The 115,343-nt window shown below is 41.3% G+C and carries 110 protein-coding genes, 2 pseudogenes and 1 riboswitch (2 of these 113 only partly in view); of the genes and pseudogenes, 82 read left to right on the top strand and 30 right to left on the bottom strand.

Going from position 1 to position 115,343, the window contains the following annotated elements; all coding sequences use genetic code 11:
* A protein-coding gene (nhaC, locus tag ACH0BF_RS07625) for a Na+/H+ antiporter NhaC (RefSeq protein ID WP_340851542.1) crosses the window boundary here: on the top strand, positions 1–586 show its 3' end. 833 nt of this gene lie to the left of the window's left edge; the window shows 586 of its 1,419 coding nt (coding positions 834–1,419); the start codon falls outside the window, past its left edge; its stop codon occupies positions 584–586.
* 131 nt (positions 587–717) lie between these two features.
* Here nhaC and pdxR read toward each other — a convergent pair whose 3' ends face one another.
* Positions 718–2,169, bottom strand: coding sequence for a MocR-like pyridoxine biosynthesis transcription factor PdxR (gene pdxR / locus ACH0BF_RS07620; protein WP_340851541.1), 1,452 nt, complete (start codon positions 2,167–2,169; stop codon positions 718–720).
* 107 nt (positions 2,170–2,276) lie between these two features.
* Here pdxR and ACH0BF_RS07615 point away from each other — a divergent pair, with 107 nt between their 5' ends.
* Together ACH0BF_RS07615 and ACH0BF_RS07610 are read left to right on the top strand one after the other, a co-directional pair.
* Positions 2,277–3,671, top strand: a complete 1,395-nt coding sequence (locus ACH0BF_RS07615) for a pyridoxal phosphate-dependent decarboxylase family protein (RefSeq protein WP_406909215.1) — start codon at positions 2,277–2,279, stop codon at positions 3,669–3,671.
* A 310-nt stretch (positions 3,672–3,981) separates the two neighbouring features.
* Positions 3,982–4,407 carry a VOC family protein gene (locus tag ACH0BF_RS07610; protein WP_340851539.1) on the top strand — a complete coding sequence of 142 codons (426 nt, stop codon included), beginning with the start codon at positions 3,982–3,984 and terminating at the stop codon, positions 4,405–4,407.
* A gap of 372 nt (positions 4,408–4,779) precedes the next feature.
* On the opposite strand, the gene ACH0BF_RS07605 is transcribed toward ACH0BF_RS07610, so the two are convergent.
* Positions 4,780–5,541 carry an alpha/beta hydrolase gene (locus ACH0BF_RS07605; RefSeq protein WP_340851538.1) on the bottom strand — a complete coding sequence of 254 codons (762 nt, stop codon included), beginning with the start codon at positions 5,539–5,541 and terminating at the stop codon, positions 4,780–4,782.
* A gap of 87 nt (positions 5,542–5,628) precedes the next feature.
* Between ACH0BF_RS07605 and ACH0BF_RS07600 the strand changes: the two genes are divergently transcribed.
* The 6 genes from ACH0BF_RS07600 (at position 5,629) to ACH0BF_RS07575 (ending at position 11,376) form a co-directional block, all read left to right on the top strand.
* The gene (locus tag ACH0BF_RS07600; RefSeq protein WP_120035905.1) at positions 5,629–6,438 is read left to right on the top strand and encodes a helix-turn-helix domain-containing protein; all 810 of its coding nucleotides are present in this window, start codon (positions 5,629–5,631) and stop codon (positions 6,436–6,438) included.
* A 208-nt stretch (positions 6,439–6,646) separates the two neighbouring features.
* The gene (locus ACH0BF_RS07595) at positions 6,647–7,639 is read left to right on the top strand and encodes an ABC transporter substrate-binding protein (protein WP_340851537.1); all 993 of its coding nucleotides are present in this window, start codon (positions 6,647–6,649) and stop codon (positions 7,637–7,639) included.
* A gap of 147 nt (positions 7,640–7,786) precedes the next feature.
* Positions 7,787–8,767 (top strand): FecCD family ABC transporter permease, encoded by a 981-nt coding sequence (locus tag ACH0BF_RS07590; RefSeq protein WP_340856298.1) that lies wholly within the window; start codon positions 7,787–7,789, stop codon positions 8,765–8,767.
* Positions 8,760–9,788, top strand: a complete 1,029-nt coding sequence (locus ACH0BF_RS07585; RefSeq protein ID WP_340851536.1) for a FecCD family ABC transporter permease — start codon at positions 8,760–8,762, stop codon at positions 9,786–9,788. The genes ACH0BF_RS07590 and ACH0BF_RS07585 overlap by 8 nt, the downstream gene beginning before the upstream one ends.
* Positions 9,789–9,798: 10 nt before the next feature.
* Positions 9,799–10,587 carry an ABC transporter ATP-binding protein gene (locus ACH0BF_RS07580; RefSeq protein ID WP_340851535.1) on the top strand — a complete coding sequence of 263 codons (789 nt, stop codon included), beginning with the start codon at positions 9,799–9,801 and terminating at the stop codon, positions 10,585–10,587.
* Positions 10,588–10,641: 54 nt separating this feature from the next.
* Positions 10,642–11,376: an alpha/beta hydrolase gene (locus tag ACH0BF_RS07575; RefSeq protein WP_340851533.1), complete on the top strand. Its 735-nt coding sequence runs from the start codon at positions 10,642–10,644 to the stop codon at positions 11,374–11,376.
* A gap of 118 nt (positions 11,377–11,494) precedes the next feature.
* Here the strand turns inward: ACH0BF_RS07575 and ACH0BF_RS07570 are convergent, their stop codons facing one another.
* Both ACH0BF_RS07570 and ACH0BF_RS07565 read right to left on the bottom strand, forming a co-directional pair.
* Positions 11,495–11,647 carry a hypothetical protein gene (locus ACH0BF_RS07570; protein WP_406909212.1) on the bottom strand — a complete coding sequence of 51 codons (153 nt, stop codon included), beginning with the start codon at positions 11,645–11,647 and terminating at the stop codon, positions 11,495–11,497.
* A 1-nt stretch (position 11,648) separates the two neighbouring features.
* Positions 11,649–13,031 carry an aminotransferase-like domain-containing protein gene (locus ACH0BF_RS07565; protein WP_340851532.1) on the bottom strand — a complete coding sequence of 461 codons (1,383 nt, stop codon included), beginning with the start codon at positions 13,029–13,031 and terminating at the stop codon, positions 11,649–11,651.
* A gap of 492 nt (positions 13,032–13,523) precedes the next feature.
* On the opposite strand from ACH0BF_RS07565, the gene ACH0BF_RS07560 reads away from it, so the two are divergent.
* Positions 13,524–14,210, top strand: a complete 687-nt coding sequence (locus ACH0BF_RS07560; protein WP_340851531.1) for an MBL fold metallo-hydrolase — start codon at positions 13,524–13,526, stop codon at positions 14,208–14,210.
* Positions 14,211–14,541: 331 nt separating this feature from the next.
* The gene (locus ACH0BF_RS07555; protein WP_182917062.1) at positions 14,542–14,706 is read left to right on the top strand and encodes a hypothetical protein; all 165 of its coding nucleotides are present in this window, start codon (positions 14,542–14,544) and stop codon (positions 14,704–14,706) included.
* 16 nt (positions 14,707–14,722) lie between these two features.
* Here ACH0BF_RS07555 and ACH0BF_RS07550 read toward each other — a convergent pair whose 3' ends face one another.
* The gene (locus ACH0BF_RS07550; RefSeq protein WP_340851530.1) at positions 14,723–15,484 is read right to left on the bottom strand and encodes a protein kinase domain-containing protein; all 762 of its coding nucleotides are present in this window, start codon (positions 15,482–15,484) and stop codon (positions 14,723–14,725) included.
* A gap of 319 nt (positions 15,485–15,803) precedes the next feature.
* On the opposite strand from ACH0BF_RS07550, the gene ACH0BF_RS07545 reads away from it, so the two are divergent.
* Positions 15,804–16,217, top strand: a complete 414-nt coding sequence (locus ACH0BF_RS07545; protein WP_340851529.1) for a VOC family protein — start codon at positions 15,804–15,806, stop codon at positions 16,215–16,217.
* Positions 16,218–16,527: 310 nt separating this feature from the next.
* Complete coding sequence (abc-f, locus tag ACH0BF_RS07540) at positions 16,528–18,159, top strand: ribosomal protection-like ABC-F family protein (RefSeq protein ID WP_406909211.1); 1,632 nt, start codon at positions 16,528–16,530, stop codon at positions 18,157–18,159.
* Positions 18,160–18,521: 362 nt separating this feature from the next.
* Here the strand turns inward: abc-f and ACH0BF_RS07535 are convergent, their stop codons facing one another.
* Positions 18,522–19,013: a hypothetical protein gene (locus ACH0BF_RS07535; RefSeq protein WP_120035914.1), complete on the bottom strand. Its 492-nt coding sequence runs from the start codon at positions 19,011–19,013 to the stop codon at positions 18,522–18,524.
* 510 nt (positions 19,014–19,523) lie between these two features.
* On the opposite strand from ACH0BF_RS07535, the gene ACH0BF_RS07530 reads away from it, so the two are divergent.
* Together ACH0BF_RS07530 and splB are read left to right on the top strand one after the other, a co-directional pair.
* The gene (locus tag ACH0BF_RS07530; RefSeq protein WP_120038055.1) at positions 19,524–19,787 is read left to right on the top strand and encodes a transcriptional regulator SplA domain-containing protein; all 264 of its coding nucleotides are present in this window, start codon (positions 19,524–19,526) and stop codon (positions 19,785–19,787) included.
* Positions 19,784–20,812, top strand: a complete 1,029-nt coding sequence (gene splB / locus ACH0BF_RS07525) for a spore photoproduct lyase (protein ID WP_120035915.1) — start codon at positions 19,784–19,786, stop codon at positions 20,810–20,812. Before ACH0BF_RS07530 ends, splB begins: the two co-directional genes overlap by 4 nt.
* 112 nt (positions 20,813–20,924) lie before the next feature.
* On the opposite strand, the gene sstT is transcribed toward splB, so the two are convergent.
* Positions 20,925–22,163: a serine/threonine transporter SstT gene (sstT, locus tag ACH0BF_RS07520; protein WP_120035916.1), complete on the bottom strand. Its 1,239-nt coding sequence runs from the start codon at positions 22,161–22,163 to the stop codon at positions 20,925–20,927.
* A gap of 325 nt (positions 22,164–22,488) precedes the next feature.
* Here sstT and ACH0BF_RS07515 point away from each other — a divergent pair, with 325 nt between their 5' ends.
* The 4 genes from ACH0BF_RS07515 to ACH0BF_RS07500 all read left to right on the top strand — a co-directional run bounded on the left by ACH0BF_RS07515 (position 22,489) and on the right by ACH0BF_RS07500 (position 27,046).
* Positions 22,489–23,013: a DinB family protein gene (locus ACH0BF_RS07515; protein ID WP_120035917.1), complete on the top strand. Its 525-nt coding sequence runs from the start codon at positions 22,489–22,491 to the stop codon at positions 23,011–23,013.
* Positions 23,014–23,268: 255 nt separating this feature from the next.
* Positions 23,269–24,273 carry a hypothetical protein gene (locus ACH0BF_RS07510; protein WP_340851524.1) on the top strand — a complete coding sequence of 335 codons (1,005 nt, stop codon included), beginning with the start codon at positions 23,269–23,271 and terminating at the stop codon, positions 24,271–24,273.
* 532 nt (positions 24,274–24,805) lie between these two features.
* The gene (locus ACH0BF_RS07505; protein ID WP_406909207.1) at positions 24,806–25,381 is read left to right on the top strand and encodes a DNA-3-methyladenine glycosylase I; all 576 of its coding nucleotides are present in this window, start codon (positions 24,806–24,808) and stop codon (positions 25,379–25,381) included.
* 405 nt (positions 25,382–25,786) lie between these two features.
* Positions 25,787–27,046, top strand: a complete 1,260-nt coding sequence (locus ACH0BF_RS07500; RefSeq protein WP_406909205.1) for a cytochrome P450 — start codon at positions 25,787–25,789, stop codon at positions 27,044–27,046.
* 204 nt (positions 27,047–27,250) lie between these two features.
* Here the strand turns inward: ACH0BF_RS07500 and ACH0BF_RS07495 are convergent, their stop codons facing one another.
* Together ACH0BF_RS07495 and ACH0BF_RS07490 are read right to left on the bottom strand one after the other, a co-directional pair.
* Complete coding sequence (locus ACH0BF_RS07495; RefSeq protein WP_406909203.1) at positions 27,251–28,141, bottom strand: TauD/TfdA dioxygenase family protein; 891 nt, start codon at positions 28,139–28,141, stop codon at positions 27,251–27,253.
* 24 nt (positions 28,142–28,165) lie between these two features.
* Complete coding sequence (locus tag ACH0BF_RS07490; RefSeq protein ID WP_340851517.1) at positions 28,166–29,158, bottom strand: ABC transporter substrate-binding protein; 993 nt, start codon at positions 29,156–29,158, stop codon at positions 28,166–28,168.
* 400 nt (positions 29,159–29,558) lie between these two features.
* Here ACH0BF_RS07490 and ACH0BF_RS07485 point away from each other — a divergent pair, with 400 nt between their 5' ends.
* Positions 29,559–30,326, top strand: a complete 768-nt coding sequence (locus ACH0BF_RS07485; RefSeq protein WP_340851516.1) for an ABC transporter ATP-binding protein — start codon at positions 29,559–29,561, stop codon at positions 30,324–30,326.
* A gap of 20 nt (positions 30,327–30,346) precedes the next feature.
* Positions 30,347–31,165, top strand: a complete 819-nt coding sequence (locus ACH0BF_RS07480) for an ABC transporter permease (protein ID WP_340851514.1) — start codon at positions 30,347–30,349, stop codon at positions 31,163–31,165.
* Between the two features lie 329 nt (positions 31,166–31,494).
* On the opposite strand, the gene ACH0BF_RS07475 is transcribed toward ACH0BF_RS07480, so the two are convergent.
* Positions 31,495–31,659: a YezD family protein gene (locus ACH0BF_RS07475; RefSeq protein WP_340851513.1), complete on the bottom strand. Its 165-nt coding sequence runs from the start codon at positions 31,657–31,659 to the stop codon at positions 31,495–31,497.
* A 529-nt stretch (positions 31,660–32,188) separates the two neighbouring features.
* On the opposite strand from ACH0BF_RS07475, the gene ACH0BF_RS07470 reads away from it, so the two are divergent.
* From ACH0BF_RS07470 to ACH0BF_RS07425, 10 genes are all read left to right on the top strand, one after another.
* Entirely contained in the window at positions 32,189–33,202 is a 1,014-nt protein-coding gene (locus tag ACH0BF_RS07470; protein WP_406909200.1) for a S8 family peptidase, read from the top strand.
* 15 nt (positions 33,203–33,217) lie between these two features.
* The gene (locus ACH0BF_RS07465) at positions 33,218–34,033 is read left to right on the top strand and encodes a hypothetical protein (protein ID WP_120035928.1); all 816 of its coding nucleotides are present in this window, start codon (positions 33,218–33,220) and stop codon (positions 34,031–34,033) included.
* Positions 34,034–34,147: 114 nt separating this feature from the next.
* On the top strand, positions 34,148–34,609 hold the full coding sequence (locus ACH0BF_RS07460; protein ID WP_120035929.1) for a hypothetical protein: 462 nt from the start codon (positions 34,148–34,150) through the stop codon (positions 34,607–34,609).
* 60 nt (positions 34,610–34,669) lie between these two features.
* On the top strand, positions 34,670–35,116 hold the full coding sequence (locus tag ACH0BF_RS07455; protein ID WP_340851510.1) for a hypothetical protein: 447 nt from the start codon (positions 34,670–34,672) through the stop codon (positions 35,114–35,116).
* Positions 35,117–35,297: 181 nt separating this feature from the next.
* The gene (locus ACH0BF_RS07450; protein WP_340851508.1) at positions 35,298–35,996 is read left to right on the top strand and encodes an SDR family oxidoreductase; all 699 of its coding nucleotides are present in this window, start codon (positions 35,298–35,300) and stop codon (positions 35,994–35,996) included.
* A gap of 310 nt (positions 35,997–36,306) precedes the next feature.
* Positions 36,307–38,691 carry a M14 family metallopeptidase gene (locus ACH0BF_RS07445; protein WP_406909195.1) on the top strand — a complete coding sequence of 795 codons (2,385 nt, stop codon included), beginning with the start codon at positions 36,307–36,309 and terminating at the stop codon, positions 38,689–38,691.
* A gap of 262 nt (positions 38,692–38,953) precedes the next feature.
* Positions 38,954–40,474, top strand: coding sequence for an MDR family MFS transporter (locus ACH0BF_RS07440; protein ID WP_340851505.1), 1,521 nt, complete (start codon positions 38,954–38,956; stop codon positions 40,472–40,474).
* A 110-nt stretch (positions 40,475–40,584) separates the two neighbouring features.
* The gene (locus ACH0BF_RS07435) at positions 40,585–41,262 is read left to right on the top strand and encodes a response regulator transcription factor (protein ID WP_406909193.1); all 678 of its coding nucleotides are present in this window, start codon (positions 40,585–40,587) and stop codon (positions 41,260–41,262) included.
* Positions 41,263–41,288: 26 nt separating this feature from the next.
* The gene (locus ACH0BF_RS07430) at positions 41,289–42,632 is read left to right on the top strand and encodes a sensor histidine kinase (protein WP_340851501.1); all 1,344 of its coding nucleotides are present in this window, start codon (positions 41,289–41,291) and stop codon (positions 42,630–42,632) included.
* A gap of 77 nt (positions 42,633–42,709) precedes the next feature.
* Complete coding sequence (locus tag ACH0BF_RS07425) at positions 42,710–43,102, top strand: hypothetical protein (protein WP_120035934.1); 393 nt, start codon at positions 42,710–42,712, stop codon at positions 43,100–43,102.
* Positions 43,103–43,153: 51 nt separating this feature from the next.
* On the opposite strand, the gene ACH0BF_RS07420 is transcribed toward ACH0BF_RS07425, so the two are convergent.
* A complete protein-coding gene (locus ACH0BF_RS07420; RefSeq protein WP_340851499.1) occupies positions 43,154–44,074 on the bottom strand; it encodes a DMT family transporter in 921 nt (306 codons plus the stop codon).
* Between ACH0BF_RS07420 and ACH0BF_RS07415 the strand changes: the two genes are divergently transcribed.
* On the top strand, positions 44,049–44,231 hold the full coding sequence (locus ACH0BF_RS07415) for a hypothetical protein (RefSeq protein ID WP_406909191.1): 183 nt from the start codon (positions 44,049–44,051) through the stop codon (positions 44,229–44,231). The genes ACH0BF_RS07420 and ACH0BF_RS07415 overlap by 26 nt on opposite strands.
* 181 nt (positions 44,232–44,412) lie before the next feature.
* On the opposite strand, the gene ACH0BF_RS07410 is transcribed toward ACH0BF_RS07415, so the two are convergent.
* Positions 44,413–45,321 (bottom strand): DMT family transporter, encoded by a 909-nt coding sequence (locus ACH0BF_RS07410; RefSeq protein WP_406909189.1) that lies wholly within the window; start codon positions 45,319–45,321, stop codon positions 44,413–44,415.
* A gap of 145 nt (positions 45,322–45,466) precedes the next feature.
* Here ACH0BF_RS07410 and ACH0BF_RS07405 point away from each other — a divergent pair, with 145 nt between their 5' ends.
* Positions 45,467–46,870 carry an aminotransferase-like domain-containing protein gene (locus ACH0BF_RS07405; RefSeq protein WP_340856294.1) on the top strand — a complete coding sequence of 468 codons (1,404 nt, stop codon included), beginning with the start codon at positions 45,467–45,469 and terminating at the stop codon, positions 46,868–46,870.
* A 350-nt stretch (positions 46,871–47,220) separates the two neighbouring features.
* Positions 47,221–48,540 carry a branched-chain amino acid transport system II carrier protein gene (brnQ, locus tag ACH0BF_RS07400; protein ID WP_340851497.1) on the top strand — a complete coding sequence of 440 codons (1,320 nt, stop codon included), beginning with the start codon at positions 47,221–47,223 and terminating at the stop codon, positions 48,538–48,540.
* Positions 48,541–48,585: 45 nt separating this feature from the next.
* Here the strand turns inward: brnQ and sspK are convergent, their stop codons facing one another.
* The 3 genes from sspK to ACH0BF_RS07385 form a co-directional block, all read right to left on the bottom strand.
* Positions 48,586–48,747 (bottom strand): small, acid-soluble spore protein K, encoded by a 162-nt coding sequence (sspK, locus tag ACH0BF_RS07395; protein ID WP_120035939.1) that lies wholly within the window; start codon positions 48,745–48,747, stop codon positions 48,586–48,588.
* Positions 48,748–48,874: 127 nt separating this feature from the next.
* On the bottom strand, positions 48,875–49,705 hold the full coding sequence (locus ACH0BF_RS07390) for a histidine racemase CntK family protein (RefSeq protein WP_406909187.1): 831 nt from the start codon (positions 49,703–49,705) through the stop codon (positions 48,875–48,877).
* Positions 49,706–49,799: 94 nt separating this feature from the next.
* A complete protein-coding gene (locus ACH0BF_RS07385) occupies positions 49,800–51,026 on the bottom strand; it encodes a MerR family transcriptional regulator (RefSeq protein ID WP_340851493.1) in 1,227 nt (408 codons plus the stop codon).
* 172 nt (positions 51,027–51,198) lie between these two features.
* Here ACH0BF_RS07385 and ACH0BF_RS07380 point away from each other — a divergent pair, with 172 nt between their 5' ends.
* The 9 genes from ACH0BF_RS07380 to ACH0BF_RS07340 all read left to right on the top strand — a co-directional run bounded on the left by ACH0BF_RS07380 (position 51,199) and on the right by ACH0BF_RS07340 (position 64,691).
* Positions 51,199–52,377 (top strand): M20 metallopeptidase family protein, encoded by a 1,179-nt coding sequence (locus tag ACH0BF_RS07380; protein WP_406909185.1) that lies wholly within the window; start codon positions 51,199–51,201, stop codon positions 52,375–52,377.
* 144 nt (positions 52,378–52,521) lie between these two features.
* Complete coding sequence (locus ACH0BF_RS07375; protein WP_406909183.1) at positions 52,522–53,715, top strand: hypothetical protein; 1,194 nt, start codon at positions 52,522–52,524, stop codon at positions 53,713–53,715.
* A 162-nt stretch (positions 53,716–53,877) separates the two neighbouring features.
* A complete protein-coding gene (locus ACH0BF_RS07370; protein ID WP_406909181.1) occupies positions 53,878–54,789 on the top strand; it encodes a DMT family transporter in 912 nt (303 codons plus the stop codon).
* A 54-nt stretch (positions 54,790–54,843) separates the two neighbouring features.
* The gene (locus tag ACH0BF_RS07365; RefSeq protein ID WP_340851489.1) at positions 54,844–56,310 is read left to right on the top strand and encodes a response regulator transcription factor; all 1,467 of its coding nucleotides are present in this window, start codon (positions 54,844–54,846) and stop codon (positions 56,308–56,310) included.
* A gap of 225 nt (positions 56,311–56,535) precedes the next feature.
* The gene (gene hutU, locus ACH0BF_RS07360) at positions 56,536–58,209 is read left to right on the top strand and encodes a urocanate hydratase (RefSeq protein ID WP_120035945.1); all 1,674 of its coding nucleotides are present in this window, start codon (positions 56,536–56,538) and stop codon (positions 58,207–58,209) included.
* Positions 58,209–59,513 carry an imidazolonepropionase gene (gene hutI / locus ACH0BF_RS07355; RefSeq protein ID WP_406909179.1) on the top strand — a complete coding sequence of 435 codons (1,305 nt, stop codon included), beginning with the start codon at positions 58,209–58,211 and terminating at the stop codon, positions 59,511–59,513. Before hutU ends, hutI begins: the two co-directional genes overlap by 1 nt.
* A 450-nt stretch (positions 59,514–59,963) precedes the next feature.
* Positions 59,964–60,449: a DUF2798 domain-containing protein gene (locus tag ACH0BF_RS07350; RefSeq protein ID WP_340851485.1), complete on the top strand. Its 486-nt coding sequence runs from the start codon at positions 59,964–59,966 to the stop codon at positions 60,447–60,449.
* 348 nt (positions 60,450–60,797) lie between these two features.
* Positions 60,798–63,068, top strand: coding sequence for an S-layer homology domain-containing protein (locus ACH0BF_RS07345; RefSeq protein WP_406909177.1), 2,271 nt, complete (start codon positions 60,798–60,800; stop codon positions 63,066–63,068).
* A gap of 390 nt (positions 63,069–63,458) precedes the next feature.
* Positions 63,459–64,691: an MFS transporter gene (locus ACH0BF_RS07340; RefSeq protein ID WP_406909228.1), complete on the top strand. Its 1,233-nt coding sequence runs from the start codon at positions 63,459–63,461 to the stop codon at positions 64,689–64,691.
* 67 nt (positions 64,692–64,758) lie between these two features.
* Here ACH0BF_RS07340 and ACH0BF_RS07335 read toward each other — a convergent pair whose 3' ends face one another.
* Positions 64,759–65,925 (bottom strand): MFS transporter, encoded by a 1,167-nt coding sequence (locus ACH0BF_RS07335; RefSeq protein WP_340851482.1) that lies wholly within the window; start codon positions 65,923–65,925, stop codon positions 64,759–64,761.
* A gap of 246 nt (positions 65,926–66,171) precedes the next feature.
* Here ACH0BF_RS07335 and ACH0BF_RS07330 point away from each other — a divergent pair, with 246 nt between their 5' ends.
* The 4 genes from ACH0BF_RS07330 to ACH0BF_RS07315 all read left to right on the top strand — a co-directional run bounded on the left by ACH0BF_RS07330 (position 66,172) and on the right by ACH0BF_RS07315 (position 68,951).
* Positions 66,172–67,038 (top strand): hypothetical protein, encoded by an 867-nt coding sequence (locus ACH0BF_RS07330; protein ID WP_406909176.1) that lies wholly within the window; start codon positions 66,172–66,174, stop codon positions 67,036–67,038.
* Between the two features lie 53 nt (positions 67,039–67,091).
* Complete coding sequence (locus tag ACH0BF_RS07325; protein WP_340851478.1) at positions 67,092–67,301, top strand: hypothetical protein; 210 nt, start codon at positions 67,092–67,094, stop codon at positions 67,299–67,301.
* A gap of 66 nt (positions 67,302–67,367) precedes the next feature.
* Positions 67,368–67,550 carry a hypothetical protein gene (locus tag ACH0BF_RS07320; RefSeq protein ID WP_406909175.1) on the top strand — a complete coding sequence of 61 codons (183 nt, stop codon included), beginning with the start codon at positions 67,368–67,370 and terminating at the stop codon, positions 67,548–67,550.
* A gap of 210 nt (positions 67,551–67,760) precedes the next feature.
* Positions 67,761–68,951, top strand: coding sequence for a M20 family metallopeptidase (locus tag ACH0BF_RS07315; RefSeq protein ID WP_340851476.1), 1,191 nt, complete (start codon positions 67,761–67,763; stop codon positions 68,949–68,951).
* A 51-nt stretch (positions 68,952–69,002) separates the two neighbouring features.
* Here ACH0BF_RS07315 and ACH0BF_RS07310 read toward each other — a convergent pair whose 3' ends face one another.
* Both ACH0BF_RS07310 and ACH0BF_RS07305 read right to left on the bottom strand, forming a co-directional pair.
* Positions 69,003–69,443 carry a YtoQ family protein gene (locus ACH0BF_RS07310; RefSeq protein WP_120035951.1) on the bottom strand — a complete coding sequence of 147 codons (441 nt, stop codon included), beginning with the start codon at positions 69,441–69,443 and terminating at the stop codon, positions 69,003–69,005.
* 199 nt (positions 69,444–69,642) lie between these two features.
* Complete coding sequence (locus ACH0BF_RS07305; RefSeq protein ID WP_182917064.1) at positions 69,643–69,795, bottom strand: hypothetical protein; 153 nt, start codon at positions 69,793–69,795, stop codon at positions 69,643–69,645.
* A 312-nt stretch (positions 69,796–70,107) separates the two neighbouring features.
* Between ACH0BF_RS07305 and ACH0BF_RS07300 the strand changes: the two genes are divergently transcribed.
* From ACH0BF_RS07300 to ACH0BF_RS07280, 5 genes are all read left to right on the top strand, one after another.
* Positions 70,108–70,458 carry an ASCH domain-containing protein gene (locus ACH0BF_RS07300; RefSeq protein WP_120035952.1) on the top strand — a complete coding sequence of 117 codons (351 nt, stop codon included), beginning with the start codon at positions 70,108–70,110 and terminating at the stop codon, positions 70,456–70,458.
* A gap of 15 nt (positions 70,459–70,473) precedes the next feature.
* Complete coding sequence (locus ACH0BF_RS07295) at positions 70,474–70,908, top strand: hypothetical protein (protein WP_182917165.1); 435 nt, start codon at positions 70,474–70,476, stop codon at positions 70,906–70,908.
* A gap of 215 nt (positions 70,909–71,123) precedes the next feature.
* Positions 71,124–71,561 (top strand): histidine utilization transcription antiterminator HutP, encoded by a 438-nt coding sequence (gene hutP, locus ACH0BF_RS07290; protein WP_120035954.1) that lies wholly within the window; start codon positions 71,124–71,126, stop codon positions 71,559–71,561.
* 321 nt (positions 71,562–71,882) lie between these two features.
* A complete protein-coding gene (gene hutH / locus ACH0BF_RS07285; RefSeq protein ID WP_120035955.1) occupies positions 71,883–73,403 on the top strand; it encodes a histidine ammonia-lyase in 1,521 nt (506 codons plus the stop codon).
* 179 nt (positions 73,404–73,582) lie between these two features.
* Positions 73,583–74,020, top strand: coding sequence for a hypothetical protein (locus ACH0BF_RS07280; RefSeq protein WP_120035956.1), 438 nt, complete (start codon positions 73,583–73,585; stop codon positions 74,018–74,020).
* A 101-nt stretch (positions 74,021–74,121) separates the two neighbouring features.
* Here the strand turns inward: ACH0BF_RS07280 and ACH0BF_RS07275 are convergent, their stop codons facing one another.
* On the bottom strand, positions 74,122–74,532 hold the full coding sequence (locus ACH0BF_RS07275) for a GyrI-like domain-containing protein (protein WP_340851470.1): 411 nt from the start codon (positions 74,530–74,532) through the stop codon (positions 74,122–74,124).
* Between the two features lie 208 nt (positions 74,533–74,740).
* The gene (locus ACH0BF_RS07270) at positions 74,741–75,100 is read right to left on the bottom strand and encodes a DoxX family protein (protein WP_406909173.1); all 360 of its coding nucleotides are present in this window, start codon (positions 75,098–75,100) and stop codon (positions 74,741–74,743) included.
* 236 nt (positions 75,101–75,336) lie between these two features.
* On the opposite strand from ACH0BF_RS07270, the gene ACH0BF_RS07265 reads away from it, so the two are divergent.
* From ACH0BF_RS07265 to ACH0BF_RS07250, 4 genes are all read left to right on the top strand, one after another.
* On the top strand, positions 75,337–75,669 hold the full coding sequence (locus tag ACH0BF_RS07265) for an MGMT family protein (protein ID WP_340851467.1): 333 nt from the start codon (positions 75,337–75,339) through the stop codon (positions 75,667–75,669).
* Between the two features lie 272 nt (positions 75,670–75,941).
* Positions 75,942–76,859: a UDP-N-acetylmuramate dehydrogenase gene (gene murB, locus ACH0BF_RS07260; protein WP_120035959.1), complete on the top strand. Its 918-nt coding sequence runs from the start codon at positions 75,942–75,944 to the stop codon at positions 76,857–76,859.
* Positions 76,860–77,178: 319 nt separating this feature from the next.
* Positions 77,179–77,457 carry a hypothetical protein gene (locus ACH0BF_RS07255; RefSeq protein WP_340851463.1) on the top strand — a complete coding sequence of 93 codons (279 nt, stop codon included), beginning with the start codon at positions 77,179–77,181 and terminating at the stop codon, positions 77,455–77,457.
* Positions 77,454–77,816, top strand: a complete 363-nt coding sequence (locus tag ACH0BF_RS07250; protein ID WP_142927235.1) for a DUF2085 domain-containing protein — start codon at positions 77,454–77,456, stop codon at positions 77,814–77,816. Before ACH0BF_RS07255 ends, ACH0BF_RS07250 begins: the two co-directional genes overlap by 4 nt.
* Here the strand turns inward: ACH0BF_RS07250 and ACH0BF_RS07245 are convergent.
* Complete coding sequence (locus ACH0BF_RS07245; RefSeq protein ID WP_120035961.1) at positions 77,810–78,958, bottom strand: MFS transporter; 1,149 nt, start codon at positions 78,956–78,958, stop codon at positions 77,810–77,812. The genes ACH0BF_RS07250 and ACH0BF_RS07245 overlap by 7 nt on opposite strands.
* 181 nt (positions 78,959–79,139) lie before the next feature.
* Here ACH0BF_RS07245 and ACH0BF_RS07240 point away from each other — a divergent pair, with 181 nt between their 5' ends.
* Together ACH0BF_RS07240 and ACH0BF_RS07235 are read left to right on the top strand one after the other, a co-directional pair.
* The gene (locus tag ACH0BF_RS07240; protein WP_406909171.1) at positions 79,140–79,505 is read left to right on the top strand and encodes a hypothetical protein; all 366 of its coding nucleotides are present in this window, start codon (positions 79,140–79,142) and stop codon (positions 79,503–79,505) included.
* 197 nt (positions 79,506–79,702) lie between these two features.
* Positions 79,703–80,902: a cytochrome P450 family protein gene (locus tag ACH0BF_RS07235; RefSeq protein ID WP_340851460.1), complete on the top strand. Its 1,200-nt coding sequence runs from the start codon at positions 79,703–79,705 to the stop codon at positions 80,900–80,902.
* Positions 80,903–81,129: 227 nt separating this feature from the next.
* Here ACH0BF_RS07235 and trhO read toward each other — a convergent pair whose 3' ends face one another.
* Complete coding sequence (gene trhO, locus ACH0BF_RS07230; RefSeq protein ID WP_340851459.1) at positions 81,130–82,089, bottom strand: oxygen-dependent tRNA uridine(34) hydroxylase TrhO; 960 nt, start codon at positions 82,087–82,089, stop codon at positions 81,130–81,132.
* A 227-nt stretch (positions 82,090–82,316) separates the two neighbouring features.
* On the opposite strand from trhO, the gene ACH0BF_RS07225 reads away from it, so the two are divergent.
* Complete coding sequence (locus tag ACH0BF_RS07225; protein ID WP_340851457.1) at positions 82,317–83,090, top strand: vWA domain-containing protein; 774 nt, start codon at positions 82,317–82,319, stop codon at positions 83,088–83,090.
* A gap of 51 nt (positions 83,091–83,141) precedes the next feature.
* On the opposite strand, the gene ACH0BF_RS07220 is transcribed toward ACH0BF_RS07225, so the two are convergent.
* Positions 83,142–83,888: a MerR family transcriptional regulator gene (locus ACH0BF_RS07220; protein ID WP_340851456.1), complete on the bottom strand. Its 747-nt coding sequence runs from the start codon at positions 83,886–83,888 to the stop codon at positions 83,142–83,144.
* A gap of 126 nt (positions 83,889–84,014) precedes the next feature.
* Between ACH0BF_RS07220 and ACH0BF_RS07215 the strand changes: the two genes are divergently transcribed.
* The 3 genes from ACH0BF_RS07215 to ACH0BF_RS07205 all read left to right on the top strand — a co-directional run bounded on the left by ACH0BF_RS07215 (position 84,015) and on the right by ACH0BF_RS07205 (position 88,041).
* Positions 84,015–84,623: a flavin reductase family protein gene (locus ACH0BF_RS07215; protein WP_120035967.1), complete on the top strand. Its 609-nt coding sequence runs from the start codon at positions 84,015–84,017 to the stop codon at positions 84,621–84,623.
* Between the two features lie 304 nt (positions 84,624–84,927).
* Positions 84,928–85,374, top strand: a complete 447-nt coding sequence (locus ACH0BF_RS07210; protein ID WP_120035969.1) for a MarR family transcriptional regulator — start codon at positions 84,928–84,930, stop codon at positions 85,372–85,374.
* A gap of 3 nt (positions 85,375–85,377) precedes the next feature.
* Positions 85,378–88,041, top strand: coding sequence for an MMPL family transporter (locus tag ACH0BF_RS07205; protein ID WP_340851453.1), 2,664 nt, complete (start codon positions 85,378–85,380; stop codon positions 88,039–88,041).
* Between the two features lie 686 nt (positions 88,042–88,727).
* Here the strand turns inward: ACH0BF_RS07205 and ACH0BF_RS07200 are convergent.
* Complete coding sequence (locus tag ACH0BF_RS07200; protein WP_120035971.1) at positions 88,728–89,720, bottom strand: LacI family DNA-binding transcriptional regulator; 993 nt, start codon at positions 89,718–89,720, stop codon at positions 88,728–88,730.
* A 232-nt stretch (positions 89,721–89,952) separates the two neighbouring features.
* Positions 89,953–90,534 (bottom strand): DJ-1/PfpI family protein, encoded by a 582-nt coding sequence (locus tag ACH0BF_RS07195; protein ID WP_120035972.1) that lies wholly within the window; start codon positions 90,532–90,534, stop codon positions 89,953–89,955.
* A 138-nt stretch (positions 90,535–90,672) separates the two neighbouring features.
* Between ACH0BF_RS07195 and ACH0BF_RS07190 the strand changes: the two genes are divergently transcribed.
* Together ACH0BF_RS07190 and ACH0BF_RS07185 are read left to right on the top strand one after the other, a co-directional pair.
* On the top strand, positions 90,673–91,089 hold the full coding sequence (locus tag ACH0BF_RS07190) for an Lrp/AsnC family transcriptional regulator (protein ID WP_120035973.1): 417 nt from the start codon (positions 90,673–90,675) through the stop codon (positions 91,087–91,089).
* 206 nt (positions 91,090–91,295) lie between these two features.
* Complete coding sequence (locus tag ACH0BF_RS07185; RefSeq protein WP_120038066.1) at positions 91,296–92,447, top strand: multidrug effflux MFS transporter; 1,152 nt, start codon at positions 91,296–91,298, stop codon at positions 92,445–92,447.
* 73 nt (positions 92,448–92,520) lie between these two features.
* On the opposite strand, the gene ACH0BF_RS07180 is transcribed toward ACH0BF_RS07185, so the two are convergent.
* Positions 92,521–94,479: a DUF2207 domain-containing protein gene (locus tag ACH0BF_RS07180; RefSeq protein WP_406909168.1), complete on the bottom strand. Its 1,959-nt coding sequence runs from the start codon at positions 94,477–94,479 to the stop codon at positions 92,521–92,523.
* Between the two features lie 285 nt (positions 94,480–94,764).
* On the opposite strand from ACH0BF_RS07180, the gene wrbA reads away from it, so the two are divergent.
* Positions 94,765–95,373, top strand: coding sequence for an NAD(P)H:quinone oxidoreductase (gene wrbA / locus ACH0BF_RS07175; RefSeq protein ID WP_120035976.1), 609 nt, complete (start codon positions 94,765–94,767; stop codon positions 95,371–95,373).
* 114 nt (positions 95,374–95,487) lie between these two features.
* Here the strand turns inward: wrbA and ACH0BF_RS07170 are convergent, their stop codons facing one another.
* Together ACH0BF_RS07170 and ACH0BF_RS07165 are read right to left on the bottom strand one after the other, a co-directional pair.
* The gene (locus tag ACH0BF_RS07170; protein ID WP_120035977.1) at positions 95,488–96,276 is read right to left on the bottom strand and encodes a TIGR00266 family protein; all 789 of its coding nucleotides are present in this window, start codon (positions 96,274–96,276) and stop codon (positions 95,488–95,490) included.
* Between the two features lie 63 nt (positions 96,277–96,339).
* Positions 96,340–97,011: a hypothetical protein gene (locus tag ACH0BF_RS07165; RefSeq protein WP_406909165.1), complete on the bottom strand. Its 672-nt coding sequence runs from the start codon at positions 97,009–97,011 to the stop codon at positions 96,340–96,342.
* 223 nt (positions 97,012–97,234) lie between these two features.
* Here ACH0BF_RS07165 and ACH0BF_RS07160 point away from each other — a divergent pair, with 223 nt between their 5' ends.
* From ACH0BF_RS07160 to ACH0BF_RS07115, 10 genes and pseudogenes are all read left to right on the top strand, one after another.
* Positions 97,235–99,334 carry a methyl-accepting chemotaxis protein gene (locus ACH0BF_RS07160; RefSeq protein WP_340851447.1) on the top strand — a complete coding sequence of 700 codons (2,100 nt, stop codon included), beginning with the start codon at positions 97,235–97,237 and terminating at the stop codon, positions 99,332–99,334.
* A 205-nt stretch (positions 99,335–99,539) separates the two neighbouring features.
* A complete protein-coding gene (locus tag ACH0BF_RS07155) occupies positions 99,540–100,505 on the top strand; it encodes a cation diffusion facilitator family transporter (RefSeq protein WP_120035980.1) in 966 nt (321 codons plus the stop codon).
* Between the two features lie 68 nt (positions 100,506–100,573).
* A riboswitch (guanidine-I (ykkC/yxkD leader) is annotated at positions 100,574–100,671 on the top strand.
* A 60-nt stretch (positions 100,672–100,731) separates the two neighbouring features.
* On the top strand, positions 100,732–101,070 hold the full coding sequence (locus tag ACH0BF_RS07150; protein ID WP_120035981.1) for a DMT family transporter: 339 nt from the start codon (positions 100,732–100,734) through the stop codon (positions 101,068–101,070).
* Entirely contained in the window at positions 101,067–101,381 is a 315-nt protein-coding gene (locus ACH0BF_RS07145) for a DMT family transporter (protein ID WP_120035982.1), read from the top strand. The genes ACH0BF_RS07150 and ACH0BF_RS07145 overlap by 4 nt, the downstream gene beginning before the upstream one ends.
* A gap of 141 nt (positions 101,382–101,522) precedes the next feature.
* Positions 101,523–102,167, top strand: coding sequence for an SDR family oxidoreductase (locus tag ACH0BF_RS07140; protein ID WP_406909160.1), 645 nt, complete (start codon positions 101,523–101,525; stop codon positions 102,165–102,167).
* Between the two features lie 50 nt (positions 102,168–102,217).
* Positions 102,218–103,111, top strand: a pseudogene (locus ACH0BF_RS07135) (adenine deaminase C-terminal domain-containing protein); the annotation flags it as partial.
* Between the two features lie 34 nt (positions 103,112–103,145).
* Positions 103,146–103,388 carry a ferredoxin gene (locus ACH0BF_RS07130; protein ID WP_406909157.1) on the top strand — a complete coding sequence of 81 codons (243 nt, stop codon included), beginning with the start codon at positions 103,146–103,148 and terminating at the stop codon, positions 103,386–103,388.
* A 219-nt stretch (positions 103,389–103,607) separates the two neighbouring features.
* Positions 103,608–104,618, top strand: coding sequence for an ABC transporter substrate-binding protein (locus tag ACH0BF_RS07125; RefSeq protein WP_406909155.1), 1,011 nt, complete (start codon positions 103,608–103,610; stop codon positions 104,616–104,618).
* 271 nt (positions 104,619–104,889) lie between these two features.
* On the top strand, positions 104,890–105,573 hold the full coding sequence (locus ACH0BF_RS07120; RefSeq protein ID WP_120035987.1) for a serine/threonine-protein kinase: 684 nt from the start codon (positions 104,890–104,892) through the stop codon (positions 105,571–105,573).
* A 110-nt stretch (positions 105,574–105,683) separates the two neighbouring features.
* A pseudogene (locus ACH0BF_RS07115) lies at positions 105,684–106,016 on the top strand (antibiotic biosynthesis monooxygenase family protein).
* A gap of 65 nt (positions 106,017–106,081) precedes the next feature.
* Here ACH0BF_RS07115 and ACH0BF_RS07110 read toward each other — a convergent pair.
* Positions 106,082–106,573 (bottom strand): hypothetical protein, encoded by a 492-nt coding sequence (locus ACH0BF_RS07110; protein WP_120035988.1) that lies wholly within the window; start codon positions 106,571–106,573, stop codon positions 106,082–106,084.
* 70 nt (positions 106,574–106,643) lie between these two features.
* Positions 106,644–108,542 (bottom strand): sigma-54 interaction domain-containing protein, encoded by a 1,899-nt coding sequence (locus ACH0BF_RS07105; RefSeq protein WP_340851439.1) that lies wholly within the window; start codon positions 108,540–108,542, stop codon positions 106,644–106,646.
* A gap of 175 nt (positions 108,543–108,717) precedes the next feature.
* Here ACH0BF_RS07105 and ACH0BF_RS07100 point away from each other — a divergent pair, with 175 nt between their 5' ends.
* The 7 genes from ACH0BF_RS07100 to ACH0BF_RS07070 form a co-directional block, all read left to right on the top strand.
* Entirely contained in the window at positions 108,718–108,918 is a 201-nt protein-coding gene (locus ACH0BF_RS07100) for a hypothetical protein (RefSeq protein WP_340851436.1), read from the top strand.
* 57 nt (positions 108,919–108,975) lie between these two features.
* Positions 108,976–110,415, top strand: coding sequence for a purine-cytosine permease family protein (locus ACH0BF_RS07095; RefSeq protein ID WP_120035993.1), 1,440 nt, complete (start codon positions 108,976–108,978; stop codon positions 110,413–110,415).
* Positions 110,416–110,612: 197 nt separating this feature from the next.
* Entirely contained in the window at positions 110,613–111,962 is a 1,350-nt protein-coding gene (gene hemA / locus ACH0BF_RS07090) for a glutamyl-tRNA reductase (protein ID WP_406909151.1), read from the top strand.
* Between the two features lie 48 nt (positions 111,963–112,010).
* Positions 112,011–112,970, top strand: coding sequence for a heme-dependent oxidative N-demethylase family protein (locus ACH0BF_RS07085; RefSeq protein WP_120035995.1), 960 nt, complete (start codon positions 112,011–112,013; stop codon positions 112,968–112,970).
* A gap of 30 nt (positions 112,971–113,000) precedes the next feature.
* Entirely contained in the window at positions 113,001–113,495 is a 495-nt protein-coding gene (locus tag ACH0BF_RS07080) for a hypothetical protein (protein ID WP_120035996.1), read from the top strand.
* 43 nt (positions 113,496–113,538) lie between these two features.
* Positions 113,539–114,504, top strand: a complete 966-nt coding sequence (locus tag ACH0BF_RS07075; RefSeq protein ID WP_259455673.1) for a PDR/VanB family oxidoreductase — start codon at positions 113,539–113,541, stop codon at positions 114,502–114,504.
* A gap of 42 nt (positions 114,505–114,546) precedes the next feature.
* Positions 114,547–115,343, top strand: partial view of an aldehyde dehydrogenase family protein gene (locus ACH0BF_RS07070; protein WP_406909227.1) — the 5' portion only. The gene runs 676 nt beyond the window's last position; the window shows 797 of its 1,473 coding nt (coding positions 1–797); the start codon lies at positions 114,547–114,549; its stop codon lies beyond the right edge, outside the window.

The raw sequence follows: 115,343 nt of genomic DNA, 5'->3' as shown, positions 1-115,343 counted from the left end.
GGCATCCTGGACAACGGCCTTAAATACGTTATATTACGGAAATGAAGCGGAAACCGGCGTGGAAATCCTCGACAGCCTATTGAATAATGGTGGAATTGAATCGATGTTTTGGACGATTTCTTTGATCATGATTGCCATGGCCTATGGGGGCATCCTTGAAGTGACTAGGACGTTGGAGACGATTGTAGAATCTCTGGTTAAGATGGTCAAATCTACAGGACATCTGATCGCAACCACCGTGGGCACGAGCGTGATAACGAACATACTGGCCTGTGATGCCTATCTCGCCATGATTTTTCCGGCACGGATGTATGCTTCAGAGTATAAAAGAAGAGGGCTGCATATTAAGAACCTGTCACGAACGATTGAAGATGGAGGAGCAGTGACTTCACCGCTGATTCCATGGAATACGTGCGGTGCCTTTATGTTTGCCACATTGGGCGTGCATTCCTTTTCCTATGCACCGTTTGCTTTTTTCTGTTTCCTTAGCCCAATTATAGCGATGATTTACGGCTTTTTTAATCTGAAAATTGAATACCTTCCAAAGGATGAAACAGAGGAAGCGGAAATGCCTTACGCCAAATGATCATGGAAGGGGCTATCGGGGAAGTCAGTTTTGTGGCTTTTCGGATAGCCCTTTCTTGACCAATAGAAAAAGTGGCACAGAGTTCAATCTTAAGTTTTTATTTCACTATAAAAGGGATTAGCCCCTAGTGTTCATATGGTTTCATTAAGATACCATTTCATAACCATACAAAGCTCGATAATCCCTTGTTCCAGCTGTTGATTCTCTAGATAAGAGTAACTAATTCTCAAATGGTTATACTGTGGTTCACTTGGATAACAGGCAGAACTGGGCAAAAATGAAAGATTGGACTGTTGTGCTTTTAGAAGCAGTTCATCTGTATTTCCACTGCCGGGCAAAGATACCCAAATGTTCAGGCCTCCTTTAGGTATAATCCATGTAACCCCTTCAGGTGCATGTTTTTCTAACAAGGCAATCGTTTGGTCTCTTCTTAGTTCAAGCGCAATACGCAGCTTTTCCAAATGTGTATTCATTCTGTTTGAGCTTAAAAATGGAATCAGCGCTTTTTGTGTTAAAAGCGGGCTGCCCAGGTCCGTACAAGATTTCGCTGTTAGCAATCGCTGGTGAACGGTCCCGTTTGAAACCATTACACCAATTCTGCAACTGGGTGCTAAAGCTTTGCTAAACCCTTTTAAATAAATCACATGACCGCTGGTATCCAGAGATTTAATAGTGGGTGGCGGTGGGGTATCATCAAAATAGATTTCATTCCATGAGTCGTCCTCTACAATAAGAAAGCCGTTCCTCTGGGCCAGTTCTAGTAAATCTCTTCTTCTATTTTCACTTAAAACCGTACCTGTTGGGTTGTGAAATGTAGGAATGGTATACACCACTTTTGGTTTTTTAGCTAAACAAAAAGAAGCTAAAATATCTGTCTGCATGCCTTCTTCGTCCACAGGAATAGGAATAATATGCGCTCCTCGATTTCGAAAAACATCCAGTGCTGCCGTATAGGTAGGAGCCTCTGTAATCACCATGTCTCCAGGACCGATAAAAGTTCTTGCCACTAGGTCGATTCCTTGCTGCACACCGCTGGTAATGATGATTTCTGAGCTTGTTGTTTGAAGCTTACAATATAGCTGTAAATATTTTTTTATGACCTCTCGAACTTCGTCATCTCCTTGAATGGGACCGTATCGGGCTACAATTTGTGGATCGTCCTGCAACACTTGGTTTATTTCTTTTATTAAATAAGTGGAGGGCAGTAATCCGGGGTGTATAATGGCACTGGATAGTTTAAGCGCATTTTCCGGTCTCGAGTTTAACATGTACTGTGAACGCTGAATATAATCTGGAATGGCTAGCTGCCAATCATAACTCTCGCTTTTCCTTGTTTTCCTCTTTTCTGTCTTCCGAACAAAAGCCCCCTTGCCATGCATTAAATGAATGTATCCATTTCTCTCTAAGAGGCTATAAGCCTTGCTTACTGTAACGAGGCTAACTTGATTTTCTTTTGAAAATTTCCGAATTGAAGGCAATTGGCTGCCTTCTTCTAAAAAACCTGAACGAATTTTCTCCGCTAGAATGTTCGAGATCTGATGAATTAAAGATTGATCTGATTGGCGGTTAAGCTTGATTTTCATGTTTCCTCCTACTGTTATATTCGTTTGTTGACTGTTATGCATATCACTATATATCGTAAAAATAGTGAAAGGCAAGAAAAAATGGTTAAAAGAGGAGAGAGCAGAGGATGAATGTCATGCATCAAGATCAAAAAGAGTTTGAACAGATAGTAGCAGAAGTCGTACAGCATGTAACCAATTTTTATCAGGGCCTTGAAGATAGATGTGTATCGATTCCATACTATGAAATGCCCAAAAATGAACTATCTGAATTAGGTATGGGTGCAAGTGCAGCCCTTAAATATTTCACTCAACACTACGCTAAAGGCTTAAGCGGAAGTGTTGGTTCAAGGTATTTAGGTTTCGTTACAGGGGGCTCTACACCGGCATCTATTGTAGGAGATTGGTTAGTTAGTGTCTACGATCAAAATGTAGCTGGCTCACAAGATTCAATTGCCGGGTTCATTGAATTGGAAACGATTGATATGCTAAAGGAATTATTTCATTTAAGCCATGAGTACAGTGGCACCTTCCTAAGCGGGGCAACTATGGCAAATTTCGCAGGTCTTGCTCAAGCAAGGCAATGGATTGCTCATCACTATGGAAAAGACACCTCCATGGAAGGCCTGTACGATATTCCTCCGGTTAAAATTCTGAGCGGTGCCCCGCACTCAAGTGTTTTTAAAGCAACTTCCATGCTCGGCATAGGAAGAAAATCGATTCATTTAATACCTTGTCAGGAAAATCGCGAGGCGATCAATATTGAAAAGTTAACTGAATTTCTTGAACAGCATAAAAGTGAACCATGTATTGTTGTGGCCAATGCCGGAACAGTTAACACGGTAGACTATGATGATTTAGATGCTATTGGGAAGCTTAAAAAGCACTACCGCTTTTGGTTGCACATTGATGCAGCCTTTGGTGGTTTTGCCGCTTGTTCTCCTATGTATAGGGAATTAGTAAAAGGAATGAATCATGCGGATTCTATTACCATTGATGCGCATAAATGGCTGAACGTTCCCTATGACTCTGCGACGCAATTTACTCGTCATAAGCCACTTCAAGCAGAAGTGTTTCAAAATAATGCTGCTTATCTTGGCGGTTCGATTGAAAACCCGGAGTTTTTTGATCTTACACCCGAAAACTCCCGAAGATTCCGTGCCTTGCCAGCATGGTTTACGCTAAAGGCATACGGTAAAAGCGGTTACCAAAATCTCGTTGAGCAAAATGTTAAACTGGCTAAACAGCTAGGAGACAAAATAAATAACAGCCAGGAGTTCAAATTATTATCACCCGTAAGATTAAACGTTGTTTGCTTTTCTTTAAACGAAGAATCCATCACTGCTGAAATGAACAATCAATTTCTTGCTGCCTTAAATCAGCAAGGAAAAGTATTTATGACGCCCACTATCTATAGTGGTGTTCCTGCAATCCGCGCTGCTTTCAGCAATTGGCGCACAGAGGAAAAGGATGTAGAGATTATATGGGAAGCATTGCGATCAACCATTCGATCCATCAAATAGCTGGAGGCTTAGTTGAATAGAGAAAGGGTTGAATGTAATTTTTCCAGTCTACTTATGTATTTTCTTTATACGAGAGTCTAAGAAAATGATCAACCTTTCCTTTAAGGCTTGAATCAATACTATTAGGGTTCCTAAAATCATATAATAACCTCTTTAAAATATCTTTAGAGGTTGATGTAGCCTCTTTATTATAAATCATGTAAAAAATACAAAAAATAGTTGCGAACGTTTGTTCTGTATTGTATAATCAAGATAACAACAAGAAGCAGGCCAAATAGAAAAAATATTATGATTGTAGGAGCTGATGATAGTGACAGTGCAGTTAATTCCTTACTTAGTGATGAATGGAAATGCCAAGGAAGCCATCCATTTTTATGAAAAAGCTTTAGGGGCAGAGGTTCTTCATATGCAATCTTTTGGAGAAGGCCCAGAAAATCCGGACTTTCCTTTACCCGAAGAAGCAAAAGGCCGCGTAATGCACGCGACAGCAAAGGTGGGGGAAACATTACTTATGTTTTCTGATACGTTTCCTGGTCAATCTCATCAGACTGGAAATCAGGTAACCATCTGTATTTCGACCGACAATCCAGAAGAAGCAAAACAAATGTATGAGGCATTACAGCAGGACGGTCAAGTGACTATGCCTTTACAAGAAACTTTTTTTAGCCCGGCTTACGGCAGTGTTATAGATAAATTTGGTGTAAACTTTCAAATTTTCACTGAAGGTCAGCAGTAAATTAATTCTAGTCATGCTACTATTTAGTATCTGCCTTGTGTCATTGGCTTTTAATATGTTTATTACCAGTAAAGATAGCATGACGGAACCGGGCATTCCCCTATAAAACTCATCATGTGATCGTACATACAGAATGTAATAATCCGGCTTTGTTTGCAGCACTGTAATCGGCCGTTTTCTTTTTCTTAAAAAGTTAAGCTTACTATAAAGTTGATTAATGAAGTCATAGTATGCAATTAAAGGGTGCTTTAACGGAGCAACGAAAATAGCCTCATGTCTCATTCTAATATTGAGACATGAGGCTGTTTCATATTGAGACACTTTAGCGTGTTACATCTGCTTTCTGCCATCTATTTATGTTAAGGGTCTTTTTTATTTTTCATTTCTCGAGCAAAAGCGAACGGCACGGCTTACTACCGTTGGCACGACAGAAGCATGATTTTCATCAGGAGCTATATAAAGTTCTGTGCTTAAATGATGTTCATTTAGTAAAGCCCTGATTCTGTTTGCATCCTCTACCATAAAACCTTCATGTTCACCGGCTGCGATAAATACATGATGTTTCCCATGGCTTGCTCCGTTTTCAACCAAAAGGTGAGCCATGTTTAGCAGTTCCTCGCTATTCCACCATACAGATGGGCTAATCGCGATATAATTTTTAAATGCCCGCGGGTTTGTGTATAAGCACCATAAAGCAAAGTAACCACCAAGTGAATGACCAAATAGATATTGAGCTTGGCGGTTCACAGAGTAGTGTTGCTCAATATAAGGTTTTAATTCCAATTCAATAAACTTAAAGAATCGTTCAGCTCCACCATAACCACTCGGCAGTTTCCCTTTTGCACGCTCGGGCATAATTACATGTTTAGCTGGTGCCGTAAAGTCGATAAAGCGCTGTTCTCGCATTTCTTCTTTTTGATGGCAAATACCGATAACAATAGCAGGATTGACACCTGTTTTCCCTCGATTTAATTGTTGAATACGTACAACATCGCGGACAAATGAAAAATAATACAGCCCGTCTAATACATAGTAAATAGGCAACCCTTCACTAGGCAGTTCTGTCTCCGGAATGTATATCTCGATGTCATATGTTTTATTGGTGTATTTAGAAGTCAATTGACTATGGCTCATAGATACTACCCTCATTTCCTGTTGATTGTTATAATAAAGAGAATGATAATCATTTTCATTTAAATAGTCAATATGGGAAGTGAAGAGATGGAATTGACAATCAATCAAATCATTGAATACTTTGCCCACTCATCTATACAATTTGTGGATGTCTTTATAAGCAGGCTGGATGCTTCGAGAACGGATACCGGTAGAAAGACTGCCCCGGGGGTTTGTGGGATGATTATTCCAATTAAAGGTTCTTCCTGTTTTTCCCTTAATGGCACGGCATATAGAATGAATCAGCGTACAATAGTTCATGCAGGATCGAGGATGGATATTGAAATTAAAACGTTTGAAAACGAGTGGGAGTATGCAGTGATCCATTATAGGATTATCGAGACAACACCGGCTTATAAAGAAATGCTGAACCACCATTTTTTGATTTCTATTGATGGTTCAGCAAAAATTCAGCAACTTGTACACTATCTTCTGCAACAACAGATAAAACCAGATAATATATCCAAATTTAAAGTGCAAAATGTATTTATGAATTTATTGGAAGTGATATTGCTGTCAGCAAGAAATGAGTGCTATGAAAATAAAATGGATCCTATTTTGGCTGCACTTGAATATATTCAGCTTTATTATGCTAAAGAACTATGTGTCAGTGAACTTGCTCAACAATTTGGCATGGAAAGAAGAAAATTTTCTTATTTGTTTGAACAGCTGACTGGCTTAACACCGATACAATACATTACAGAATACAGAATTAGGCGTGCAAAGGAGCTTTTAAGAACAAGTAATTTGCCAATTGCTGATATTGCAGAAGTGGTCGGCTATCCGGACAGCTTTTACTTTAGCCGGGTATTCAAAAAACTTACTAAAATGCCGCCTTCTATTTACAGAAAGCAATAGAAAAAAGTCCATATTTCACTATAATTTGTTCTTATGTAAGGCCGTTTCTATATAATGACACTATTTTCGTTATCGCTTCTTCATCTTCAACAAACAGGCAAATGTCCATGTTTTCTGGAAATTTGTCCATTCAATTCCCCATAGCTATTTGATAAAATTCATCTATAAATAGTAATGATAATCAATATCAATTAGGGGGGTTAACCATATGAAAAAGCATTGGTTATTAGGAGGTGCGGCACTTTTAGCAATATCTCTTGCAGCATGTGGATCGACAGAAGGAGCAAGTGAATCAGGTGCCAAAACAGAAGCAGTTGAAGCGGATGGCAAGAATACGGCTTCTACATCTGAAGAACAAGCAAAGGAAACAAAAATTAGCTATTTAGGTGATGAATATACATTCCCAAATCCAGCTGAGAATATCGTAGCGGCAAGCCTTGAAGCGATGGAGGATGCGGCAGTCTTGGGGGTTAAGCCAGTAGGTGTACTAGAGATCGCTGGTGAAGTTCCAGGTTACTTAGCAAAAGAATTAAAAGGAGCAGCATTAATTGGTGACAAATTTTCACCAAATGCAGAAGCGATTCTTTCACTTGATCCAGATGCCATCATCGGGACTTCCAAGTGGAATGAAGAGGTCATGGCAAAAATGAATAAGATAGCAACAACTTTACCTTATTCACATATTTCAACCAATTGGAAAGATAATTTATTGGCGTTTGGACAATTAACAGGAAAAACAGCAGAAGCAGAAAAAGTCATTTCAGATTATGATACGAAAGCGGCAAAAGCGAAAGCTGAGTTAGGCAATTCAGCAGCAGATAAAGAAGTATTAATTATTCGTGTTCGTGGGGGATTAATGAATATTTATCCTGCAGGCGTTTATTTGAATCCGGTGTTATATGAAGACTTAGGCTTGAAAGTGCCAGAAACATTAACAGCTGCTAAAGCGCAACAGGAATTAACGCTTGAAACATTATCGAAAATCAATCCGGATATCATCTTCCTTCAATTTGAAAAATCTGAAAACGCGGATGCACCAAGCGCTTTAAAGGATTTGCAAAAAAATCCTATTTTCACCAATTTAAAAGCAGCTAAAAATGGAGATGTTCATGTAAATGTTATTGATCCACTTGCACAAGGCGGTACAGCATGGTCAAAAGTTAAGTTTTTAGATGCAGCAGTGGAGAAACTAGTGAAATAAAGGGTTGTCCTACTCAAACTGTCTCTCAGACCTCCGCTTTAATAGAGCGAGGGCAACGAAAGTGTATAAGTAAGAGGGGAAGAGACAGTAGTTTCACTTTATAGAGAAAAGGTGTCAAAATTGAAGCAATCTGCCAAAAGAACCTTAATGATTTTTATCTTGTCTTCCATCCTCATTGTATTCATCGCTCTAGCCTCTATTATGTTGGGAACAAAGGACATAAGCATGCGGGTGGTTTGGGACTCCATCAGTCAATTTGATGCAAACAATGCAGATCATCAAATTGTTAGAACAGGACGAATGCCCAGGGCGATAGCAGTTTTGCTTGTAGGTGCTTTTTTAGCAGTTGCAGGGGCAGTAATGCAAGGAATCACACGTAATTATTTAGCTTCGCCTACGCTCATGGGCGTAAACGACGGCTCTGCTTTTATGATCACGTTAGCCGTTGTTTTTTTTCCGGGTCTGCCAAGCTATCAAATGATTTTATTGTCCATGTTGGGATCGGCAATAGGCGCTGCATTCGTGTTTGGATTTGGCTCGATTATCAAAGATGGTCTTTCGCCCGTTAGACTGGCCATTATTGGAACTGTTATTGGAACATTTTTAAGCAGTATCGCCTCAGCTATAGCAATGTATTTCCAAGTGTCACAAACAGTGGCAGCTTGGTATAATACCAAACTACAATCTGTCGACCCAGATATGCTGTGGTTATCAATTCCATTCGGAGTGATTGGGATACTGTTGGCTATTGCCAGTGCACGTGCTATCACTATTACATCTCTTGGTGAGGATGTGGCTGCTGGACTCGGACAAAAAACAAAAGCAGTACGGTTGCTTAGTATGTTTTCCGTCGTGTTACTTACTGGAACAGCCGTGGCGCTTGTTGGAAAAATTGCATTTGTTGGGCTAGTGATCCCTCACATTGTTCGGTTTTTAGTAGGGGAGGACTATCGATTTATTATTCCTAGCTCTCTTGTAGTGGGCGCCTGTTTTTTAAGTTTTTGCGATTTAATTAGTCGGTATTTAAACTATCCATTTGAAACACCAATAGGGGTTGTTACATCGATTATTGGTGTACCGTTCTTTTTATATTTGATTCGGACACGTGGAGGTGAAAAGCATGCTTAACTCCACGCCTAAAAGATTTTTTTTGCTGATCTTTATGTTCCTGGTCATTATTTTCGTTGGCTTCTATTTGCATATTACCAACGGGATGTTTGATATGTCTATTTTAGATATCATTCGCACTTTGTTAGGCTATGAAAGCAATGAAAAATTTAAGCTGGTTATCTTCGATTTTCGATTACCTAGAATCATCATCGCGGCTCTTGTTGGCATTGGGCTAGCTGTGGCAGGAGTTGTTTTTCAGGGAATAACGAAAAATGGGCTAGCTGATCCGGGAATATTAGGTATTAATGCAGGTGCAGGCGCTGCTATTGTCATTTTTATGTACTTCTTTCAATTCCAAGCATTACTATCGGATGGAAGCGATTGGGTTACTATTATGGTCATGCCGCTATTCGGTTTTGTTGGCGGTACAGTAGCAGTCACTCTTATTTTTGTATTGGCATTGAAAAATGGACGTCTTGACATGCAACGTCTTATTTTAGCAGGGATTGCCATTAATAGTGGATTCGGCGCCTTATCCATGTATATTTCCTTAAAAATGAATGAAAAGGATTTTGAATCGGCAGCTGTTTGGCAAGCTGGGTCCATTTATAATGCGAACTGGATTTTTATTTTAGCGATGCTGCCCTGGATTGTTGTTCTTGGCTTCTATCTGTATAAAAAAGCTTATTTACTTGATTATTTTCAATTAGAGGAAAACACAGTTGTCAGTCTTGGTATTAAGCTAGAGAAAGAAAAAATAGGTATGCTGCTTGCGAGTGTGGGATTAGTGAGTGCCTGTGTTTCTGTTTCAGGAAGTATCGGTTTCATCGGTCTCATGGCGCCTCATATTGCTAAACAACTGGTAGGAGTCCGACATAAATATGCGCTGCCGATAAGTGCATTAACTGGTGCAGGATTATTAATTTTCTCGGACTTTATTGCGAAAACCGCTTTTGCACCATCTGAACTGGCAGTTGGGATTGTTGTATCGATTATTGGTATCCCATATTTTTTATATTTACTTGCGAGAGTAAAGTAGGAGGAAGAACATGCAAACAGCATTTCGCATTGAAGAACTAACTGCTGGATACGATAAATCCATTATTTTTGATAACTTGAGTGTGAGAATAGCACAAGGCAAAGTGACCACTATCATTGGTCCCAACGGATGCGGAAAATCAACTTTACTGAAGACCATCGGTCGGATCTTAAAGAAAGAAAAAGGAAAGATATATTTGCAGGATCAAGATATGCAGCAGCTTTCAACAAAAGAAATAGCGAAACGCTTGGCTATTCTTTCCCAATCACCTACTGCGCCATTTCAATTAAAAGTAGAGGAGTTAATCTCGTACGGACGTTATCCGCATCGCAAGAATATCAACCGATTGTCTAAAAAGGATACCGAAATGATAGAGTGGGCAATGGAAGTGACACATACGCTTGAATTTCGTAATCGTGAGTTGGCGGATTTATCCGGTGGACAACGGCAGCGAGTTTGGCTAGCGATGGCGCTTGCCCAAGAAACTGACATCCTTTTATTGGATGAGCCGACCACTTACTTAGATATGGCGCATCAGCTGGAAGTGTTAAATATTGTCCAAAAATTAAATAGAGAACATCACTGTACCATCATTATGGTTCTTCATGATATTAATCATGCAACACGTTATTCTGATGAATTAATTGCAATGAAAGACGGAGCCATTATGAAGTGTGGATCACCCTCAACGATTATGACGCGAGAGGTTTTAAAAGAGGTGTTTAATATTGAAGCAAAAATCATATACGACAAAGAACTCGATACACCACTTTGCCTTTCGTATGATGTTTCGAAATAAAAACATGAGAATGCTGGCCGTCAAAAACAGAAGGAACCTGAAAGAGGGAGAAGGATGCTTATCCAATCAATCAATATAGAAGGATATATGGTAAAGGTTGTTTTACCTTACAATTACGGACAGTCGGCCACAGCTTATCCAGTGGTGTATGTACAAGATGGCGGGGATATGGTCATGGATGGCTATAATCAGCTGGATTACTTGGCTCGTACAAAACAAATAGAACCCTGTATATATGTAGGGATAGAGCCGATTGATCGTAACCATGATTATACACCTTGGCCAGCTCCAAGACTCGCTGAGCGCGCATCAGACTTTGATGGAAAAGCTGAAAGTTACTTGCATACTTTAGTAACATGGATTAAGCCATATATCGATAAAAATTACCGCACAAAACCAGGAGCAAGGTATACAGCTATAGCGGGCGGCTCATTTGGGGCGTTAGTTTCTTTATTTGCTTCTTATTGGTGCCCTGATACTTTTGGGAAGTATATTCTATTGTCTGCTTCTGTGTGGTATGAAGGAGTCATGGAGTTTTTAAGAGAAGAAAAATCCGTTATCAATCGAGACAAGCATAAGATGTATATGTATGTCGGGGATTGTGAAGGGATCTACCATTTAACACGCCAACGGCACATGGTACCATGTTCCAAAGAAGCCGCGGAGTTGTTAAAACGAGAGAATTCTCATTGGTTTGAATTTGTGATGAAGGATGAAGGGACACACGATGCTCATTTCTTTGCCTATTATTTTATTGAAGCGATGAAAAAGTTGTTTCCGGCAAGATAAGGAACGATGTTTCATTGAGCTGAGAGAGCTGTTGGCTTGGTTTTTAAGTCAGCCCATCCAACTCAAAGATCGTCAATTGATAGACAACTTGATAAACAGAGAAGCTAAATAAAGTGATTTAAGGCAAGAACAGAGCCCATCCACTGTAAAATGGGACTCCGTACATGGTTTTCACATACATACGCCGGCGAATCAGTAATGACAAAACCGCAGCGGCAACGACTAAACTAATTGTTACTAATGATGTGTAGGCAATGACCTCTATTTCCAAACTATATCAACCGATTTGCCTTTTCTATGAAATGGACTTGCTTTTTACTTATAGCCTCGATGTGGGCAGCAATCTTTTCAATTCCCGGGCGGATTTGCTCTTCATCGACTTGCGAAAGGCACAGCCGAATTAAGTTCCCTTTGCGGTATTCGGGCAAGAACATTCTGTCTGCCTGATCGACAAGTATATTTTCTTGTTGTAAAGACTGGGCGAGACGTTTGGAATGAACTGTTTTTGGAAGGTAAATAGATAAATAGAACCCTGTTGCAGGCTCAGTAAAGGAGGCGGTGGCCGGCAAATAATCTCGGCAGGCTGCGATCGCTAGCTCCATTTTCCGGCGGTACATGTCTCGAATATGGTGAATATGACTGTTGAACATGCCGTTTTTTAGGTAGAGCTCTAACGCGCCTTGGGAAATAGATGGGCTGAATAAGTCCTCCGAAAACTTAAACCGCCGGAAGGAATGGATCATTAATTCTGGAAGAACAGTCAGCCCAATTCTTAACCCAGGGAGCATTACCTTTGAAAAGCTCTTAATATAAATGACTCTTCCTGAAGGATCGAATGCAAACATCGGATCAATTTTATGGTTATAATCCAAATCCCCAAAAATATCATCTTCGACTATATACACATCATATTTATTAGCCAATTCCACAATTTTTTTCTTTTGTTCGTTCGTATAGCTATGTCCGAGGGGATTGTGAAATCTAGGAATCACATAAAAGAACTTAATATCGTTGTTGCGAAACATGTTTTCCAGGCGGTCCAGGTCGATGCTGTCCATGGTTAAATCAATGCCAAAGGTCGTAATATCATGTACTTGAACAGATTCAACTATGCCAAAATAGGACGGCTGTTCTATTAAAATATTTGATTTTCCATTCGGAAAGGGCATTTGGACAAGCAGGTTCAGCGCTTGCTGTGAGCCGGAGGTAATGAACACTCTCTCCGCCGCTGTAAATACCTGGTTGTTCTGCAGGTGATTAACAAGCTCTTGACGCAATGAAAGGAGACCTTGCTCATCTGAATAAGTGAAAAGCTCTTCCTTATATAGATCGATCGCTTGGTTCATACAATGTTGAACATCTTTGTAAGGAAGGGCCCTTTTATCCGGACCAGCTGATAGAAAGTCAATCTTATTTTGGTTACATGTATTTGTTGATAAATGAGAGTCATGAACAACAAAATATCCACTTTTTGGAACGGAATAGATCACATGCAGCTTTTCTAATTCCTCATACGCTTTTAGAACAGTGTTTTTGCTGTAACCATACTTTTCAGATAAATAGCGGATCGATGGAATTTTATCGCCGGCTTTTAACGTCCCTGCTATGATCTGATTTTTGATCTCGCTCATTATATTCATATATTTTATATTCATTTAAATTCCTTTCAACCTGTGCCTGCACAGATTAATAAAAAATGGATTTTTGTAATTGTCTGAATTTCGCATGCTTTGATTATATCAAATAAAGTTGCAAGAAGAGTGATTTCTATGGAGTGATACAGAGAGGATTATATGGTTAGTAACCATCTGAAAAGATAAAATTTTTTCTAATAATAAGACATTAGAAGTCAACTATGAACGATTTGAAATTTTACACTCTCGATGCATTTTCAGAAAGAAAATATGCGGGAACCCAATTAGCCGTTTTTACTGAAGGGGCCGAGCTTGCTAGGGAGGATATGAGACCCGCATGTTTATACAGGAATACAGTTGATTTCTAGAATGCTGGAGTTACAGGATGATCGAAAGGTTTTATGAATAATAAAAGATTCCAAAAAGCAAGGCGGTATGAGTGCACATCGTCCTTTTCCATATCATGTATAATAAATGAAATGTTTCGCAAACAGACAGGATGGAGGGAAAAAAATGAAGATTATCGAACTACCCATTGAGTTTGAATTTAATGGGCAAAAAAGCCGTCTTTACCCTAGCTTAATTGTATTGAATAATGAATTAACACTAGTTGATACAGGGTATGCCAGCTTTTTGCCTCTAATTGAAAATGAAATAATAAAAAACGGATATGAGATGAAGAACTTACAGAATATCATCATTACCCACTATGATGATGACCATATAGGTTCTTTACATGATTTTAAAGAGAAGTACCCGTGGATTAACGTTATAGCCAGCGAGGGGGAAGCAAAATACATTAGTGGAGAAATAAAGTCTGAGAGGTTAGTTCAGGCCGAAGACATGCTGGAAAATTTGCCAAGTGAAGACATCGAATTTGGCAGGTGGTTTATACAGCAATTAAAAAGCTTGAAGCATGTTTCAATCGATGAAAAGGTACAGGACGGTGATTTGATTTTAGATAATCAGTGTAGAATAATAGCCACACCAGGGCATACTTCAGGTCATATTTCATTATATTTCCCAAGCTTAGGGAGTGTCATTACAGGTGATGCGGCTGTTAATGAGAACGATGAATTGGTTATTGCTAACCCACATTTTTGTTTAGATATGGAGAATGCCAAGCAGTCTTTGAAAAAGATTAAGGATCTTCAAGCGGAAACTTACTATTGTTATCATGGCGGAAAATGCATTTTATAATTAGGATATAAATGTAAACATACAATTCTATGCATGGGAGTAGCAGCAGGAATATAGAATCGACATTGAATCATTGAATCGAGCATATGATGTATCGTTCTTATGACAGGCGCGATTCATGCACATACTTTAGGATTCATCAACATATAACAGTGAAGATCCCTGCTTCAAGTTGTTTAATTATTTCAAACATTGTCTGTGGAATAAAGGAGCAGTAGAAAAATCGGCTGTTAGGCATTCAGCCTTGTGCTAATGATTAAGTTTTCTGGGTAAACTGTGTTAGACTGGAAAATAAATAGCAAGCTTAAACTAAAATGGAAAGAGGTAAACAATGTTTAAAAAAATATTGAAGCAAATTAAGCATCTTTCCCAAGGAAGCAGCGAGCGAAGAAGTGGCTACTATCGCCGGGGCAGCAGTAGCAGCAGCCGACGGCATAAACGGTCACCGATGAGTGGAAGCAAATATTACAAGCGAAAGGGCCGGAGCAGCAGCTAACTTTCTCCCCCGGCCGTTAAGTGGCTTTTCCTTCCGCTTTAAGTGCCGCGCAAAGATCGGTTGAAATTTCACTAGTATTAGAGTAAGGCTCTTCAATACGTAATAGTTTCTTTAGCAGATAAACGGTTTCTGGTTCTAAAGAAAGTTCTTCTGTCCAAGGAAGAGCTTTTTTGTTTTTGGCAGAGTATGTTGTATAAAGCAAATATAACAATATTTCTCCTAAGTCATAGTAGTCCTGCTGTTGCAGTTCTTGCTTATTGAATGAAGAATTAAATGAGGTCTGAAGTGAGTCAGCTGCAGCTCCATGCTTTGATAAACCAAAATCGATCAAAAAAAGCTCCTGTTTGTTTAGCAAAATGTTTGGAATACGTAAATCTTGATGGTAAATGTTGTTCTGATGGAGGTAATCTATTAATTCAAGCAGTCGTGAGAGAAGGAGTAAAGACTCTTTCTCATTAAATGTTTTTTTGTTTAAAAAAATTTGGTCTTCCAGGTTATCCCCGTCAATAAGATTCATGGCATAAAACAAATAGTTATCATGTGTAAAAGCTTCAAATAGTGTTGGGATACTTCTATGGTTCAGCAAACGTAACACGGAAACTTCATTTTCAAACAATTCAATGTCTTTTTTGCTATGACGCTTGCTCGGACGAAGCTGTTTGATTACTTTATTGTCGTGTGTTTTTAGATCATGACAAAGATAAACGATTCCATAGCTTCCAGTCCCTATAACGCGGAAAATCTTATAGCGATCATGTAAGACTGTTCCTCTTTTCATCGGTTTGTCTGCAAAAAACTGATAAAGCTTCCGAATGGCACGCAAATCGAAACTCTCCTCCCTTCTATGGATTTTCATTCATGATTATTAATCGAAAAAGCCTCATGAAGATGTTTTTTTGTTGGAAACGGATCAAACTTTTATGATGCCGTTATCACAAGATATCATAATAAACCTAAAGGATGATAACAAATAATTTACATTATGAGGGACGGTATTTAGCGTTATATTTTTCCAGGTGATTTATACTATTCAATAGAGCATTCAAAATAAGGACAGCATTGGCAGGCTAACATCTAAAACAATAGGGGGAGTGGCAATGAGTGAGCAATGGACAGAAGATTTACAAGTCGCCCAAGTACGTATGGCGAGACCGACGGATCAGTTATCGGAAATAGAGCGGTTTTATTGTGAAGGAGTCGGATTACACAAAATCGGTTCGTTTACAGGACATCGGGGATATTCGGGTCTTATGCTAGGTTTGCCAAATGCCAGCTACCATTTGGAATTTACAGAGCATGTTAATGGCAGCCCATGTCCCGCTCCGACAAAAGATAATCTTCTTGTATTGTATATTCCGGATATAGAAAAGATCGAACGCATCAAAACAAGATTAGAACAAATGGGGTATCCAGAAGTTGAACCAGAGAATCCCTATTGGGCAGAAAAAGGGACGACTATTGAAGATCCGGATGGATGGCGTGTTGTGCTCATGAATACAGAGGGGATATAACCTTTCTATAGCCTTGCTACGCTAACATGATCGTACTCCATTTTCCTTTTTTAGACACTTATGCTACAATATCTTTACTAAAACATAGAAGGGATGATGGGTGGACGATGGACAAATAATCTTATTTTCAACATTTGAAATCGCATATTTCAAATCATACGAAATAGGATTAGTCTGCCCATTTTCTATATACTGTACAGCTATTTGAATCAAATAGCTTATTTGAGCAACGTAAAAATGCGACTAATCCTTCCAGATCAATTGGGAGGATTTTTTTGTCCTCCCTTTAAAAGAGAGAGGGATCAATTATATGAAAGAGCTATGTAAACTGCAGAATATTAACTTTGAACTAACGGATTTTATGGTTTTTGAAGGCGTAACTGCCAGCATCCAGCAAGGAGAGATCATCGGAGTTATTGGCAAAAATGGGGCTGGGAAATCTACTTTGCTGAGGATAATTAATAATAACTTGGTTCCGACGGCAGGACAGATCCGATGGCTGCAGCCGAACGTGAAAGTCGCTTTCGTTGAACAAGAACAAGAATCGTATTCCTTTGGAGAAGTGACCTCTTTAGAAGAGACCTTGCTAAAAAAATGGCAAGTACCAGCCCGCCATTTTTCGCAATTAAGCGGCGGAGAAAAGTTGAAAGCGCGATTGGCGAAGGGGCTTTCTGAAGATGCTCATCTTTTATTATTAGATGAACCAACTAATCATCTCGATGAACAAAGCACTGAGTTATTGATTGAGCAAGTGAAGAACTATAAAGGCACGATCATTTTCGTTTCCCATGATCGTTATTTTTTAGATGCGGTTGCCACAAAAATATGGTCGATTGAGGGGAAACAGCTAATTGAGCATAGAGGAAATTACACCAGCTATATGGACGCTCGCCAACAAAAAAGACTGACTCAGCAACGCGAATATGAAAAGCAGCAAAAAATGGTTGAACGCATTGAATCACAAATGAAAGAACTCACTTCCTGGTCGAAAAAAGCCCATGCTCAATCGACGAAACAGGAAGGTTTCAAAGAGCACTATCGAGTAAAGGCAAAGCGGATGGATGCGCAAGTAAAATCAAAACAAAAGCGTCTTGAGAAAGAATTGGAAAAGGCCAAGGCAGAGCGGGTTGAACCAGAATATGAAGTGCACTTTTCAATGAAAGCGAGCAACAGGACAGGAAAGCGGTTTTTGGAAGTTAAAAACTTAACCAAGGCGTTTAGCGGACGTCCATTATTTGAAAATGCCAACTTTACCATTCAGCACGGGGAGAAGGTGGCAATTACAGGTCCAAATGGCAGCGGCAAAACGACTTTATTAAAAGTGATCGTTGGCGAGGAAACGGCAGAAGGAAAGGTGTGGGTTTCTCCTTCTGCCACCATTGGTTATTTAACACAGGAGGTCTTTGATTTACCACTTGAACAAACACCGGAACAGCTATTTTACCAGGAAACTTACGAAGCAAGAGGCCGGGTTCAAAATGTCATGAAGCATTTGGGATTCACAGCCTCTCAGTGGAAAGAACCCATTGAAAACATGAGCATGGGTGAGCGTGTAAAGTGCAAGCTGATGGCGTATATACTAGAAGAAAGAGACGTCTTAATTTTAGATGAGCCAACGAATCATCTTGACTTGCCTTCACGTGAACAGCTGGAAAGCACTTTAGCTCAATATGACGGCACCCTGCTTGTTGTTTCCCATGATCGCTACTTTCTTGAGAAAACGACAAGTAGTAAATTAGTCATAACAAATAACAGCATCCAAAAGCAATCGAAAGAAAATCCTAGAGAAAGAGATAATCGGGAAGAGTTGCGCCTAAAGATGGAAACAGAAAGACAAGAAGTTTTAGGAAAGCTTAGCTTTATGACTCCAAACGATGAAGCATACAAGGAGCTTGATTTGAGATTTAAAGAGCTGACGAGGCAAATAAAGGAGCTTTCGTAAGGAGTAGAGTTCGCCTGCATAGATGTGTGAGAATTGTAAAGAGCTAATAAAGTTATGTAATTTTGGTATGAAGATATAAGAGCCTTGCTACATTTTATTGTGTAGTAAGGCTCTTTAAAGTTATTTACTTTTTATCCATCTAAGTATATTTGCGCTCAAAATCAATAATAAAGCCGTTTAATTCTTCTTCAACTAAAGCCCCCGATCGTATGATTAGATTAGCCAATATTATATTGGTTGTCCTTTTTGTTTAGGTCCTAGAATACTAATGGTAGCTGAGGTAGAACGCAAGCACCTGTAGGATTTAGACCTGACAGCTAAAGGATGCCAAAAAAGTCAGCTCGGCGCATTACCCATTAGTACTATTGTTCACCACGCCGGAAATCTTCCATCTGTTTCCGTACTATTGCTGGGGATTTTAGCAGGATATGTTCACCTTTATCATTGCAGGTGAAGATTCCTTTGAAAACTTCGGGCATGGCATCGTACTGTTTCTCTAACTGTTCATTAAATTTTTTGAAACAGTCATAAGGGTATTTTTCCAGCAGGTAGGGTATCAAAAAAGCTGATCGCAAGATTTCATATTCCTCATAATTATATGGTGTACTTTCAGGACGCTTTTTTAAGATTTCCAACATCTTGTTCATTAAAACGGCAACTTCTTCTTCGCTTGCAAAGGCAGCATATCCTCTAATGGCAGTAAGCCGCATATCCAAATATCGTTCTTTTTTATATGCTTTTAGAAAAAAGTCCTTTCCGTCCTCTGGCAAGTCAAATATCAATTGCTTTAATAAGGCATTACGTTTGGCAATATCCTTTGTATTAAAATATGTTTCCGTTTTTCCTTCGTCCATATATCTCATCTCCATTTACGGTTGGTGAGGTTACAACTTATTTTTTCGGAGCGGTTTAGTTCAGATACGGTAAGGGAGGTTAATCGTTGCTGTGTTTCTGTTGCTTCGAGAACGTACCATTTCCCCTTTTTATACTTACTAGAACCTTTTGAAAACGATTATTTATTCTTTAAATATCAAATTATACCTCCCATGACTTTTATGTTTTATATATTCTTTTCGATAATAAGGTTATTAAGGCCTCTATTCTAGTTGTACTAAACTGCCCTGTTCGTCCAATACAAATTAAACAACCTTATTGTCACTTAATAAGAATGGGTACTAAAACGATTCCTTCGCTATTTTGTTGAAATTTCTCTTTTTGGGAATGTAGATTAACAACGGATAGGCTGATTTCGTTATGATGTTGTTTTCCGTAATTAGGTAAACATAATTTACAGGAACTAAAGGCAAAATGATAATAACAAATTACTTAACTTATGGATGTTCATGGAAAGAAAAGGTGATGAAATGGAACTGTCCAACGAAAATCAGACATATCATGCTGGGGATATTGTCTATGTTTTCTATCGTAATCCACATACTCAGGATGTAGCCAATATACAGGCGGCAGCGGTCGTAAATGACCCTGACAATTCCAATGAATTAGCTCTGTTTTTATATGAAAATTATTATCCGCTGTCAAGTGAGATGGCTATTTATCCGACAGAAGAAGAGGCAAAGCAAGCTTACCATTACTATTATGGAATGGAGTCAGAGGGGAGATTGGAATGAATAAACCATTTAACCCTAAGCTTGTATATTTTGAACCTGATGCATTGGAATATCCATTAGGCAAACAGCTGAAAGAAAAATTCGAAAAGATGGATGTCGAAATTCGATATACGACCTCTCACAATCAAGTAAGAAATCTTCCAGGTGAAAATGACTTTCAAAGATACCGAGTGGCCAAGTCTACACTAGTCGTTGGGATTAGAAAAACCCTAAAATTTGATACATCCAAACCTTCTGCAGAGTATGCCATTCCTTTTGCGACAGGATGCATGGGGCATTGTCATTATTGTTATTTACAAACGACGATGGGAAGCAAGCCGTACATCCGCACATATGTAAATGTGGACGAAATATTGGAAGCTGCTGATACGTACATGGCAGAACGCGCTCCTGAAATCACAAGGTTTGAGGCATCTTGTACATCTGACATCGTGGGGATTGATTATTTGACCCATACATTAAAGCGGGCGATCGAGCATTTTGGAGAGTCGGAGTATGGGAAGTTAAGGTTTGTAACAAAATTTCACCATGTAGATCACTTGCTCGATGCGAAGCACAACGGAAAGACAAGGTTTCGCTTTAGTGTGAACGCCGATTACGTAGTCAAGAACTTTGAGCCGGGCACTTCTCCTCTAGAAAAGAGAATTGAAGCGGCAGGAAAAGTCGCAAGAGCTGGGTATCCACTTGGGTTTATCGTCGCTCCCATTTATCTTCACGAAGGATGGGAGGAAGGATACCTTCATATGTTTGAGCGCTTGGATGCCGAATTGCCGCCGGAAGCAAGGAAGGATTTGACGTTTGAGTTTATTCAGCATCGTTTTACAAAGCCAGCTAAAAGAGTCATTGAAAAAAACTATCCCATGACAAAATTAGAGTTAGATGAAGAGAAAAGAAGGTATAAATGGGGAAAGTACGGAATTGGAAAATACATTTATCAAAAAGAAGAAGAAGAGGATATAAAAAATCATCTTTATTCCTATATGGAAAAGTTCTTCCCAGATGCAAAATTAGAATATTTTACGTAAAAGATGAATGGATTTTTTTGCAGGCAGGAAAGAACGACAAAAGGCAAGCGACTGTAGAAGTCTATATGAAAAGCAAAGGCCCCGGCTTCCTTGAAGCCAGGGCCTTGTTTTCTTAAGCTAGTTTTTTAATATTGATCTTTTGTCCTTGTTTGCGTCGCTCCCTGAATTCAGCTGTTGCTGTAAAGAGAACGTCTGTAGATGAGTTAAGGGCCGTTTCGAAAGAGTCCTGCAGAACCCCTACAATAAAGCCTACACCTACTACGGTCATTGCTACATCATTTGAAATGCCAAACAGGCTACATGCCAGTGGAATAAGCAGCAAGGAACCGCCGGCTACTCCTGAAGCACCACAAGCACATACAGCGGACAGTACGCTTAGAATAATAGCTGTAGGAATGTCCACTTGAATGCCCAGTGTGTGAACTGCGGCAAGCGTCAAAACAGAAATAGTAACAGCAGCACCAGCCATATTGATCGTTGCACCCAGAGGGATGGATACAGAATAAGTATCCTTGTCTAAATTTAATTTTTCACACAGTCTCATATTGACTGGAATGTTTGCTGCTGAGCTGCGCGTGAAGAAGGCGGTAATACCGCTTTCTCTTATACATTTAAATACGAGTGGATAGGGGTTTTGGCGTACAGCTAAAAATACAATGACGGGATTGATGACGAGAGCCACAAAAAGCATACAGCCAATTAAAACGGCAAGTAATCTTCCATAGCTGAGTAAAGCATCTACTCCGTTCGTCGTAATGGATTCAAAGACTAACCCCATAATTCCTAATGGGGCAAACTTAATAATCCATGTCACAATTTTAGATACGGCATCTGAAAAATTAGAAATCACTGTTTTGGTAGTGTCAGAGGCATGTTTTAACGCCACGCCTAGAAGAACAGCCCAGGATAATATGCCAATATAGTTAGCATTAGTAAGGGCATTTACTGGGTTATCCACCACATTCAACAGCAGCGTTTTTAGTACTTCAGAAACACCGCCGGGAGCTGCCAAGTCTTCTGTAGTCTTGGCTAGCGTTAAATTGACCGGGAATATAAAACTTACGATAACAGCGATAAGACCAGCTAAAAAAGTTCCCAAAAGATAAAGCACGATGATAGATTTCATATTTGTCTTTTGCCCGCTCTTATGCTGAGCGATCGCTGACATAACTAGAAATAACACTAATACAGGTGCAACGGCTTTCAAAGCACCTACAAATAATGAGCCTAAAATCACAACAGGTTTTGCTGCTTCTGGAATTGTTAGAGCTAGAACGATACCAACAATCAGCCCAATAATGATTTGTTTTACTAGACTCAATTGGTTCCACTTCTTAAATTGATTTTTCATAGACATCTCCTCTAATGGTTTAAGAAAAACTGCTACATTCAGTAAAATGCATGGCTATCCATTGGAAAGAATGAATAATTGCGGTACCTAAATGAAATAAAGATCTGTCATTTTACATTTTTAGCAGAGTTCTGATCAGTAAAATTATAGTGAATATTTAGATTTATTACAATAGTATTTTAAGGAAATATTACTCATCTGAACATTTGTGTAAGATAGAGAAATAAATGAATACTAGATTAAGAGGAGAAGGGGAATAGGTAATGAGCAACGAGGAAGAGGAATAGGATTTGAAAAGGCGTAAGATTCATTGTAGGAGGCAAACATGAATTTTCAAATGGAAGAAGCGATTGAGATACTGGCGCGTACACCACATACGTTGGAGTGTTTTTTATCTGGTTTATCTAAAGACTGGTTACAGTGTAACGAAGGAGATGGAACGTGGAATGCTGGTGAAGTGGTGAAGCATCTCATTGAGGGAGAAAAAGAAAACTGGCTGCCAAGGCTGGAAATGATCCTTCAGGAAGGGGAAGCTGCCCCCTTTCCATCATTTGATCGTTTTTCACATTTAAATGAAGGTACTGAGAAGCCGATAGAACAAAGTTTGCTTGAATTTAAAAAGGTTAGAGCACAAAACCTGACCAAACTGAAGGCACTTATTGAGCCGGAATTGCACCTTGAATTAACGGGCATACATCCCGAATTCGGCAGAGTAAAGCTGAGGGAGTTACTCTCTGCCTGGGTGGTTCATGACTTGACGCATATTTCTCAAATTGTACGGGTCATGGCCGATAGATACAGAGGTGATGTCGGACCCTGGCAAGAATACTTGGGTATACTAAAAAAGTAATCTTAACAGGGGAAAAGTTATCTATAGAAAATAAAAAAGAGCCTACTTTTGACTGCTCTCTTGTCAAAGCAGGTTCGTTTAGTTGAAAAGCAAGAGTTTACATGCGGGAAGTTTGATGATTTGTATATGTATTCGTTATTGAAAGATGATAAAAAACAGTACTAATAAAAGAGCAATCGGGTTATCAATTACTATCTTTATCTGTTCACGTGAACATAAAGACAGTAAATAAGCTTACAAAAGTGGAGGTAGAGCGTGTACGTTTTAAATATTGAAAATATGTTTTCTTTGTCAACAGAAGAAGTGGAGTATGAAGCGCGTGATAAAGAAATTGAACAGCAAAAACAGCAGCTATTTTATTATTTTTTGCGGCGGGCTGCCACATTGCGTGTACAAATGGACATTCATCACCGTGAACTTAAACGGTTGCTGCAAGCTCTTGATGTAAAAGGCGAAACGGCTAGGAAGAAAAAGATGGCCTATGGAAAATACGAACTAACAATTCAGTTATCACCGGTAGTCGTTGACGGTATTTTAAGATATGAAGAAGCTTTTACGCCTGCGTGTTCGCTTTGTTTTTTAGACCATCAAGGCAAAATCATGGCGCTGCTTGATCATGGTGTCATTTTCTATGAAGTGTCAGCTGATTTGCCGGACGTGAACTATATAGAAGTAGATAATGAACCTATTTATTTAGACATTTATCGTGATAATGATGCGGCTCTTATCGAAGTAAGGAATGCTGCACATCCATTAGGCATTTGGAATTGGGCAGATGACTATACGAAGGCGACGGAAGAGACAGCAAAGGCATTAGCAAAAAAGCTATTTGATTATCCGTTTTATCTCCACTTTGAGGCATATGATGACATGAAGGAACAGTTGTTAAAGGAGTGGCAGCCGTATCAGATTCGGTATCAGGATTCCAAACGAACGGTTTTAACGATGACAGCTTTGAAAGTATACCGTGCGGAAGTACCGGCATTTTCATTGGCGATCTGTGATGAGGCAGCGCTTGAAAAAGTATTTAAGGAATTGTTTTATTTGCCAATCCAAAATGAAGCTTTTACCCTTTCACAATGCGAGCAGATGCATTATCAAAGAGGCTATCAATTTGTTGATTTAAAAGAAGATGAAGCCATCATTGCTTTTGCACATGACGCTCAAGGCTGTGTGGTGTTTAGTAATAAGGCAAGTGTCAGTGAGCCTGCACACATTAAGCAATTCATACCGAATAGCTTGATTGTACAGGTGACTTAAATATATGCTTTCTAGATAAAGGCCGATGCTCAAAAAAGCAGTATCGGCTCTTTCTTTGCCCGTAAGTAGAGACTAATACTTGATTTTCGCGGCTAAGAGATCGGAATTTAAAACGTCTTCCATATAATGTATAATTGAAATAGGCAGGAGGGATATTCTGGTTAAATCTATAAAGGGACAATTGATTCTATCAATATTAGTATCAATTGGATTTATGTACACAGTATTTTCATATATCGAATTCACGAAAGAGGGGCGGTTTTCCCAAATACTCTTTTACTTTGTGTTGATTTCATCCGTGTACAATACCGGTATGCTAACTGAAAAGTATCTTCAGCAAAGGAAAAAGAAATCTGTTTAATGAGCGGGGTTTCCGATAACACCCTGTTGTTTACACAGGATGTTATCTTTCAGTCAAGAATATGAAAGCTTAGTTGTCCGAGGGAATATAAAGAAATGAACGATTAAGTTAGAAAAGCTTTACTATCTTTCTAATAGTGATTCAGTTCGAATATATAAGGATGGGGTACGAATGAGTAAACGATGTGCATGGGTAACAAAAGAACCGTTATACATTGAATATCATGATAAGGAATGGGGCGTACCAGTTTACGACGATAGATTACTGTTTGAAATGCTATGCCTGGAAGGGGCACAGGCGGGACTTAGCTGGTGGACCATTTTACAAAAAAGAGAAAATTACCGAAAAGCTTTTGATGATTTTGAAGCGGAAAAAATAGTCGATTATACAGACGAAAAATTGCAATCATTACTAGAAGACAAAGGAATTGTCCGAAACAAATTAAAAATCAAAAGCGTGGTAACGAATGCCAAGGCATTTTTGAGAATGAAAGAAGAGTACGGTTCATTTTCTAATTACATATGGGGATTCGTGGACCACCAGCCAGTCATTAATCGGTGGAAAACAGCAAAAGAAGTCCCTGTTTTAAATGCCGTCAGCGACAAAATGAGCAAACAGTTAAAGAAGGATGGATTTAAATTTGTGGGCAGCACCATTTGCTATTCGTATATGCAAGCGGTAGGAATGGTTAATGATCATACATTGGAGTGCTTTTGTCATCCATCTTATATGAGAACACTGTCTTAGGGGCTGGGTTTTATCTAGGAGCCGTATAGGTAGCGACGGTAGATAAAATGTAAATATTATTTTTAGAAGTTAGTTCATAAGAAATAACAAGTTGAAAGTCCCGGTTATTTTATAAAAAATCAACCATCTATGAAAAGAACATTTACCGATAGCCGTTGGCTATCGGTTTTATTTTACAATCTGTTTCTATCTGAATTAGAGCGAGACATAAAAATAATGAAATTTCATGAGCCTAATTTTATGTTTTCAGGATGGTAAGGATGAAGCATGGTTTCCAATAATTTATTATCCTATAATTTAATTGTAATGAATTTAAAGGAAATATAGTTAATTTATGTAACGGGAGGCTTAAGGCGCTTGTAAGCCTTTTGTTATTATCTTTGCAAAGAAGGAGGATCTAGTTCGATGAAAGAAATTATTGCAGTAAAGGAAATCCCCTCGTTTAAGACGCGTTCGGAAGAATTTAATCCATATGCCTGGTGCAAACAGATGCTGGAGAAAAATCCGGTAATGTACCATGAAGAAACCCATACGTGGAATGTCTTTAAATACGAGGATGTAAAGCGTGTGATTAGCGATTATGAGCATTTTTCCAGTGCTCGCACTCGTACGACAATTGCTGTTGGCGTGGACAGCAAAGATGGATTTGCGCCTGACAAGACGAATCTCATTGATGCTGATCCACCGGAGCATAGAAAGCGTCGTTCGTTACTATCGGCAGCTTTTACACCTAGAAGTCTTAAAAACTGGGAACCTCGTATTCAAGAAATTGTAGATGAGCTCATTGCACAGTTGGGAACAGACACTGAAATTGAAATTGTCCAATCACTAACGAGCCAGCTTCCCATCATTATCATGTCTGACTTGATGGGCGTTCCCTCGAAAGACCGATTACTGTTTAAGAAATGGGTAGATACTTTGTTTCTGCCTTTTAAAAAAGAAGAGCAAGAAGACATTAATAAAAAGAAACAGGTGGCCGCGAGGGAATATTATGAATATCTGTACCCTATTGTCGTGCAGAAAAGGCAACAGCCGGCAGATGATATTATATCTGATTTGCTAAAAGCAGAAGTGGATGGAGAGACCTTTACGGATGATGAAGTGATAAGGACGACGATGCTCATTTTGGGAGCGGGGATTGAAACAACAAGCCACCTGCTGGCTAATACGTTTTATTCTTTATTATATGACAACAATAAGGTCTACGAAGAACTGCATCATCATCCTGAACTGGTGCCGCAAGCAATAGAGGAGATGCTCAGATATCGTTTTCAATTATCTAAAATAGATCGCACGGTAAAGAAAGATAATAATCTGTTGGGAGTGAATCTGAAAAAAGGAGATGTGGTGGTTGCCTGGCTGAGCGCGGCGAATTTAGATGAAGAGATGTTTGAACATCCGTTTACAGTGGACATTCACCGGCCAAACAACAAGAAACATGTCACATTTGGAAACGGCCCGCATTTTTGTTTAGGAGCACCGCTTGCACGTCTGGAAGCAAAGGTTGCTCTCACCTCTTTTGTGAAGAAATATTCACGCATTGAGCCGATAACTGATTTTCATTTAGAAGAACATTTAACCGATTCAGCTACTGGTCAAACGCTGACCACTCTTCCATTTAAGGCATTTGTTCATAAGGATATGGCTGACCCTGTACAAAAATAGTAACGGGTTTACTTGTGGGGTGGAAAACAGCAAACCGCATGTAATATCTAACGATTAATCGTAGTTGTTTCATCTATACATTTACAGTATATTTCATAGAAAAAGCTTAGAGAAAAATCTAAGCCTTTTTCTATATTTATGTTTACTTCTTACTTTTTTGCATTTCCTCGCTGGTTCCTGCGGCAGTTTTTGATGATTTCCTCGTTACTTTTTAGCAAGCAGCGTACTTGCTTTGTTCTCAAGGCTGACGGGAATGCTCTTTCCGACTGTTACGCGGCGGACTACCCGGTGATGGTCTTCGTAATCGGCAACGGCGTAATGCTGGGTCGCTAAGTTATCCCAAATCACCACATCGCCTTCTTGCCATTGCCAACGCACGGTGTTTTCCAATCTTGTTACGTAAGATTGAAAGAGGCTGATCAACTTCTCGGATTCGCTCGTTGAGTAGCCGTCTATCTTTCCGGCAAAGCCCCCGAGCAGCAAATGTTTTTTGCCTGTTTCTTTGTGAACGTGAACGACAGGGTGCTGTGTCTGATAAATAGTCGATTCAAAGACAGCACGGTATTTCTTGGCTTCATCATTTAATGAATGAGACCTGTTGAAATTGGCATAATCGAATTCATTCGTGTGAATCGCCCATAGCTGCTCTGCTAATGTTTTCAGCCCCTCGGGCAGGTCCTCATACGCTGAATTTGTATTTGCCCAGACAGTGTCTCCGCCCACTTGCGGGATCGTCACCCCTCTTAAAATAGAATAAGCTGGTACTTCCGGAACGAAAGTGACATCTGTATGCCAATGGTTCGCTTTGGCTCCTAAGCGGGAGTCTAACTCAAAGATATAATTTGTCTCGTCTTTCACTGGGACAGTCGGATGGGCATAAGGTTCGCCTAGCAGTCTGGCAAATGCCTCCTGGCTTTTATCATCCACATGATGCTGCCCTCTAAAAAAGATCACTTTGTATTCATCTAACGCTTTTTTGATTTCATTGAAAACAGCAGTATCCACATTTGCGCTTAATTGAACTCCTTGAATTTCTGCTCCAATTCTTCCTGCCGCCGGGACCACCTGAATTTGTTTTGTTGGAATAGTTGTCATGATAAACATCCTCCTAAAAATTTTTTATTTTTTGAATGCCGCATTGATATATTTATTGTTTATATGATCTTTAAATTGAAATTCTCGTTTAATGTAGCCTACCTTTGCTAACGTTTTAATTGAATCTTGCTGGGCTTTAATTCCTTGTTCTGTATAGAACATATTTGGAGGTTCAGCGGTAATGATTTTCTTTACCGTCTCAACCGGCAATTTTGTTTCTGCTGAATAGATTTCTGCTGCTTTATCGGGGTTTTCAATTTGCCAATCCGCCGCTTTTTTATAGATTCTTAAATAAGCTTCGACTATATCGGGGTGTTTTTTGCCAAAGTCTGTGCGGGCGATGATGCCGCCCGGGGCCAATATTTTCCCGTTTACTTTCAGTTCGATAGCTGTTCCTTTGTCGACGTTATTAGTGATATAGGGGTTCCATGTAGCCCATGCGTCTAATTGCTTTGTTTCAAAGGCCGCCTGGGCATCGTCCGGCTGCAGATTGATAATCTTCACATCATTTATGGATAAGCCGTGATTCTTCAAAGCCTTAATTAAATACACATGGCCCGTTGTTCCAGCAGCTACTCCGATTCTCTTTCCTTTTAAGTCCTCAATTTTCTCTACTTTTCCATTAGTCGGCACGATGATTCGTACGGCGGATTCTCCAGTTCCGGTTTGCCCAATTACTTCAAATGGAAGTTTTTTTTCAAGGCCAGCTATGAGCGCTCCGTCGCCAAGAAAAGATAAGTCAACTCGATTGGAAGCAAGTGATTCTAATAAAGGCGGTCCGCTCGGAAACTCACTCCATTTCACTTTGACATTATATTTGGCGAACTCTTCCTCGAACCAGCCTTTTTCTCTCCCGATAATGAGAGGGTTCAGACCGCCGTTAATGGCGACATTTACTTCGGTTGGTTCGTTTTTTTTCGTTAAGTTTGATCCTGAAGCTAAGCTGCATCCTAATAAGCTGGCGGCACTTACGATAAAAAACAGGACCGCTAACCAATAATTGCTATACTTCTTCATATACTCCCTCCTTTAATTTTTATTTAGCACATAGACTTACTTGGTTTACCGACAAAAAAAGAGACCCAATAAAGAACATAAAAGGTTGTTCTTTATCGAATCTCTGGTCGTCCAGTCGGTTCACTTTTCATTTATTCAAATAGTCTCATGTGCTTGAATGCATAGTAACACCAGACAAATTAAACTGTCAATACTATATTTAATAATTCTTATAAGTTTAGTGAGATTTAATAGTTGATAATGTTTAAAATAAGTGATAAGTTAATAATCAAATATTCAAACAGCTGTTGTTTATACAGTATCCAACTGAATCCACTAGACAACTGGAGATTCAGCGAAAGGGCTTAATTGCCCCTTCGTTGAGTCTCCTATTTTATTTTAGAAAGGATGATGACTCATTATGGTGACTACGCTGGAAATTCATCGTGTCAGCAAAACGTTTAAAAATGAAAAGGAAAATGTCCGCGTTCTGGAGCATTTGACCCTTCCTGTTAAAAAAGGGGAGTTTGTAGCCGTTATTGGGCCGAGCGGATGTGGAAAGAGCACATTATTAAAGCTGATTGCCGGACTGGATTCCGACTTTGAAGGCGACATCCTCGTAGAAGGAGAGAAAGTGAAAGGGCCTTCTAAAGACCGCGGGTTTATTTTTCAAGAGCACCGCTTGTTTCCCTGGTTGACTGCGGAGAAAAACATTGCAGGCAATCTGTCTCTTAAAGATCCGGATGTTCGCAACAGAGTAGGTGAGTTAGTTGAGCTCGTGAAACTCACTGGATTCCAAAAGGCGTATCCCCGGCAATTGTCCGGAGGCATGTCCCAGCGCGTAGCCATCGCTCGCGCTTTGCTGCGCAATCCGAAAGTGCTTTTGCTGGATGAACCATTTGGTGCGCTAGACGCTTTCACCCGCACGCACCTGCAAGAAGCGCTGCTGGAAATATGGAAAGCCAATCAGGCGACAATGGTCCTCGTAACGCATGATATTGATGAAGCGATCTTTCTGTCAACGAAGGTGGTAGTAATGGGAGCAAAGCCAGGACGGATTAAAGCTGTCGTCCCTATTGATTTGCCTTATCCGCGAGGAAGGGCTTCGAAGTCATTTCAAGAATACAGAACTGTTATTTTAAAGCATTTGGATCATCAGGCTTCCGATACAGAAGACTGGAGTATTTAATAAGAGAGGAGATGGGTGACATGTCTACACATACAGTTGTGCAAAATGAAAGCATTGTTATTAAAAAAGTGAAAGTAAAGAAAGGAGGGGTGATTTTCAGGGGAATGGCTCTTCCTGCTCTGGTCATAGTTTTATGGCAGCTGCTCAGTTCGATGGGCCTTTTGCCGGCTCAGCTATTTTCCTCGCCCTTCTTGATTATCAGCCGTTTTATTGAATTGATTCGGTCGGGAGAAATAGCTGTTCATTTACAAATTAGTTTAACCCGCGCTTTTCTTGGCTTCGCTTTAGGCAGCTTTTTGGGCTTGTTCATAGGCATCATTGTCGGGATGAACAAAAAATCAGAACAATATTTGAACCCAAGTATCCAAATGTTACGAACCATTCCTTTGCTCGTTATCACGCCTCTGTTCATTATGTGGTTTGGTTTCGGCGAGTTATCGAAAGTGTTGCTTATTGCATTAGGGGCCTTTTTCCCTTTGTATTTACAAACCTTTTTAGGTATCCGTAATGTGGATAAAAAGTTATACGACGTGGCCCAAATCCTGGAGTACAGCCGTTTGGAGAAAGTAACGAAGCTGATGATTCCTGCTTCGTTGCCTAACATTTTGCTCGGCATCCGTTTGGCTTTGAGCACTGCATGGATGTGCTTAGTTGTTGCTGAGTTGTTAGGGGCGGATAAAGGAGTTGGCTTTATGATTCAGGATGCCCGTTCCTTTATGCAGACAGATACTGTGTTTGTAGGGATCATCATCTTTGCTTTAGCCGGCAAACTATCCGATTCACTTGTCAGGCTGCTGGAGAATCGTTTGCTGAAATGGCAGGATAGCTTTAAAGCTTAATGAAACAGTGAGAAGGAACACTAAACAAGCTGCGCGAATCATTGCGCAGCTCAGGCTGTAGATAAACTCAATGACATTCGAATTGAACGGGGACTGTTGCTTTCTATTCCAGACGCTTCGCTTTCCGCGGGGCGGGCGGTGAGCCCGCAGGAGTCTTCGCGTTCTCTATTCCAATCAACAGGGTTTGCAAAGTGAGGGTAGGTGTACGACTATATGAACTTGGAGAGGCTATCTTTCTCTCGAATGGCTTTAAAGCTAACGAAAAACCAAGAGGGGTTCGGAATGAGACGATTCCGAACCCCTTTTAGTTTTCATGTATTTACGAAAAATTATTTTTTACTGGTTAATTTCTTGTTAGTGGTGAAGCGATTTTTCTCTATGCTATCAATTTGAGTAATCTGACCATCATGTATAGTAATAACTAAAGAGCCATATTTAATATTTGTTAACATTTTTAAGATATAATTGATTTTTTCCTCTTCAATGTTTTCCATACACTTATCCCCCTTGCACTTTTAATCCACTAGGAGTGCTTGTTTCCCAATAAGAAGATTTCTTTTACTACTGTATGTAGGCGTTCGCATGGCTACAACAACATAAAGAGTATATGTCAAAAAAAGCTAACATAACAGAAAAACTCCTTTCTTTTTATAAAAAGATAGTTTTTTCTTAATTATTTAATAATAATTTCATTATTCCGATAAGTCAAGTTGGTTTTAGGGGTTGAGAATCATTTTTTCTTCAATAACGAAAAATCATTCTTGCTAAAAATCAATAAAAGAATTATAAAGATCGATCATGATTTTCTAATTATCAACGCTAGAAAGCAATTGATTTTCTAGGAAAGAAGTAGCTTTTGCAAGGTAGGTGAAACGTCTAGCAAATCAATAAAGTTAAGAATGATCTGTGAGAAGATCGTATGATTTATCATTATTTTCCTTATTTTATCTTGAAAGTAAATAAATGTATATGCTATCTTTGTGTGGATTTTAAGAGGTTGATATTTATTGTGCATAGACCTATTTGAGGATAACTAAATTCAGAGTACTGAATGGAGAGATTGATATAAAGAGGTTATTCATTTTAACAGCGTTAATCCTTACTGTAGTAGCAGCCTATTATTTCATCTCAAAATATAGTATGAAAAGTACCGGCTCAGAGGAATTAGTTGCGATTTCTAAGGCAGACAGGGAGGATCTTGATGTATCCAAACGAGAGTACTCAAGCTGGGCTTATAGGGCATTACTGGACGATTTTACGTTTAGGAAAGACATAAATTACCAATTGAAAATCGCAATTTTAGATAGCGGTATCGATAGCAACCATCCGGATTTAGCTGGCCGGATCAAGAAGGAATATAACGCCATTGACAATAATAACAGCGTAAAAGACGAGTTTGGTCATGGAACAGCTGTCGCTGGAATTATAGCAGCTAACCACAATGATAAAGGGATTAAAGGAATCAATCCGTTAGCGGCTATTTATTCAGTAAAAGTATCAAATGGTAAGGGGGTGAGTGAGGTTGCTTCACTAGTAAGAGGGATTGAATGGTGCATTAAAGAAAAGGTTCACATCATGAATATTAGCCTGGGCCTGTCCCGTAATAGTGAAGAGTTAAAGAGAGCTATAAATAAAGCGATCAAAGCAGGCATAGTAGTAGTGGCGGCCGCGGGGAACAATTATATGACTTGGACGGACTATCCCGCCCAGTATCCTAAAGTGATCTCTGTAAATGCAGTAAAACATGATTATGCTGTGGATGAAACTTACGCCGGGTACGGGAAAATAGATGTCGCGGCTCCAGGGGAAGCTATTTTAACAACCGTTCCTGGAGGCGGCTATAAAGTTTTCTCAGGCACCTCTATTGCTACAGCATACATAACAGGGATGGTATCTTTAATCATGTCGGAGAATGAAGCTAAATTAAGGTCAATGGAAGGCGAGTCAAGGGTGGATGAAACCTTGTCTTTGTTAAAACGCAAAGCGATCCCGCTCGGAGAGGAGAAATCTTACGGAATGGGCTTCGTAAAATACTGATTGGAGGAATAAACAGTGAAAAAAGCCGGCAGTTTATTATTGATTATTGTATTCACGTTCTTCAGTGTATTCTGCTCTTCGGTAAATGCCCCTCATGCAGCAACAAATGATGAATTACAAGTTCAAAAATTAAAGAAGAAAGGCTTTAAAAACCCTAAGTTTTATAAAGATGCTAAGAAAACTCAATTTAAAGCACAAAAGAAACACAATAATAAAGAGTACGACATCATTGCCACTATGGAAGATAGCACGAAAAATGTGGTCCTTGAAGTGGAAAATGAGGGAAAGAGCAAGCCGGAAGTGTACCAGGTAGATATTCATGAAGCAGATGGTGACTTATTAGTAGCTACCTTTACAGACAAAGCTACCGGAAAGAAATATGAAGTAGATAATACAAAAGCGAAATCGAATTTTGCTTTTGTCATTCCTATAGGTATTGTGATAGGAGAAGCCCTTGTTGCCCATCTCTTAGCAGCGTCACTAGCCATTGTTGTAGCAGGGGTAACGTATGTAGCTGCTACTGAAGTTGCTTCTAAATTAAGAAAAAATAAGCGCTATGATCATTATGCTGCCAGTCTGAACAAAGCAAAGACAGCAATGTATATCGGACCTTCTTTAACTTACAATCAGGCAAAGTCCAAATTAAAAAAGGGAGATGTGTGGTCCATCTCTAAAAGTTTAGCAAGAAAGGTAGCCCAAGGTGCGGGAGGAAACCGAGTTCCTATTGGCCCGGAAATCCATAATAAAGATAAAAATGGAAAGGTGAAAAGCGGGAAATATTATTATCACTACCACACCTACAATAGAGCTGGCGGACACTCCTTTTATTAAAATATTATTGTATGAACGTTAAAATGCCGTCATCACATTGTATGATAAATATGATGTGATGACTTTTTCTTATTAATCGAAAACTTTCAATTTTATGGGAAAGGGGCTTTTTTTATGAGGGATGATTATGGTGTTTACCAGGATGTATTGAACAAGTACAAAAAATCAGGAACCGTTAAAAATTATACCTTGTCGGAGATCGTCCACATTTTAAAAAATGAATTTGGCATGATGGAATTTGATAAGAAAGAAGTGTCAGATTTGAAAAAGGATGAATTCGTCAACTTCAAGCAAATTCAATGCTGTTTGTACACAGAAGATAAAGAGATGTTAAAAAGGCTTCGCATTGAGCAAGATGATGATCTAGAAGAACCAGAAAGAGATTTATATAGAAACGAAAAGGAATTTGCACGGGCAGTCATGTATTATAAAATACAGAAAGGTGAACGAATGAACATTATTCTGGAAGGAAAAAAAGATTGCCTGACAAATTATACAGTACAGGGAGAGTCAGAATATATTTATAGACTTTTATATATACTTAGAGGGGCAGAGGAAGAAGAGCTTCAACTCTAATGGATAGATGATCATGCCGTCGTACTTTTTGGAATAATAGCTAGGAGCCAGGTGAATGAAATGACACAATTCTACTATCTTTCTGCTAAGCGGCCTTTAGATACAGGGACATTTGGCGAAGTGAAGAAGCTTTCTAAAAAAGGAAACTATGTATTCGAAACTACGGTGGATGAAGCATCCATCACAATTAAAAAGCTGGAAGACGGTGCTGTTTCGAATTTATCTTATCCTTATCAATATGAGGTGCTGACACACTTAGGCGACTTTGGCGTGAATAAGGATCATATAAATGAATGGGACAGAAAATGTCTACAAACTTTATTAAATTACTTGAAAACCGCCATTAATCAAAGTTTTGTGCTGGAATTTTATACGGCATGGGCGGGAGAAGAAGAAAAAAGCTTAGAAAAAGAACGGGAAATAACGATCGATGAGTTGACTGGTCCCGATCAATTAAAGCTGAGAAATAGAGAAAAGCTAATCGTATATCGTCAAAAATATTATTAATTGAGCAAAAGAAACGGTGCAGTTCGAAAATAGTTTTTACTAACTATTGAGCTGCCGTTTATTTTTGTCTTTGCCATGACGGGTTTCACTTTTTCTGCTCTCCCTGCGGATGTCTATTCATTTCTTCTTCTATTATGACGTGATACACTTTTTATAAAGGGAAACAAAGGAGGAATGACAAATGGGTCAATTACAAGGAAAAACAGCTATTGTAACAGGGGCAAGCAGTGGAATTGGTTTGGCGATTGCGAAAGAACTAGCGGGTGAAGGGGCCAATGTCGTCTTGGCCGCTCGCCGGATAGAAAAGTTGCAAGATCTGGAAAACGAAATTAATCAAAGCGAGAGTGCAAAAGCCCTAGCTATTCAAACAGATGTAACGAATACAGAGGATGTCCGGCAGCTAATTCAGAAAGCTCAAGAAACATTTGGACAGGTAGATATTTTGGTGAACAATGCCGGCCAAATGCTTGCGTCAACTATACGGTCAGGGGAAGTAGAAGAATGGGACCGAATGATTGATGTCAACATTAAAGGCGTACTTTATGGAATCAATGCGGCATTGCCGTCCATGCTTGAACAGATGAGCGGTCATATTATAAATATTGCCTCAGTTTCTGGTCTGGAAGTAACTAAAATGAGCACCGTTTACAGTGCAACAAAATTTGCTGTCCGTGCCATTTCTGCGGGGCTGGAAAAAGAACTTGCCAGGACGGGCGTGCGTGTGACTAACATTTCCCCTGGTATGGTAGATACACCTCTAAGCCGCAGTGGAAATGACCGAAAAAAATTAGAGGCGACTGATATCGCACGAGCCGTCGTATATGCAGTCACTCAACCTGATTATGTGAATGTCAATGAAATCACAGTTCGACCTGTCTAGAAACACTTGCTGAAAAGGCGCCTCCCGCTCGTCCAGCTTTTATTTTTTAGCACTGACATACCTTTTCTTTTATGTGAAACCGCCCTTGCTATAAGGGCGGTTTTTATTGTGAAAATAACTGAAAAAACAGCCAGGCTCTTGTTGGATAAAGAAGTATTTCTCTGTCGGAAGGGAAGGGATTACAAAGGGTTTTGTCTATAACTTTTCTGATAGCACTGACAAGAACTGCCAAACTATCTGTTTTTCCCTTCCTATACTAAAAAAAGAGGAATCTGTTACCGGGTTCTATTTTATTTGGGGAGGTTTTTGTATGAGAAAGCTGAGAGTATTTTCGAAAATCTTTGCGCCGATCTGTGTCAGTGCATTGCTTCTCACCGGCTTTAACGGCAGTCTGGCAGCAGCGTCGACTGTAGTCAATCCACCAATCGCAGAAGAGAAGGCTACATTGGTCACTATTTATTTGAAGGACAAAAAGTCGCTAGACAAGCTTGTTAATGAAGGGTTTGATCTGGTCGAGCATGTACATGAACAGAACGGAAAGCTCGAAATAGATGCTGTTGTGACTGACAGAGAACTGCAACAGTTAAAGGAGAAAGGCTATCAGGTTGAAACAGTAACGACTCAGGAACAAGTACAGAATATTTTAATCCAGCGCCAGCAAAAGGTGGAAGAGGAAGCAAAACTAACTGCAGCGGCAGATGAGATTAAGATTTTGAGAGCCAACTATTTTGAAAGTCAAAAAGAAACGTTTCTGTACATAGAAGCCAAATCTAACGCAGGAACAGTAGCAAGTGTCATATTGAACGCTTCCTGGAAAGAGAAAGGAACGAGCCAAACGGCTACTTTGCAGAAAGTTGAGGATGCAGGAGCTTACCTGTACCATTCTTTGCTTATTCCTGTTGAGAAAGTCCCGAATGAAGTAACGGTAACAAGCAATCAGGGCGGAAAAACAGCTAAAAAAGTGACAGAATGGGTCGGCGGCGGTAAGCCAGATAAGCGGAACAAGCATTATGTTTCGGACTTTGTAGACCATTATATGAATCCGACGGAAGTGACCGATAGAATTGAAGCGCTAGCGAAAGAATTTCCGAAACTTGCAGAAGTTGTAGAAATGCCGAATAAGACGAACGGGTATCGCAGAAAAGCGCAAAATATTGCCGGCAAAAAAGAAAATCATTCGTCTATCGTCATTTCTTCAAAGGCATGGGGCCATGAGGGTGGAAATGATGTAATGATAGAACTGGCTAAGCCGAGTGAGAAAGGGGCTCCTTTAAAAGTAACGGTCGATGGCTCGAAAGTAAATGTTTCGTTGGCGACCGACGAGAGTGGACAAGCAATCAGCACGGGCAATCAAGTAAAAGAAGCGATTAATCAAACTGCTGGGTCCCTTGTGACAGCAAGCAAAGCCTATCAATCTACTGGAAATGGTGTGATTGCTCCACAGACTGTAAAATTAACAGACAGTTTAAATGCGCCAGCTACCGTTTCAAGAGATCCATTCGCAATGAAGGCCCTCCGTATCGGAAAACAGCGTGATGGTTCGAAACTGGGAGTTCTAGCCTACTCACAGGAGCATGCCCGTGAATGGGTGACACCGCTTGTCTCAGTGGAAACGGCTGAGCGTTTGCTTCGCAACTATGCCACAGACAAAGGAACGCGAAACCTGGTAGACAACCTCGACATTTTTATTGTTCCAACCGTAAATCCGGATGGCGGCCACTATTCATTTTATGATTACAACATGCAACGCAAAAATATGACTAATTATTGTGAAGGCACGGAATATGGTGATCCGTCGATCAGAAATTCATGGGGCGTGGATCTGAACCGCAACCATGAAATAGGGTCCGTCTACGATGGATATAGTGGAGCCTCGACTTCATGTACCAGTGGATCATTTGCTGGACCGGAGGAAGTATCTGAGCCGGAAGCTAAAAACTTAATATGGTTAGCCGATCAAAATGCCAACATTAAATTTGCGATGAATATTCATAGTTACGGCGGCTATTTCATGTGGCCTCCAGGTGCCTATAAGGCGGAAGGGCGTGAAACACTTCCAAGACCAACAGCCGGCCAGGAAGCTTATTTCTGGGCTGCCTCCAATACCATCCTTGATGAAATCAAAAATCACCGCGGAACAGTCATTCTTCCGAGCAGAACGGGCCCGGTGCCAGATGTGCTCTATTCTGCAGCTGGAAACTCTGCCGACGCTTTATGGTATAAAAAAGGGATCTATGCATGGGATTTTGAAGTGGGAGCTGATTTGTATGATGCAGCGACAGGAAAATGGCAGCCAGTCGGGTTCCAACCGGAGTTTAAGGAAGGGCATGAAGAAGCAATGGAATTTTCTAACGGATTAATTGGCATGCTGAAAGTAGCCAATGACTATCAAAAAGACAAGAAAGCCCCTGCTTCTAAGCTGGTAAAGAAAAAAGCAACTAACGGATTTGAAGTGGAGTTTACAACGAGCGAACCAGCGACTGTGTACTATACGTTAGACGGCAGCAGGCCAACCTTCCAGTCCCCGACGATCAATTTAAGAGGGATTCGTGAAACAGATGGGGAAAAGCTCTCTATCACAAGGTCGACCGTTATCAACTGGTTCTCTATGGATGCTTCCGGAAACATAGAAAAAAACTATCATCCGGACACAAATCCTAAAAAGTATAATTCTGAAGTGATTAAAATTAAATGATCTAAATGAGCGATTGGGAAGTCCTGCTTCGGGAAGCAGGACTTTTTCTTTCTGCACAATAATATAATGAGTTGTTCAATCATTAGAAGAGAAGAATTCATTATGTAAATGGCTGGATGATTCAAGAGCAAGCTAAAAGGCATAGGGGCAGCGGGGAAGGGTCATGGCGCCCTGTTATAAAGGAAAAATAGATGAGGATTTCTCTTTCTATATGTCATTTTAATGGTACAATATCATTCAAAACAATGGTTGGGGGAGTAGTATGGTTAATGAAAAGAGCAATTTGAAGTTTGTTGTGACGGGACTTCTTCTTGGTATTTTGATGGCTGCCATGGATAATACGATTGTGGCGACCGCCATGGGAACGATCGTGGCTGATCTAGGCGGCTTTGAGAAGTTTGTCTGGGTCACTTCCGCCTATATGGTGACCGTTATGGCGGGGATGCCTATTTTCGGAAAGCTGTCTGATATGTATGGCCGCAAACGCTTTTTTATTTTTGGCCTGGCCATATTTTTGATTGGTTCAGCGTTGTGCGGAATTGCGCAGACTATGAATCAACTAATTATTTACCGAGCAATTCAAGGGGTTGGCGGCGGCGCTTTAATGCCGATTGCTTTTACGATTGTATTTGATATTTTTCCGCCAGAGAAGCGCGGAAAGATGACGGGGCTGCTTGGTGCTGTATTTGGTACATCCAGTGTGTTAGGGCCGCTTTTAGGTGCCTACATTACAGACTGGTTTAGCTGGCATTGGGTATTTTATATTAATGTTCCTATCGGTATGGTTTCTGTATTTTTAATTATTAAGTATTATCACGAATCGACACAGCATCAGAAGCAGCGCATTGACTGGGCAGGTGCCATTACACTTGTGGCTGCTGTTGTCTGTCTGATGTTCGCTTTGGAGCTTGGTGGCAAAGAATATCCATGGGACTCAGCGCAAATTCTTAGTTTGTTTGCCGGCTTTGTTATCTTTTTTGGCGCTTTTTTGTGGGCGGAAACAAAGGCAGAAGAGCCGATTATTTCTTTCTGGATGTTCAAGCGGCGCCTGTTTGCCACTTCGCAAATTCTCGCTTTCTTGTACGGTTCGACCTTTATTATATTAGCTGTCTTTATCCCTATCTTCGTGCAAGCAGTGTATGGCGGTTCAGCTAAAAATGCGGGCTTAATTTTAACGCCGATGATGCTCGGATCTGTCGCTGGCAGTGCTATGGGTGGGATTTTTCAAACAAAAACCAGCTATAGAAATTTAATGGTTATTTCAGTGATTTCTTATTTTATCGGCATGTTCTTACTTGGGAATATGACGCCTGAAACAGCGCGCTGGATGTTGACGATTTATATGATTATTGCCGGCTTTGGAATGGGCTTTTCTTTTTCTTTGCTTCCATCCGCCTCTATTCACAATCTCGACGCGCGTTACCGGGGTTCAGCCAATTCAACGAATTCTTTCTTGCGCTCGCTCGGCATGACACTCGGAGTGACAATCTTTGGGATTATGCAGCAAAACATCTTTACAGACAAATTGCAGTCCGCTTTTAAGGGAATGAGTGGAAATGGCCCAGGCATGGAGATGAATGATCCTCAGCAGTTGTTTGAGGCCGGACAGCGTGCCAAAATTCCGGACTTTATTCTAGATAAAGTGGTTCTTGCCATGTCCGATTCAATTACGGCTATCTTTTTGTTTGCCCTTATCCCGATTGTTCTGTCTGCACTAGCCATCCTATTTATGGGAAATGAGCGGGTGCGAATCAATCAGAAAGTTGAAAAAGCGGAGAATTAATGATCAATCCCGGACAGCTGTCCGGGGTTTTTTATTATTTTAAGATTTTGTGTATTCGGTTGTTTTTTCGCTACAATAAAAGAAATATGAACGAAATGGGGCCGCTGCAGGTGAGGAAAATTTTAGTCGTTGATGATGATAAAAACATACTTGAACTAGTAAGCATTCATTTAACATACGCGGGATACCAGGTGATGAAGGCGGAAAATGGAGTGCAGGCGCTCGGCATTTTGAAAAATGAATTCCCTGATTTAGTTGTTGCAGATGTGATGATGCCTGGGATGGACGGTTTTGAGTTAACAAGAAAATTAAGAGAAGACCAGGACGTCCCGGTATTGCTGCTCACTGCAAAGGGGGAGTTGGAGGATAAGGAACAGGGCTTTCTTGCAGGTTCGGATGATTATATGGTCAAGCCGTTTGAACCGAAGGAGCTGCTCTTTCGTATTGCTGCCATTCTAAGGCGCTACGATAAGCCGACAGATACGATCCTCCAGGTGGGCTCTATAACAATTAATCGCAAAAACTTTGAAGTAACTGCAGGAGCTAATATGTTAATTATGCCGTTGAAAGAATTTGAGGTGCTATCCTTGCTTGCTTCTAAACCGAATCAAGTATTTCAGCGTGCTGCTATTATGGAGAGCGTTTGGGGCTTTGATTATGAGGGAGATGAACAAACACTGAATACGCACATTAAGCGAATCCGTGAGCGCCTCGCGAAAATTTCAAAAGATGTTGAGATTGTGACGGTTCGTGGCATTGGTTACAAGTTAGAGGTACACAGCTCATGAAATCGTTGTATGGGAAGTTCCTGTTAATGACTGCATTAATTATGATATTTAGTACAGTAAGCGGCTTTCTTATAACCAATACGTACTACCATCGAGTGGTGAAAGAGCGTAATGATAAAAAGAATGTGGAGATTGCCAAGACAATTGTTAAGCATATTGAGGAGACGCCGCAACTCAACTTAAATGAGTACTTACAGACGATTAGCGATATCGGCTATCAGCTTTATGTGGTTGACGCCTCCGGCAGCGAATCTTTTTACGACGGCAAATACCGTGTGAAAAATTTAGATAAGTCAGCTGTGAAGCAGGTACTGGCGGGGCGTATTTATCATGGAATGAGGGATTTTCCACGTGAAACATTTGTGACAGGCTTCTTTGCCAATGAACTATCAAATACAATTGGAGTCCCATTCAAGTATGAGAGCAGGCGATACGCGCTCTTTATCCGGCCGGATATTAAGCTGTTATTTAGTGAAGTTCATACCCTTATGGGCGGCCTTGTGATTGCTACTGCCCTTTTAAGTTTGCTTGCGATGCTGCTTGTAGCAAAGATGCTTATCGTGCCAATTACTCAGTTAACTGCCGCGACGAAGCGTATTGCCGATGAGAAATATGACATGCAGTTAAATATTGATCGGAAAGACGAAATTGGCCAATTAGCGGCAAGCTTCAATACCATGACGGAACAGCTCCAGGAAAATGATAACATACGCAAAGAATTTATTAGCAATGTTTCGCATGACTTTCAATCACCGCTGCTTAATATTCAAGGATATGCCGGATTGCTGGAAGCGGACAATCTAGCCGATGAAGAGCGAAAAAATTATGCGGGTATTATTCAATCAGAAACCAATCGTTTATCGAAGCTGACACGCCAGCTTTTATTGTTAACCTCTCTTGATCAGTCCTCTCGCATGGTGAAATTTAAAGATTACCGGTTAGATGAACAGCTAAAAGCCTGTATTAATAAGTACCGCTGGTGGCTCGAAGAAGAGAACATTCATTTACATTTAAGAATGGAGCCGACGATGTACCGGGGGGATGAGGCTTTATTTGAAAATGTGTGGGATAATCTGCTGACGAATGCGATTAAATATAACCTTCCCGAAGGAGAAATTCATATTGCGCTGGAGAGGCAAGATGATTATACCGAGGTAACCATACAAGATACAGGAATCGGAATTTCAGAGACAGAACAAGCTCAGCTGTTTCATCGTTTTTATCGGGCAGATGCATCGCGTACAAAAGAAGGAACAGGACTTGGCTTGTCCATCGTGAAACAAATCATTGAACTGCATAAAGGAGAAATTCATGTGGCGAGTGCACCAGGTCAAGGAACGTCATTTACGATTAAACTGCCAAATTTGTAATACAAAGTTCATATAAAGTTTATATTGACATCGTAGTATAACCTCCATGGAGATAAATATTTATGGAGGTTAATAGAATGGAGAAAAAATGGAGTCTCAGATTAATTCGGCTGGCTGCGATTTTTGGCTTATTAGGAGCGATACTCGGATCACATATGGCGGGCTCGGGCAGCTACCAGTTTCGTCCCATTCACGCGCATATTTTAGTTGTCGGCTGGTTGTCGGTTTTTGCGTGGGGCATTTTCTATCGTGTGTACACAATCAAGTCTTCAAAGCTAGTATCTGTTCATGGCTGGACGGCAGTGATCGGATCCATCGGTTTAACAGCCGGCATGTGGCTAAATGCTCTAAAGCCATTTAATGTTAATGACACATTCGCTTTAGTTTTCTATATCGTTGGCGGAACGATCCTGTTAGTCAGCTTTGGAATTTTTATTATCACTACGTTCATGATTGATACGAGAGAATGAAGGAGGCGGTCTATATGCAGACCGCCTCCTTATATTTCATCTATTTAGAAATTAGAAAGAAGAAGGATGTTTCAAATCACTTAACGGCTTTGGCTTACGAAAAAGATCGAAAGCTTCCGTAATAAAAATGCCGCCTAAAATAAATAAAATCCCCATGCCAGTGTTAAAAGTTAAGGATTCTCCCCATAGCCACCATGATAGTAAGAAAGCAAAGACAGATTCCAACGATAAAAGCAGGCTTACATGTGTAGGTGGAGAAAATTGCTGAGCTTTAATTTGCACGATATAAGCTAACAATGTTCCGATCAACAAGTCAAAGGTATACGCATACCACCCGTAAGAAGATAAAGGCGTTGGGAATGGCTCCAGCCAAACAGCAAATGGCAAACTAAATACTCCGACGATTAATAATTGAATAGCGATAAAGCTGAGTGAATCAACAGATTCGTTATTTTGATAAGCGCGGTCTACTAATATAACGTGAATAGCAAAAAAGAAGGCGCAAAGGAATACTAAAATATCCCCGGCATTGACCCCTGTCCAGCCTCCATCCCATGAAAGAATGACGAGTCCCAGGAACGTAAGCAGACTTCCTAACAATGCTCCTCTCTGGATGGCTACTTTTGACCAAAAAAAGTATAAGAAAGGAACGATGACCACCATTGTTCCGGTTAAGACTCCAGCCTTGCCGGGAGTAGTCAGCTCAATGCCTATTGTTTGCAAGGCAAATCCTGCCCATAAAGCGGTTCCGGCAAAAATACCGTATTTCCACATCTGCTTTGACATATTCTTAATATCTTTCCATTTAAATAATAAAAGAATAAGCGCAGCAAGGAAAAATCTTGTTCCAATAAAGTACAAAGGAGTAATTTCATTTAACAGATCTTTGGTCAAGACAAAGCTGTATCCCCAGCCAAGTGAGATTCCAACCAGGGAAAAGTCTGCAATGATGACTTTCTTTTTTAACGACAATCTATCCCTCCTAAGAGCAGCCCTATTCGGGGCTGTGCCATACTCTATGCAAGAATTGCACCAAAAACAAAAAAGCGGCACAGAGAAGCGTGCCAAGCAACGACAGATTGGGGATCGGATGAATGAAATGAATCTAGTAGAGACCGTCTGTATATAAGATTTTTCAAATGAAATATTCAAAAAAACATACTTTATTCCGTATAGAATAACGAGCCACCCATTCACTCGGTATTAACCGAGAACACTCTCTGGATTTAACCCTAAGGAGAATCAGGCCTACCGGTGTTACCAACCTATTCGGACGGACTGGCTACGCTTGCCTCATGATCGTAGGCTCTTTAAGTCTCGCCTCTAACAGCCATCTCCTTTATCGGCCGGGCCCTTTCTCTTTTCTCTTTCCAAAGCGAGAAGCTAACACCAGCTAAAGTCAGAATCCCACCAGACAGTGAAAGGAGAGAAGGTACTTCCCCTAGACAAATCCATGAAATAATTAGAGCGGCTATCGGAGTTAAATAAAGAGAACTGGTTGCTTCCGAAGCCCCTGCTTTTGAGATCATATAGGCTACAGCGAAATATGGAACAATCGTCGGAAATAGGCCTAAATAAATAACAGCAAAGGTGGCAGAGGAAGAGGCTGCTACTATTTCTGCTGCAGCACCCGGTAGAAAAAATAACATAAAGAAAGTCCCGGATAAGATGGTGTAAATTGTAAACGGTATGAATCCATATTTGTTTAAGTAGTTTGTTTGAAAGACAAAATAACAACTTTCACCTATTGCTGCAATCAAAATCAGCAGAACACCTGCAGCCACAGCCGATAACGAGCCGCCGTTTCCAAGTGAAATGACAGCCACTCCTGAAAAAGCGATCAGCGAGCCGATCCATCCCATTTTAGAAAATCTTTCTTTAAGAAAAACAGCAGCTAATACAGCAGAAAAGATCGGTGTGATGGATATTAATAAGCTGGCAACACCGGCGCTCACTGTTTTTTCACCTACGCTTAACGCGGTATGATAAACAGTAAACCCTAAAAAACCTAGCAGTAAAATAGCTGGTACATCTTTCAGGTCAGGCAGTTTTATTCTCTTGGCAACAGCAAAAATAACTAATCCAATCGAGCCGATAAGAAGCCGCAGCAAAGCAAGGTGCTCCGGGCTATAGGATGCAAGAGCGATTTTAATACCCGGGAAAGCAGAGCCCCAGGCAATAACAGTCATACTGTAGGCTATGGCTATTCTCCAATTCATAACAATCCTCGTTTCTCTTATTTATTAAAATTTCTGGTGAATTTATAATAAGGTAACTGGTATTGGAAATCGCCAACCAATCGACTAGAAAAAAAACCAACAGAAGCAGGAATGCGGATAGAGAGGAGGCCTTTCGTTGAGTAAGATGCCCCGTTATCTTCAGATTGTCCATTCAATTCGTGAGAAAATAGACAAGGGGGAATGGGTGGTCGGAAGCAGAATTCCTCCCCAAAGAGCCATCGCTGAACAGTTCGCTGTAAATAGAAGCACAGTGATTACTGCCATTGAAATTTTGAAGGCGGAGGGCCTGCTCGAAGGCAGAGCAGGTAGTGGCGTATATGTGGTGAACAATCGCTGGTCGCTCTCAGCTGCTATCTCTCCCCCGGATTGGGAGAATTTGACCCAGTGGTCTTTACAGCCTTCAAGTAATCAAACGGTACAGTCAATCAATGAACTGGAAAATAGAAAGGATGTCATTCAGTTAAGTAAAGGCGAGCTCGGTCCCGACTTGTTTCCGCAAGCCGACATAGCTGCAGCCCTTACGAAGGTTTCAGGCGAGTTGCAGGAATTTGGTTACGGAAATGGATTAGGGGATGCAGGATTAAGAGGGGAAATCAGCAGGCATATGGAGGAATATGGACTATCTATTGCGCCGGAGAGTATATTGATCGTATCAGGTGCTTTGCAAGCTCTTACGCTCATTGCTATTGGCATATTAAAAAAAGGCTCTACCGTTTTTTTGGAGAACCCTTCGTATTTGCATTCAGTCAATTTATTCCGTACGGCAGAGATTTCCATCAGGCCGATTTCTGTTCATGAGAATGGTTTGAATATAGAAGAGCTTTTTCAACAAAACATCCCAAAAGGCTCATCTGCCCTTTATATTAATCCAACTTATCAGAATCCTACGGGTACTACGATGTCAAAGGAGCACAGACAGTTATTGATGGACAAGTGCCGGTATTTTCAGTTGCCGGTAATCGAAGATGATATATTTAGAGACCTATGGATTGATGAGCCTGCACCAGCACCTTTGAAGACGCTGGATAAGAGCGGGCAAGTTTTGTATGTAGGCAGCTTCTCGAAAACAGTTGCCCCCGGTCTTCGGATCGGCTGGCTTGCCGGGCCAGAAGACGTCGTTAAGCGTCTTAGTGATGTCAGAATGCAGACCGATTATGGTTCTAGTTATTTATCACAAGTACTGGTCAGAGAGTTGCTTCGTTCCAGACTGTATGAGAAGCATTTGAGAAAAGTAAGAATCTATTTAAAGGAAAGAAGAGCGCATCTGCTTAAGCTATTGCGTTTGCATTTAAGTGAGTATGCTACATGGCGTGCTGCCTCAGGGGGATTTTTTATATGGGTTACTTTAAATAAAAAGGTGAATATGCATACATTTTTTAAAGCGTGCTTAAATAGCGGCGTATTAATCAATCCTGGCTTTATATACAATGATAGCCATTCGACTATACGGTTATCTTATTCCTATGAGGAAGTTGAGCGCATGGAAGTAGCTATTATCAAGATTAAGAAAGTTTTAGAAGGACAGTAGTTATTTTTTCAAGTCTCTATGAGTAAGGCCTACCCAGGGGCGGGTTCTTAGTAAAAATATCTTTACTCACAGAGAGAAAATTTTCCCTTTATTTTCGAATGTTTGCGGTTATTTCTCCAAAATACTCTCCTTTTATGTCATTTGTAAATAGCGGAAAGATCACGTTATTACAGGATATAACTAATATAGCAAGACAGTATTTGCTTCGTAACAATTAGTTGGCATGGAAGTTGCGATTTGTTTAAAACAAATGGGAGATCGCTGATTTTAACTAACAAGATAACTGGCGCGCGCTATAAAAATGAACGCGGTTTCCCAGAGAGTGAGATTGGGAGAAAGGATGCAACAAGATGAACAAGACGATACAACATAGCCTGATATTGGGCTTTGCCTTATTTGCTCTTTACTTTGGAGCGGGCAACTTAATTTTCCCGCCGTCTATCGGCAATGTGTCAGGGACCAACTGGATTCCGGCATTGGCTGGCTTTACAGTTACAGGCATTATACTTCCTTTGCTCGCGGTTATTGCCATCTTGAATGCCGGTGGAAGGTTTGAAGAGCTGACAAGACCGATTAGCCCTTGGTTTTATAAGGTCTTTAATCTTTTGCTTATGGTCGGAATTGGTATGCTCGTTACAATCCCGCGAATGGCCGCTACTACACATGAATTGGGAGTTCAAACCTTATTTCCTCAAGTTCCTTCTGTTTTAACCATCGTCGTTTTTTTTGCCATTAGTTTTTATTTTGCGATGGACGAATCAAATGTTATTGATAAGATCGGGAAAATCTTAACGCCTCTTCTCGTTATCATTCTTTTAGCAGTCGTAGGCAAAGGGATATTCGATCCGATTGGAACCCCAGTTGCAACAGATTTAAAAGGACCTTTTTCAAATGCTTTTATTAGCGCTTACCAGACAGGTGATATTGTGACCGGCATTTTTTGTGCCCCCATATTTATTGCTGCTATTACGAGCTATGGGTATAAAGGAGTACAGGCGAGGAAATTAGCTCTTACTGGAACACTTATAGCCGGAGTGGGCCTGCTCATCGTGTATGGAGGCCTTCTCTATATTGGCGCATCAGGCAGTGGAGCCTTTCCTAAAGATATTGGAGATACAGCACTCGTATCGCAACTAGTCCATACATTGTTAGGAAGAGCGGGAACAGTTGCTTTATCGATTGCTATTGCTCTGGCGTGTCTCACTTCGACTATCGGCGTTATTGCCGTTATTGCTGAGTTCTTAATGAAGCTGACTAATGAGAAAATAGGCTATCGTTCTTGGTTGCTCGTTATTTGTATGACAGGCACTGTCATTGGCACAATGGGCGTTGGGAAAATCGTTAACTATGCGATGCCAATCTTCTTGGCGTTGTATCCAGTAGCCATTGTGTTGGTCTTCTTGGGAGTGTTCCGCAAATATATTCCCAATGCAGGAGCCTACAGAGGAGCCATTCTTTTAACATTCATTGTCAGTCTATTCGAAACATTAGGGTCTGTTTTAAACATTGGATTTTTAAGCAGTGTGGTTTCCATGCTTCCGCTCAGTGCAAACGGGTTTTCATGGCTTGCACCTGCCATCGTTGGGTTAATAGCCGGAGCGCTTATCGACAAGGCGAATGGCCAGAAGAAAAGCCAGGAATCTGTTTTGGATCATGCAGAAAACAAATAAGAGTTATACGGTTAAAAAAAGCAGGAGGGAAGCCCCTCCTGCTTTTTAAGATTCCGTTGTTCTTTCGCTTGATGCCTTCATTCGCTCCTGCGGATGGGTATTCGTTGTGCCGTCCGCCCGTTTAGACGCATATCGCGCTTTAGCACGAGCTTTTTCACCCTCGCCAGTCATATTATCATCGGGAAAGTTCTTCGCTTTGTTTCTCATTGTTCTCCTCCAAGCGCAAAGTAAAAAGTGTAAGCTCTCACGCACTATTAGTATGAGTAGAAGATAAAAAAGTATAAGGGCTGTCCCGATAAAATTTGTGGGAAACGTAAAATAATATTTTCGCTTTTTACCGCTCTGCTTCGAGGTTAACCGTTCCTTCAGAGGTAAAACGAACATTGGTTGATATGGAATTTTTTTTGCCGGCTTCTACATGTATGATGCCTCCTGGCTGATGGACAATGAATGTGTGATCTTGATTGTCTTGAGCTAAATGAACACCAAGAGCTAATGTGCCGGAGCCGCAGGCACGCTCGAAAAATTTGCTGCCAGTTTCTTTAACGTAGACAAAGGGACGGATTTCATATTCATTTTTCGTTAATTTTTTATAGGGAATAATTCCAATAGCTTTATCATCGACTTTTTCCAGAAGCTTCTGGAGAACGAGTTCAAACTCTTCTTCACATAGCCAGCGATCGGTCAAGAAGTGAGTAATTCCCTCCAGCCGTACAAGACTTCCGATAACAGGGTGGTCATGGGCATTAACAGCCAGTTCTTTAATCGAAAGAGGATTGGGCATTTCGGCTTTTGCTTCAAAAAAAGAAGGCGACTTAACGTTTACTTCACAGGCCAGCTGTGTGTCGGAGCCAGAAGACTCCAGAAGAAAGCGTGTTTCTGTGCTTAATCCTTTGTAGAGACAATAAGCGGCTGCAGATAAAATCGCGTTACCGCAAAACTCTCCGCCCGACATCTCTAAGCGGAGAACAGAATCATCTCTCTTCGGTGAAACGATAAAACCAACTTGTTCTGCATTCAGGTATTCATAGCCCATGATCGTATTGGCAATCGCAGCATAATGAGCCGGTGCTACGTAGTTTGTAATTAAAGCAGTTATATTTTGTGAAGGACTCGCTTTAATAAAATCAAGCTTCATAATGAAAACTCCTTTTTCGGTAGGCATTTAAGTAGATCCCCTTTTGTTCAGCTGTTGTTAAAGGTTATTTTTAACAACTTGTACTTCAAAGGGGTCAATGTGGGCATTTCTGTTTGGCCTATTATTCATGGCAATACGCTGCATAGGCGAGCAGCTTCATTTTCTCTCCTGCTTCATGATAGCTGAAATAGCTGCCTGGATCTTCTGTATAGCCAATTTCTTCTTTTTTTGTCGTGAATAGTCTGTTGTGCCGCAGGCCTTTTTCTAAGTAGTCCAAGTGAAGGGCGCGAGAGCTTGCTGCCGGATAAATCGTTTGAATCTTTTTTAGTGATTTAGCATGGGTACTATAGAAGACGTAGCTGCCTATCATGCGCGCCGTCTTCTTTAAATAAGGCCTTAAAATGGCGACCGGTGATTCTTCGTAAATTAAAGAAAATTGAGTAAACGATGTGCTATCAATAAAGAAATCAATCGATTGATGAACTAATGGCAAATGAAGATCACTGTTGACGATATACAAAACGGTTAAATTCGGATTGGCTTTTTCAATTTTTTTCTTTAATTCCACAATTGTCTTAAGGGAATGACAGGTGAAAATGTAATAAGCTTTATCGGAAAGGGATGATAGATATTTAGGTAAAAGCATAGAAACTTCGATATTTGTCTCCACAACGATTTTACCAGCTAAGTCATTTTTCATTAATTCCTTGATCATCCATAGCTTTCCTTTTTCAAGCAGGCTAACAAAGCCAGGGTTCCACTTCTTCACATCAATTTCATAGATCGAATATTTATTCGGTGAAGACTTCAGTTGATCAGTTAAGAGAATTCCTTCTTTGATGATTGCCTGGTAGCCGCATGGACAAGAGAGCACGCCTTTATATATATAATGTCCCTGTATGGAAGCATCTTTTAAGTTTAGTAACTGGTGACAATGCGGACAGCAAAATAAAGGAACAAAGAATAAAGGCATCCCCACTTTGGCAGGATTTGAAAAATCATCTTTGTTTGAATGAATCTTTGTTTCAATCAAATGAATCGCTTTTGAAATTTCATCTTTTTCGATCATCAGGTCAGCTTTTTTTTCAAGAAGCAGATTAGTAAAGTAGCTGGCATCCTCGTTATCATTACTGTTGGTGAGTCGCTTAAGGGACAATATTTTATGAATTTCTTTCAGGGAAAAACGGACCTGTTTTAGCTGATGGATGAAAGCCATATCTTCCAGACACATTTGGTTCATTTGATATTGTGTTTTTTCCTTGTCTGGGATTAAGAGTCCAAGGTCGATATAGTATCTTACTGTATCGATGGACACACCAAATTTCTTGGCGAAACTTCCAATTTTCACCCTGCCATTCCCCCATTTCGTTCTGTTTTATAAAAAGTAGAGTAGGCTCCATTTTTTCTGAAAATTCAATTAAAATGGTTATTGACATCCGGTTAACACCACTCAATAAACTGATTATACGGAAAAATTAAAAGAATTTGAACCGTTCAAAACAAGTAAGGGGGAATTTCCTATGACAGTGCAACAAGCCTCACTAAAAGAGGAAGTCATTTCATGGAGAAGGCATCTTCATGAGAACCCGGAGCTCTCTTTTCAAGAGATCCAAACTTCTGAGTATGTCTACAACCATCTCACAAGCTTTTCAGGATTGGAAGTAACGAAACCTACAAAAACAAGTGTACTGGCCGTGCTAAGAGGGGCCAAGACGTCTGTTGGGAATCAGCCTGTCATTGCTTTTCGTGCAGATATGGATGCGCTCCCCATTCTAGAAGAGGCAGATACTGCTTTCCCTTCAAAACATCCGGGAATTATGCATGCGTGTGGTCATGACGCTCACACAGCTATGCTGTTAGGTGCAGCGAAGGCACTTTCTGAGATAAAGGATGAAATTAGCGGGGAAATTCGATTTATCTTTCAGCACGCAGAGGAAATGCCTCCAGGAGGAGCAGTGGAGCTTGTTGAAAAGGGAGTGGTGGATGGAGTCGATTATGCCTTTGCCCTTCACGTAACACCGTATGAACGGACGGGCACAATTTGCATGAGAGAAGGAGTGCTTTGCGCGGGTAACGCAGATTTTGTCATCAGAATCATCGGTTACGGCGGTCATGCTTCTACTCCAGAACTGACCATCGACCCAATCATGGTTGGAGCAGAGATAGCAGTGAATATTCAGCAGATCGTTTCTAGAAAACTGCCGGCTTTAAAATCACCGGTTATTTCTGTCACAAAATTCAATGGCGGAAGTGCCCTGAATGTTATTCCGGATACAGTAGAACTCGGCGGGACAATTCGTTCACTTGATGATGATATCCGCTTACAGGCCAAGGGTTATGTCAATCAAATTGTAAAAGGACTCACAGAGGCACACGGTGCCAGCTATGAAATCATTTGGCACGAGGGTTATAAAAGTGTAGTGAATGATAAAGAAGCAGTCAAGATTACGAGAGAAGTGGCAGAAGATGTGGTTGGCAAGGAAAATGTGATTCATGTAGAAGAGCCTTTATTTGGGGGAGAAGATTTCTCTGCATTCTCTCAAGAAATCCCCGCTTCTATGCAATTTATCGGTGTTCATGACCCGGACTTTGGCGAAGCATATCCACTGCATCATCCTAAATTTAAAGTGGACGAAGAAGCATTGCAGTTCGGCGTAAATTATTTCGTAGGAATCGCTAAAAAGTTATGTTGTAAATAAAAGTTATTGTATAGGTGATCAGAGAGACGCAGTCAATGAGAAGAAAAGACGACAAGGCCCTCAACATTCAACACTCTAATGATTGAAAGCGTTTTACTTAGAAGAGTTGAAAATCTAATAAACGAAAAAGGGGAAGTGATACGAATGTTGAAAGACCCGGTTATTGCTACTATGATTATTTTGTCATTAATCGTTGTCGGAGAAATTTTGTCAATTAAAACAAGGGCCCGGGTGCCTATGTTGGCCATTGCGTTATTCGGATATTTAGTGCTTATTTGGATCGGCGTGTTTCCGGAGGATCTTCTGGATCATTCGACACTTGCCACACTGGGAGCCTTAATGTTTGCACCACTCGTTGTCCATATGGGAACGCTGATTCCTATGAAGATGATTAAGCAGCAATATAAGTCTGTTATCATTGCACTGATTGGCATCATTCTTTCAACAGGAACGATCCTTTTAGTGGTGACACCGCTCTTTGGTTATGAGACTGCCGCATCCGGCGTCGGTCCGATAAGTGGGGGTGTGGTCGCCTTTATCATTACATCAGATAAATTACACGAATTGGGCTTGGCTGCCTTAGTGACCGTGCCAGCTGTTATTCTTGGCTTGCAAACACTGGTCGGGCTACCATTGGCCTCGTTTTTTCTTCGCCGCTATGCCAAGAAGCTTTCAGCGAATTTTGATCAAGAAAAATATCTTGCCGCAACGAGCGAGGTCGTTCTTCCAAACGAGGAAGTGGGTCCAGAAGCAACAAAAGCAGAAAGAAAGCATTGGCTTTCTGATAGGTATGCGACAGCTCCAATTTTAATTTTTCAGTTGTTTATCGGCGGATCTTTAGCTGTTATGCTAGATAAAGTAACAGGCATCAACTATGCTCTTTGGTCATTGGTTATTGGTTTAATCGGCACGTATGTTGGTTTTTACCGTCAAAGCATGCTGGAAAAATCCAACTCCTTTGGGATTGTCATGCTTGCCATCGTATTTGCTATTATTCAGTCTATGAATGGGATCACTTTCCAAATGCTGCTGGATTATTTTCCAGCCGTTATGGCCATTCTTGCTATCGGAGCCGTCGGCATTATCCTTGGTGGGTTCGTCGGTTCAAAAATCGTCAAGTGGGATACAGACAAAGGGGTTCCTGTCGCCTTAACAGCGATGTTTGGCTTTCCAGGTGATTACTTAGTTTGTGAGGAAGTGAGCCGCAGTATCGCAAGGACAAAAGAGGAAGAAGAATATATTTTCAATGAAATTTTATCTCCTATGCTGGTGGGAGGGTTTACAACCGTTACGATTGCTTCCGTTTTTATTGCCGGTGTTGTAATGAGCACGCTTTAGAGAAGAAGCTTGTATAACGCTGATCTTTAGCGGTGAAACATCCAGTTTAGTCAGCATGCTTTCCAGCTATTAAAGATTGCTATATTTATGCTTTTTCTATAAGATTGTGTATGTTTTGTTTACACGATATTTTGATCGATGAAATAATGGGAGGTGAAAGCTATGAATAAGAAGGCTTTTTTGATGGCGGCTTTCACTATCATCATATGGGGTTCTTCATTTGCAGCTATTCGCGCAAGTTTGCATGGTGGTTACTCTGCAGGTCATTTGGTTCTTTTCCGCTTTATGATCGCTTCAGGGATTTTTATTTTATATGCTGTTTGGCCGGGAATAAAATTTCGATTGCCAAAAAAAGAGGACATGATGAGAATCTGTATTCTCAGCTGGGTTGGGATTAGTGTCTATCAGATCTGTGTGACATTTGGAGAAGAAACCGTTATAGCGAGCACAGCTAGTATGTTAATTGCTGCGGCACCCGTTTTTACGGCGGTTATAGCCGTTTTTGTATTGAAAGAGCAGCTAGGCTTATTTGGCTGGATTGGGCTATTTGTTGGGTTTATAGGCATCTTTCTAATTACATTAGGAACAGCAGGGTCTACATTTGGCATTTCCAAAGGAGCCTTTTTACTATTAATTGCGTCGATTGCAACATCTGTTTTTTTCGTTTTTCAAAAACCGCTGTTGTATCGCTATCAACCCATTGAGCTGACCGCTTATTTCACTTGGATAGGCACTTTACCTCTTTTCACTTTCTTTCCCGGTCTCTTCCAACAAATCGAGGGAGCGACAGTGGAAGCGACCATTTCGGCCATATATGTTGGTATTTTTCCAGCTGCTCTAGCCTATGTTACATGGGCTATTGCTTTGTCCATGGGTGAAGCGAGTGCTGTGACGAGTATGATGTATATTGAACCGGTGTTCGCTATTCTAGTTGCTTGGATCTGGCTTCATGAGCTGCCGAGTACTTTGTCTGTTGTTGGAGGCATTGTAGCTGTCTTAAGTGTTGTGGTAGTAAATGTATTCGGGAGAAAACAACGAGGAACTTTAAGGAAAAAAGCAGAGAGCAGTACATAGATTGATCATTTGATTTCTGCTGTTTATAGAAGAGAAATGGAGACGGGATAGGAGATGGACATTCATTTAGTAGCAAAGGACGAACTAGAAGAACAGGGCATCCGATGGATGATTGAATCTCACCTGACTGGAGTCCGGCTCATAGTATGGGACACAACCAAAGACTTTGAGGTTGCTATTGAGAGGCAACATGTGACTCTTGCTATCTTGAACATGGACGGATGGACAGAAGAGAACATGCAGCTCGGAGAAATCTTAAAACAAAAAGGAATTCGTTGGCTAGGTATTTCTTCTGAAAGGATTTTCCAAACAGCTTATCGGGCCTTGCGTTATCGCGCAGAAGACGTATTATTCCGCCCTTTTTCTCCACTAGAATTGATTAAACTCATCCAGCAGTTGCGTTATGAATTACGAAATGGATCATCCGTTTCCGACTTTAGTCTGCAAGATGAATATGCCGGCTTAGTCGACTATCCTGATCTCTTTCTTACAGAGCGCCCGACTGGGGAATCGGTAACCATGGCGGCCTTTTTAGCCCCTCAGCCAATGATGCTTCCACTAGTGTATGAGCAGCTTCAGCGGCATTCCTTTAGTGGAAAGTATCGGATTTTTGCTTTATCAGATTTCGTTTTATGTGTGCAGTCAACGAAAGAAGCTACTGTTTGTAAAGAGGAGTATCAAGCATTTCTCGCTGAATGGAAGGAACGGATGACTGAACCGTTGGCCATTGTTATTCAAACAGCTTCTTCCAAAGAAACATTTAAAAGCGCTTATCAAAAAATACGTCAGCTGACCCGTCAGGTTTTTTTTCAAGGGTATGATATTATTTTGGCAGAAAGCGGACAAACCAACCCTCCAGAAATGGATCCGTTTTTAACACCGTTAGAACAGCGACAGTGGATTGAAATGCTTGAAAAAGGAGAGACAAAGGAAATCCGCAGCTGGATGGAAGCAGCATTCTTGACATTCCAGCCGCCTTATCCTGATCCGGAAATTGTCCGAATTCGTCTAACCAGCATTTTAGCGCAAGTAAGAAGGCATATGAAGTCACACGAACTTCAAAGCCCTTATCTGGAAGCCAACTATCATAAGGTGTTTCAAGACATTATTCACCAGCCTGTCATTTACAAAATTATTGAAGAATTACTGGTTTTTATTGAAGATTTACTTTTCCAAAATCATGGGCAGTTAAAAGAAGGGGCGCATTCTCTCGTAGAGAAGACGAGAGAATTGATTGAAGCGAATTACTGGGATGCCAGCTGGAACTTGGCAGCATGTGCGGAAACATTGCGCATGAATAAAAGCACACTTAGCCGTCGTTTTGCTGCTGAGTCGGGGCAAACTTTTCGTGACGCCCTGCATCGAGTGCGTCTACGAGAGGCAAAGCGGCTCTTAAAAGAGACGGATTTATCATTGGAGGAAATAGCCCGGTTAGCGGGGTATACCCACCAGTCGTATTTTAATGCGAAGTTTAAATTATATGAATCCGTTACGCCATCCGTCTATCGTTCGGGCTATTAAAGGGTCTTCATTCTATTCATTAATAAAAATTGCTCTATTCCTAGCGATTCAGTTGGTGCTGAATCGTTTTTGTTTTGCAAAAATGAAAGTTAAATAAAACAAAACATAAAAAAATTCATTAACATAAACTTTTTGTAAATAAAATATAAAATAAAAAATAATTCATAAAAAAGTATCAGAATTTTCACTATAGAATAAAGATAACAAATCAAGGAGGTTGAAGAAATGAATACGATTTCAAAGGAAAAAGTAATCCGTTACCGAGGCACGGAATTACACACAAAAGGGTGGCAACAAGAAGCCGCTTTACGCATGCTGATGAACAACCTAGACCCTGATGTAGCGGAGCATCCCGATAAGCTGGTCGTTTATGGAGGCATCGGGAAAGCTGCCCGTAACTGGGAAGCATTTGATGCGATTGTTGAAACGCTGAAAAAGCTTGAAGCCGATGAAACACTTCTCATCCAATCAGGAAAACCCGTTGTGGTGTTTAAAACACACAACGATGCTCCTCGTGTATTGATCGCCAATTCCAATATTGTGCCAGCTTATGCCAACTGGGACACGTTCCATGAGCTTGACCAAAAAGGGTTAATGATGTACGGCCAAATGACGGCGGGAAGCTGGATTTATATTGGCTCCCAGGGAATTGTACAAGGCACATATGAAACCTTCGCGGAGCTGGCGAAGCAGCATTTCAACGGTACGTTAAAGCATACAATCACGGTGACGGCAGGACTTGGTGGCATGGGTGGTGCTCAGCCTCTAGCTGTGACCATGAATGGCGGTGTTTGTATTGCTATCGATGTAGATGAAACGAGAATTGACCGCCGAATTGAAACAAGATATACAGACGTGAAAACGAACTCATTGGACGAAGCCATCCGTTTGGCGGAAGAAGCAAAAAGAGAAGGTAAAGCTTTATCAATCGGCCTGCTTGGCAATGCAGCAGAGATTCTGCCGAAGATGATTGCCCGCAGCTTTATTCCAGACGCCTTGACGGACCAAACATCAGCTCATGATCCATTAAACGGCTATGTTCCAGTGAATATGTCCTTAGAAGAAGCGGCTAAGCTTCGGGAATCGAATCCAGAAGAATACGTGAAGCTTTCGAAAGCATCGATGGCGACTCACGTGAAAGCGATGCTTGACATGATGGAACAAGGCGCGATCACTTTTGATTACGGCAACAACATCCGCCAGGTTGCTAAAGACGAGGGTGTGGAAAATGCGTTTGCCTTCCCGGGCTTTGTCCCTGCCTATATCCGTCCGCAGTTCTGTGAAGGAAAAGGGCCTTTCCGCTGGGCAGCGTTATCAGGAGATCCGGAGGACATTTATAAAACAGACGAGGCGATTTTACGTGAATTTGCGGACAATGAGCATTTGTGCAATTGGATTCGCATGGCACGGGAGAAAATCGAATTCCAGGGGCTTCCTTCCCGGATTTGCTGGCTCGGTTACGGAGAACGTGCCCGCTTCGGCAAAATCTTGAACGATATGGTGGCAAGCGGAGAATTAAAAGCACCGATCGTCATCGGCCGCGACCATCTAGATTCCGGATCGGTGGCGTCTCCTAACCGTGAGACAGAAGCGATGAAAGACGGATCAGATGCTGTCTCGGATTGGCCGCTATTAAATGCCATGGTTAACGCGGTTGGAGGGGCGACATGGGTTTCGCTTCACCATGGCGGCGGGGTTGGCATGGGGTACTCCCAGCATTCCGGCGTTGTTATTGTCGCGGACGGTACGAAAGAAGCAGAAGCGCGTCTTCAGCGGGTATTAACGACTGACCCGGGCATGGGGGTTGTACGTCATGCCGATGCCGGCTATGAGCTTGCAAAGAAAACAGCACGTGAGAAAGGCATTCACATGCCAATGCTTGAGAGAGGGGATCAGTGATGACAAAACCAATCTGGATCAAACATGCGGCACAGCTCGCGACTCTGGCTACAGACGTGAAAGGGCCCCGTTCCAAGGAGGATGCTTCCAATCTTGGGTTAATCGAAAACGGCAGCTTATGGATTGAAGATGGAATAATTCAAGCTGTGGGAACAACGGAGGAGTTGGAAGAGCGCTATAAAGATAAATTAGCTCAAGCGGACATCTTGGATGCCTCGAACCATTTGGTTACCCCAGGGCTTGTAGATCCCCATACACATGTTGTTTACGGGGGAAGCCGTGAACGCGAGTTTGAAATGCGTCTGGAAGGCGCTACTTATATGGAAATTATGAATGCAGGCGGAGGAATTCATGCGACTGCCCGGATGACTCGGGAAGCAACGGAGGCCGAGTTAATGGAACAAACCATTTGCCGGCTGAACTCATTTTTAGAACATGGGGTAACTACAGTAGAAGGCAAAAGCGGGTATGGCATGAATATAAAAACAGAATTAAAGCAATTAAGAGTAATGAAGAAATTACAGGAGCAGCATGCGATTGATCTCGTGCCGACATTCATGGGTGCCCATGCTGTCCCGCCAGAATTCAAGGGGCGGGAAGATGAGTTTGTCGAGCATCTCATTAATGATATGCTTCCTGTTGTAGCGGCAGAAAAGCTGGCAGAGTTTAACGATGTATTTTGCGAAAAGGGTGTGTTTACCCCAGAACAATCTGAAAGAATATTGGAGGTGGGAAAAGAGTACGGACTCATTCCCAAAATACATGCAGATGAGATTGAGCCTTATGGTGGAGCTGAACTGGCAGCCAAAGTAGGGGCCATTTCTGCAGAGCACTTGTTGAAAGCCTCGGATGAAGGCATAGAAGCGATGGCGAAAGCTGGGACGATTGCTTGTCTTCTTCCGGCAACGGCCTTGTATTTACGTGAAGAAGCTGCGCAAGGAAGAAAAATGATTGATGCGGGCGTTCCTGTTGCTATATCTACAGACTGCAACCCAGGGTCCTCACCGACCACTTCCATGCCGCTCGTGATGAATTTAGCCTGTATTTCAATGAGAATGACGCCGGCAGAAGCCCTGACAGCTGCTACGTATAATGCCGCTTGCGCGATTAACCGAGAAAAACAAATTGGTTCATTGGAAGCTGGCAAGCAGGCGGACGTGGTCTTATGGAACGTAAAGAATTATCAGGAGCTGCAATATTTGTTCGGTGTGAATCATGTTCATTCTGTCTGGAAAAAAGGCGTGCGAGTAGTAAGTGGCAAACAGACAAAGGCTAATGTAAATGCACATGTGTTTTCCGAATAGAAGGAATGTTTCACGTGAAACATTGTTGACACGATAAGAACTAATCAAGAAGAACCTTTCAAAAAGCCTAGCTTTTATGAGAGGTTCTTTTTTGTTGAATAGATATGGAGAGAAAGAGAGTATTCACGCTGAGATAGTGGTTGGAGGGATGGCAAGAAATCCCCTTGATGTGCAGAGATAATAAAGTTGTTTAAACATCCTTCTTCCATATTTTTAAAATAATTGATCGGTTCTTTTGTACTCAACCGATCAATTATATAAAAACAACTGCAATTACTAACATAAATAATAGTTGATTCACAATCTTACTTCTTTCCAGTTTAGAACCTTTTTCATCATGTTCATTAATTAAATATTTTTATTCTCTATACAGCCGTCACAAAGTTGTCACTTACGAAGAATTTGTGAAATCTATATACTGACTCTATTAACAGAAAGGAGTGTTAACATATGCCAACTACTAGAAAAGAAAGCCTCTATTTTGGTTTAATCATGTGTTTTGGAATGGTGCTTTTTATGACTCTTTATAACCTTTACCTTAATGATGCATTTGGACAAATTTCTTTCTTGGGAGGAATAACGGATTTTCTTATAGGGTTTATTGTTGCATTAATTCTTGACCTGTACCTAGTAGGACCTCTAGCTAAAAAAGTAGCTTATAGATTAACAACAAATACAACAAATGTGCTATATAAGGTTCTAACAATATCCACATGTATGGTTATTGGAATGGCTTTTTTCATGTCCATTTACGGTTTGGTGACAAGTTATTTCCACAATGGTTTTTCTTCCAACTCGGTTATCAAGGAATTTTTCTCCGTATTTTTCAGGAATTTTGTAGTAGCATTACCTTTGCAAATCATTATTATAGGGCCAATAGTTCGCTATATATTTACTAAGTATATAAAAACTACTCAAAATAATTTAGTAGTCTAACTATGTTACGTTACAGGTAGCTCCTGAGATTATTCTTTTTATGTCTTGGGTTAAATTATCTGGGGCGTTAGCTCAATAAGAAGTAAACAACTTCATTATTCATTTTTTAAGTAATACATAAGCAGATGGATATAATTTGCAACAACTTTAAAGAGCTTTACTGCGCATAGAATGTAGTAAGGCTCTTATCCTTTTTAATCAAAATTCAATAACTTTATTATCAATAGATACTTGAGGGAATAGCTACTCTTTTGCCTTTTCTAGCCTTTGAAATCACCGACTGTAAAATTTTCTCTTATGATATAATCTTTCTGTACTAGTTAACTAGAGACATAAAGGGGAGTTATTATGCGAAGAGTTGTAGGTAGTCTGGCTGCTTTATTCATTATATTTACCTTCGTCATCCATGCCTCTGCCCAATCCCTCACCGATATAGACAGTCATTGGGCGAAGAAGGAGATTGAGACACTTAATAGCATGGGAATCGTTAGCGGTTATGAAGATGGAAAATTTCGTCCATATACTCAGGTGACACGAGGACAATTTGTTGCTTATTTAGTCCGTGCATTAGATTTGCCAGCGGGTGAATCAGCATTTCCGGATGTGCCGGCCAGCAGCCGTCTTTATAAGGAAATAGCTGCTGGTAAGAAAGCAGGCTTGATTAGTGGAAATGCCAAGGGGTTAGCTCTTGCTGATGCACCGGTGACACGGTCAGATGTTGCTGCTATGCTGGATCGGGCGATGCAGCTGAAAGGCGATTATACAAAAAGACAGCCACTCACATTCACAGACGCCTCGAAAATCGGAAAATACGCATATGGCGCTGTTGAGCGAATGAGTTACTATGGCTTAATTAAAGGAACTGCCGATAATAGATTTGAACCACAAAAGGTAGCTACACGTGGAGAAGCTGTTGTATTCATATATAGAATGATGGACAAGCTCGATCTGCTAGGTGGTGAACAGAAACCGCAGCCTTCAGATAACCAGGAGGTCGTCATTCCTGTTAATGATCAGCAGTCTGTGAAGGTGAGGATGAATACGAAAGGTGTCCCGCTTATATACAACAAAAAGGTGATGGATGATCATGTTTTATCTACAGATAGCCACTACTATTATTATTTAGGGCAGGTATCTAAACCACTTGGCTCCCTTCAAGTCACATTGCGCAAGCTGGATAATGGCGATACATTTGTATTTACGAAATTTATTCACAATGGTTCCGATACGTATTCCGCTTCTGTTAGCCTGCCATTTGAGCAAGCCAATGAACATTCGATAGCAAAATACTCTTCATTCGGAACGGTTAATCAATCACATCACTCTGTATTTGGTGTTGATAAAACCTCCCATCCTGTTGGTATCCTATCGGTGAAAAACGGGACAACATTAAAAAATGAAATGATGGTCGGTAAAAATTATATTTCTCTCCAACGACAGACGAACTACTCAAACGGACAAAGATCTGTTATTCGAGAGCTGCTTGATGAAAAAGAGAGCTATGAAGTAGTCGAGGATACAGCGAAGCAAACGATTACTGCCCAAATGAACATGGAAGTAAGAGGAAAAGCCATTTCTGAATCATGGCTGCTGCTCTCAGGCAAACCGCTGTTTGAAAATGCGAGTAACCGGGACGACTGGTTCAAACGTACAATCGCAGAGTATATTTCTATTAATAACTGGCTCACAGCGGATGGAGCCTACACAAAATTGCCTTGGTCTATTGAACCGGCTCATCAAATGGGATATGGACGCAATGTAGGGCGTCTACAAGGAGGCGTTTACTTAACCGTTTATAATGAGAATAAGGAGCGTTACCTTCGTGATCTCGTTGTTAATTCACTGGCCGATCTTGATACTCTTTCCGGGGGAGCATTGACTGCTGGTGACAATCCTATCTTTGAAACCGAGTATACAAGCTCAGGGCTCAAAGAGCAGTATGGTCTGACAGCTCCTTACATTGATACCCGCCATAATGAAAATGCCGCTTTATTTCTTAAGAACACAGCCGAATCCTTAAATATTTCACAGCTAAAAGGAGCGAATCTGCGTTATGCCGATTTTCTTGTCTCGCAAAAGGGGCTTGGAAATATTATTCCAGTGACGGCATCAAGTTATTTAATTGCTGATTATTATAAGGCTGATGGGCCGAAAGTGAGAACTCATGCCTCACTTAATCACACACTTGGTGAAATGAGATTTTTACTTGAAACGTATAAACAGACGAAAAATAATGCTTATTTAACAACAGCCCGGCAATTAAAAGCAGGGGTTGAGAACTTAAACTGGGCTCGTCCGAACGGCGACCTTTGGTATCAATATAACGGCAATGGCAAATTTGGCGGCAATGATTATGAAAACTTAACGCTGATGGATTTATTGTTGAGCCAAAATATCTTTGCGGAAGTAGATATTCCGCGCAGCAAAGCGTTTGATGCCATGATTAAACAAAAAACAAAGTACCTTGTTGATAATGAAAAACCGATTATTCCAGCGGTTGTTCAGCTGCTTCGCGAGCAGGGCTTCGGTGCCATGATTAATGAAGCGTATCCTGCCACTACAAGAAAAGCAGATGTGAACGAACGACCGAAAGATACACTTGACTTGCTAGCTGAATAAAAAGAAGCTGTCCTAGCCCATGCTTGTTGGCTGTGGACAGCTTCTTTTTTATAGAACTGATTTTTTGTTTTGATTATTCAGGAAAATCCTTGCCTTAATAAAGCGTATCGATTAAGATATTATTAACAAAAATGGAAGGGTGGACCTGAAGCTATGATCTATTAATCCTATTCTTTAAGAAAAAATCGTTAATGAGTATACGAAATTTTTCTGAATAGGATTAGTTTGTACATTTTTATACAACCAACAAGATCATTGTGTCTCTTCCATTAGGGATATCATGTCCTGTTTGACATTGTATTGTACTGATTTCCTCCTGTTCAGAAACTCTCTGAGGGGGTTTTTATTTTGGAAAAAAACATTTCAAACAAAGCAAGTGATAAAGCTGAAATAAAGCCATCGCCTAATTTATTTCGGAACCGCGTTTTTCAGGCGATTATTATTTCAGGTCTTTTTTTACAGATCGGTATATGGATACGGAATTTTGCTGTTCTACTGTTCGTTATGGAGCAGACAAATGGTGACCCGTTTGCAGTTTCAATGATTTCAGTAGCAGAGTTTGCGCCGATTTTTATTTTTTCATTTATTGGAGGCGCGTTTGCTGACCGTTGGAGTCCAAAGAAAACAATGGTATGGTGTGACATTTTAAGTGCTTTATCTGTATTTGCGGTGCTGGTAACGCTTGTTATGGGAACTTGGAAAGTGGTATTTTTTGCCACGTTGATATCAGCGATTCTTTCACAGTTCTCTCAGCCGTCGGGCATGAAGTTATTTAAAATGCACTTAGCCGGAGAGCAGATGCAGGCGGGGATGTCAGTCTACCAAACATTATTTGCCGTGTTTATGGTCTTAGGCCCTATTATTGGCACGTTTGTCTTTGAATCTTTTGGCATCAACATTTCAATTGCTATTACAGGCGCTGCTTTTTTGCTTTCGGCTTTCGCACTCGGTTTTCTACCTAAAGACCGGAGCATGGAGGAAGAAAATAGAGAAACAACTTTATGGCAGGAAATGAAAAGCGGCATTCAATATGTGTTGAAAAAGAAAGAGTTAAGTTTGTTGGGGTTATGCTTTATGGCAGCAGGGCTGGGCATGGGGTTTATTCAGCCGCTTTCGATCTTTCTCGTAACAGAGCAATTAGGCTTGCACAAAGAAAACCTTCAATGGCTATTTATGGTGAATGGCGTCGGCATGATTATAGGTGGAGCAGGCGTGATGGTTTTTGCTAAAACAGTCGCTCCGCAAAAGCTTCTTATCTGCGGAATGCTTGCGAACGCCATTGGTTTGGCGGTAATGGGATTATCTACGAACCTTTGGCTGACACTCATAGCTGAATTTTTTAACGGGCTAATGATGCCTTGTATCCAGATCGGCATTAACACGATGATTTTGCAAAGAACAGAAGGTGCTTTCATTGGCAGGGTCAATGGGATTTTAAGTCCATTGTTTACTGGTTCGATGGTATTAACGATGAGTGCAGCAGGCCTCCTAAAAGGTTTGTTCTCTCTCATCGCTATTTTTGAAGCGGCAGCCGTTTTGTTTATTATCGGTATGATCTGTGTTCTACCTTTATATAATATGAGAGGGGAAACAAAGCCGGATCCTGTGGACCCTCAGGGATAGAGTAAATATAGGGAATTAGAAAGAAGCAGCTCCTCACCCATCTTCATGGGTGAAGGGCTGCTCCTTTTTAATTATGAAGCACTTTAGCCTGCGACGTATAGAAACGATAGACAGCAAAAGCGATGAAAGACAAGATAATTCCTGAAATATATGGCAGGCCAATCATGATCGAAAACAGCCAGCCGCCTAATGGAGGACCAATAATTCTTCCGAGTGAATCGAACGATGATAGCAATCCTGTGGCATTCCCGTAGCCGCTTGTTGATGTTTTGGTAAGCAAGGCAGAAACGCTTGGGCGGATCACTCCATTTCCTATTCCAAAAATCGTTAAGAAAATAGCCGCTGTCGCAAAGTTGTTGACCAATAAGATTAAGCCAAAGCCAATGGCTGAAACAAGAATGCCGATTTGAATAACTGTGCCTTCACCAAATTTTTTCGTTAGCCTCCCGACTAATCCACCTTGGACAATGGCACTGGCAAATCCCATAATCATAAAAACATAGCCTAGATTTACACTTTCGAGCCCTGCTTTTTTAGCGCCGTAATAGGCAAATGTAGCTTCTAAGCCGGATAGGGACAACGAAATGAAGAATTGCAGGACCAATAAAATAGATACAGGTCCACGCACAGTTTGGCGGAACGGCTTTTTTTCTCGATGTCCTGCCTTTCTCTTTTCTGCTGGGAGTGATTCTTTCAGCAAAAGCAGGACGAGAAAGAAGGTTACCAGTGAGGAAATACCGGCAATATAAAATGGCATGTTCAGGCTTGTCTTTGAAAAAATACCGCCAATCGCTGGTCCAAAAATAAAACCAAGACCGGTGGCGGCCCCGATAATGCCCATACCCTTTCCGCGTTCTTCCGGCGTGGTAATATCAGCAGCATAAGCCATTACTGTCGGCATATTGGCGGCTGATAATATGCCGCCGATGATCCTCGCAACAAACAGCATCCAAAGGGAAGAAGACCATCCCATGAGGAAAAAAGAAAGGGACAATCCTAGAATTCCGATCATAATAACAGGTTTGCGGCCAATACGATCTGAAATCCGGCCCCACACCGGCGCAAAAAGAAGCTGCATCAATGAGTACACAGCCATAAGTAAACCTAATTGTGTAGGTGAAGCGCCGATATTTTCTGCGTAAAATGGCAGCACAGGAATAATGATTCCAAAGCCAACCATAACGAGAAACATAACGACAAATAAAATAGGCAATGCTTTTTTTGTTTCTGGCATGACCATTCCTCCAATTTTATTGGACAACTAAGCATCCTGCTCATCGTAATTTTATTAAAAATAATATGTATACAATAAATTAGTTTAACAACAAAACATAGAAAAGAAAACTGGGGACCTTTATTAGGGACCGGACATTGTCAGTGCATGTAAAGCAATAACTATGTATGTTTATAAAAAAGAAAACGTTCCTTTTCAAGAAGCAGCAAGAATTTAACTATGTGCTTTTACCGTTTTATCCAATAGTTGCGGGGAAAAGAGTACTATAGCGAGGAGGGGATTCCAATAAGAACAAGTATCATACTGTGCGGGTCACTCATCGTTACATTAGCCGGCTGCAATTCGATCAGTTCAACTGAAGAAAGGCCGGTTGCAGGACAAGAGGATCCGTCACATTCAGAAAGCCATCCAGGTAATGATCAACCACCTGCAATAAGCAGCGGACAAAAAAGTGCTTTGGAAGATCAAAAGCTCTTAACTCCTGAAGAAGTCATTCAAGCAACAAAAAAGCAGTTACACACAACCGTACCCGTTCAACTGCCAAAGAGCATGGATATTTCAGTAGATCACCATTTAACAGCTGAAACAAGTTCAAGAAGCAATGAGTATACGATTCAATTTATTGAAATGAATGAGCCTGTGCCGATCAATAATGATGCTTTGAAAAATGAAGAAGCGAACGTAGCTGTGTTGAGAGGAATGAAATATAATAGCATGAGCACAGCGGCTAAGCAGATTAATTATCAAGATCACTCAGACAGTGAAGGAGAAGCTGTTGATCTTGGCTTCGGAATAAAAGGATATAAAGATGCGGGGGCTGGTTCCCAGTTCATCGGCTGGAATGAGGGCCGGTGGTCCTTGGCTATGCGAGCGTTAACGGAACAAGGAGACGATCTTGAAGCAGAAGCAAAAAAAGTCGTTCAATATTTGGAAAAACATACACTGCCTGTTCCGCATGAAGCAGGGATGGTTATGCTGGACATCAGCAAAACGGGCGGAGAACACGTACAGCGTGTTGCCTGGCAGGAAAACAATGCCGTTTATGAAATTGAAACGCCGAAAGGCTACATGGAAGCTTTAAAGGTAGCAGTCTCTATTCAACAAAATCATTGACTACATTTATAGATAAAGTCCAATGGATGCCCATTAGGCCGACGAAGAAGCTGATGTTTTACTATAGACAATCAGCTTTTTTCTTTTCCTGCGCTATGTTACAAAGCTGGGCAAGCGATGAAGGCGATTGGCGTTCTTTTTTACTTGCTTGGCAAAAATTGCAGGAACGAGGGCATGTCCAATTGATTGCAAAGTGTAGTGGGGAGGCTGATTGCCGAAAAGGAGGACAAGAAGAGCAGGCTGACGAAAGGATAGCAGAGTAAAGTAATTTTATTTCTGCCATTCTTTATTGGCAGTGCCTGCACGCCGGGTTAGACCAATGGACAAAAATGAATGATAGCAACTGGACTCTTCTTCCTGAACTGATGGATGCTTATAGCGGCTTTTATGAACATAAAATGATGGAGCGGGCCTATTCATTTGGCATTATAGTCGGTGGCTATGGTGTTTCCAAGCTGTTTAAGTGGGAAATTTTAACAGGAAATCCCAGTTGTATTCACAACTATATTTAGCTTTCCCGATGATTTTATTCTTCGTGCTGAAATTAGCCGGAGAGCAGGGAGAAGCGAGAGTAAAAGACCGGCGATTTTAGATGAAATATGAATCCCAATACCCATGCTTATCAGAGGCTTCACAACGGTTATTGTCGCATCCGTTATTATGGCAAGCATCCTGATTTTAACAGGATAAAACGATTTTATTTTTTAAAAGGAGTGGGGTAGGTGGAAAAATTATATCAATTATTAGACGAGGTATTTGATGAGATGATAGCTATCCGTCGTTATCTGCATGAGTATCCGGAATTATCATTTCAGGAAGTAGAAACACCGAAATACATCGCTGAATATCATAAAAAATTAGGGACCGAAGTACGAACAGGAGTGGGTGGACGCGGCGTCGTAGCAACTTTGCGCGGCAGCAAGCCTGGAAAAACGGTCGCATTGCGGGCGGATTTTGATGCATTGCCGATCCAGGAAGAAACCGATGTGCCTTATAAGTCAAAGGTAGACGGCGTTATGCATGCGTGCGGTCACGACAGCCATACAGCGACACTGCTTGGACTTGCAAAAGCATTAAGTGAAATGAAAGATGGAATAGCGGGGAATGTTGTATTTATCCACCAGCATGCTGAGGAAGTGCTTCCAGGGGGAGCGATTGCCATGATTGAAGACGGTTGCCTTGAGAGGGTAGATGTGATTTTTGGTCAGCACATCTGGTCGAATGCACCGGTAGGAACAGTGGAATACCGTCCAGGCCCAATCATGGCAGCGGCTGATTTCTTTAAAATAAAAATTCAAGGAAAAGGCGGACACGGCGCACAGCCACACCAGACGAAAGACAGTGTGGTAATAGGTTCTCAGCTTGTCGGTAACCTCCAGCAAATTGTTTCACGAAGAGTGGACCCGCTTGATACGGCTGTTCTCTCCATTGGCTCTTTTGTGGCGAAAAATGCACCTAATGTTATTGCTGATACGGCTGTGCTATCAGGCACGGTAAGAACGTTTAGAGAAAGTACACGTGAGTCTATTGCGCAGGAAATAGAGCGTATCATAGTGGGCACTTGTGTCGCCGGAGATGTGGAATATACGTATGCATACGAAAAGGGTTATCCGGCAGCAGATAACCCGAAGGAAGAAATCGAATTCGTCATGGACATTGCTAGAACTGTTCCCGGTGTGACAGCAGTTAATGAATGCGAGCCGCAAATGGGCGGGGAAGACTTTGCTTACTATCTCCAGCATGTAAAGGGAGCGTTCTTCTTTACTGGGGCTCAAAATCCGGAACTGGGAGCAAGCTACCCTCATCACCATCCAAAGTTCAATATCGATGAGCGGGGCATGCTGGTGGCAGCGAAAGTGCTGGGTGCAGCAACTTTAGCCTATTTGAAAAAAGAAATGAAATCAATTATTTAAAGAGGAAAAATGATGCCTGTCCAGACATTTGCTGAGCAGGCATTTTATTTTTTAATCAAATATGTAAGCAAGTGCCTTCATTGCCTGATCTACACTTTCAACGGTCGCACTGGCTTTCCTCGACAATTCTTTTAATGGATGATGCAAAGATTCTGGACGGATTAAAATAAGGGGCTTTCCAAAAGTAATGGCGGCACTTGCATCCATCGCTGTATTCCACTGTTTATATTTTTCTCCAAATAGAGCGATGACAAGATCAGCTTTTTGCATCAGCACCTCTGTGCGCAAGTTGTTAAAGCTGGATGCCGCTGCGTCGCGAAAAATGGCGTTCGGCTGCTTGCCTAAAATTTCTTCACCAATAGAATCAGAACGGTCATGGTCTTCCATTGGGCCGACAAAGTCAATAGGGAGTTTGAGCGCTGCAGCTTTCTGTTTGATTTCCTCACGCCAAGCACTGTGGATTTCCCCAGCGAGATAAATAGTTAACCTCATTATTCACCCTCCTAGTAAATATTTCCTTCAGTATATCATGCTTCGCTCTTTTAATTAACCAGCATATATGTGGTTACATTGCTGAAAGAAGTTTACGGGCGTCTAGCCAAGGGAATCTCCGGCAATGTTTTTAAGGCCGTTTATGCGGTTGCCCCCATTGCTGGTTGCCTTTAAATAGTTTTCTTTTCACTGTATTCCATTAAGACTTTTTATGTTTTCGGTCGGCCAGGTTTATTAAGGAAAGTTCTTCTATTTTCTTTTCAACAGATTGCAACCGGTCTCTTATAGAAGTGATGCGGATGCTCATGGATGATAGGGAGTCCAATATTTCTTTCAAAGTTGCTCTCGGCATGCGATCTCCTTCTTCCTTTGTATTTTTTATCGTAATTTTAAAAATCAACAGAAATCGGATTCTTTATGCAACCATACACTTTAACGGATAAGTTAGTAAAGAGGGAGTTCCCCTCATGTTTTCATATGTTTAAGACAAGGAAGCACCTGGTTTTACCGTGCATTTGTAATGAATACTTCCTTATTGGCTAATTTACCCATTCGTGTATCGAAAACAAACATGCGGGGCATAGAGAGAGGTCGCTGTTTTTACAGTTCTCTAGACATAAAGTATAATAAAGGGATATTCTATCAATAAAGGTGGTGTGTACCAATGACTAATCAAAATGAAAATACAAATTTACCCCCAAAAACGTGCACGATTGAGCGCTTGGTAACAGTTCCGGCGGATGTTGAGAAAGTGTTAAAAGGACAGAAAACAGCTACACGCCGTAATGGCAGATATGCGGATATTGGTGAAATTATGACGCTTGAAGGCAAGGAGTTTGTTATTGAGCGTGTGTATTCGCAGTCACTTGGAGAATTAACAGATGAGCAGGCAAGGCAAGAAGGATATGAAAGCCTCGAAGAATACAAGGAATCGATTTTATCTATGCATCCCGGCATGCCTTGGGTGCCAAGCATGAAGGTATGGGTTCATGAATTTCAGCCTGTGCAGAAATAATTTTAAGAAATGAATATCGTTTATCAGCTTCTTCTGTATACACACATTCTTAGTGCCGTCGCATCCATCGGTCCATTTTTTGTTCTGCTCGTCTTAATTAAGAAAATGCAGACAGCTGGGATGGATGCGCAACAGGCCTACATATACGTATTTACTTCTTCTGTCAGGCTGGTTAAACACGCTGGACACGTATTGGTGGCCTCTGGAGCCTTGCTGATCATAAATGGGCCGTGGCCATGGAGTACGTCATGGGTTGTTATGACAATTATTATCATGTTCAGCTCTATATTCTTTCTCGCCCGTGCTTTTTCTCCGACATTGAGAAAATTTGATGAGCCGGGGGCCGATAAGCAGATGCTTGTAAATAAGCTGCATCGGTCTGTATGGATTTATATCTTTTTATTAATGCTCATGCTCTGGTTTATGACAATGAAGCCGAATCTATGGTAGATTACTTGAAATGATGAAGAGACCAAGCGAAGATAGACGCTCAAAGCAGCTATCTTCGCTTGTTTTTTGTTTTAGCCATGCTTTATCGTGATAATATGATAACATGGTAGTATGCTAAAATTTTCCAATTAATGATTGACGGATATTTTCAACTAAGATTATAATAGGAAGTGAGTAATGAATATTTTTTATTTTCAGATTTGGGTGGTGGTTGAATGTCACAAACGATACAGATCGGTAAAATTGCCACCTTGCTCGCGATGCTCGATGAGACAGAGTGCCGCATGTTTGATTCGGCATTTGATCAAGTATCTTTCTGCCAGGGAAAAGTAGGATCTATGAACACGCAGAAAGTGATTTCGGCTGTTGAGACAGCAGTAAAAAGAAATCAGTTAATTGAGGAAGATGTGTACAGGGAAACCCACGCTTTATATCACGCTATTCTCGAAGCATTGGAAGGGGTAACAAGAGGCAGGCTGGCCATTGGTGAAATGTTGAGAACGGTCGGACTTCGCTTTGCTGTTGTACGGGGAAGGCCGTATAAACAAGCGAACGAAGGAGAGTGGATTGCCGTCGCTTTTTACGGCACGATTGGCGCACCTGTAAAAGGGTTAGAGCATGAGGCGATCGGTCTTGGAATTAATCACATTTAATTAGGTGGTTGCACATACAAGTTCTTTGCTGCTCCTCACTAGGCTGTACGCCTTAAAAGGTAAGCATTCTTACTCCGTTCAACAAGATCTGAGGCCAGCGATTGTACATCCACACATTAATAGCACAAGCAGCAATGAAGGCAGCTGATGCGGGCAATTAGTTGCATCAACCTTCTGTGCGGGCTGTGTCAGTAAAAAGTTTAATTGAATACAATGAATCATGACCTATAGTAACTAGTCGTTAGGAGGTGATGATGGCTCATTCTTTATATGCCATCGTCGCCTCTTTTTATGTTTTAAAATTAAAAGGAGGAAAAGAAAATGGTGGAATTAACAGGAGGCTCTTTAACAATTGAACAGCTAAGAAGAATTTGTTTTGATCAAGAGAAAGTAGCCATTTCGGCTGAAAGTATGGAACGAGTACTAAAGAGCCGGTTGGCGGTCGATCGGATTGTATCGGAGAAAAAAACAATCTATGGGATTACGACAGGATTTGGTAAATTCAGTGACGTCATCATTAATGAAGAAGACGTACAGGACTTGCAGCTGAACTTAATCCGTTCCCACGCCTGCGGGGTCGGCCATCCTTTTCCGGAAGTTGTTTCCCGGGCAATGATGGTACTTCGCTTGAATGCCTTGTTAAAAGGATTTTCTGGGGTGCGTCCGGTACTAGTAGAAACATTGGGAGAGCTTATTAATCAATCGATTCATCCGTACATCCCTCAACAGGGGTCTTTAGGAGCATCCGGTGATCTGGCACCGCTCTCTCATCTTGCTCTTGTGCTAATTGGCGAGGGGAAAGTGCACGGGGAAAATGGTGAACCTGTTGATTGTGCGTCCGTTTTAAAGCAAAAAGGTATTGAACCGATTGTTTTACAAGCGAAAGAAGGGCTGGCACTTATTAATGGTACGCAAGCTATGACAGCGATGGGCGTTATTAATTATCTGGAAGCCGAGCAGCTCGCTTATGATAGCGAATGGATTGCCGCTATGACGATGGAGGGATTGGAAGGGATTATTGATGCTTTCCATCCAGCTATTCACGAAGCAAGGGGTTACCCGCAACAGCTTGCTGTAGCTCAGCGTATGAGTGAATGGGTAAAAGGCAGCCAGCTAATTACACGCCAGGGTGAAAAGCGCGTTCAAGATGCTTACTCTATCCGCTGTATTCCTCAAGTACATGGAGCTTCATGGCAGGCGCTTGATTATGTGAAAGAAAAGCTGGAAATTGAAATGAATGCAGCCACCGACAACCCGCTTATTTTTGAAGAAGGAGATCTCGTAATCTCGGGTGGCAATTTTCATGGACAGCCCATTGCACTAGCAATGGATTTTATGAAAATCGCCGTTGCGGAACTGGCCAATATTTCTGAACGCCGAATTGAGCGGCTCGTTAATCCACAGTTAAATGATTTGCCGCCATTCTTAAGTCCGGAACCTGGCCTCCAGTCTGGTGCTATGATTATGCAGTATGTAGCCGCCTCTCTTGTCTCGGAGAACAAAACACTGGCTCACCCGGCGAGCGTGGACTCGATTCCCTCCTCCGCAAATCAGGAAGACCATGTTAGCATGGGAACAACCGCTGCCCGTCATGCGAGCATGATTATTCAAAATGTCCGCCGTGTGCTCGCTATTGAATGCATTTGTGCTATGCAAGCGGTAGAATATAAAGGCATAGAAAAAGTAGCACCAAAACTTCGTAACAAGTGGGAGCAACTGCGCAGCATAGTTCCAAGTATAGAAAAAGATCGAGTATTTTCAGAAGATATGGAAAGAATGAATCAAGCTTTACACCCCATTACAAGTGACCGGCTTAAAAGAAGCGTATCGGATCTTGCTTAAGTGACAAAGGTTGCCAGTTCTCTAGGAGGCTGGCAATTTTTGTTTTATGTTCCCTACTTTTTAGGAAGGGGAATATGATATGATGAAGGCAGAATCTTTGTTAAATAAAGACAACCATTATGAATGAGGACAGCCCTTTTGGATCTTCCGCTATCTATTGAATGAAGGAGAAGATAAAGTTGAACCAGTTCATAACACTTTTAATTTACTTGATTGGAATGCCTATGGCCGGATGGACGATCTATCGTTCGCTGGAGCGTTTCATTGGCCACTTGGACGCCAGAGCAAATATAAAGACAAAGCTGAATGAACTGAACCAACTAGGGGAGTGTAGCCACTGTGGACGGTTAAGTCGTACATACCAAAGGGAGTTGGTTCGCTACGAGCTGCTTTTTCAAGAGGATAGGCTAGCGAATACGGATCAGGCTTGCCCTCATTGTAAAAAAGAAGCGTTTTTTCTGCAGGTCGAGCAATCTCTTCCATTTCATGATAAGCATATAGACTGCCTGCCTCTTGAGAAAAGTGAATATGCTGAATATGAAAAGCAAATAGAGCAACATGAGGAGCTTGTATATTTATCCAAGACGAATGAGCTTTTTAAAAATAAACTGACGTAAGTGTGTGGCGACTACATCTATAGGTAAACAGAAAGAGCTTCGTATTGTCTGAAGCTCTATTTGGTTTGTAGATCAATCTAGAAACAGAATTAGCTATTGGATTAGGGATGTGCTTGTTTTATTGCAATATGTATTTCAATCTCTCCGCTGGGATAGTATTTCTCGTAATCAAACGTATAAGCTCGGTGCAGGGCGCCTGATTCTTCTAAATCCCATATCTTGCTCCAGGTCTTAAATAGTCCTTGTTCATCGGCTGCATCCACTTTGAATACTTGATAAAGCTCATTCGCAGGAATCTTTAATACGGTTTCTGCGTTGCTTTCCATACCGACACCTAATGAATAATCTCCTTTGTAGTTATTTTCATAATCATAATAAACCCCATAAGTACAATTTTGATTGTCTACCAGACTTCGGGAAGCCTCTTCCCACAGCGTTTTAATTTTCTCCATTACTTGATCATCGTTAAAATTATTGGTTCTAATGCTGTTAACTAAATACAATTGCATCATTAATCAGCCCTTTCGAATAAATTAGCTTATTTGATTAGTAGGTAGGAAGGGAAACACAATTTTTATTTATCAGCCCTTATCAATAGAGAACAAATGTTCCTTTGTTAAAATATAGAACATTTGTTTTTGTTTGTCAAATAGTAAAAAGACCAATCGTGCTTCAAAGTAGAAAAACTCTGTTCACTTGCAAGGAGTGAACAGAGTTTTTTTATTGGTTGAGTTTTCTAGCTCCTCTTATAAGCAACCATTGAAGCGGCAGACGGCCCCATAACAACGGCTTGGGCAATTGTTTTCCGTTTAACGGTAAATTTTTAACGGCCATATAAATATTAGCGGGAAATACAGCAACGAAAAAAGTTGGCAGCAGTCTTGAAACAGCGGTCACCGCTTTGTTTAAAAGCAATAGTCCGCCGAACAACATTTCAATTACACCGCTAATCCAAACAATCTCCTTTTTAAAAGGGATTTGACGGGGGATGATCGATTGAAACCCTGCCGTTCGTGTAAAATGAAGAATACCCGCAGCAAAAAGTCCAATCCCATATAGGAATCGCAATAACTGTCTCATTCCAGCAACGCCTCCTTTCCTTTTTCTCTTACTGTACCCGATTATAGATGAAATGAACAAAATAGCTCTATAACCAGTCGAGGATTACAAATAAAAGTTCACAAGCAGATTTCTTGGGAAATAAAACTGATAAAATAATAACGAATCATCAGCATTCATTTTGAGACCGTGCCTCTTTGCTGTACAATTTTTTACAGGCGAACCGTTGAGCAAGACATTAAAGTGGGGGTGATTGAATGAGTAGTGACGGGCCATTACGACCCTTTACTATCGAGGTGATCCGCATATTAAAAGAGATTCCTTCTGGATATGTTGTTACATATGGACAAGTTGCCCGCATGGCTGGCAGTCCGCGTGCAGCCCGGCAGGTGGTTCGGATTTTACATTCCATGAGCAGGAAGTACAAACTGCCTTGGCATCGCGTAGTTAATGCTAAAGGGGAGATAGTTGTACCAGATGATAATTCCCGGAAATTGCAGCGGTTATTACTGGAAGACGAAGGTGTTCCGTTTACGAAAGATGGGCGGGTGGATTTGAAGCAATTTGAAAGTTCTCATAAAGGAAGATAATGAAACAAAGAAAACATCTGATAAAGAAGGCATGAAAGAATCAATTAATCAATATATAGTATAAGCGGAATCTAATCATTGCTTCAGTTGTTGGAAAAGTTAAAAAGGCAGTAAAAGAGATGTTCATCCATAATTAGAAAGGAGTTGATCGAAGTAGGAAGGCGGTCTCCCTTTCCAAAATAGTTTTTTTTGATTAGAATGGAGGAGAGGAAGGACAGTATCTTCCTGGTGGATTTTTTAATAATACGATAAACGTAATGAGGTATGAACATATGCTGAATGAAGACATTTATAAAGAATTGGTCACCATTTGTGGTGAAAGAAACGTACTGCGTGATGAGCCGTTGAAGGATCATACATTAGTAAAGATCGGCGGCAAAGCAGATTTTTTAGTGATGCCTGAAACATATGAAGCGGTGGCTGAGGTCATTCGTTTAAAGGAAAAGCATCAACTGCCGTTTACTTTGCTTGGAAACGGATCGAATGTAATTGTCCGGGATGGTGGAGTTCGGGGAATTGTATTGCAATTTAAGCATTTGGCAGCCCTTCGCGTAGAAGGAAATCAGCTAATTGCTCAAGGGGGAGCAAATATTAAGGATGCTTCCCGTTTAGCGTATGAGCATAGTTTAGCTGGACTGGAATTTGCCTGCGGAATTCCAGGTTCCATCGGCGGAGCGATGGTGATGAATGCTGGCGCTTATGGCGGTGAGGTGAAGGACGTCATTGATCATGTCAAAATAGTGACCCAGCAAGGCCAGCTTCGCACGTTGAAGAAAGATGAATTAGCACTCGGTTACCGTACAAGTATTATCAGTCAAAATAAAGATATCGTGCTTGAAGCTGTTTTTACGCTTGAAGCTGGTGACCAGGCGGAAATTAAAGAAAAAATGGATGATTTTACATTCCAAAGGGAATCAAAACAGCCACTGGAGTACCCATCTGTGGGCAGCGTATTCAAACGGCCGCCAGGCTACTTTGCCGGGAAATTAATTCAGGATAGCGGTCTGCAAGGAAAAGGAGTCGGTGGAGCGGAAGTTTCAACCAAGCATGCTGGGTTTATCATTAACAAAAACAATGCAACAGCAGCTGATTATATTGCAACCATTGAAATGGTCCGCCAGAAAGTAAAGGAAACGTTCGGAGTAGAACTTGAACTAGAAGCAAAAATCGTCGGTGAGGAAATAAAATAGTTTTATGAAACAGTCCCAGGATAGGGCTGTTTCAAGCTGTTGGCAAACGCTCGATTTCTTTGTTGCTGGCTTGTCTGCGATGCTCATGATTCCATGATCAATTCGCTTCTCGCCAGGAAAGACAAACGTCTTTAATCCGCCTGCAAACATATAAAACAGACTTTATCTGCACTAAAAAACAGTCCCGTCTCAGGACTGTTTTTTAGTTAAGTGTATCTTAATTCCTCTAAAACTAATTGCAGTTTTTCCAAGGAAGAGATAAAGTCAAATTGGAGTTGTTCATATAGATAAATAGATCAAGGGACAGCGGGGAGAGAACATGATTTTTCTAAGCTTTTTAATAACAATTATTTGTCTGGTTGGCAGCATTACCGGACTCGTATCCAATCCAACTGATAGTGAAAGAATGATCTTGATTGGCTGGCTTATACTCGGCATTGCGTTATTTGTATTTACGGTGCTCCGGTACAGAAGAAAAAAGGGGAAGAGGGATGACTTATCAGATTGCTGTGATTGTCCGCCGAATGTATTTAGCTTCAAAGGATTTGATTGTGACAAGGATGGAGACTGCGATTGCAGTCCGGATTGCTCACCATGAAAAGTTTTTTTATGGATCTTCTTACATTAAGTTTTATGCCTTGCCATCGTAAGCCGGAGCGGTCGCTAATTGTAAAAGGAAGGCAGTTCCCTGTCTGTTTCCGGTGCATGTTTTTGCTAATCGGCTTGCTTTTGTCAGGGCCTCTAGCCATTTATGGGCCGTTATGGCCACTCCTGCCCTCTCTTGTCGCAGCTGTTGCCGCCTGCCTCCCGTTGCTCGTCGACGGCTTCACACAAAAGTGGAAATTGCGTTCAAGCAACAACTTTTTACGAAGCCTAACGGGATTGGCAGCTGGAGCAGGTCTCGCCCAATTTGCTGTAGCGGCAGCGAATGCTGGTGTCCGCTTTATTCTTTACTGACTTTCTTTCATGACGGGCGGTTCTTTCAACAAGCTGCCAACAGCGGCAACCACTAATAAAATACCAGTAAAAAGAAAGCCTTGGGCTATTGTAAAAGCTAGCCAGCCGATTACTCCTGAGCCAGCAACGACACCGAATGAAAAGAAGGCGTAAAAGTATCCATAGGCTTTTCCGCGGTGATCAGGAGTGACGGCTCCAATGAGCAGTGAATTAAGAGAAGGAAATAGAAAGGCGAAGCCAATACCGTATAGTACCATACATAAATAAAGCAATTGAATGGCTTCAATTTGACTTGCCAAGGCGAGGCTTATTCCCATCATTGCCATTCCAAATGCTAGCGTGAATGAGGGTTGGATACGGTCAAATACTGTATTAACAGGTAAAAGAAAGATCATAACAGCTGTGATCCCGAAGACACTTAAAAGCATTCCGCTCGTCTGGGCATCGTAGCCGAGAAGAATGACTTTCAACGGCAGCATATAGGCGAGCACTCCCTGAGAAAACATAAGTAGGAATGCCCCGATAAATGCTTTCACTACTTCTGCATTTTTAAAGAAATCCCTCACGTTCATTTGTTCATTTTGCTTACTCTCTTCACTAGCTCTCCTGTTGGTACGCAACAGAAAGAATGCAAGTACACCTAACAGGAGCAGAGCCAAGGCGGTAACGGTTAAAACAGTCGTTTCACTCGTCCGGCTGGCAACGATGCCGCTGAATGCTGGTCCGACAATGGCTGCTAAACCAACAAATGCTCCAGAAATAGCTGCCCCTTTTCCTTTTTTTCCTTCTTTTGCTGCGTTCGCTAAATAAGTGAAAGCAGCAGGAACGATCAAGCCAGCGAGCATCCCATGTATAAAGCGAATAGCGAGCAGTGACCAGGCATCGACAGCAAAATGATAGAGTAATAAAGCCGCTCCTGTAAATAACAGGCCAGCCAGTAATACTCGAAAGGCCCCTTTTTTATCGGTGAGGAAGCCGGAGAGGATATTTCCGATTGTATTAGAGAAAGAATACATGCCAACAGCAAGCCCTGTTAAAAACGGTGTGGCACCGAGGCTTTCTGCAAAGGGGCTCATAATCGGCAGTTGTGTAAACAAGTCAAAAAACGAAAAGAAGATAATAATATAGACAAACACACGCATATTTTTAGCCGCTCCTATCCCGATGTTCTTCCTATTATTCTTCTTTTTGAAGAAAGTTTTGTCAAGGCAGCCTGTATTTTTTAGAAATTTCCATGCTTAATGGTTGAGTCTCGATCATAAATGATTCAAAATAAACAAGAGGATTTTCATCTCTTGGAGCATAAAAAGAGGAGTTTTTAACATGAATAAAGTTTTGTTTTGGTTGACGTGGGGGCTGGCTTTTCTCATTATTAATCTGTCTGTTGTTCCCATTGCGGCATTTATATTATATGGTGCAGGGGAAAATGAAGGAATATTTTCCGCTACTTTTATAAGAATAGTCGGTCTTTTTCTGCTTGTTAATCTAATTACATTGCAAATGTTTATTGCTGGCCGCAAAGACAATAAAAGAGGCTTTCTTATTGGAGTGAATATGGCTGTCCTTCAGGTAGCAGGACTTGTCCTGTTTATTTCTACTATTTCAACTGTAGCTGTTATTTTTGTGATGGTTATTCTTCTTGTTGCGGCTGTCCTGCTTGTAAAAGAGATACGCCGGCCCGCATACTAAGCACCTGAACTGTAGTAATGGATTCTAGAATGATAGTTTTTTCCAACTCCAATGAGAATAACTGTGTTTAAAAAACTTTGTCTATGAGGGCAAAGTTTTTTTAGTTCTTAAATTTTGAGCCCTTCTTCATCCTATGATATGGTTTAGTAAATCAGTAATTTTTTGTAAAAACTACTATTGCGGAGGTTTTATCACAAATGAATAACTCTCAAGGCAATGACAACTTAGTCCCATTTACAAAAGAATTTACCAAGAACCCATACCCTGCTTATGCAAGATTAAGAGAAGAAGATCCTGTCTACCGCATCGCTTTGCCTGATGGGCAGCACGGATGGATGATTACAACATATGAAGCAGCAGTTGAGGCTTTAAAAGATAAACGATTTATTAAGGATTTTGCAAAACTATTCGGCGGCAATATGGATCATGGCAGTGTGTTTACTGAAAATATGTTATTTTCTGATCCGCCTGACCACAAACGGTTGCGCGGTTTAGTTCAAAAAGCCTTTACGCCGAAAATGATTGCAGGCATGAGGGGACGAATTCAAGAAATTACAGATGAGCTCTTAGATCAGGTGTCCGACCAGGGAACAATGAATTTAATTGATGACTTTGCTTTTCCGCTGCCGATTATCGTTATTTGCGAAATGCTTGGCGTCCCTTCAGCAGACCGCGATAAGTTTCGTGTTTGGTCTAACTCGTTAATTGAAGGGTCAAATGGAGAACACGCAGAGAACATGTATCAGCATATGACAGAGTTTGTTACCTACCTTGGTGAGTGGTTTGCCAAGACTCGAGAGCATCCGGGCGATGATTTGATTAGCCAACTCATACACGCGGAGAATGAAGGCGATCAACTGACGGAAAAAGAGCTATATGGAGTTGTCTCGTTGCTCATTATTGCTGGCCATGAAACGACTGTCAATTTAATTGGAAATGGGGTTCTTGCCCTGTTGGAGCATCCCGACCAGCTAAAAAAGCTAAAAAACAATCCCGATTTAATTCAAACGGCGATCGAGGAATTGCTTCGCTTTAATGGACCAGTTGAATTTAGTACTTCCCGCTGGGCAGGGGAGGATTTTGAGTTCAAAGGAAAATTAATGAGAAAAGGTGAAGTGGTGATTATCGCCCTCAATTCTGCTAATCATGATCCTGCTCAATTTAAGGACCCGGAAATTCTTGATATTACAAGAGAAAAGAGTCCGCATCTGGCATTTGGAAAAGGCATTCATCTTTGCCTTGGTGCACCGCTTGCTCGTCTAGAAGGTGAGATTGCCATTAACAGCCTGCTTCAGCGCTTTCCTGAGATGAAGCTCAGCGTTCACCCAGATAAACTGGAGTGGAGGCCGGGGATGATTGTTCGGGGGGTCAAAGAAATTCCAGTTTCCTTATACTAATGTGAAGAATAAATTAAAGCCGTCATTATTTGTAGATCATGGCTGCTTTAGTTGCCATGATCAGCGGTTTTGCCATTTTGATCGCAGAAAGAAGTTTTTCTTTTTAAAAAGCACGTGCCAATTAATTAAGACTTAAAACAATGAAGTGATCAAGCACAACTGCAATGAAGAATGAAATCTCCAATAAAAAAGCGCCGCTGCTTTTTAGCAGGGACGCTTTTTAGTGTTTATTGCTGTTCTTCTAGCTGCTTGACTCTTTCTTGCCACTCTTCTTCAGAAATTCCATGTTCAGCTACATATCTGTTGCGTGGATGGACACGGCATTCATGAGAGCAGCTGCGTAAATACTTATGCTCATTTTCTTCTGAAGCTAGAATCTTTTCATTACACTCCGGATTAGCACAGTTCACATAGCGCTCGCAAGGCTCACCGGAAAAATAGTCACGGCCGACAATTACATGTTCTTTTTGGTTAACAGGAACGCTGATGCGCTCATCAAATACATAACATTGGCCGTCCCATAATTCCCCTTGCACCTCAGGATCTTTTCCGTAGGTGACAATTCCGCCGTGCAGTTGTCCGACGTCTTCGAAGCCTTCTTTTAATAGCCAGCCGGAGAACTTTTCACAGCGGACACCGCCTGTGCAATACGTTAAAATTTTCTTGCCTTCTAATTTTTCTTTATTTTGACGAACCCAGTCTGGAAGCTCACGGAAATTCCGGATGTCAGGCTTGATGGCTCCTCTAAAATGTCCAAGGTCATATTCATAATCGTTGCGGGCATCGAGAACGACGGTGTCTTCCTGCTGCATTTGTTCAAAGAATTCTTTAGGCTCCAAGTATTTACCCGTCAGCTCTAAAGGATTAATGTCTTCTTCCAGGCGCAGGGTCACAAGTTCTTTTTTCGGACGAACTTTCATCTTTTTAAATGCATGCTCGTCTGCTTCATCAATCTTATATACCATGTCAGCAAAACGAGGATCCTTCTTCATTTCGCTCATGTATGCCTCTGCTTGTTCAACGGTTCCTGATACGGTTCCATTGATCCCTTCATGAGAGACTAGGATGCGCCCTTTCAACCCAAGTTCTTTGCAAAATTCCAAGTGCTCTGCTGCATACTCTTCCGGATTATCTATAGAAACATAATGGTAATATAATAAAACTCTATATGGTTTTGTGGTAATCAATGTTCTTACCGCCTTCTATTTAAAATGATTTCGAGTCATAAAACAAAAGAAAAGAGCCTTTTGTTTTATTTTTAAACATACATTACTATTTAAACAATTTTTCAGCGAGATAGCAAATGTTAGTTTTTTCAATTGAAAAGAAGCTAGCAGTTTAAATGTGATGGAACATTCTGTACAATTTTGATAGGAATATCAATTAATAAATAAAAGTGAGAAGGAGGAATAAAATGGGTGCTATTGATCTGCAGAAAAAGAGCTTAAAAGTAGTTCTGGAGAAAAAACAATTAACAGCGGTGACAGCACGTGTCGGTTTAGTGCTGGATATTACAGGTTCGATGAGAACACTCTACAAAAAAGGTACAGTTCAAAAGGTAGTGGAACGGATTTTAGCTGTGGCTGCGGAATTTGACGATGATGGAAAGCTGGATGTTTGGGTATACGATAATGAATTCTCACGCCTTGAGCCGGTGACAGAGAAAGATTTTGAAGGGTATGTGGATAGAGAAATTTTGCAAGATGATAGCGTGCATAAATTTGGCAGGAATGAGGAATTGCCTGTTATGAAAGATGTTTTGACGAAGTATTTGCAGGAAGAGACTGCAAAAGATCCGGCCTTTATCGTTTTCATCAATGATGGCGGCTGCCGGAAAAATATTAAGTCCCTTATCGAAGGATCAGCGGACAAGCCATTGTTCTGGCAGTTTGTTGGGATTGGCAATGGCAATTTCGACTTCTTAAAAAAGCTAGACACACTAGAAGGACGAGAGACGGACAATGCTAATTTCCTTCACATCGAAGAGATTGAGAAAATTTCTGACAATGAGCTCTATGATGCTTTGTTAAATGAATTTCCAAGTTGGCTAAAGGAAGCGGCACAAAAGGGGATATTAACAAATAATATGGCACAAAAAGAAACGGCAGCAACAGCAGAGCCGGAATCAGAACCAGAATCATCCTCTAAAGAGCAAAAAGGGTTTTTTAGCAGGTTGTTCGGCAAATAAAAGGGATCAGGCGAAGGTGCACCTGATCCCACATAGTCTTATCTGCAAAGGCTAATTTTTATTGTTGTCAGCATAAATGGCCATTGCTTCACACATAAATTTCGCAAGCCCCGGCCCAAACTGATCAATGTTTTTCGTGAATCGCTCATCAGCAACATACATCTGGCCCAACCCTTTAAATGCATCAAGAGAATAGCTGCCTATCTTATTCAAAAACAAGTACCATTCCTTAATAGCTGTCTGTACTTCTTTGGACTCAGGCGGATCATTGCGGAGAGCCGCAAGCTTTATATAGATGGCATTCATCCCTTTAGATAAGTCGTCTTGTTCTTCTTTAGACATGCTGGCTAGCTTAGCGTTTGATTCGTCTACTGCTTTGTTGCCCCAACGTTCTCGGGCCTCTTGTTCGTAAGGGTTTTGACTAAAATCAAAGCCCTCAAATTTTTCTTTGTTTGACATCTGAATGTCTCCTTTCATATGTTGAATGGTTTTTTCGACAGTCGCAATCATCTGATTAAGCCGGCGGCGTTTTTCAATTAGCATTTTCTGATGCAGCTCCAACGCTTCCCTGCGGTCAAATGAAGGACTGTCAATGATTTCTTTTATCTTTTTTAAAGGGAAGCCGAGTTCTTTGAAAAATAAGATTTGCTGGAGCATCTCAAGGTCTTCATTTGTATACAAGCGATAGCCCGCTTTTGTTGTATGGGTTGGACGCAACAGTCCAATTTGATCATAATGATGCAGTGTGCGCACACTAATTCCTGCCATATCAGCGACTTCTTTAATTTTCATTACCATGATTGTTGCCTCCCTTATATTTGTAATATAAAGTATGACGTAACGAGAGAGTCAACAGCAATTTACATATTATTTTAGCGCTACGAAAATGATAGACTAAATAAAATTTTATAGGAAGTGATTACGTTGATCTCAGTTGATCCAGCAGCTAACAGCATAAAGGATAATTATAAGCTTTTGATTGGTAGCATTGTCCCAAGGCCCATTGCTTTTGTGACGACAATAGCAGAGGATGGAACATTAAACGGTGCGCCCTTCAGTTATTTTAATATTGTTTCTGCCAATCCGCCGTTGATATCTCTGGCGATCCAGAGAGCCGGAGAGAAGCAAAAAGACACAGCCCGCAATGCGATACAGTTAAAGGAGTTTGTTGTCCATATCGTGGATGAAAGGAATGTAGGAAAAATTAATGAGACGGCAGCTATGCTTCCGGCTGATGAAAGTGAAATTGATTTGGCCGGCTTAATACCAATCGAGAGCACGAAAGTTTCTGTACAGGGTGTGAAAGAAGCGGGTGTTCGAATGGAATGTGTGCTGGAACAGGCCTTTGAATTGGGAGGGGAAGATGCTCCTTCAACTGATCTGTTAATTGGAAGGGTTGTTCTCTTTCACTTTGAGGAGCAGATTTATAACAAAGGAAAAATCAATTATAGTGAGTTAAAAGCTGTTAGCCGGCTAGCAGGGGCTGATTATGCTAAAGTAGGTGAAATTTTTTCTTTGGAACGGCCAAAATAATAAGAGCAGAAGAAGACAGATAAAACATTATTCCAAAAAGCAGGAGAATCATCCAAGCTAACACTATTTTTGCTTTATGATACAGGCGGCATTGACAGGCTTCATACATTTAAAAATAAGCGGCTTCAGAACGAGTATGTTAGGATTTGTCCGCATTTTAAAGAGAACTTTTTAAAGTTCTCTTTTTTATGTATAGAGGAACCGTTTGTATTTAACCGGCTGTTAATGCTTATCTTCAGGCTTTTACATTGACATTCATTAGTTGAGCCCCTAAACTTATATAATGTTTAGGGGGGCAACTAATGTGAAAAAACAATTAAGAGAAGCGGTGGAATTGTTCGAGGAAGTGATCATTTACGGGACAGAAAGGGTAATTAAATCAGTGGATAATCCGTTATGGCGTGAGTACTCACCGGAGCAGATGCAGTCGCTGAAAATTATCAACAAGCATGGTCTCATTGCTGTAGGACAGTTGGCAGCCATGCAGGGAGTTCACAAGAGTGCCATTTCCCACCGTCTAAAGCAACTAGATGAAAATGGATTGATTCGAACAGGGAAAGCAGAAGGGGATCAGCGAACAAAGCTTGTGGAGCTGACGGAGAAAGGAAAAGCCATTGTGCAGCAGTCGGATCAAGTGTTATATGAGTACATTGAACAGCTGCTGTCTGATGAGGTGGAAGAACAGGAGGTTGAACAGTTTGTTAAAACGTTCCGCAAGCTGAAGGAAGTGTTGAAAGTGAAGGGAGTGTAGTGAATGAGAAAAGTGATTAAATGGAAATGGCCTATTACGGTGGGGATCATTGTATTGACAGCCGTTCTCTTTGTCCTGGCACCTAACCTAACAAAACAGGCGGAGAAAGCAGGCACATTTCAGTTGCCAGATGATGCTGCTTCTCAGCGGGCGACCGAGATATTAGAGAAAGCAGGAGCGGGGGAAGAAACAATATCGCTTGTTTTCCCGTTAAAGGAAAAGCTTAATGAAGCATCTAGGAAGGAGATAGCCCAAACAGTAGATGATCTAAACAAGCTGGGTACTCCTGTAAAGGAGGTACTTAATCCTTTCGAGAATAAAGATTTGGAAGAGCAGCTAGTGTCTGAGGACAAAAAAACAGTGCTCGTTCCAATCACAGTAGATGGCACAGATGAAGAAGTGAATGACCTTGCGGAAAACATACGTTCAAAAGTGGTACCAAAAGATCGAACGGTTTATTTGACGGGAGAGGCGATCATTAATCATGATGTGAACGTGAGTGCTCAGGAAGGTTTGAAGCGAACAGAAGTCATTACAGTTGTTCTGATTTTTGGTTTGCTGCTGGCAGTATTCCGCTCATTTGTTACGCCATTTATCCCACTGCTTGCTGTCGGCATTACGTACTTGCTCAGCCAATCATTCGTCGCCTTTTTTATTGACTGGTTTGGCTTCCCGGTATCAAACTATACCCAAATTTTCTTAGTGGCTGTTCTTTTCGGTATCGGAACAGATTACTGTATTTTATTGCTGAGCCGGTATAAAGAAGAGCTATTTGCCGGACATACAGTCGAGGAAGCGATAGTAAACACATATAAAACAGCGGGAAGAACATTGTTAATCAGCGGATTAGCTGTATTTATCGGGTTTTCTGCCATCGGTTTTGCACAATTTCCTATCTTTAAATCAGCTGTTGGCGTCGCTGTTGGCATCATCGTGTTGCTGTTTGTGTTATTTACAATCATGCCGTTCTTTATGGCGGTGCTGAAGGATAAATTGTTCTGGCCTTCAAAGAAATCAGCTGCTCATCACGATAGCAAGATTTGGATCTTATTCAGTTCGTTATCTGTTAAACGGCCGCTTTTATCTATGCTTGTCGTAGCTGTGATAGCCGTTCCGCTACTGTTTACGTACGATAATGACCAGTCTTATAACACCGTGGAGGAAATTGGCAGTGACTATGAATCTGTTAAAGGGCTGAATGCGATTGAAAAAGGCTTTGGAAAAGGAGATTCCTTGCCCGTACAAGTGATTCTGAAGCACAAGAAAGATATAGTAACAGAAGAAACGGTTCCTTATGTAGAATCCATTAGCAGGGAGATAGAAAAAGTGAAGGGCGTCAAAGAAGTGCGTACCATCACTCGCCCGACCGGCAAGGTTATTGAAGATTTATACGTTGATCAGCAGCTTGGTCAGCTAGCTGAAGGTGTAACGAAAGCACAAGAGGGGCTTGGTGAAGTCCAGGGCGGATTAACAAAAGTACAAAATGGACTTAATGAAGTGACGAAGCAGCTGCCGGCTGGAGATCAAGCATCTGCGGGAGCGGGAGGTCTTGGTGAAGCCGCCAAAGGGCTTGGAAAAATTAATGAACAAATTGGCCTCGTTTCGAAAGGGCTTCAGCAATCACAAAATATTCCGCGAACCGTTCAACAGTTGGGCATGCTCCAACAGCAGCTTGGCCAAGTACAGCAGGGGATTGGGAATGCTGCCGGCCAGCTAGAAAACTCCGCAGGTCAAATCAGCCAGTTAAAAGGCGGGTTAACAAAGCTTTCGGAAGGTGTTGGATCTGCTAACAATGGTTTATCAGAAGTAAAAAAGGGCCTGAATACCGTTTCCTCAATGATGACTAATATGAGCGAATCGAAAGGGCTGCGGGATACGGGAATGTTTATCCCGGAGGGGACACTTGAAAATAAAGACTTTGAGCAAGTGCTGGACCGGTATACAATCGATCAGCAAACAGGTGTGATGCTTGAGGTAATTCTTTCCGACGATCCGTATTCAACTGAAGCGATTAAAACGGTTGAAAAAGTGAAGGCAGCCGTACAGCGCGCGGTGACAGGCACACCTTTTGAAAAGGTGGAGACTGCGTATAGCGGAGTATCAAGCATGAACAGTGATTTAAAAGAGATTGCTTCTGAAGATTTTACCCGCACCGTAACCATTATGCTTATTAGCTTATTTGTTGTTTTAACCGCCCTGTTTCGGTCTCTTATCATGCCACTGTATATGATAGGCTCACTATTGCTTACTTATTTTACGTCTGTAGCCGTATCAGAGCTAATTTTCGTTAATTGGCTTGGCTATGATGGTATTAGCTGGGCTGTGCCATTCTTCGGCTTTGTCATGCTTGTAGCACTTGGTGTTGATTATTCCATCTTCCTGCTTGACCGCTTCCGTGAAGAAGCAGCAGATGGCGTGACTATCCCGCAGGCAATGGTCAAGTCAATGGCTAAAATGGGTACAGTTATCATTACAGCGGCTGTTATTCTTGCCGGTACGTTTGGGGCAATGATGCCATCAGGAGTGCTCAGTCTTGTGCAAATTGCTACGATCGTGATCACCGGGCTGCTGCTCTATGGTTTAATTATTTTGCCACTGCTTATCCCGGCTATTACGGTTTCCTTTGATCGGGGAGTCTGGTGGCCTTTTAAAAGAAAAGAATCATAATAGAAAGAAAAGCCGTTGGCAGTCATTATATACATGACTGCCAACGGCTTTTTAGGTGGAATTGAGGTAGCGGCTCTCTCTACAAATGACGAAAAATGTAAAAAATAAAAAGTCGAAATATGAAAATAGCAAAAAAATTTTGCAGCAAATAAGAAAAGAAAGCAACGAAAACTTGCTGAGAAGTTGAAGGGAAAAAGGATTATTTCCCAGCATTTTTTAGCAAGGGAGAGAAGAAAAAACACAAAATCAAGAATAATAGACAGATTGATATGAGTGAATTTATGCATTCTGGTTGTATATAAATACATAAGAAGATGCATAAAGATTAATATGTTAATGCATGATTAATATTTTAGAATAAAAATGCCCAAAACTACCTTGTCGAATTGCGTTATATAAAAAATGGTACTCACCCACCTGGTTAAACAGCCCACCTTCATAAACAGGAAGGAAGAGAAAAGCTACAGCGATCCGTTGTTTTTAAAAGCCTTATTTTAACTGTATTTGGAACCGGTCCCCTAAAAATAGTGAAAAAATCGATTTTTGTTCCAAAAATGAGGAACCGGTTCCGAAAGAAGAGGTAAAAATAAGCCCTGGCCGGCTTTAAAAAGGTATCTATTCTTTTTCAATAGAATAGTTGTTTTCTCTTTTAGCGCATGTTTATTAAACATACATGAATGCAGTGATCAGCCAGGGACAAATCGTTTGTCGACGCTTTCTCTTGGGATAATCTCAAAACCTGAATACGTGAGCTTGGGAATTTCTTCTCCGTTAGCTAATTTAATAATGTTTCGGGCCGCTGTTTCTCCGGCTTCGACAAAGTGAAGTTTAACTGTTGTTAAAGCAGGGTTCATCATCTCTGTAATGCTATACCCGCCAAACCCGGTGACAGATATGTTGGCGGGCACGTGCATGCCTTTCTTATAGGCCGCTTTCACTGCACCGATAGCAATATCGTCCGTCGCACAAATCAGAGCGGAAGGGAAGTAGCTTTCAAAAACTGCCAGCGCTCCTTTTGCTGCTTCTTCCATAGTAAAGCCGGTTTCAAAAAAGTGGACCTCGCACCCGTTCGCTTCTCTAACTGCCCGCTTAAAGCCTTCTTTTCTATTCACGCCGATGGCTGTGTTATCCTCGCTGACGCCTAAAAAGGCGAGACGCCGATGCCCTTGTTCAATAATATATTTTCCAATAGCATAACCAGCTTCTTCATCGTTGTGGATAAGGCTGTATACTTCCTCATGCTGCTGGCCAACTAATAGTATGGGAACATTAATTTCACTAAATGCCTGTAAGTGCGCATCGGTGATTTGTGTTGCCAATAAAATAATACCAGCGACTTTTTGTTTTGCCAGCATATAGATGCTTTCAATTTCACGCTCTATGTTTTGGTTGGTATTAGAAACGAGCATGTGGCAATTCCATTTTCGTAATTCATTATCGATGCCAGTCAGGATTTGGGATGTTTCATACGAATCGAGATGGGGGACGATTGTACCGATCATGTTTGTTTTCTTTGCTTTCAAGCTTTGCGCAAAGGTATTTGGTGTGTATCCGGTTTCTTTGATGATTGTTTCGATTCTTTGTTTTGTTTTCTCGCTCACTGACCCGCCGTTTAAATATCTGGATACGGTGCTTTTTGCTACGCCAGCAAGTTTGGCAATATCTGCAATCGTCTTCATTTTGCCACTCCTGTTTCCCGGTATATTCGCTCTCATTATACACTATTCCGAAATTAGGCAGAAAGAATGAATCATAGCTAGGTAGAGACGTTGTCTATACTAGCCTATCAGTTATATTGTATGATAAGCGAAAAGAAACCATTTTGAATACAGAACGGTTTCTTTTCGTGCCATCTGAGTAGCAGCAGGCGTGATAAAAAGTTGGCAAACATTTCAGCTAATAGTCATTTCGTTAATAACCCATTAATTCTTTAACTTTCTCAGCATTGGCTTTAGAAGTCAGCATTTCTAGAAGTATAAAGGCAACTTCCATGGCTGTACCGGGATTTGATGAAGTAATCACATTTTCATCTACCACAATGCGATTAGTTGAGATTTGCACTTCATACGTGGCTAATTGTGCTAAACGTTTACTGGAGGGATGATTATAGGTCGTAGCTTTGCGATGTCGTAGTATGCCGCTATGCGCAAGCGCTAAAGAAGCTACACAAATAGAAGCAATCGGCTTTTTATGTGTATTAAAATGTTGAATGACCTCTTGAAACGTTTCGCTAAATGCATCCTCGTAAAAATTCGCCTCTTCAAACCCGCCAGGAATCGCTAATGCATCAAATTCATGTAAATCAATGTCTGCTAATCGTTTTTCTGGGGTGACTCTAAAGTTCCATGTCGCCTGTAGCTCTGGGTGAAGTCCTGCTGAAATAACCATTGTAGAGCCGTCACCTTCTAATTGATTCCATCCAAGTACGTCTGTAAACACACTGGCCTCGTATGCTTCAAAGCCATTTGCTAATAACAATAATACTTTCTTCATTGACTATCGCCTCACTTTCTCACTTCAGTTTAATGGATTTTGATCGCCTGCTGAATATTATGACAAATGTATTTCTTTGAAATTGCTTTTGTTTTTATGGATAATTCATACAAATACTTCATTTAATAAGGAGAGACTATGGATCATATTGATTATGAAATTTTAAAACAGCTAGAACAAAATGCCAAAGTGACGACAAAAGAAATCGCTGCACATGTACACTTATCGGCACCCGCAGTAGCTGAGCGAATTAAAAAGCTCGAGGAGCAGCAAGTTATCACAGGTTATCAAGCCTTGTTTGATTTAAAAACACTCGATCGTTCAATTGTGGCGCTCGTGTTATTTAAATCAAATGACTGCAAAAAATTAGCGGAATTTTGTTACAGCCATCCGGATGTGCTTGAATGCTACCGAGTGGCAGGTGAAATCAGCTATATCGCAAAAGTTGCGACACAATCGGTAGAAACCCTCGAAAGATTTATTGATCAATCGATGCCGTACGGGACACCATCCACAAATATTGTGCTATCCGAGCATAAGAACGCGACATTGTAAAAGAGGCTTTCTGGTTGTGGGTCAGATCGGCCCATTTATTTTAAAACTATGGAAGAACGCTAGAGTATAAAAATGAGATGGTGTATGATGGAAAAAAATAAGTGGCACATTTGCTGTCATAGAAATAAGGAGGAGAAAGGGTGAAACAATCTGCGCTACAACAATTGCCAGATCAGGAAGCGATAAGGCAGCCTAATCGATTATGGATGGTTCTTTTGCTTGGTTTGCTGTCTGCATTCGGGCCTTTATCGGTAGATATGTATTTGCCAGCCTTGCCAACTCTAGCGAAGGACTTACATGCATCGGCGTCTGTTGCCCAGCTTAGCTTAACTGCTTTTTTAATTGGTCTAGCTTTTGGTCAAGTAATTGCTGGTCCTTTGAGTGATACAAATGGAAGACGAAAACCCTTGATGGCCGGCCTTATTATCTTTACTGCTGCTTCTATTCTATGTATAATCATGCCCTCTATTTGGGGCCTTATCGTAATGAGGTTTATTCAAGGAGCTGCCGCAGCAGCAGGAATTGTTATTTCGCGCGCGGTGATTCGGGATCTTTATTCAGGTTCGGAACTAACGAAGTTTTTTGCCTTAACTATGCTTGTTAACGGTGTAGCCCCGATTGCTGCTCCAGTTATCGGAGGACAGCTCCTTTCTTTTGTATCCTGGCCGGGTGTGTTTGGAGTGCTTGCTATAGTGGGAGCAGTGACTTTTTTTGCTGTTTTTAGCGGCATGCCTGAAACGCTCTCCGTTGAGCGCAAATCCGCAGGAGGGTTAAAACAGACACTTCTTACGTTTAAAGTATTAATGATTGATAAAGTGTTTATGGGCTATTGCCTCGTACAAGGGTTTGTGATGGCAGCCATGTTTGCTTACATAGCGGGGTCACCATTTGTGTTGCAGGATTTTTTTGGATTATCACCGCAAGCCTTTAGTCTATGCTTCGCCATTAATGGCCTGGGAATCGTCATCGCTACTCAGGTTACCGGCCGGCTTGCCGGGAGGGTCAGCGAATCGGCTTTATTGAAGGCAGGGCTTTTGATGGCGTTATCGGGAAGCGTTTTGATGCTTGCTATGCTTGCGATAGAAGCTCATCTCATCGCTGTTCTTATTCCGTTGATCTTTGCGGTATCAAGTGTAGGGGTAGTATCGACCACATGTTTCTCGTTGGCCATGAATAATAAGGAGAAAACAGCAGGAAGTGCATCAGCGTTTCTCGGACTGATGCCTTATATTTTTGGTGCTGTCGCTGCTCCGCTTGCCGGCATTGGCGCTGGTCACACTACGCTGCCGATGGGGATCATTATGGTTGGCTGTCATTTAGCAGCAGTGTTTTCTTATTTTTTCCTATGCCGAAAATAAGGCTGCTGGCAAACAGACTTTGCTTACAAAAAAAGAGATCCAAAAGCAGCTGCTTTTGGATCTCTTTTTTTGTTCAGTCCGCTCCGCCACCACCGCCGCTGTCTCCACCGCCCCCTCCATCACTGCTGAAAAATCCGCCTCCATCAAAAGAGCTGTTTCCGGATGAACTATCTGAACTTGCTATTTTGCTCCATTTCCATGTGTCTTCTAAGTAAGAAACAGGGTTGTGATCTGCTGACAAAAGAAAAGTGAGTGGTGCAGCTGAGAATAACGCTGTTTTGACTTCTGCTGCTTCTTTAAGCAAAGGATGATGTCGTCTGGCCTTCAGGATTAATGATCGGATAACCCATTTATCAAGCTCAGTTTCTGGCAGGGAAACGGGGATTCCATGTTTCCTAATTTGCTTGCGGAATATCCGGATATCCGCATAGAGAGCCGCTGCTTCACTTGATAATGTCATGCGCGGCGTAAAGAGATAGAGTAAAGTACTTGCGGCGATGAAAAGAGCTATTTGTTTCACCAAGGCTGGATCGTATAGCATGAGAGCTGCAAGAAACGATACAAGCAAAGAAAGCAGAGAACGCCACCTTTGCGCAGGATTCCGGCAAGCCAGCAAAAATAATCCAAGGCTAATGATGGAATAAATAAGCATCGCTGCCGTGGAGAGCGAATCCAGCATGTAACTATAAAGAACGATTAAGTAGATAACTGCAAGCAGTATAGGGACAAGAAGGCGGATCACTTTGTCTCCCATCAATCGTTCTTCTTTCATGTATTGAAGGGCGGCATGAAACCATTCCTTTTCTCCTTCTTTGAACAAAGAGTGTTTCGTTCGGTAACTGAGCAGTTGGCGATGGTTGTCTTTTTCTTTTTTCGTTGCTCCGGCTATATTCATCATGGCAAAGGAGGTCCTGCTTTTCTTTCCTAGCTTTTTAAAAAGCCATAAAATGAGTTGATTTTCATGCGGCGCGAGCAGGTCAGGCGTACGTTTTAGTGTGAACAAAAGCTGATGATCGGGAGCGTCGGGATCATTTTGAAACCGCTTGGCCGCTTGATCCAGTTTTACTTTGGCAGCCCCTTTCTCAACAAGTGAATATAAAGCGGCAAAATAACCATACCGGTCTTTTTTTCCAAGGCGATGGATGAAATACAAAACGAGTGGATCTGTGTGGATAAGCTTATTTACATTCCCGCTTCCTCTCAGGTGACGCATGCGCAAGATAGCCATCGCAAGGCAACTAGACCCGGCTAGTGCTGTTAAATAAGGTAGAAGTTGTTGTAGTTGTTCCCGTTTCTGTTCGTTCTCAGCTATTCGCTTTGCCTGTCTTTCTTCTTGTTCGAGTACTTTTTCCAAGGTGGCTGGGGCAGCTGCTTTTCTCTGTTCAGACATGACTGCAGAAGGAAACAGCAGCCTTGTTTCTGTAAGAGAATACATGGCGGAAGTCGGTGTAGTAAAGCGCACAACGAGTGGTTCCTTATGAATATCCCCTTCTTCGCGATCATGCAAAAAAGCATAGTAGCGGCTTGGTTCTATTTCTTGTGGGAACACAAAATCAATCGTTATATGATGAAGGTCTTGATCATGATTGCTGCCAGTCCCGAAAAAAGGAACAACGAGATCGCTATACGTTTCATACGATTTTACTGCTCCTTTCAAGCGATAAACGTAAAAGATGGTCTTTTTTTCGTTTTTAGCAGAAAGGGAAGCGTAGTAACTATTATCTTCCTGTGATACGTTAAGCGTCCGCAAGTCTTGTTCGTTTACAAACCCTGGTTTAGCATTTGGATCTACCAGTTCGTATGCATGAAAATTGGTGACTCCTTGGTGATGATTTGTCTGTATTGAACGTCTTACTCGGCTATATTCCCCCTTGAACGTATACTTAAATACCTCGTTGAGAAGCAAATCGCCATTTGGTTGAATCCATGCGCGAATGTCGACTTTATCAATGGTATAGGATTTAGCAAAAGCCGAGGGACTGCAGGCTAGAAAAATCAAAATGGTCAGCACGGGAAGTCGAAGTGTTTTCAAGTTTTCACCTCTCTTTCTATAGGAATCTATGTTTCTAATTCCAAATAATAGCATAACTGACAAAATAGAAAATGCAACGAAGGAACTGCTTTGTCTGTAAAATAAAAGAGGGTAAAGGTTATTTTGAATGGCCTTTAGGAGAGATATTTATTATCAAATCTTTTGAATAGGGCCGTTTTAGACGTTTATGAGAAGGGTAATTTTGAGAATAGCTATCTGGAAATAGGCCCACACGGTAAAGTGTCTGGTATGATCCAGAATCAAGCTAGGAAGGGGACCAAAAGAATGGAAAATGTAAAAACAGCGATTGTTTATTACAGTTCAACAGGTACAAATTATCAGTTAGCTAAATGGGCGGAAGAAGGAGCCAAAGCGTCAGGTGCTGACGTAAAAGTATTGAAAGTGCCGGAAATCGCTCCACCAGAGGCGATTGAATCAAATGCAGCCTGGAAAGCTCACCATGAAAAAACAAAGGACGTTCCTAAAGTGACAGTGGACGATCTTATATGGGCAGATGCCATTATCTTTAGCGTTCCGACCCGGTTCGGAAATGTACCCGGTCAAATGAAGCAATTTTTGGACACAACCGGTGGAGCATGGGCTAAAGGAAAATTAGCGAACAAAGTAGTCAGTGCAATGACATCTGCTCAAAATCCACATGGCGGACAAGAACAAACAATCCTGCAATTATACACCTCTATGTATCATTGGGGAGCGATCATCGCAGCGCCTGGCTACACTGGAGAAGCAGTATTTGCTGCAGGTGGAAATCCTTATGGTACATCAGTCTCCGTGGATCAGGAAGGGAAAATGAAAGAAGATGTTGAGGAAGCTGTAAAGCATCAAGCAAAGCGGACTGTTATGGTAGCCAAGGCAATAAAAAATGGCCTGTAATCACAGATAAAAATAGGAAAAAGGTTTCCGGAAAATATTCTTTCGGAAACCTTTTTCCTTTTAGATAAACCAGCTTAGAGGCTAATCAAATGATCGAGCAGCCATTTTCGCCGATTAATCGTTGCTAAACATTTTAAATAATCCACCGATTCCACTTTCATCTTTGCCGCCAGTACCTGCCGGCATCGCAGCGAAGACACGGCTGGCTAGACGGCTGAATGGAAGCGACTGAATCCAGACTGTTCCTGGGCCGCGGAGTGTAGCAAAGAATAGCCCTTCGCCACCGAATAGAGCGGTTTTCACACCGCGTACTGTTTCAATATTGTAAGTAACGTCACTTGTCATGGCTACTAGACAGCCAGTATCAATCTTCAATACTTCACCTGGGGCTAATGTTTTTTGATGAATTGTCCCGCCAGCATGAACAAACGCCATGCCGTCACCCTCAAGTTTTTGCATAATGAAACCTTCGCCACCGAAGAAGCCCACGCCCAATTTGCGCTGCAATTCAATACCGACAGATACGCCCTTTGCCGCTGCCAGAAAAGCGTCTTTTTGGCAAATAACTTTCCCATTTAGCGCACTCAGGTCCATTGGAATAATTTTGCCCGGATAGGGAGAAGCAAAGGAAACATGTTTTTTTCCTTGTCCCTCATTTGTAAACATCGTCATGAACAAGCTCTCTCCGGTTAACACCCGTTTACCGGCGCCAAGCAGCTTGCCCATTAATCCACTGCCTTGATTAGATGAACCGTCACCAAAGACCGTTTCCATTTCGATTCCATCTTCCATCATCATTAAGCTGCCTGCTTCTGCGATAACTGTCTCGCGCGGGTCAAGCTCGACTTCGACAAACTGCATATCATCGCCATAAATCTTATAATCAATTTCGTGGTTATTCATTAAAAATTCCTCCTTCTCACAAAAGGTAGTACGAATATTTATAAAAGAAGGTTTCGTTATTTTTCAACTATTTTGCAAAAAAAGGTGAAATGATGAGAGATTTTTCTTAATCGGTGAGGTCTTTTTTCTGTGCATTCGTCCATTCGACTTTATAGAGTAAAGCGCGATTTCTGTTTCTTTCAGCCCTCGAGGCAGCTCCCCGTGGTCACTGTGGAGAGAGCCCATGCTGTTTTTAGTTGTACCAGACCAGCCGGCTAGATAAACGGGCTTGTCTTTCTTTAAAGTGATTTTTTCATGAATCAAACTGTTGAATGACCAGGCCGTCATCTTGTGTTCAAATACTGTTGCAGCCAAGCCATCTGGTAATCCTTCAAGCAGTTTGACGAAACCCTTTTCACTGTCTAAGTCACTTGTGCCAAAAGAGATGATTTTATCCCGGAATGCGTGTTTTATTTCGCCGAACGAGACGAGCATATTTTGTTCAAATTTTCCGTCCTTATACAAAACAACTGTATATTGGATGTCGTCTCCTTTTTTCAATGTGCCATTTAAGTTAAAAAATTCAATGTGATCCGCTCCTGTTTTGCTGATTAGCTCTTTTTCTCTTTCGGTTAGGTTATAAGGCTCAATGGTAAGTCTCGTGCTTGAGGGCGTTTGTTTTTTCTCCGCTTCTGTACACCCAGCAATCAATAAGAGAAAGCTGATATACATTCCCCATTTTAATAACTGTTTCATCTCATTCTCCTTTCAGGAAAAAAATGTATTTTTATGATCTTTTGTTACATTATATCTCGAATGAGACTTACGGAAGAAAAAGAATTTCAACAAAAAATGGTTGGAATATCCAAATAGTACTTTTTTCGCGTATTTTTGTAAAAAATTAATTAAATATCTTAACTATTATTGGACTAAGCCGATTAAATCAAGGGGACATCTTATGAGAAAGGGAGAGAAGCGGATGAAAAAAACAAAAAGCATTGCTTGGAAATTATCCGGATTAATTATTGGGCTATTTTTACTACTTTTTGTAGTGTATTCTATTGTAACGAATACCATGTTACACAACAAAAGCGTAAAAGATTCCGAAGAGTATGCGAATGAACATGCGAAACTGTACGCAGCTGGTCTGAGCCAGCGCTTTGAACACACGAGCAAAACCTTAATGACTGCAAAGCATATGTTTGAAGCTTTAAATGATGAAAAAAAGATGACAGCTCAATCTGCTTTGCAAATGGTCAAGAAGAATCTTACTGAAAATCCTAGTATTTTTGGGATGGGACTCATACTCGAGAGCAATGCAGTTCCTATTGAAAATACGGTGAATAAAACGTTTATTGATCAGCAGCATCGTTTCATCCCTTATTTATATAAAGAAGGAGATACTATTCATACCGAGGCGATTAATGGTTACGAAACAGAAGGGGATGGAGACTGGTATCAAATCCCTAAGAAAGAGGGACGGCCAGTTTTAACGGAACCATACGATTACCAGGCTGGAAGCCAGACCATTCCAATGGCAACCATCTCTGTGCCTTTATTTTCAAAAGAAAATAAATTTATTGGAGTCATGACAGCTGACTTTTCTATTGAGTTCTTGAATGACGTAGTGAAAAGCATGAAACCGGACGGCGGTTATGCAAGTATCGTCACTGATCAAGGTTTTGTAGTAGCGAACAGTATCAACGAAAAATTAATTGGAACAAACATGGAAGAAGAATTAGATTGGAAGAAGGTTCGGTCTGATTTGGGAGAGAGAAAGGTCTCGACTTTATATGTCGATTCAAAGCAACTGAAGGAAAAAGCATTTAATACGTTTGCTCCTGTATCAGTTGAAGGAATAGATGAGATTTGGTCTGTTCAGACGGTTGTGCCCAAGTCTAGTATTTTACGTACGTTTAATGCCATTTTACTGTTAACAATTATAGCGGCAGTATTAATGATTATTTTAATGGCTGCTGCTTCCTCTCTGTTTATTCACAGACAGTTGAAGCCTTTAACTTACTTGAGGAAGTCGATTGAAACAGCCGCATCCGGTGATTTAACACAAAAAGTAGACCCATCACACATTCGTCAGGATGAGATTGGGCTGGTGGCCTCTGCCTTTAATGATATGCTCGATAAAACAAATGAAGCGATCTATGTTGTTAAGGGCTCCTCTGTAGAATTGAATGATTCTACTTCCCAAGTACATCAGGCATTTGAAGAGGTTTCGGCTGCAAGTGAAGAAGTGGCGGTTGCCATAGATGAAATTGCCCAGGGTGCCTCACAGCAGTCAATAGACACAGAGGATGCTAACCAACGGATGGCTGACTTGTCTGCACAAATCGATGCATTGGCAACTCTTTCCGATAAAATCAATCAGCTGTCAGCACAGTCGGGACAGTCAACTGAACAAGGAATGAAACAAGTCAAATTGCTGCGGGAGCACAACGAAGATACAGATAGAATGAATGAAAAAGTGCAAGAGCAAATTCAGGCATTATCCAAAAAGATTGCGAACATTGATATTGTCATTGCTTCGATCCACGGCATTACAGCCCAGACGAATTTGCTTGCTTTAAATGCCAGCATTGAAGCGGCCCGTGCCGGTGAACATGGAAAAGGCTTTGCCGTTGTCGCGGAGGAAGTAAGGAAGTTAGCGGAGCAATCACGCGAAGAGACCGACGTTATTCAAAAAACTGTCCATGAAATATTAGAAGAATCCAAGCAAACGGTTGCTGTTATTGCCAAAAACATTGAATTGATGGAAGTGAAGAATCAATCTGTCTCCAATACAGAATCTTCATTTAAGGAAAATGCTGAGCTAGCCAACCAACTTGGTGAATCAATTGTTCAACTATCTGCGAAGTTAAGGGAAATGATGGAATTTAAAGAGCAGGCCATTGAATCGATTCAGAGTGTATCGGCCATTTCAGAGGAAACAGCCGCCTCTGCTGAACAGGTCAGCGCTTCAGCTACTGAACAGCAGAGAGAAATGACCAAAGTCGCCTTATCAACCGAGCGGATGAACAATATTGCTGGAGAATTGAAGGAAGTTGTCAGTCGTTTCAAAGTGTAATCATTGTTAGATAGTCCGAAGAATAAAACCCCTGGAGATTAACATAATAATGTATAATCTCCAGGGGTTTTTGTTTTGTTCACTCTGCCTCTGCTGAGAATCTAATGGGGAATAACTGTTATGCCGTAACAAAGGACATTTTATAATTTAATGGATAAATAACGGGGGATTCGGGGTAAATCAATAAAAAATAAGGAGGCGAAATATGGGGTTTGTTCAATTGCTGAAAAAGGGAAATACGTCGTCAGGCATTGCGGCTATCGGAAATACAGTACTTGCTATTTTAAAAGGAGTGGCCGCTGCCTTTAGTGGAAGCGGCACGATGTTTGCATCTGCCATGCATTCGCTGGCGGATGCCGTTAATCAGGGGTTTGTTTACTTTGGCAGCGCCTTAGCAGAAATGAAGCCATCCAAAAGATTTCCAGTTGGCTTTGGTAGGCTTATTAATATCTTTTGTATGGTCGCCGTCATTGTCGTAACGATTATGGCTTATGAAACGATCATGAAGGGCTGGAAGCTGTTAAAGCATCCAGCGGAATCATCTGATTTTCTGTTGAATTTTTTTGTGCTCGTTGCAGCGATTGCCGTCGATGGATTTATTTTATTTAAAGCGATGAAAGAAATTGCTGAAGAAGCACGTGTAGAGAAAAAAGGAAATATTCTTGTCACCGCTTTTAAAAACGTCGGCAAAGCGTCTCCTGCTACACGGCTAGTGTTTTATGAGGATTTAGTAGCAACCTCTGGAGCGTTTCTTGCTTTAATCGGTATTGTAGCGGCACAATTTTTTGGCTTGCTCGCCGCAGATGGTGCCATTACGATATTGATTGGTTTATTGATGGTCTTCGTTGCTTTTCGTGTTGGCTATGATAACATGGTCGGCCTAATCGGTGTCGCTGCCCCGAAGGAAGTCGAAAATAAAATGGCGGATATGCTGCTGGCTGATCCTGACGTAGTCGATATTTACAAAATGCGCATTATTCAGGAAGGCCGAGTTTATCACATTGATGGCATTGTCGAACTGAGAAAAGGTCTCTCGCTTGCACAAGCAGACGATATTAAGTTCCGAGTCATGGACCGGCTGCTCCGGGAACCAGAAGTTGCAGACGTTACACTTGGCATTATTGAAGATGATGATAAAAAAGGTTGGAAGGGAATGCCCGAGCCGACATGATCTCTTCCAAAAAATGATTGACCATTCGACCGTTTGTTGCTAGAGTTAAAAGCATAATTACTTAAATAATCCATGCTTTCTAGGGTTCCGCGGATGCGTCCGGTCTGGTCCGAGAGAAGGCACACAGAGTCTTTCTGTGACACGGAGGGATAAAAGCCCGGGAGATTGCCACGATATAATTGTGGAATCTTTCGGGTTTTTCTGTTTTTGAAAGGGAGGAGAACGAATGAATAAGGAATGGATAAAAGTATTCATTGCTGCTTTTTTTGAGGTATTCTGGGTGGTTGGCTTAAAGCACGCCGACAATATGTGGGAATGGGCAGGAACGGCGGTGGCTATTCTCGTCAGCTTTTATTTATTAATCGCGGCGGGAAATAAATTGCCGGTTGGCACGGTGTATGCTGTGTTTGTTGGTATGGGAACGGCAGGAACTGTTCTATCAGAAATCATCTTTTTCGGGGAGCCGGTCAAAGTGGCAAAACTGGTATTGGTTGTTGTGCTGCTTGTCGGGGTAATCGGCTTGAAGCTTGTTACAGATGAAGCGGAAGGAGAGCGAGCCTCATGAGCTGGTTGTATCTCGTACTTGCGGGTATCTTTGAGATGACGGGTGTAGCGATGATCAATAGCCTCCACAAACATAAAAACTGGCAATCGTTCGTTCTTATGCTAGTCGGCTTCTCCGCAAGCTTCCTCTTTCTCGCTTTAGCTATGAAAACATTGCCAATGGGGACAGCCTATGCTGTTTGGACAGGTATTGGCGCTTCCGGCGGTGCAATTTTAGGGATGCTGCTGTATGGCGAATCGAAAGATTGGAGAAGAATTGTTTTCATCGTGATGGTACTTGGAGCTGCTGTCGGTTTAAAGTTAGTATCCTGACCTTAAGGCCACTCTTTTATTGAGTGGCCTGTATTTTTCTCTTTATAATCAGTAACAGAAAAAGCGGTAGACCCGAGCGTTAAAATTGATTGATTTTCTGTGTTTTGGAACAATAAACCCAAAGGGAAGGGAGATGCGTGAATGAAAGTACTAGTTATAGGAGCGAATGGCCAAATTGGCAGGCAGGTTGTCGAGCTTCTTCAAGAAAGAGAAGAACATACTGCACGAGCATTGGTAAGAAGTGAGGAGCAGGCTGAGTCTTTTGAAAAGACTGGGGTAGAAGCGGCGGTGGCGAATCTTGAGGGAAGTGTGGAAGAAATCACAGAGGCAGCAAAAGGTTGTGAAGCAGTTATTTTCACTGCTGGTTCAGGTGGACAAACCGGCTGGGATAAGACGCTTTTGATTGACCTCGATGGAGCGGTGAAGACGATTGAGGCTGCCCAGGCGGCCGGCATTAGCCGTTTTATTATGGTAAGCGCCCTTCAAGCTCACCGCCGAGAGAATTGGAACGAAGCGATCAAACCATACTATGTAGCAAAACATTACGCAGATAAAGTACTGCAATCAAGCGGCCTGACGTACACAATTATTCGTCCGGGCGGGTTGCTGAATGAAAAGGGGACGGGGAAAGTAGCAGCCGCGGAGAACTTGGAACGCGCCTCGATCCCACGCGAGGATGTAGCTAGAACAGTAGTCGCTTCACTTAGCGAAGGCCATACGTTTAATCGTTCTTTCGATCTTGTTTCAGGAGATGTGCCTATTTCGGAAGCGCTAAAACTTATATAAATTCTATGTATTTTATTACGGGGGCAAAGCTGCCAGTGCAGTTTTGCCTTCTTTTTATTCCACCTATGAAGGCTATTCAGATGGTTACCATCAATGCGGCCACCTATTTACGCCTTGATGAGTGCATTGGCGGGATCGCTCCCGGAAGAAAAGCGGATATTCTTCTTCTCCCGGATCTGGTTGATTTCCGTCCGGATGTAGTCATTGCCCGTGGGGAAGTAGTAGCTGAACACGGAGAATTACAAGTGGAGATGCCAGAAATCGATTGGAATGAGTATGTAGTCAGAGAACCATTCGCCTTCTCCAAAGAAAGACTGGAGAACACAAATTTATACAGGTACCCGCATATGTTTCCGAGTGAGCCTGTGCCCGTTGTGTATTTCCGCAGCAACGTGATTACACAGAGAAAAGATACAGAATTGCCTTCTGTCAGCGGCTATGCAGACTTATCTATTCATGATGGACTTGTGCAAGCTGTGTTAATGGATAGAGACGGCGAGTGGGTATCCAAAGCAGTTCTTGAGCGATTTGCGGTCGATTTGGATGGTTTGGCGTCCACTTACAATACAACAACTGAGCTGCTTGTCATTGGAAGAAATCATGAATCAATGGCAAAGGCAGCAGCCAGGGTGCATGAAATAGGAGGTGGAATAGTCATCGTTGATAGCGACGAGGTGGTGTTGGAAATTCCGCTGACATTTACAGGGATGATGACAACGGACTCTTCATTTGATACGGCAGTATGCTATCATAATCAGTTATTGGCGGCCATGCAGGAGCGCGGATTTCCTTTCCACAATATTTTATACACTTTGCTGTTTTTAACATGCGATTTTCTTCCGGGTCTCCGGTTAGTTCCTCATGGGCTGTATGAGGTGAAAACGGACAACATTCTGCTGCCATCTGTTTCTTTCCCTGCTTTCAACTGTGAGATAAGAACATAAAGCCTTTAGGTTATGACAAGAGGAGGGCGATTAAATGGCAAAGTATACAATGGTTGACCAAGATACTTGCATTGCCTATGGGGCATGCGGAGCGTCTGCGCCGGATGTGTTTGATTATAACGAGGAAGGAGTTGCCTATGTAGTTTTAGATGATAACGAAGGCGTAGCGGAAATTCCCGAAGAGCTAGTTGATGACGCAGAAGAGGCGTTTGAAGGCTGTCCTACAGAATCTATCAAGATGGCAGAAAAACCTTTCTATAGCAAGATTCATTCATAAGTCAGTATGAGAAAGATAGGTATTCTCCTCATCTATTCAGATGAGGATTTTTTATTGGAATGATTACCATCATCCTGTTCGTTTCACAGGGGCTTATCGGATGAATTCCAATAGTTACTTTAAATTAATTATTGTCTCCACCCTTAAAGGCATGGTACTATCGAAATAGACAAAATATTTAAAAAATAAAATTGTTTGGACAGCCTAGGAGGAGAACAAATGAAAAAGTGGCTAATGGTAGTACTGATCGGCTTGCTGCTCGTATTGACGGCCTGTAATTCGGGTGATAAGGAAAGCGGCGGCAGCTCTGAAAATGGGGACGAGCCAAAGAAGAAAGAAGCAAAAGTAGGAATTACACAGCTCGTTGAGCATCCGTCTTTAGATGGGGCAAGGGAAGGATTTATCGAAGCTTTAAAAGATGCTGGTTATGAAGAAGGGAAAAATTTAACGCTTGATTATCAGAACGCCCAAGCAGATGTAAACAATAACATGACCATTGCGCAAAAGCTTGTTAATGATGGAAATGACCTCATCTTAGCTATTTCTACACCGAGCGCGCAGGCAGCTTTACAATCAACGAAAGATATTCCTATTCTTTTTACAGCAATTACAGATCCTGTAAGTGCCAAGCTTGTTAAAAGTATGGAAGAACCCGGGGGCAATGTAACAGGCACATCTGATACACACCCGGAGGCCATTAAAAATACAATTGCTTCTATTAAAGACTTTTTCCCTGATGCGAAAAAAGTAGGCGTGATTTATAATTCGGGGGAACCGAATTCCGTTGTTAATGTGGATAAAGCAAAAGAAGCGATGAAAGAAAACGGATTGGAGCCGGTAGAAGTAACAGTTTCCGCCAGTTCAGAAGTAAAACAAGCAGCTGAAACGCTTGTTGGACGAGCGGATGTCCTCTATATCCCAAAAGACAATACGGTCGTTTCTGCCTTAGAATCAGTCATTACAGTAGCAAATGCCAAGAAGATCCCAGCATTTGTCGGAGAAAGTGATTCAGTCAAACGGGGCGGATTTGCTTCTTACGGATTTGAATACCATGATCTTGGCTACTCAACAGGAAAAATGGCTGTTGAAATCCTTGAAGGCAAAAAGCCAAGTGAAATTCCAGTAGGTGTTCCTGAGAACCTGGAGCTAGTTGTTAACAAGAAAACAGCTGATATTCTCGGTGTGAAATTAACAGAGGAACAACAAAAGAAAGCTAAATTAGTAGAATAAAAGATGAGAGTCCCCCTGTAATCGTTCATTAGTTGCAGGGGGATTTTTATCTGACAAAGAAATTTGGCTGTTATAGTTCATTAGAGTAATTTTTAGAGAACTTTTTCTTTTGTTGTACGTATGAGTAAGTAGCCGAAAAAAAGGCAAAGATGATTAAAAATAACATGATTGTATGATAACAGAAAAGAGTTGCTGCATATACTTACAAGAATAGGGAAGAAAATAATCGTTGTTAGATAGCAATAGCGTGAAAGGGTGAAGAGAATATCCTGTGAAAGAATTTCATTGGAAAGATGCCATTCCATTAATTGAAGAAATTGAGGTACAAGCAGGTGAAGGGAATGTACCCGTAAAGGTCAGGAGTGTCCCCGATAAATTGCGATGTATCGGGGAAGGAACTGACGCCGCCGTGTTTGTTCACTCCCTTAATCCGAAATATGCTTTTAAAGTGTATGCTAAGGGAAAAGAGCACAAGAAGGAGAATGAAGTACGTGCCTATGAGAAGCTTGCCGGACTGCCATATTTCCCTGTTTTTTATGGTTCAGGAAGCCGATTTATTGTGATTAGTTTTGAACCAGGAATTCACCTATATGATTGTCTCGTAACAGGAACATATATTTCTCCCGAAGTGATTGGACAAGTTGACCAGGCAATAAGTGAGGCGAGGAAAGCAGGGTTAAACCCACGAGATATTCACTTGAAAAATATTATCTTGCAGGAAAATAGAGTAAAGCTGATCGATGTCTCAGAATACGTCAAACCGGGAAATGATCAACGATGGGAGCATTTAAAAGAAGCCTATAGGCTTTATTATCCTATCATTGCTTCCAGACAAATATCCCCTAAGTTTTTAGAATTTGTGAAGGGGCAATATGAAAAGCAAAAATATAGCAACTTTTCTCTAAGAAGATTTGGCCGGCTGTTCACTGTTTTGCTGGAAAAGGAAAAGAGCTGACAGCTTCAACATTTTAATTTTCTTTTTGAGAAAAATAGAGATGAAATATCAGGAGTGAAAATCATTATCAATTAAAACAGGGAGAAATATTTTAATTGGAAACGATTCATGTGTTTGTTCAAATGAGAACGATTAAAACAATTGAGGGCCATTCCAAGCAAGTGGTAGAACGATTCAGCTGTGAAGACATCGTCGAAAAGCAGCCTGGATTTGTAGATCGCACAGTCATGGTAAAGAAAGTGAGACGTGGCGAAGAGGAAGTCATAGTAATGATTTGTTGGCAGTCTGAAGACGATTGGAAGCAGTGAGAAAAGAGCGATGCTCATATTGCCGGTCACAAGGCCAATCTATGAAAGCCAAAGCCTGACTATATCATAAGCTCAGAAGGCGCATTGTATTATGTAGAAACGGTTATTCAAGCAGCAGAACAAGCTTCCAAATAAAAAATAAAGCCTAGTCCAATACTCGTTATGTGATTGGACAGGCTTTGTTTTTATAGGAAAGTGTCTTAAGAAGAGGATGATACCTTTTCTTTAAAAGTGTTGATTTTTTCTACAGTTTCCTTAATTAAAGGTTTCATTTTTTCAGCATCGGGTTTGTCCTTTTTCGTTTCATCAATCAGCGGATATAAGCTGTCCTCAATGTTTTTGTAATCGTCTGGATAGTTCTCTTCCACTTGTTCTTCAATATCATCCCATTTTTCTTCTACCTTTTTGCCAGTAGTTTGTAGCTGTTCAGCATTTTGTGGCACGGTATCGACGTTGCCCTGCAGCTCTTTTAGAGAAATGGATACTTCTTCAAGACCGCTCGGCAGATCAGCAGGTTTTTCTTCTTCCTTTTCCTTTGCCTCTTCTTCTTCTTCTTTCGTCGTTACCTGCTCTTTAGGCTCATCTGTGTTTGTTGAAGCAGGCTCAGCTGCCTCTTCCTTTTTGGATCCACAACCAGCTGCTATTAATAGCATAATTGTCATAACGGCTAATAAGTAAATGAATTTTCTCATTTCACTCCTCCTTTGCCAATATCATTCCCAGCTGCCATTTTCTTTAAACTCGGAGAAATGCATTCATCAATCATATTGAAATATTTAATAAATCGCCCATTTTTTTTAACATTGAATCAATATAGGCTTTACTATAGTCATATCCGATAAGCGCCACCACTCTTCCAGTCTCATCTGTAATAGGGGCGAAGCTAGTTTTCCATTTTCCATAGCGGTCTTCATATACTGATGTGACAGTCGCTTCTCCATTCATTGCTGAAGTTGCCACTTCCATGATTTCACTTGGACCTTCATAAATTTCACCCGGCTGGATAACGAACCCTTCATCAGCCACAAGCGTAAGCATCCTCTTATCATCTAAAAATTCGAAAATGTATACCCATTGAATGGTTCCCTCTTGCTCTTGAATCATGGTCAATTTTTTTTGCAGCTTTTGATAAGCCGGATTGGAGGGGGATACATTCGTTTTTAATTGAACAATTTCTTCCGGCTGAATAATAGCTGCTGTGACAATAGCAATGGAACGCAGCCGCTTATCCAATTGTTCTTCAAGAATCCTTCTTTTATTGGAGGGAGAAAGGTTGGCATGGTGAATTTTTTCTCGTATTTTTTTGTATTTTCTACTCATTGTCGGCTGGCTGATGTCCAGTACCCTAGCAGCCAGCTTTACTGATTTATATTGATCCATGGCCATTGTAATAAGCTGTTCTTCCACAAAATCTATCGCTTCCTGTAAAGGCATAAGCTGCTCAAAAACAGGAGGTGCCTTAACGATTTCTTTTTTCCAAGGGATAAGATGATGAATGGCAGGGGCATCTACTTCTGTTTTTCTGCTTGTGACAACAATACGTTCGATCATATTTTCAAGCTGCCGGACATTGCCAGGCCATGGGTAGATAGACAGCAGGTCAACGGCATCGGGAAGGATATTAATTTGCTTCCGGTACATCTGATTATACTTTTGAGTGAAATAATAAATAAAATGAGGAATTTCCTCGATTCTCTCTCTTAGTGAAGGGATATGAATGGGAACAACATTCAAACGGTAATAAAGGTCCTCTCGGAATTTGCCGTCCTCTACCATTTGCTCCAGCGACTTGTTTGTAGCTGCAATCACTTGAATATCAATTTTTTTTGGTTGAGATCCCCCGAGCGGAGTGATCTCTCTTTCTTGAAGGGCCCGCAATAATTTCACTTGCAGCCCAAGCGGCATTTCAGCAATTTCGTCGAGAAAGAGAACGCCTTTATCAGCGATTTCGAATTTTCCGCGTGCGCCGCTCTTTTTTGCCCCGCTAAAAGCACCTTCTTCGTATCCAAATAATTCACTTTCTAGTAGGTTTTCAGGGATTGCGCCACAATTAACTGCCACGAATGGTTCATTTTTCCGAGACCCCATTTCATGAATCGCTTTCGCAATCACTTCCTTGCCTACCCCTGATTCACCTAACAATAGAACAGTGGAGGATACCACGGATACCATTTCAGCTGTATGAAGGACATCGATCATCTTCGGGCTGTGAGCGACAAGTGGAGAAGCAAGTTTTGCTGCAGCCATGTTATTTAAATCTGTTTCACTGGCTTCTTTTAGTCGATCCTCATTAAGATCTCTGAGCGCCCATATGAGTAATTCACTTTTATCGGCAGTCGATACCGGAATAATAGTCATCAGTATTTTCTTGCCATTCCAGGATGTCTGCAGGGTAGAAGTCTTTTCTTTCTTTAATAGGTCTTTCATTGAGGGCTCTTCAAGAAATATTCTCTTTTCGAGCTCTAACAGGCTGGAGCCGACCATCTGATGAGGGGAGGCTTCCCACAATCCATTAATGCTGCCGGCCCTTTCTAAAATAATACCGTTTATATCGGTGATAAGAATTTCATTATAAATGGATAGAAGCATGGTTTTTAACGCATGTATCGTTTGGTGAAGCGTGTCTGCTGAAGGGGAGGATACAAACTGGTTACTCTTCATTTCATGCACATCCTTATAAAAATGATAATTGACTAGAGAAATGACATTTCAAAATTGAATTAATATTTCGAAAATGAATCTGACTATTGTTTTTAAATGGCTATTTTACTGCAATTTTCGCTTGGTACAATACTTGCAATTAGTTAAACATCGATCATAAGAAGGAGTGAATTATTTGAACAAGAAAAGTTTTATCCAAGAAAATATGAATTCCCAGAATCCATTTATCAAAAATTTATACACAGATCTTCACAGCCGGATTAATGACTTTGAAGAAGCAAACACTCGAATTGAAAAAATGAAGCTGATGGATGCAGGCGGTTCATTTGTTATTGTTGGCGCGATCGTTCTTTTTTTAATAAGTGTCATTGTTTGAATGCAAGTTTTATTTTTTACTATACAACTAAAATGAAAAACTGTCAGGAGGTAAATTATGAGTAACGAGAAATCAGCTATCTCCAAAGATGTCGCTTTTGGCTTTCTTCCCGCTCAGAAAAATGACCGGGTGTTCGGTCTCTGGGATCTGGTATTGATCCAGGTTGGCATCGGTGTTTCGTGTTTTTGTTTGCTTGTTGGCGGTTATACAGGCATGATCGTCAGCGCAAAAGAAGCCATGGCGACCATTTTATTCGGAAATGCCTTGCCGGTTTTGCTGATTGTACCCATCACTATTCTTTTTGCCCGCTACGGGGTGGATACTTTTATTGGTTTCCGTAGCTCGCTTGGTTATTTGGGGTCCAATATTTTTTATTTTGTTTTTATGGTATTAACAATCGGTTATATGTCAGTCGCTCTTTTCATGGCCGGCCAGGCAGTTGTAGAAATTGCTAGCCTGTTTCATCTTCCTGAGTTTTTTACAACAAGAACAACAGGGGCGCCGCTCTTTGCTATTCTATTGTTTGCTGTTGCGTTTTTCGTTACATTTAAAGGTCCGCTCGTTATCCGTAAATTTAATTTAATTGGTGTGCCAGCCATTTTATTAGTGATGTTCGGATTAATCTCTATTTTACTAGTAGGACAGGGTCTCGATAAAATTTTTGCATTAAATCCTGCTGAACCATATGAAGAGCATTCTCGTTCGTTCGCAACTGCTCTTGAATTAAATATTGGATTGGGTTTTTCCTGGCTTCCTTACCTCGGCCAATACAGCCGGCTGGCAAAAACTGAAAAGGCTGCCTACAAAGCAGGCTTTTTAAGCTACGGTGTTCTCGTAAACGTAGCTGCCATTTTGGGAGCGCTTACGGCGCTGGTTGTAGCTTCTCTTGATCCAACAGATTGGATGTTTGCAATCGGCGGCACATGGATTGGATTAATTGGGCTTGTCCTGCTTACACTCGGTAATTTAACGGCGGTTATTTTTTTAATGTACTCCCAGGCGATCAGCTTCAAAACCGTTCTGCCCAAGAAATCGTGGTCCTTTGCTATGGCAACGGCTATCCCGACTGTTTTGTTGCTGCTCAGTTCCAGCTTCTATGACGCGTTTAATTCTTTCATTACAATTATTTCTTATATTATGGCTGTATTTGGCGGAATCGTGATTTCAGACTTTTTCTTTGTTAAAAAACAGCAAGTATCCATTCGTGACCTGTACGATACAAACGGCAACTATTTTTATTGGCGCGGAGTGAATCCCTCTGCTATTACAAGTTTTATTGCCGGCACGGCTGCCTACTGGCTGCTGTATAACCCGCTTCTTGACGCAGCAAGTGGATGGTTTCACTATATCACAGCTGGCATTCCTGCTTACTTTGCCGCAGGTATCTGTTATTATATTTCGGCTAAATACATCTTTGCTTATGAAGTAGATCGCAAGGCGAGTAAATTTACACCAGCTACTGTAAAAGAGGCTCTTCCATATAAAGACAGTATGTAACAAGCTGATTTCATATATGAATATTTATTTTATAAATGAATGTGAAAAAGGAAAGCAAGGCGTGGAAGTAGCTATTAAACTCTTTTTGTAAGTTGGCATGATTTTTGCTTTCTGAATAATGAGAATAGTTTTGTGAATATTTCTCGCCTTCGTAGCTAAAGTTTTCAACGGCTTCTTATGAGAAAGGGAGGGATGAAGTGTCTATTTTGGTCGTAGGGTTAAATCATGACAATGCGCCGCTGTCTATTAGGGAATCGCTTGCTTTTGAACGGGAGGAAAGAAAGCAGCTTATTCTTAAATTGAAAAATATTTTTGGTATCCACGAATGTGTGATTCTGACGACATGCAATCGAGTGGAAATCTATGCTTTAACAGAAAAAGAATTTCTACAGGTAGGAGAAAACATTCTTAAAAAAAGTCTGTGCGAAAAAGCAGGCGCAGATTCATACCTTATAGCCGGAGCTCTTTATGTTAAACGGGAGCATGAAGCTGTTCGTCATTTGTTTCGCGTGGTTTGTGGCCTTGATTCTATGATCATTGGTGAAACACAAATACTGGGGCAAGTAAAGCAAGCGTTTTTTGAAAGCATGGAAACAGGCGGAACAGGGCCAGTATTTAACCGCTTGTTTAAACAGGCTATAACAATGGCAAAAAAGGCTCATACAGAAACAGCCATTAGTGAGCAGCCTGTATCAGTCGGCTATGCTGCCGTTCAGTTATTGCAGCAGCAATGCGGCAGCCTGGCAGAAAAGAAGGTGGCCGTTCTTGGAGCAGGAGCAATGGGTCAGCTTGCCATTAAGCACTTAATAGCAGCCGGCTGCACGGATTTATTTATCGTAAACCGTACGTTCAAGAAGGCTATCGCAGTGGCGGAACAGTTCTCCGGAACTGCTTGCCAATTTGATCAGCGGTTAGCTGTCATAAAGGAGATAGATATTCTTGTTTGCGCAGCAGAGACAGACCATTTTCTAATAGAGTATGAAGAAATGGCTAACATCATCCGAACAAGAAAGAAACGCCCACTGCATATTGTCGATCTTGGGGTGCCGAGAAACGTTGACCTTTCTGTATCATCTATTGCAAACGTTTACTTGTTTGATGTTGACCATTTAAATGGCATTGTTCAATTCAATGTTCAGCAGCGGAGAGACGTAGCCCGGAAGATCACTGACATGATTGCAAAGGACGTAGCTAGCTTCTATTCCTGGATTCATTTGCTGGAAGTGAATCCAGTGATCAGCGAGCTTAAGAAGAAGTCGGTGCAGATTCAGGAAGAAGCCTTCCGTCAGATTGAAAATAAACTGCCGAGTCTTTCAGAGAGGGAAAAGCGAGTCATCTACAAGTATGCAAAAATGATTGCCAGCCAGATGACTCATCAGCCTGTTATCAAAATGAAAGAAATACTAGCAGAGACAAGCGGCAGCAAAAGGGAAGAATACTTACAGTTATTTACCCGATTATTCACATCAGAGAAATCGGAAGAAGAACCGAGGAATCCTTTCGGAGATGGAGCGTTAAAAGAACTATTCCAAGAAACAGGCAGCTGATAGAAATTTTTTATTAATTATCTTTTTATATTGAAGGAGGACTTCACTATGTTTAAATCTACTAATCTCGATCAATTTCCTTTTCCGTTTACAAGTGGAAACTACCGTTATTCCAATGACTTAAAGAAGCTGGAGAATATAAATTGTGTTGAAATTACGCCGGAGTACAAAATACAAGTCTTGAAGAAACGGGAACTGCTAGAAGAACAGCCGGAAGTGCGCTTTCAATCCTTCCCTCATACGTTAGAAATGCAATGGGAAGTAGCTGAAATGCTGATCGATATGGCCGTTACTAGATACCCGGAATACTTCAAAGTTGAAAAAGATGGCGATAAGTGGACATTCCAAAATCTAATTTTTGGAGAAACCGAAACCTTCATTTTTGGAGATGAAACGAGCATCCCATATGAGCCTCTTGACTTTATCGGCCGTCATTTTCATACAGACTTCGTGTTAATGGTGCATAGGGATGACAACTTTTATTTAGAAGTTGCTCAAGAATCGTACGCCGCTTTATTTTCCCCTCATTGGAACAAGGGAATGTCGTTTGATGAAATTCATGGCCCTGTTCCTTTCGTTTCAAGGACGGGAGTCGATCTTGTAGCAAGAGTAAGAGAATTTTTACTTCGCATTGAACCGGGTACGCCATGGACAAGAATCAACTGGAATTTGATGGCTGACCGCTGGGACGTAAACTATGAAACGATGGACATTTGGGGACCAGAAAGATTAAAGGTAAACGCGGAAAATGCAGGAAAACTTGTCCATCTTCGTGTAGAAGAGCAGAAGTTTTATCGCATGCCGCGCAGCAATGCCATTTTGTTTGTATTAAATACACAGTTTCTTCCATTAGAGGATCTTGCGAAAAGACCAGAATGGCTCGATTTAACGTACAGCGTTCTGCAAGATATTCCAGAGCCGATGGCTGAATACAAAGGAATGGCGCCTTTCCTGGCTCCTTCAGTCGAGTATTTAAAGAACTTAGTGGAAAGCATCAAAGTAAATTAAGAAAGTTTATCTGGAGGATGGTGAAAAAGTATGTATAACAGTCCTGTGTTTTTTGATCGTTCAGAAGCAATTGTTGAAAAGTTTTCTATACAGCCTGAAAGAAGAAAGTATCTCATCGTTTTTGATCAGAAAGCCGATCACGAGCTCAAACATTTTTTGAACTATATTGAGCAGGAAGTAGACTATGAAACGTTTGAAATGGCAGAAGAAAGAGACAGAGAAGAGATTCAGGAAGTGCTGCTTAATCAAAAGATGGGGACACAGCTTTATATTGCGACTGATTGGGATAATGCAGAAGCGGTCTTCACGGCAGCGATAGAAGCGGGATTTACGGAGGAAGAAATTCAGGTAGTCGTTTACGGACCGAAAAGGCGATATGTCTACTGTATGAAATGTTATAGCTTGAGTGAAATTGATGAAGCTCCAGAAGTCCAATGTTCTCATTGTGATGCCCACATGGAAGTGGGACCGTTCTTTTCGAAAGTACGTAAAGGCTATATTGGTTATCCATTTATCCCGAACTAATCAAGATAGATGAAAACTTTATACAACGATAGGAGTGATTCATATGAGAGTAGCAGGGAATATCAAGATGTACGTCGGGAAAATCGAGAAGGTAACAGAGACCGTTAAACGTTTCTACCTGCACCCGGAGGATCAAAAGCCATTGCCTGCATTTACAGGCGGTGCGCATGTTACCACCTTTATAAAAGCAGGGGAGAATGTAATTGAAAGAAATTATTCACTCGTCAGTCATCCGACAGACCGCTCGCATTATTCCATTTCTATTCGCCGCGATGACAATTCGAGAGGAGGATCTGTCTACTGGCATGATCGTGTGAAAGAAGGAGACTGTCTGGAAGTAAGCTTTCCAAAAAATCATTTTCCGCTCAGCTTTCAGGCGAAGCACCACGTTTTTTATGCTGCTGGTATCGGCATTACTCCATTTTTAACGATGATGGCCGATCTTGAAGCGGAAGGAAAAAGCTTTGAATTGCATTATGCCGCCAGAACAAAAGAGCTTTGTGCTTTTTATGATTACTTAAATGAAAAGTATCCGGGAAAATGCACCTTTTATTTTTCCAGGGGAGAGCAGCCTGCAAAAATGTCTCCAGAAACGATGAAAGATCACCGAATTGGTTCACATGTGTATTTCTGCGGACCGGTTTCAATGGTAACAGAATACAGGAAGGCAGCAAAGTCATACGGTTATCCAGAAAAATCCGTTCACTTTGAATTGTTTGCAGCAGCAGCCGATGGACCAAATCATCCATTCGTTGTTGAACTTTCCAACAGCAACAAGCTTCTGGAGATTGAGGCGGATCAATCTCTTTTAGAGGCCCTTTTGAGCGCAGGAGTGGATGCCCCGTATTCTTGTAAAGTTGGCGGATGTGGAAGCTGTGAAGTAGAAGTGGTAAATGGGGAAGTGGATCATCGCGACCTGTTTTATAAAGAGGAAGAAAGAAAAGAGAGAAACACAATCTTAACTTGCTGTTCAAGAGCGAAAGAAGGAAAGCTCGTTCTAAATCTATAAAAGTGATCATGGGAGGAAAATAAAATGACTGTGACAACACAAGTGTTAGAATTGAAAAATTATATTAACGGGGAATGGAGAACAGCAAGTAACCCGGATACGAATGAAGTGTTTAACCCAGCAAATGGAGAGCTGATTGCCAGAGCTCCACGGGCAACGAAAGAAGAAACAGAAGAAGCGATTCAAGTAGCAAAACAAGCATTCGAAAGCGGAGTATGGTCTGATTTGAGTGCACAGGAACGAGCAAAGTTTCTTTTCAAGATCGCGGATAAAATTGAAGAAATGTATGATGAGCTTGTTGAGCTGGAAGTAAGAGATAACGGTAAAACAAAGGGAGAGGCTGGGTTCGATGTTGCCGATGCGGCTACATGTTTCCGCTATTATGCTGGTCTTATTACAACGCCGGACGGTGAAACTTATCATGTACCGGAGCCAGTGCAGGCAATGGTTGTACGTGAGCCGGTGGGAGTGGCTGGTCTGATTGTTCCATGGAATTTCCCATTATTAATGAGTGTTTGGAAAATTGCTCCGGCACTTGCGGCAGGGAATACGATCGTTTTCAAGCCGGCAGAAGTAACACCATGCACAGCCATGAAGCTGTTTGAAATCCTTGAAGAAGTGGGTATTCCTAAAGGCGTCGCTAATATGGTGATGGGCAAAGGATCTATCGTTGGCCAGACGATCGCTGAAAGCAAGGATGTAGATGTCGTTTCTTTTACAGGAAGTACAGAGGTAGGCCGCCGCATCATGCAGGCTGCTTCAGGCAACTTAAAGAAAATCTCGCTTGAGCTCGGCGGAAAATCTCCTAACATTATTTTCGCTGATGCTGATTTTGAAAC

The sequence above is a fragment of the Pseudobacillus sp. 179-B 2D1 NHS genome (assembly GCF_045370945.1).
Classification (GTDB): Bacteria; Bacillota; Bacilli; order Bacillales; family Domibacillaceae; genus Pseudobacillus.
This window is presented reverse-complemented; position numbering and strand designations above follow the sequence as displayed.

What these genes read in the sequence shown, in the direction of transcription:
- ACH0BF_RS07320 (WP_406909175.1), top strand. Translation starts at nt 67,368, where the DNA reads ATGAATGATAGCAACTGGACTCTTCTTCCTGAACTGATGGATGCTTAT.
- ACH0BF_RS07095 (WP_120035993.1), top strand. Translation starts at nt 108,976, where the DNA reads ATGAGTAACGAGAAATCAGCTATCTCCAAAGATGTCGCTTTTGGCTTT.
- ACH0BF_RS07085 (WP_120035995.1), top strand. Translation starts at nt 112,011, where the DNA reads ATGTTTAAATCTACTAATCTCGATCAATTTCCTTTTCCGTTTACAAGT.
- ACH0BF_RS07505 (WP_406909207.1), top strand. Translation starts at nt 24,806, where the DNA reads ATGAGTAAACGATGTGCATGGGTAACAAAAGAACCGTTATACATTGAA.
- ACH0BF_RS07205 (WP_340851453.1), top strand. Translation starts at nt 85,378, where the DNA reads ATGAGAAAAGTGATTAAATGGAAATGGCCTATTACGGTGGGGATCATT.
- hutU (WP_120035945.1), top strand. Translation starts at nt 56,536, where the DNA reads ATGAATACGATTTCAAAGGAAAAAGTAATCCGTTACCGAGGCACGGAA.
- ACH0BF_RS07225 (WP_340851457.1), top strand. Translation starts at nt 82,317, where the DNA reads ATGGGTGCTATTGATCTGCAGAAAAAGAGCTTAAAAGTAGTTCTGGAG.
- ACH0BF_RS07130 (WP_406909157.1), top strand. Translation starts at nt 103,146, where the DNA reads ATGGCAAAGTATACAATGGTTGACCAAGATACTTGCATTGCCTATGGG.
- ACH0BF_RS07440 (WP_340851505.1), top strand. Translation starts at nt 38,954, where the DNA reads ATGGTTAATGAAAAGAGCAATTTGAAGTTTGTTGTGACGGGACTTCTT.
- ACH0BF_RS07155 (WP_120035980.1), top strand. Translation starts at nt 99,540, where the DNA reads ATGGGGTTTGTTCAATTGCTGAAAAAGGGAAATACGTCGTCAGGCATT.
- sstT (WP_120035916.1), bottom strand. Translation starts at nt 22,163, where the DNA reads ATGAAAAATCAATTTAAGAAGTGGAACCAATTGAGTCTAGTAAAACAA.
- ACH0BF_RS07125 (WP_406909155.1), top strand. Translation starts at nt 103,608, where the DNA reads ATGAAAAAGTGGCTAATGGTAGTACTGATCGGCTTGCTGCTCGTATTG.
- ACH0BF_RS07170 (WP_120035977.1), bottom strand. Translation starts at nt 96,276, where the DNA reads ATGAATAACCACGAAATTGATTATAAGATTTATGGCGATGATATGCAG.
- ACH0BF_RS07200 (WP_120035971.1), bottom strand. Translation starts at nt 89,720, where the DNA reads ATGAAGACGATTGCAGATATTGCCAAACTTGCTGGCGTAGCAAAAAGC.
- ACH0BF_RS07080 (WP_120035996.1), top strand. Translation starts at nt 113,001, where the DNA reads ATGTATAACAGTCCTGTGTTTTTTGATCGTTCAGAAGCAATTGTTGAA.
- ACH0BF_RS07425 (WP_120035934.1), top strand. Translation starts at nt 42,710, where the DNA reads ATGGAGAAAAAATGGAGTCTCAGATTAATTCGGCTGGCTGCGATTTTT.
- ACH0BF_RS07485 (WP_340851516.1), top strand. Translation starts at nt 29,559, where the DNA reads ATGGTGACTACGCTGGAAATTCATCGTGTCAGCAAAACGTTTAAAAAT.
- hutH (WP_120035955.1), top strand. Translation starts at nt 71,883, where the DNA reads ATGGTGGAATTAACAGGAGGCTCTTTAACAATTGAACAGCTAAGAAGA.
- ACH0BF_RS07535 (WP_120035914.1), bottom strand. Translation starts at nt 19,013, where the DNA reads ATGGACGAAGGAAAAACGGAAACATATTTTAATACAAAGGATATTGCC.
- ACH0BF_RS07145 (WP_120035982.1), top strand. Translation starts at nt 101,067, where the DNA reads ATGAGCTGGTTGTATCTCGTACTTGCGGGTATCTTTGAGATGACGGGT.
- ACH0BF_RS07490 (WP_340851517.1), bottom strand. Translation starts at nt 29,158, where the DNA reads ATGAAGAAGTATAGCAATTATTGGTTAGCGGTCCTGTTTTTTATCGTA.
- ACH0BF_RS07370 (WP_406909181.1), top strand. Translation starts at nt 53,878, where the DNA reads ATGAATAAGAAGGCTTTTTTGATGGCGGCTTTCACTATCATCATATGG.
- ACH0BF_RS07235 (WP_340851460.1), top strand. Translation starts at nt 79,703, where the DNA reads ATGAATAACTCTCAAGGCAATGACAACTTAGTCCCATTTACAAAAGAA.
- ACH0BF_RS07430 (WP_340851501.1), top strand. Translation starts at nt 41,289, where the DNA reads ATGACTGCATTAATTATGATATTTAGTACAGTAAGCGGCTTTCTTATA.
- ACH0BF_RS07300 (WP_120035952.1), top strand. Translation starts at nt 70,108, where the DNA reads ATGACTAATCAAAATGAAAATACAAATTTACCCCCAAAAACGTGCACG.
- ACH0BF_RS07255 (WP_340851463.1), top strand. Translation starts at nt 77,179, where the DNA reads ATGATTTTTCTAAGCTTTTTAATAACAATTATTTGTCTGGTTGGCAGC.
- murB (WP_120035959.1), top strand. Translation starts at nt 75,942, where the DNA reads ATGCTGAATGAAGACATTTATAAAGAATTGGTCACCATTTGTGGTGAA.
- abc-f (WP_406909211.1), top strand. Translation starts at nt 16,528, where the DNA reads ATGAAAGAGCTATGTAAACTGCAGAATATTAACTTTGAACTAACGGAT.
- ACH0BF_RS07560 (WP_340851531.1), top strand. Translation starts at nt 13,524, where the DNA reads ATGAAGATTATCGAACTACCCATTGAGTTTGAATTTAATGGGCAAAAA.
- ACH0BF_RS07405 (WP_340856294.1), top strand. Translation starts at nt 45,467, where the DNA reads ATGCCCCGTTATCTTCAGATTGTCCATTCAATTCGTGAGAAAATAGAC.
- ACH0BF_RS07500 (WP_406909205.1), top strand. Translation starts at nt 25,787, where the DNA reads ATGAAAGAAATTATTGCAGTAAAGGAAATCCCCTCGTTTAAGACGCGT.
- wrbA (WP_120035976.1), top strand. Translation starts at nt 94,765, where the DNA reads ATGGAAAATGTAAAAACAGCGATTGTTTATTACAGTTCAACAGGTACA.
- ACH0BF_RS07105 (WP_340851439.1), bottom strand. Translation starts at nt 108,542, where the DNA reads ATGAAGAGTAACCAGTTTGTATCCTCCCCTTCAGCAGACACGCTTCAC.
- sspK (WP_120035939.1), bottom strand. Translation starts at nt 48,747, where the DNA reads ATGAGAAACAAAGCGAAGAACTTTCCCGATGATAATATGACTGGCGAG.
- hutI (WP_406909179.1), top strand. Translation starts at nt 58,209, where the DNA reads ATGACAAAACCAATCTGGATCAAACATGCGGCACAGCTCGCGACTCTG.
- ACH0BF_RS07305 (WP_182917064.1), bottom strand. Translation starts at nt 69,795, where the DNA reads ATGCCGAGAGCAACTTTGAAAGAAATATTGGACTCCCTATCATCCATG.
- ACH0BF_RS07480 (WP_340851514.1), top strand. Translation starts at nt 30,347, where the DNA reads ATGTCTACACATACAGTTGTGCAAAATGAAAGCATTGTTATTAAAAAA.
- ACH0BF_RS07445 (WP_406909195.1), top strand. Translation starts at nt 36,307, where the DNA reads ATGAGAAAGCTGAGAGTATTTTCGAAAATCTTTGCGCCGATCTGTGTC.
- ACH0BF_RS07245 (WP_120035961.1), bottom strand. Translation starts at nt 78,958, where the DNA reads ATGCGTGTGTTTGTCTATATTATTATCTTCTTTTCGTTTTTTGACTTG.
- ACH0BF_RS07585 (WP_340851536.1), top strand. Translation starts at nt 8,760, where the DNA reads ATGCTTAACTCCACGCCTAAAAGATTTTTTTTGCTGATCTTTATGTTC.
- ACH0BF_RS07455 (WP_340851510.1), top strand. Translation starts at nt 34,670, where the DNA reads ATGACACAATTCTACTATCTTTCTGCTAAGCGGCCTTTAGATACAGGG.
- ACH0BF_RS07265 (WP_340851467.1), top strand. Translation starts at nt 75,337, where the DNA reads ATGAGTAGTGACGGGCCATTACGACCCTTTACTATCGAGGTGATCCGC.
- ACH0BF_RS07165 (WP_406909165.1), bottom strand. Translation starts at nt 97,011, where the DNA reads ATGAAACAGTTATTAAAATGGGGAATGTATATCAGCTTTCTCTTATTG.
- ACH0BF_RS07075 (WP_259455673.1), top strand. Translation starts at nt 113,539, where the DNA reads ATGAGAGTAGCAGGGAATATCAAGATGTACGTCGGGAAAATCGAGAAG.
- ACH0BF_RS07150 (WP_120035981.1), top strand. Translation starts at nt 100,732, where the DNA reads ATGAATAAGGAATGGATAAAAGTATTCATTGCTGCTTTTTTTGAGGTA.
- ACH0BF_RS07590 (WP_340856298.1), top strand. Translation starts at nt 7,787, where the DNA reads ATGATTTTTATCTTGTCTTCCATCCTCATTGTATTCATCGCTCTAGCC.
- ACH0BF_RS07110 (WP_120035988.1), bottom strand. Translation starts at nt 106,573, where the DNA reads ATGAGAAAATTCATTTACTTATTAGCCGTTATGACAATTATGCTATTA.
- ACH0BF_RS07335 (WP_340851482.1), bottom strand. Translation starts at nt 65,925, where the DNA reads ATGCCAGAAACAAAAAAAGCATTGCCTATTTTATTTGTCGTTATGTTT.
- ACH0BF_RS07220 (WP_340851456.1), bottom strand. Translation starts at nt 83,888, where the DNA reads ATGGTAATGAAAATTAAAGAAGTCGCTGATATGGCAGGAATTAGTGTG.
- ACH0BF_RS07410 (WP_406909189.1), bottom strand. Translation starts at nt 45,321, where the DNA reads ATGAATTGGAGAATAGCCATAGCCTACAGTATGACTGTTATTGCCTGG.
- ACH0BF_RS07190 (WP_120035973.1), top strand. Translation starts at nt 90,673, where the DNA reads ATGGATCATATTGATTATGAAATTTTAAAACAGCTAGAACAAAATGCC.
- ACH0BF_RS07195 (WP_120035972.1), bottom strand. Translation starts at nt 90,534, where the DNA reads ATGAAGAAAGTATTATTGTTATTAGCAAATGGCTTTGAAGCATACGAG.
- ACH0BF_RS07475 (WP_340851513.1), bottom strand. Translation starts at nt 31,659, where the DNA reads ATGGAAAACATTGAAGAGGAAAAAATCAATTATATCTTAAAAATGTTA.
- ACH0BF_RS07605 (WP_340851538.1), bottom strand. Translation starts at nt 5,541, where the DNA reads ATGAGCCATAGTCAATTGACTTCTAAATACACCAATAAAACATATGAC.
- ACH0BF_RS07555 (WP_182917062.1), top strand. Translation starts at nt 14,542, where the DNA reads ATGTTTAAAAAAATATTGAAGCAAATTAAGCATCTTTCCCAAGGAAGC.
- ACH0BF_RS07565 (WP_340851532.1), bottom strand. Translation starts at nt 13,031, where the DNA reads ATGAATATAAAATATATGAATATAATGAGCGAGATCAAAAATCAGATC.
- ACH0BF_RS07530 (WP_120038055.1), top strand. Translation starts at nt 19,524, where the DNA reads ATGGAACTGTCCAACGAAAATCAGACATATCATGCTGGGGATATTGTC.
- ACH0BF_RS07185 (WP_120038066.1), top strand. Translation starts at nt 91,296, where the DNA reads ATGGTTCTTTTGCTTGGTTTGCTGTCTGCATTCGGGCCTTTATCGGTA.
- pdxR (WP_340851541.1), bottom strand. Translation starts at nt 2,169, where the DNA reads ATGAAAATCAAGCTTAACCGCCAATCAGATCAATCTTTAATTCATCAG.
- ACH0BF_RS07460 (WP_120035929.1), top strand. Translation starts at nt 34,148, where the DNA reads ATGAGGGATGATTATGGTGTTTACCAGGATGTATTGAACAAGTACAAA.
- splB (WP_120035915.1), top strand. Translation starts at nt 19,784, where the DNA reads ATGAATAAACCATTTAACCCTAAGCTTGTATATTTTGAACCTGATGCA.
- ACH0BF_RS07615 (WP_406909215.1), top strand. Translation starts at nt 2,277, where the DNA reads ATGAATGTCATGCATCAAGATCAAAAAGAGTTTGAACAGATAGTAGCA.
- ACH0BF_RS07250 (WP_142927235.1), top strand. Translation starts at nt 77,454, where the DNA reads ATGAAAAGTTTTTTTATGGATCTTCTTACATTAAGTTTTATGCCTTGC.
- ACH0BF_RS07140 (WP_406909160.1), top strand. Translation starts at nt 101,523, where the DNA reads ATGAAAGTACTAGTTATAGGAGCGAATGGCCAAATTGGCAGGCAGGTT.
- hutP (WP_120035954.1), top strand. Translation starts at nt 71,124, where the DNA reads ATGTCACAAACGATACAGATCGGTAAAATTGCCACCTTGCTCGCGATG.
- ACH0BF_RS07545 (WP_340851529.1), top strand. Translation starts at nt 15,804, where the DNA reads ATGAGTGAGCAATGGACAGAAGATTTACAAGTCGCCCAAGTACGTATG.
- ACH0BF_RS07275 (WP_340851470.1), bottom strand. Translation starts at nt 74,532, where the DNA reads ATGATGCAATTGTATTTAGTTAACAGCATTAGAACCAATAATTTTAAC.
- ACH0BF_RS07550 (WP_340851530.1), bottom strand. Translation starts at nt 15,484, where the DNA reads ATGAAAAGAGGAACAGTCTTACATGATCGCTATAAGATTTTCCGCGTT.
- ACH0BF_RS07450 (WP_340851508.1), top strand. Translation starts at nt 35,298, where the DNA reads ATGGGTCAATTACAAGGAAAAACAGCTATTGTAACAGGGGCAAGCAGT.
- ACH0BF_RS07415 (WP_406909191.1), top strand. Translation starts at nt 44,049, where the DNA reads ATGATGACTTTCTTTTTTAACGACAATCTATCCCTCCTAAGAGCAGCC.
- ACH0BF_RS07325 (WP_340851478.1), top strand. Translation starts at nt 67,092, where the DNA reads ATGTTTTACTATAGACAATCAGCTTTTTTCTTTTCCTGCGCTATGTTA.
- ACH0BF_RS07375 (WP_406909183.1), top strand. Translation starts at nt 52,522, where the DNA reads ATGTTGAAAGACCCGGTTATTGCTACTATGATTATTTTGTCATTAATC.
- ACH0BF_RS07160 (WP_340851447.1), top strand. Translation starts at nt 97,235, where the DNA reads ATGAAAAAAACAAAAAGCATTGCTTGGAAATTATCCGGATTAATTATT.
- ACH0BF_RS07350 (WP_340851485.1), top strand. Translation starts at nt 59,964, where the DNA reads ATGCCAACTACTAGAAAAGAAAGCCTCTATTTTGGTTTAATCATGTGT.
- ACH0BF_RS07270 (WP_406909173.1), bottom strand. Translation starts at nt 75,100, where the DNA reads ATGAGACAGTTATTGCGATTCCTATATGGGATTGGACTTTTTGCTGCG.
- ACH0BF_RS07600 (WP_120035905.1), top strand. Translation starts at nt 5,629, where the DNA reads ATGGAATTGACAATCAATCAAATCATTGAATACTTTGCCCACTCATCT.
- ACH0BF_RS07310 (WP_120035951.1), bottom strand. Translation starts at nt 69,443, where the DNA reads ATGAGGTTAACTATTTATCTCGCTGGGGAAATCCACAGTGCTTGGCGT.
- ACH0BF_RS07365 (WP_340851489.1), top strand. Translation starts at nt 54,844, where the DNA reads ATGGACATTCATTTAGTAGCAAAGGACGAACTAGAAGAACAGGGCATC.
- ACH0BF_RS07390 (WP_406909187.1), bottom strand. Translation starts at nt 49,705, where the DNA reads ATGCCTACCGAAAAAGGAGTTTTCATTATGAAGCTTGATTTTATTAAA.
- ACH0BF_RS07595 (WP_340851537.1), top strand. Translation starts at nt 6,647, where the DNA reads ATGAAAAAGCATTGGTTATTAGGAGGTGCGGCACTTTTAGCAATATCT.
- brnQ (WP_340851497.1), top strand. Translation starts at nt 47,221, where the DNA reads ATGAACAAGACGATACAACATAGCCTGATATTGGGCTTTGCCTTATTT.
- ACH0BF_RS07580 (WP_340851535.1), top strand. Translation starts at nt 9,799, where the DNA reads ATGCAAACAGCATTTCGCATTGAAGAACTAACTGCTGGATACGATAAA.
- ACH0BF_RS07345 (WP_406909177.1), top strand. Translation starts at nt 60,798, where the DNA reads ATGCGAAGAGTTGTAGGTAGTCTGGCTGCTTTATTCATTATATTTACC.
- ACH0BF_RS07240 (WP_406909171.1), top strand. Translation starts at nt 79,140, where the DNA reads ATGAATAAAGTTTTGTTTTGGTTGACGTGGGGGCTGGCTTTTCTCATT.
- ACH0BF_RS07515 (WP_120035917.1), top strand. Translation starts at nt 22,489, where the DNA reads ATGAATTTTCAAATGGAAGAAGCGATTGAGATACTGGCGCGTACACCA.
- ACH0BF_RS07380 (WP_406909185.1), top strand. Translation starts at nt 51,199, where the DNA reads ATGACAGTGCAACAAGCCTCACTAAAAGAGGAAGTCATTTCATGGAGA.
- ACH0BF_RS07495 (WP_406909203.1), bottom strand. Translation starts at nt 28,141, where the DNA reads ATGACAACTATTCCAACAAAACAAATTCAGGTGGTCCCGGCGGCAGGA.
- ACH0BF_RS07575 (WP_340851533.1), top strand. Translation starts at nt 10,642, where the DNA reads ATGCTTATCCAATCAATCAATATAGAAGGATATATGGTAAAGGTTGTT.